We start from the raw sequence: 112505 nt of genomic DNA on the forward strand, positions 1-112505 counted from the left end.
AGCAGCGCACCGACCTGACGGGCAAGCGCGCCCTGCTCACCGGCGGCCGAGCCAAGATCGGGATGTACATCGCCCTCCTGCTCCTGCGCGACGGCGCGCACCTCACGATCACCACGCGGTTCCCGCACGATGCGGCGAGACGCTTTGCGGCACAAGAGGATTCGGCGAACTGGATCCACCGGCTCAAGGTCGTCGGCATCGACCTGCGTGACCCCACCCAAGTCGTCGCGCTCGCCGACGAGGTCGCCGCAGCAGGTCCGCTCGACATCCTCATCAACAACGCCGCCCAGACGGTGCGCCGCTCACCCGGCTCCTACTCCCACCTCGTCGACGGCGAGTCGGTGCCGCTCCCGGCGGGTGTCGCGCTCCCCGAGCTGGTGACCTTCGACCGGATCAGCGAGGCGCACCCGGCCAACCTGCTGGGCACCCTGCGCGAGCAGAAGGTCGCCCACCACGAGGGTGAGAGCGAGCGGGAGGCGGCGCAGGCCCTGGCCCAGCGCTCGGCAGCGTCGATGACCTCGATGGCCCTGTCAGCCGGTCACGCGAGCCTCGAGGCGCACCTCGCCGGGACTGCCGTCGACGCGGGTGGTCTGCTGCCCGACACCCAGGTCAACAACTCGTGGACGCAGAAGGTCGAAGAGGTCGACCCGCTCGAGCTGCTCGAGGTGCAGCTGTGCAACGCGACCGCCCCATTCATCCTCGTCTCGCGGCTGCGGCCGTCGATGCGGGCCGCGGTGGCTGCCGGTGCCCGCCGCGCCTACGTAGTCAACGTGTCCGCGATGGAGGGCCAGTTCTCCCGCCGCTACAAGGGGGCGGGCCACCCGCACACCAACATGGCCAAGGCCGCCCTCAACATGCTGACCCGCACCAGCGCAGGCGAGATGTTCGAGACCGACCGGATCCTGATGACCGCCGTCGACACCGGCTGGATCACCGACGAGCGCCCGCACCACGAGAAGCTGCGCATCGCGGCCGAGGGCTGGCACGCCCCCCTCGACCTCGTCGACGGCGCCGCCCGTGTCTACGACCCGATCGTCCGCGGCGAGGCCGGCGAGGACGTCTACGGCTGCTTCGTCAAGGACTTCGAACCCAGCCCCTGGTGAGCCCGGACCGATCGGAGGTATGCCGCGTGGACGAGCTGGGGGAGTGGGTCCGCCGCACCTACGGGCTGGGTGATGGGCTGGTCGCGCTGGCGCCGGTGGGACGCGGTGCCGAGGGCAGGGTCTGGCGCCTCGACGTGGGGCCGGACAGCTTCGCGGTCAAGCAGCCGTTCGCGGTGGTCGACGAGGAGGACCTCCGACGCGAGGTCGGCTACCTCGACCACTTCGCGCGGGCCGGGCTCGAGGTGCCTGTCCACCTCGGGGACGCAGCCGGGCGGTATGCCGTGCCCGTGCCGGCCGCCCTCGGTGGCGGCCAGCTCCGGGTGAGCCGGTGGGTCGACGGCCGTCCAGTCGCGGCACCGGCCACGGATCTGGCGGGTCCATTGGGGACCCTGCTGGGGAGACTGCACGCGGCCGCACCGACGATCGGCTCCACGCCTAGTCGGTGGTACCTCACGACCCCGTCGCCGTCGGTGTGGCGGGACCTGGTCGAGCGCAGTCGCGACCACCCCTGGGTCGCCGCGCTCGCCGGGAGGTTGGCCGACCTGGAGCACTATGCAGAGCTCGTGGCCGCCGCAGGACCGCCTGCTCCCCACCTCGTGGTCGGGCACCGGGACCTGAACCCCGACAACGTCCTGCTGGGTGCCGACGGGTCCCTGCGGGTCATCGACTGGGAGGAAGCCGGACCGACCGACCGCGGACGGGAGCTGGCGACGGTGCTGGTCCAGTGGCACGTCGAGGGACCCGTCGTCGACGAGGACGCGGTGCACCAGACCGTCGCGGCCTACCGCGCGGCAGGAGGAACGGGGCGACTGGACGGGCTCGACGCCTTCGTGATGGTCCTGTGCACCGAGCCGAACTTCCTCGCCAGGCAGGTGCAGGCGGCGCTCGACCCGGCGACCACTGGCGAACACCGGGAGCACGCGCTCGCCGAGATCCAGGAGCTGCTGGGCCACCTGCCGACGCCCTCTGCGCTCGACCGTGTCCTGGCGGCCGCCGCGCGCGCGTGAGCACGCGGCATACCCTGCGCCTTGGTCGTGCCGTGCGGGAGGCCACCCCATCGTGGTCGGGAGCACCCAACGGGGTCTGGCACAATGGTCGGCTGTACCCGTCCAGGCGCGGGCCCGGTCCCAGACCGGAGCCTCCTGGCTGGAACGCCTACACCGAGCCCCGGTACCCCTCGCGAATCCTGCGGGGTCTCGCCGTGCTCACCAACAGAAACAGGAGACACCACCACCGTGGCCGTCAAGATTCGTCTGAAGCGCATGGGCAAGATCCATGCTCCGTTCTACCGCGTCGTCGTCATGGACTCGCGCGCCAAGCGCGATGGCCGGGCCATCGAGGAGATCGGCAAGTACCACCCCACCGAGGAGCCCTCGGTCATCGACATCGCCTCCGACCGCGCGCAGTACTGGCTGGGCCAGGGCGCGCAGCCGACCGAGGCCGTCGCCGCACTGCTCAAGATCACCGGTGACTGGCAGAAGTACAAGGGCGAGCCCGGCACCGAGGGCACGCTGCGCGTCAAGGAAGCCAAGCCGTCCAAGAAGGAGCTGTACGACGCGGCCATCGCCGCGGCGGGCAAGTCCGAGGCCGGCGCCGACGGGGCCACCACCCCGAAGAAGAAGGCCGCCAAGAAGGCTGACGAGGCTCCGGCCGAGACCGCCAAAGTCGAGGCCAAGGTCGAGGAGCCCAAGGCCGACGAGGCGAAGGCTGACGAGGCCAAGGTCGAGGAGCCCAAGGCCGACGAGGCCCCCGTGGCTGCCGACACCGACTCCGGTGGCGCAGCAGCAGAGGGCGTCGATGCGGATGCCGACCGCTCGGCCGAGGCCTGAGCATGCTGGAAGAGGCGCTCGAGCACCTCGTCAAGGGCATCGTCGACCACAAGGACGAGGTGGCCGTGCGACGCAAGGAGCTCCGCCGTGGTGAAGTGCTCGAGGTCCGGGTCCACCCCGAAGACCTCGGTCGCGTGATCGGTCGCTCCGGTCGCACCGCGAGCGCCCTGCGCACCGTCATGGGTGCGCTGGCCGGCGGTCAGAACGTCCGCGTCGACATCGTCGACACCGACCGCGTGCGCTGACGGTTCCCGACCGAGCAGACCGCGTCACGAAGGGCCACCGGGTCTCCCGGTGGCCCTTCGTCGCGTCCGGTCCGCGTCCGGCTGCGTCTGGGCTACGCCCGTCCGGGTCGGTCCGCGTCCGGGCTAGGCCGGTCCGCGCGGTCGGGTCCTTCGGCTGCGCGCGTGGGTGCGCGGGGAGTACGTTCCGCGCATGGATCGGACTCCCTTCACCGTGCCGACGCCCTCGGGACACCTCGGTGGCTGGCGCGCGGGAGCCGGCGCTCCCGTCCTGCTGCTGCACGGCGGCCCCGGGCTGTCCTACGGCCACCTCGACCCCCTCGCCGAGGAGCTCGCAGCGGGCTATGAGGTGGCGTTCTTCCAGCAGCGGGGTCTGGAGCCCTCGACCACTGAGGGACCCTTCACCGTCGCCCAGGCGGTGGCCGACATCGCCTCGGTCCTCGACGGTCTCGGCTGGGAGCGGGCCTGGCTGGTGGGCCACAGCTGGGGCGGCCACCTGGCGTTCCACGCGGCTTCGTCGCTACCCGAGAGACTGCTCGGTGTCCTGAGCATCGATCCGCTCGGCGCGGTCGGCGACGGCGGGGCCGAGGCGTTCGGCGCGGAGATGATCCGGCGGGTACCGGAACACCTGCAGGCCCGCGCGCAGGAGCTGGACGACAAGGACACCGACGGCACCGCCAGCGACGCCGACGAGCAGGAGATGCTCGACATCGTCTGGCCGTCCTACTTCGCCACACCCGCGGCTGCGACGCCCCGACCGCCGCTCGCCGTCTCGTCGGCGGCACACCTCGGTCTCTGGGAGGACCTCGTCGTGCAGCTGCCTCGGTTGGAGAAGGCGCTTGCATCGATCACCGTCCCTGTCGGGGTACTGGCCGGTGCGGAGAGCCCGATGCCGCCCACCGAGGCAGCGCAGACCACGGCCGACCGGATTCCCGACGCCTGGGCGCACCTGGAACCGGGTGTTGGGCACTTCGTCTGGCTGGAGCGGCCGGGGTGTGCGCTCGCCGCCCTCGACCGCCTGGCGCAAGGGACTCCCGAGACCTGAGAGGATTCATGCCATGCCTGCCGACTCCAGACTGCTCGTCGCCCGCATCGGCAAGCCGCACGGGCTGAACGGTGAGGTGACCGTGCAGACCCACACCGACGACCCCGAGGCGCGGTACGTCCCGGGCGTGACCTACGAGACCCAGGCCGTTGCCGGGTCAGGGGTACCGAAGTCGCTGACGCTGCGCTCGGCTCGGCTGCACCAGCAGACCTGGCTGCTCGGCTTCGAGGAGATCCCGGACCGCACCGGCGCCGAGTCGCTGCGTGGCACCCGGCTGTTCATCGACGCCGAGGAGGCCGCGGCGGAGGACGAGGACGACGCCTGGTACGAGGACGAGCTCGTCGGACTGGCGGCAGTCGACCCCCAGGGTGCGGCTCTCGGCGAGGTCACCGGCCTGCACACCGGAGCAGTCCAGGACCAGCTCGTGCTGCGCCTGACGAACGGTTCGGAGGCGCTGGTGCCGTTCGTCGAGGCGATCGTCCCCGAGGTGGACATCGCTGCGGGACGGGTCGTCGTCGACGCCCCTCCCGGGCTCCTCGAGCTCAACGCCGAGTGACGGCTGCGTGACCCGGTGATCCTCGACGTCGTCTCCATCTTCCCCGAATACCTTGCGCCGCTTGACCTTTCGCTGATCGGCAAGGCGCGACGTGACGGGTTGCTCGACCTTCGCGTGCACGACCTGCGCGACTTCGCCCACGACCGGCACCGCAGCGTCGACGACACGCCCTACGGCGGCGGTGCCGGGATGGTGATGAAGCCGCAGCCCTGGGCTGAGGCGCTCGACCACGTGGTCGCCTCAACCGCAGACGGCGGACGCCCGCGCGTGGTCATCCCCGGTCCTGGAGGTATGCCGTTCAGCCAGGCTCTGGCGCGCGAGCTCGCCGCCGAGCCGTGGCTGACGTTTGCCTGCGGCCGCTACGAGGGCATCGACGAGCGCGTCTATGAGTACGCCGCCGACGACCTCGGCCTCGAGGTGTCGGTGATCTCGCTCGGTGACTACGTCCTCAACGGGGGAGAGGTCGCGGTGCTGGCGATGGTCGAGGCCGTCGCGCGCCTGCTGCCCGGCGTGATCGGCAACGCCGAGTCGCTCGTCGAGGAGTCGCACGAGGACGGCCTGCTCGAGTACCCGGTCTACACCAAGCCCGCGTCGTGGGAGTCCGCTCCCGGGGTCGCGCGCGAGGTGCCATCGGTCCTGCTGTCCGGCGACCACGGCGCCATCGCCGCCTGGCGGCACCAGCAGCGGCTCGAGCGGACGGCCGCTCGCCGCCCAGACCTGCTGCACCCCTCCCAAGCGGTCGGCGGCGCAGGGCTCGAGGGCCTCGACGCCTCCGTCGCGACCTCGGCCGACGCCCCCGAGCTCATGGTGCTCACCCGGGCCTGCTGGGTCGCCGAGATCGCGCGCTACGGCATGTTCGGCGCCGGGGAGGAGACGCTCGACGAGGTCGTCGCAGGCGTGGCCGAGTGGCAGACCTGGACGTGGCGCTCCGCCGGACGGCTGGTCGCGTCGGTCCGCGGACGTGCCCACCCCGACGACGCCACGACCTGGCAGATCGGGCGGCTGATGGTCGCGCCCGACCTGCAGGGCCGCGGTCTGGGGCGGGCGCTGCTCGCCTTCGCGGAGGCGCAGGCGCCGTCGGGCACGGCGGCATACTGGCTCAACACCGGGAGCCGCAGCGACCGCAACCTGCGGATCTACCGCAAGGCGGGCTATCGCGTGCAGCCGGGCGAGGGGGCCTTCCCCGGCACCGTGGACCTGGTCAAACGGCGTCGCTGACTGGATCGTCGACCCGTTCGCTGACACCTTCGTCGACGCGCTCGCTGGCGTAGAGCCGGTACAGCGCGTAGGCCGCCACGGCACAGAGCAGGTGCCACGCGGCGTGGCCCTGGATCAGCGAGTGCGGGTGGCAGAACGACGTCCCGTCCTTGGCGAGGTTCCAGATCGCGAACGCCAGCGCCAGCGCTCCGGCCGACGCGAAACCCCACCGAGCCTCGCGCCGCGCTTCACCCCGCCGCCACAGGACCGCCTCACCCGCGAGCGCCACGAGTAGGAACAGCCCGAAGGCGAGGTTGGCGGCGATGTCGACCACCGGCACGTGCCCCGGGATCCGTTCGACCAGCTCGCACACGACGACGATTGCCACGAAGGTGGCCGCGAAGAAGGCGTCTCCCCGCCGTAGGCAGCGGGTCAGGGCGTAGGAGGCGGCGAAGCCGGCCACGAGGTACATGCTGAGCAGGTCGAGGTGTCCACCGAGGGCGCTCTGGGTCGCGTGCATCGCGGCGCTTGCGGGGCCGAGCAGGACGACGACCACGCCGTAGGCCGCGGCCAGACGCGGGTTCGACGCGATCGTGGTGCGCACCGCACCCGCCCGCCACGCGATGGCCAGGCCGGCGATGACGAAGCCGGCGTTGCTGAACGTGTTCGCGGGCTGCAGCACGACCGCGTCCCGGGCGGCCTCGCAGAACCGGTCACCCCGACCGACGTCCGGACCCAGCCAGCCGTTGACCGTGGCCAGCCAGAGCAGGGCTACCGACCCGACCGCGACAGCGCCGGCGAGCGCGATCGGTCGCAGGTCTCGCCGCGGTCCCACAGCCTCAGTCCCTCAACGAGGTGAGCAGGTCCCGGGGCGCCAGTCGACGGGCGGCGACGAGGTGTTCGGCGACGCCGACGGTCACGGTCTGGGCGGCCATGATCCCGAACAGCACCAGCACCTGAGCCGTCGCCGCCTGCACGGGCGTCCCGCCGCCCAGCATCACGCCGATGAAGGCGCCCGGCAGGGTCACCACCCCGGTCGTCTTGACCTGGTCGAGCCCTGGCAGCAGGGCTTCGGGCGCCCGACGGTGCACGATCTCGCGGATCGCCTGGTGGGGGAGCAGCCCCAGGGACAGGCACGCCTCGTACTGCGAGTGCTCCTCGCGCAGCGCCGCGAACGACCGCCGCCCGACGAGCGTGTGCGCCGTCATCGCGTTGCCGACGATGATGCCGGCGATCGGGATGAGCGCGATGCCCTTGGCCGGGATGGTGCCGGTGACCAGGACGACCGCGACGACTGGAAGCACGCCGGCGGCCATGGCCAGCGCCGCCCAACGCCACGCGTTCGGCGCCTCGACGCGGCGACTGGTGGTGAGGACGCCCATCGCGAACATCGCGCAGACCAGCACGATGCTCAGGAGGAGGTGGTCGATGACCGCCGCGATGAGCAGGGCGGCGACACCGAGCTGGGCGATGGCGCGCAGGGCCGCGACGAGCGCGGGTCGCTCGAGGCCGTAGCCGCTGACCCGGTGGGCGCCCAGCGCGATCGCGAGCAGGACCACCAGGGCGACGGCGACGGGCCAACCGGGGTCGATGCTCACGCCCGTCACGCTAGTGCCTGCCCTCGGGCCCGGCGCCAGAGCCTTTGCCCGCGCCTCTTCTGCGCCTCCCGGAAAAGAGGCTTGACCGATCGGCACTCCTTCTGTATCGTTTTACTCGAACGATTTAGTAGATCGATGCAGAAGGGAAGCCAGCCATGGGAAACGTCACCTTGAAGTCCGTCGCCGAAGCCGCTGGCGTCTCCATCTCCACCGTCTCGAACGCGTACAACAAGCCCGACCAGCTGTCCGCCGTTGTGCGCCAGCGTGTGCTCGAGACCGCCAAGGCCCTCGGGTATGCCGGTCCCAACCCGGCCGCGCGCAGCCTGCGGTCCCAGCGGGCCAGGGCCATCGGCCTGGTCTTCACCGAGCGGCTCAGCTACGCCTTCTCCGACCCCTACTCGGTCGGCATGCTGGCCGGGCTGGCCGAGGTGGCCGAACAGTTCCAGACCGGGCTGCTGCTCATCCCGCTGATGCCGTTCGACAGCGACCGCCCGGAGGAGGTCGAGGCAAGCGCCGAGGCCATGCGGGCAGCCGTCATCGACGGGGTGCTGGCCTACTGCCTCGACATCGACCACCCGGCCCGGGAGATCGCCGTCGAGCGAGGGCTGCGGATGGTGGCCACGGACGACAAGGACCCACGGATGGACGGCCTCGTGCTCATCGATGAGCGCGCTGCCGCCCGGGAGGTCGGCGAGTACATCCGACGGCTCGGGCACCGCCGCGTCGGCATCATCGTCGACAGCAAGGTCGACTCTGCGGGGGTCGTCGAGGTGGACGACGTGCAGCACCGCTCGATGTCGTTCTCGTGGGACCGCTACGACGGCTTCCGTGAAGGGCTCGGTCCGGACGTCAGCCTGCACACCGTGGCGCCCCCCGGCCACAACTCGGTGGAGGCCGGCCGCGCTGCCGGTGCCTACCTGCTCGACCGCCAGGACCGCCCGACGGCGATCATCGCCGTCAGCGACGTGCTCGCCCTGGGCGTGCTCGACGCCATGCGGCAGCGCGGACTCACGCCGGGCCGCGACCTGTCCCTCGTCGGGTTCGACGACGTGCCCGCTGCTGCCGACCTGGGTCTCACGACGGTGCGCCAGCCCATCGCCGAGCGCGGGCGGATCGCCGGCCGCATGCTCCTCGACCCCGAGTACACCGAGCGCCGCATCGTGCTCCCCACCGAGCTCGTCGTGCGGTCCAGCACCGGACCAGCCACGACGTCACACACGCGCTGACGAACCCGTCGGCGTCCAGCACCACCCGCACCCTGAAGGGAGAAGGACATGAGCGACTACATCGCCCTCACCATCAACAGCAACGCAGGCGCCTCGCTGGCCCGGTCGGCCCGGCCTGACGCCCCCGTCGTCGACGACGGCCTCGCTACCCGTCCGGCTCGGCGGCCGGTGCGCCGTTCCCTCGCGACGACCTTGCGCGCCGCTGCAGTGTTCGAGCGCCGCCTGGCCGACCGGATCGACCCGGCCGTCTGCCGCCCGGCGACCGCCTGAGCCGTGCTGCGCACGAGCGCCGAGGTATGCCGCGTGGGCAACCACGCGGCATACCTCACCGAGGGCGGCGGTGCCGCCTCGGACGCGGGTCTGCGGCGATTTCTGCCGGGGGCCCTGCTCGTGGCAGAATGGCCAGTCGCGCCCGCATGACCCACGCCCCTGCCACAGGGGGAGTGACCAGGCACCGATCAGGCCACGCGGCAGGTCAGGCACCACGGCGCACTGCACGCCCCATTCATCACGCACGACCAACACCCTGGGCGACCTGTGGCGCCGAGAAGAAAGCGATACCGCCATGCAGCGTTTCGATGCGATCGACCAGGCATCCCTCCGCGACGACATCCCGGCCTTCCGCGCCGGTGACACCGTCAACGTGCACGTCAAGGTCATCGAGGGCACCCGCTCCCGCGTCCAGGTCTTCAAGGGCGTCGTGATCCGGCGCCACGGTGGTGGCCTGGGTGAGACGTTCACCGTCCGCAAGGTCTCCTTCGGCGTCGGTGTCGAGCGCACCTTCCCCCTGCACACCCCGGTCATCGACCACATCGAGCTGGTCACCCGCGGTGACGTCCGTCGCGCCAAGCTCTACTACCTGCGCGACCTGCGCGGCAAGGCTGCCAAGATCAAGGAAAAGCGCGACACCATCCCCGCCAAGTAGGGCGGACTCATCTGCGTCCCTCAGGGTGTCCCGACACTCGTCGGCACAGCCCTGAGGGTTAGGCTCCGGATGCGATGAACCCCGGACCGGAATCACCCCAGCAGGACCCGGCCGCCGCTCCAGTCAAGACTGATGCGGCGGCCGCGTCGGAACGCCCCCGCGGCGGCCCTTCGTGGCTGCTGCTGGCCGGCGTCTCCCTGCTGGTGATGATGCTGGTCCGGGGTTTTCTCGTGCAGTCCTTCTACGTCCCCTCGGGGTCGATGGAGCCGACGATCGAGCCGGGGGACCGGATCCTGGTCAACAAGCTCATCTCCGGCGAGTCGCTCCGGCGCGGGGACGTCGTCGTCTTCGACGGCACGACGAGCTTCGCCGCTGCCGAGCTCGAACCGCATCAGGACGACGGGCTGATCGGCCGCGCCCTCGGCGGAGCGGCTTCGCTGGTCGGCGTCAACCTTGGTGAGCAGGACTTCGTCAAGCGGGTCATCGGCCTGCCCGGCGACAAGGTCGTCTGCTGCGACGCCCAGTCCCGACTGACCGTCAACGGCACCCCGGTGTCCGAGCCCTACCTCCTGCCGGGGGACAAACCGAGCGAGCTCACCTTCGACATCACCGTGCCCGCCGGTCGGGTCTGGGTGATGGGCGACCACCGCAGCGACAGCGCGGACTCCCGCTCCCACCTCGGTGACCCCGGCGGTGGCACGGTGCGGCTGTCCGACGTGATCGGTCGCGCCAGTGCGACCTACTGGCCGCTGTCGAGGGTGGGCGGTTTCGACACCCCCGAGGCGCTGGCCGACATCCCCCGGGTCGGTGAGCCGTGAGCGACACCGCACGTGACGGCGCCCGGGACCGGGCCCGCGATGGCGCACGGGATGGCGCAGGCGACGGCGCTCGAGACGGCGCTCCCGACGGCGACGCCGGGTGGCTGAGCTATGACGGCGAGGCCCCGGAGGCTGCTGGGGCCGACGCCAGCAACCAGGACCAGCGCGTGGGGACCACCGACCCCGCCTGGCTGCGCCACGACCTGCCGCAGGGCCCCAGCGCGACCTCGCACGGCGCGACCGATGTGCCGACCCGCGACTCCGCGTGGCTGGCGCCGGAGCTCGACGTGCCCACCCAGCACCTGACTCCCGACGAGGCGCACGACACCGGCGTCCCCCCGACCCTCGCCGAGTCAGAGTCAGAGTCAGAGTCAGAGTCGGTGTCAGAGTCCGAGCAGGCGTCCGCTTCCGAGCCAGGGAATGAGGCCGAGCCTCCCGTGGAATCTCCGGATCGGCGGTCCGCTCCAGAGCGCACCCGGGTTGTCACGCAGCCGTTGCCTGACGAACCCGATGAGTCGACCGGGCCGCGCAAGGGTCGCCACGCCGACGACGAGTCGGTGGGTGGCGTGGCGGTGCTGCTTGCTGCCGTCAAGGAGTTCGCGATCGTCGTGGGGATGGCCCTGGTGCTGTCCTTCATCGTCAAGACCTGGCTGCTCCAGGCGTTCTACATCCCGTCCGGGTCGATGGAGGACACCCTGGTCCTTAACGACCGCGTCATCGTCAGCAAGCTGACCCCGGGCCCGATCGACCTCAAGCGCGGCGACATCATCGTGTTCGCCGACCCCGGCCAGTGGCTCGACGAGACCGCGCCGGTTCCGCGCGGACCGTTGGCGACGGTTGTCAGCGAGACGCTGACCTTTGTCGGGCTGCTGCCCGACAACGCCGAGAACCACCTGATCAAGCGGGTCATCGGCCTCCCCGGTGACCACGTCGTGTGCTGCGACGAGGGCGGTCGGATCACCATCAACGGCACGGCCATCAAGGAGCCCTACCTCAAGCCCGGCGACGCGGCGAGTGAGCAGGACTTCGACATCACCGTGCCGAACGGACGGGTGTGGGTGATGGGCGACCACCGCTCCAACTCCGCCGACTCCAGGGCCCACGACGGCCCGGAGAACAACGGCAGCCAGGGGTCGGTCGACGAACGACTCATCGTGGGCCGCGCCGTCGCCCTGGTCTGGCCGTTGGACCACCTGACCTGGCTGTCCAACCCGACGGCCACCTTCGCGAACGTGCCCGCACCCAACCCGGCCGGCGCCGATGCGCCGACCCCGAAGGGCGGCCCCACGACGGGCGCGACCGGCGGGGGCGCGGACGGCGAGGGCAGCGGCGAGGTGGGCGGCACGGACCCTCCGGCCGGGACAGGCTGAGCGATGGCTCAGGCGCCACCGGCACGAAGCCGCAAGCCCAACCTGCGGGTCGAACGCCAGCTCCAGCGTGACGGGCACCGCATCCTCGCGGGGATGGACGAGGTGGGCCGTGGGGCACTGGCCGGCCCCGTCACCGTCGGTGTGGTCCTCATCGACGAGACCTGTCGCAGTGCCCCGACCGGCGTCAAGGACTCCAAGCTGCTCACGCCCGCGGCGCGGGTCGCCATGGTGCCGCGGATCAGACGTTGGGCCCTCACGTATGCCGTGGGCCACGCGTCCCCGGAGGAGATCGACGAGGTCGGGATCATCGCCGCCCTGCGGCTGGCCGGGTGCCGTGCGCTCGCCGCCGTCGACGTCGTGCCCGACCTGGTGATCCTGGACGGCAACCACGACTGGCTCACCGCACCCGACGAGGTGGGGCTCTTCGCCTTCGCGTCCGACACGGCACCGGCCGTCCCACCCGTCACCACGATGATCAAGGCCGACCTCAAGTGCTCGTCGGTCGCGGCTGCCTCGGTGCTGGCCAAGGTGGAGCGTGACGGGCTGATGGTGGCCGCCGCCCCCGACCACCCGGCATACGGCTGGGAAGAGAACAAGGGGTATGCCGCGCCGGAGCACCTCGCGGCGCTGGAAGCCTTCGGTGCCACCGACCTGCACCGCAGGTCATGGCGGCTGCCAGGCATCTCAGGAGATGATGGGACTGGTCTCGGCGATCGGGCAGGGCAGGGAGCAGAGACAGCTCCCGATGAGACGCAGGTGGAGATGAGTGCGCGATGAGTTCAGAGGACCTGGAGAAGTACGAGAGCGAGATGGAGCTGCAGCTCTATCGGGAGTACCGCGATGTCGTGGGGCTGTTCTCCCACGTGGTGGAGACCGAGCGTCGCTTCTACCTGTGCAACTCCGTCGACGTGAAGGTGCGTTCCGACGGCGGGGAGGTCTACTTCGACGTCACGATGGCCGACGCCTGGGTGTGGGACATCTACCGGCCGGCGCGGTTCGCCAAGCAGGTCCGGGTGGTGACGTTCAAGGACGTCAATGTCGAGGAGCTCGCCAAGTCCGATCTCGAGCTGCCGAAGGGCCAGGGTTTCTAGGCACTCGCGGGTGGCAGGGTGTCGTGCCGTATCGGCGCAGGTCGCCCACAGGCGGTGGGGCGCCGCGGTGACCGTCCACAGGACGCCGCGGCTCCGCTGTTGACCGGGTGCGGTCCGCGCTTGGCTGGGGCGCATGGCAGACCAGACAGATCCCCGCAGGACGTTGGGGGAGTACGGCGAACGACTGGCGGCGCGCTACCTGACCGACCACGGTCTGGCCGTGATCGACCGCAACTGGCGGTGCGCGCGTGGCGAGATCGACCTCGTGGTGCGCGACGGCGACTGCCTCGTCTTCTGTGAGGTCAAGACCCGGCGGTCCGAGCGTTTCGGCACCCCGGTCGAGGCGGTGGACTGGCGCAAGACGGCTCGGCTGCGGCGGCTGGCGTCCGCGTGGCTGCAGGCCCACGACGAGCACCCCAGCCGGATCAGGATCGATGTGATCGGCATCCTCCGCCCGGTGGAGGGGCCGGCGCGGGTCCGGCACGTCCAGGGGGTCGGAGGATGACCTTCGGGCGCACCCGGTCGGTGACGCTGGAGGGGCTCGCCGGGGCGGTGGTGGAGGTGGAGGCCCATCTGTCGGGAGGCCTTCCGGCGTTCATGCTGGGTGGGTTGCCCGACACGGCCTGCGCGCAGTCACCCAACCGGGTCAAAGCCGCCGCGGCGAGCATCGGGCGGTCGCTGGCCCAGGACCGGCTCACGGTCAACCTGTCACCGGCGTCGATCCCCAAGAACGGCAGCGGGTTCGACCTGCCCATTGCGGTCGCGGTGGTGGCAGCGCTCGGGATGGTGCCGCCCGACCGGGTCCGCGACATCGTCCACCTCGGCGAGCTCGGGCTCGACGGTTCGGTCCGCCAGGTCCGCGGGGTGCTGCCCGCGGTCCTGGCTGCGGCGAGGGCAGGCTGTCAGGACGTCGTGGTGCCGGTGGCCAACGCCGCCGAGGCACGGCTGGTGCCGGACATCCGCGTGCACGCCGTCCGCCACCTCGCCGACCTCATCGCGACCTACTCGGGAGGTTCCGAGACGCTGGGCCAGGGAGTGCCGGACCTGGCGATGGCGCCCGCACTCGCGGTCGCCGACCCGCCGGACCTCGCCGACGTCGTCGGCCAGGAGGAGGCACGGACCGCGCTGGAGCTGGCCGCGGCCGGCGGTCACCACCTCTTCCTGCTGGGGCCGCCAGGCTCGGGCAAGACGATGCTCGCCGAACGCCTCGTCTCGATCCTGCCCCGGCTGACCCGCGCGCAGTCGATCGATGTCCTGGCCGTCCGCTCGCTGCTGGGCGTGACCGCTGCCGAGCTCGACGTCGAAGGCCTACCGCCCTTCGTGGCGCCGCACCACAGCGCCACCCAGGCCGCCATCATCGGTGGCGGCAGCAGCGCGGTCCGGCCCGGGGCGATCTCCCAGGCGCACCACGGAGTGCTGTTCCTGGATGAGGCGCCCGAGTTCAAGACCGACGCGCTGCAGTCGTTGCGACAGCCCCTGGAGTCCGGTGAGGTGGTGGTGGCGCGGGCACGGGCCACCGTGCGGTTCCCGGCCCGCTTCCAGCTGGTGATGGCCGCCAACCCGTGCCCGTGCGGTCTTGGCTTCGGCAAGGGTGTGGGTTGCGCGTGCTCGCCGATGGCCAAACGGGGCTACATCGGCCGGCTGTCAGGACCACTGCTCGACCGGGTTGACCTGCAGGTACAGGTGCCCGCGGTGACCCGGTCGTCACTCGCTGGTCTGACCGGGGAGAGCAGCGCAGTCGTGGCCGCCCGGGTACGCGCTGCGAGGGAGGCCCAGGCAGCCCGCTGGAGCTCGACCTCATGGCGGGTCAACAGCGAGGTGCCCGGTGCCCAGCTGCGACGGGGTCGGTGGCGGCTTCCCAAGTCCGTCACGGTCGACATCGACCGGGCGCTCGACCGGGCCCAGCTGACGCTCAGGGGCTATGACCGGGTGCTGCGCGTCGGGTGGACCCTGGCCGACCTGGGCGGCCGGAACACCCCCGTTCGGGAAGACCTCGGCTCGGCGCTCACGCTGCGCAACCAGGGACCGGTGGCGGCATGACGGCGCTGGCCGCGGTTCGCGGGGAACGGGCAGCGCGGGTGGCCTGGGCGCGGCTCGTCGAACCCGGGGGCCGCGAGGTCGCTGCGCGGATCGCGGCCGTCGGCGCCGAGGAGGCGCTGCAGAGCATCGGCATCGACAGCGTTGCGAGCACGCGGATGGCAGAGCGGCTTCCCGAGCTGGACGTCGAGCGTGACTTCCAGGTCGCCGAGCGGTTGGGTGCCCGCATCGTCATTCCCGGTGACGACGAGTGGCCGCTGGGCTTCGGCGACCTCGCCGCCCCGCCCGTCTGCCTCTGGGTGCGGGGCCCTGCCGATCTGGGGGAGGCAGCCTGCCGCAGCGTCTCCATCGTCGGGGCGCGGGCCGCGACCGGCTATGGCGTCCACACGGCCAAGGACCTTGCTGCCGGTCTGGCCGAACGCGACTTCGCGGTGGTGTCCGGTGCTGCCTACGGCATCGACGGCGCCGCGCACGAGGGCGCCCTTGCCGTCGACGGGGTGACCATCGCCTTCGTCGCCGGAGGGATCGAACGCCCCTACCCCAGCGGCCACGCGGGGCTGCTCGAGCGGATCCGTGAGACAGGGCTCGTCGTCAGCGAGGTCCCGCCGGGATCCGCACCCACCAAGTGGCGCTTCCTCAGCCGCAACCGGCTCATCGCCACCCTGACCCAGGGCACGGTCGTGGTCGAGGCGGGTCTGCGCAGCGGCTCACGCAACACGGCGCGGCTGGCGGGGGAGCACCTGAGGGTCGTGTGCGCCGTGCCCGGGCCGGTCACCTCGGCGGTGTCCGCAGGGTGTCATGAGCTCATTCGAGCCGGGGCCACTCTGGTCACCGACGCAGCCGAGGTCGCCGAGGAGGTTGGCCCGATCGGTGAGCTGGCACCTCGGAAGGAGGGGCCGTCCACGCCGGAGGACGACCTGGGACCAAGCCACCAGGCGGTCCTCGCGGCGCTTCCGACGCGCAAGGCGGTGACGGCCGAGGACCTGGCCCGGCGGTGCGGGCTTGGCGCCCACGAGGTCCGTGGCGCACTGGGCGCGCTCGACGTCGCTGGTCTCGCGCTCCGCGAGGGCGACGGCTGGCGCAAACCGGCAGTGCGTCGCTGACCTGCGGGGTGGCGGCTTGTGCCGCGCCTTCGCGTTTGCGACGGTGGCGGCGTGAGCCAGTCCACGGAGCAGACGCTCGCAGCGTTCGAGCGCCACCTGCGTAGCGAGCGGGGCCGGTCGGAGCACACCACTCGGGCCTACCTCAGCGACCTGCGAGGGCTCGTGGACTTCCTCGAAACCGACTGTGGGATCACCGACCTCGCTGATGTCGGGCTGCGTGAGCTGCGTGGCTGGCTGGCTGCTCAGGCGGAGTCGGGGGCGGCTCGTTCCACGATCGCGCGGCGGTCTGCCGCCGCGCGCACCTTCCTCGGGTGGGCGGCGCGGACTGGTCGGATCGACCATGACCCCTCGCTGCGGCTGGCCGCTCCCAAGCGCGCCGGCCACCTCCCAGAAGTGCTTCGGCAGTCCGACGCCACGGCACTGATGGACATCGCCGCCGTGGCGAGCGACGACCAGGACTCCATGCACCTGCGGGACCGAGCGGCCCTGGAACTGTTGTACGCCAGCGGGATCCGGGTTGGCGAGCTGACAGCCCTCGACATCGACGACCTCGACCTCGGTCGCGGGGTCGTTCGGGTGATGGGCAAAGGCGGCAAGGAGCGAACGGTGCCTTTCGGTGCGCCGGCGCGGGAGGCCGTGGTGGCGTGGCTGACGCTCGGTCGTCCCCAGGTGGCCGGCGAGGGTAGCGGGCCGGCCTTGCTGCTCGGGCGTCGCGGCCGACGTGTCGACCCGCGACAGATCCGGGCTGCGGTGCACACCCTGCTCGAGCACGTTCCGAACGCACCGGACCTCGGGCCGCACGGGCTGCGCCACAGCGCTGCAACCCACCTGCTCGAAGGCGGCGCCGACCTGAGACTCGTCCAAGAGCTGCTCGGCCACGCGTCCCTGGCAACGACCCAGATCTACACGCACGTCTCCGTCGACCGGCTGAAGCAGTCCTACCGTCAGGCTCACCCTCGTGCGTGACCCCGATTTCTCCCTCCGCGACCGGGTCCCCGGGCGTGCCGTGACCCGCGAGGCTCGCGGAAGGGGGAAGATGGACGCCACAGTCGACCGTCGGGCCCGTGGTGGTCCGTCCCCGAGAGGAGCAGGACCAAGCGCGTGAGTGAGGACTCGCGGGTCACCCGCAAGCCGCCTCGACACCGCCGACGCACCAGTCGGCAGGTGCGGCTTCGACGCACCATCGCAGGCGCCGTCATCCTCCTCCTCGTGGCCGTCGTGACCGTGCGGCTCACCAATCGCGACCTGACGCCGGTCAATGCGGGTGCAGCGTCGCGGGTCACTCCGGTGGTCAGCCCGTCCACGACGACGACAACCCGTACGCCGAACAACGAGGACGGCTCGTCGACGACCGAGACAGCCACACCCGGCGCGGTCGCCGTCCCGCAGAACGGCACCGGCAAGATCACCATCATCTCGGTACCCCAGGCTGCCGTGGCGACGTCCGGGCGGACCGTCAAGTACACCGTGGAGATCGAAGGTGGTCTGGACGTCGACCCGACCGAGGTGGGCTCGACCATCCAGTCCGTCCTGCTCGACCCCAAGGGATGGCAGAAGGTCGACGGCGTCCGCTTCGTCAACGTCACGCCCCAGCAGGCCGCCAAGGGCGCCCACGTCGATGTGCGGGTCACGCTCGCCAGTCCCGGGCTGACCGACAAGCTGTGCGCGCCGATGCGGACCCTCTCGCAGGTGTCCTGCTGGAACGGTGAACGTTCGGTGCTCAACTTCCGCCGTTGGGCCCTCGGCGACGACAGCTATGGCACGGATGTGGCCCGCTACCGCATCTACCAGGTCAACCACGAGGTCGGCCACGGCCTGGGCCACCAGCACAGGACGTGCCCCGCAAAGGGCAAACGAGCGCCCGTCATGGTCCAGCAGACCCTTGACCTCGGTGGCTGCAAGTCTTGGCCCTATCCCTCCGGCGCCTGACCGGGAGGCCCTACCCCGTGCGCGCCGGCGCCAGCGGCAGCAGGCGCACCCGCTGGCCCCCGATGAGGAAGATCATGGGGTCGAGGTAGACCTCCCCGCGGACTGCACCAAGGTGCAGGCAGACGGCGGGGGCACAGTGCGAACCGCTTCCTTCCAGCCGACCGAGCGGTGCCCCGCGGGCGACCGGAGAGCCCGACGACACCTGGGGGTCCACGGGCTCATAGGTCGACCGGATGCCCGACGAGTGCAGGACCGTCACGGTGCCGCGGCCGGCGATCCTGCCCACGTGGGTCACCGTGCCTGCCTCGACCGCGAGCACCTCCTGCCCGGACGACCCCGTCAGGTCCACTCCCCGGTGCCCGGCGCCGTACTTCGTCGCTGGCGGGAGGAACGGACGGACGACGGCCGGCTGCGGCCGCAGCGGCCACGCCCACCGGCCACGCAGAGCGGGGGATCCGGTGGCCTCCAGGGGACGCAGGATCGGGACCGCAGCAGGCACCAGCTGTGCCGAAGCACCCGACGGCAAGGTCGCTCCCCGGACCATCGACGACCCCGACCGTTCGCGGTGGTCAGGGGACGCCGATACGGCGGTGCCCGCGAGCAGCACGGCCGCCAAGGGCAGGAGGAGTGCGGCAACGGGGTTCATCCAGCCACCATGGCCGACCGAACCTCACTGGCCCAGGGAACGCAGGCCGACTGTGGACAACGTCAGCCGGCCGTCCGACCCCGTGGACGAGAGGTGCCGATATCCGGTGTGGGCTAGAGCCGACTGAGCCGCTCGACGGCCTCTCGAAGCACCTCGTCCTTCTTGCAGAACGCGAACCGCACCAGCGTCCGAGCGGCGTCGACGTCGTCGTGGAACACCGACACCGGCACGCCGACGACCCCGGCCCGAGCGGGCAGCTCGCGGCAGAAGGCGAGTGCGTCGACGGCCCCGAGTGGCGCAGCGTCCGCGACGACGAAGTAGGTCCCGCCGGGCACCGACACCTCCAGTCCCGCTGACTGCAGCCCCGCCACGAGGAGGTCGCGCTTGGCTTCCAGTGAGCTGGACAGCCCGGCATACACACTGTTGTCGAGGCCGAGCGCGACCGCCACGGCGGGCTGGAACGGTCCCGAGCCAACGAAGGTGAGGAACTGCTTGACCGCGCGCACCGCTGCGACGGCCGCTGCCGGTCCGGACACCCAGCCGACTTTCCAGCCGGTGGCCGAGAACGTCTTGCCGGAGGACGAGATCGTCAGGGTGCGGTCCCACATCTCCGGCAGGGTCGCGACGGGCACGTGGGCGGCGCCGTCGAAGACCAGGTGTTCGTAGACCTCGTCGGTCACCACCCACGCATCGAACTCCCTTGCGAGAGAACAGATCAGGTCGAGCTCGGCGCGGGTGAACACCTTCCCGGTCGGATTGTGCGGGGTGTTCAGCAGCACCATCCGGGTCCGCGACGAGAAGGCCGCCCGTAGCGACTCCTCGTCCACGGCGAAGTCTGGGAACCGCAGCACCGAGGTCCGGCGCACCGCACCTGCCAAGGCGATCGACGCGGCATACGAGTCGTAGTAGGGCTCGAAGGTGACCACCTCGTCGCCCGGCTCGCACAGCGCGAGGCTCGTCGCGGCAATGGCTTCGGTGGCGCCGACGGTGACCAGGACCTCCGAGCGCGGGTCAACGGTCAGGCCGTAGAAGCGCGACTGGTGCACCGCGATGGCGTCGAGCAGCTCGGGGACGCCGGGCCCGGGCGGGTACTGGTTGCGCCCGCCGTCGATGGCCGCCTTGGCCGCGTCGAGCATCGCGCGCGGCCCGTCGGTGTCCGGGAAGCCCTGACCGAGGTTCACGGCGCCGTGCTCGGTCGCCAGTGCAGTCATCTCCGCGAAGATGGTGGTGCCGAACGGTGCCAGGGATGGTTTGCCGGGTGGTCGGGCCATGGCGAGAGGGTATGCCGCCCGGCTGGGTCGGCGGCGTAGCCTGCGTCCCGTGGTCGTCGAGCGTCGTGGGTCCGTCATCGCCGGGCGTGGGCTGTTCGCCACCGAGGGGATCGCACGCGGGGAGCGCGTCGACGTCGACGCGGAACTGCTCAACCACTCCTGCGACCCGACCCTCGCGTGGAGCGCGGACGGCGCGGGCCTCGAGGCCTTCCGCGACCTGTCGGCGGGGGAGGAGCTCACCGTTGACTACGCCACGAGCAGCGCCGACCCGGACATGCTCGTGCGGTGCCACTGCGAGACCTACCGGTGCCGCCAGATGGTGACCGGCGACGACTGGCAGATCCCGCAGGTGCAGCGGCGGTATGCCGGGCACTTCGCCCCATCCGTCCAGTCGCTCGTCGACCGCACCCTGGGCCAGCCACACTCGTCGAGCTAGCCCGGCTCGTCGGGCTCGGCCTCGACGTGGGCGATGTGGCCGAGCTGGCGCCAGACGAGGGCGAGAGTGATCCCGGACCCGACGAAGGCGAACCAGAACGGCGCCGCCAGACCCCACTGCTCGGCGATGACCCCGCCCAGACCCTGACCCACCACCAGTCCGAGGAACAGACCCACGACGTAGACACTGCCGACCCGGCCCTGGAACTCCTGGGGCACGGCACGCTGGCGGACGGCCTGCGACACCGTGCCCCAGACGAAGGCGTAGGCGCCGAACACCACCATGATCGCGATCGCCAGCCACCCGACGGTGGTCACTGCCAGGGCCAAGTGGGTCAGCACCTCGAGAAGCAGACAGCCGCGCATCACGGTGGCGAGTGGGACTCGGCGCTCGAGCCAGCCGTAGCACGCGGTGCTGACCAGTCCGCCAGCGGCGGCTGCAGTGGTGAGGAGGCCGAACCCGACCTCGCCCATGTGCAGCCGGTCGAGGGAGTACAGCACCAGGACCGACCAGGCGGCCCCCCAGGTGATGTTGAACGCGAAGATCACCAACGCGAGGGTGCGCACGGGCGCATGACCCCTGATCCAGCGCAGCCCGTCGGCGATGTCCCGTCGGACGTGGGTGTCGGGCACGCCACGGACGCCACCGCGCGGCGTGGCGATCCGCGCCACCAGGACCACCCCGAACCCGACACAGACGACCTGCACGACGAACGGCCAGACCATCCCCACAGCGAAGAGGAAGGCGCCCAGCGGTGGTCCCACGAGCTGGTTGGCGGTGAGAAAACCCGCCTGGAGGCGCGCGTTGCCGATGCCGAGGTCGGGCTTGGCCACCAGCATCGGCAGAAGGGTGCCGGTCGTGGTGTCGGCGAACACCTCGGCCACCCCGTAGACGAACATCGTCACCAGGACCAGGCCGATCGACACGTGACCGGTCACGATGGTCACGCAGAGCAGCGCCACGACGATCGCGCGCAGCAGGTCGGCCACGATGACCACGCGGCGACGGTCGAGGCGGTCGGCCACCGCCCCGGCCCACAGCCCGAACAGCAGCCACGGCAGCCGTTGCAGCACCGCTGCCAACGCCACGAGCACGGCGTTGCGGGTCTGGGAAGCCACGAGGAGCGGACCGGCGGCGAGCGCGATCCCGTCGCCGATGTTGCTCACCCACGACGAGGCGAGCAGCCAGCGGAAGCTGCGCCCGAGCCGGGGCGGGGCGACGACGTCGACGATCCGGCTCACGCTGCTCACAACGGACCAACCTACCGACGGCGAACGTCGATGGTCGCCTGCATTTCCCGTGCTCCAGACGTGCACCGGGGGAGGGGTCGACCGGATTTCTCGATCCTCGCCCTGAGCACGTACGATGGACGGCGGTCCACGTGTGTTCGCACGCGCAGACCTAATTCGCGCGTCTTCTCACCTGTGACGAGGAAACCTCCGAACAGGGGCGCACCACAGCAGTCCGGCCAGAGTGCCGGTGGGGTGCGTAGCAGGCGCCAGGCAGGTAGCCGCACCTACGCGGCATACCGACGCAACTGACAACGACACAAGGAGACACGGCATGGCCGTCGTTACCATGCGCCAGCTCCTCGAGAGCGGCGTCCACTTCGGGCACCAGACCCGTCGCTGGAACCCCAAGATGAAGCGCTTCATCATGACCGAGCGCAATGGCATCTACATCATCGACCTGCAGCAGTCGTTGACCTACATCAACAACGCCTTCGAGTTCGTCAAGGAGACGGTCGCCCACGGTGGGTCGATCCTCTTCGTCGGCACGAAGAAGCAGGCCCAGGAGCCCATCGCCGAGCAGGCGACCCGGGTCGGGATGCCCTACGTGAACCACCGCTGGCTCGGTGGCATGCTCACCAACTTCAACACGATCTCCAAGCGCCTCACCCGGCTCAAGGAGCTCGAGGAGCTCGACTACGACAACGTGGCGGCCTCCGGCTTCACCAAGAAGGAACTCCTGATCTTCAAGCGGGAGAAGGACAAGCTCGAGAAGACCCTCGGCGGTATCCGCAACATGGCCCGGGTTCCCTCGGCCGTGTGGATCGTGGACACCAAGAAGGAGCACCTCGCAGTCTTCGAGGCCCGCAAGCTCGGCCTGCCGGTCATCGCGATCCTCGACACCAACTGCGACCCCGACGAGGTCGACTACAAGATCCCCGGCAACGACGACGCGATCCGCTCCGTCACCCTGCTGACCCGCGTCATCGCCGACGCCGTGGCCGAGGGCCTCATCGCCCGCAGCTCCGGCAAGTCCGGTGAGCAGGCCGAGGGTGTCGTCGCCGGCGACGAGCCGATGGCTGAGTGGGAGCGCGAGCTGCTGGGTGGCGACGCTGCCCAGGCTGCTGAGGCTGCCGCTCCGGAGGCCGGCGAGACCGCCGCCGCCGACGCGACCGCTGCCGCCGACACGACCGCTGCAACCACCGACGCACCTGTCGAGGCTGCTGCCACCGTCGAGGCCACCGAGGCCACCGAGGCCACCGAGGCCACCGAGGCGCCTGTCGCCGAGGAGACCGCTGCTCCCGAGGCTGCTGCCGCGACCGAGGAGACCGCCGCCCCCGAGGCGCCGGCCACCGAGGAGACCGCTGCTCCCGAGGCTGCTTCCGAGGTCGTTGCTGAGGCCCCGGCCGACGCCAAGGCCTGAGCACCACCTGTCCGCATCCTTGCCAGCTGACATTGCCAGTCCACACTTGCCAGAAATGAGCTGAGAAACACCTATGGCGAACTACACCGCCGCTGACATCAAGGCCCTGCGCGGGTCCACGGGCGCCGGCATGCTCGACGTCAAGAAGGCGCTCGACGAGGCCGACGGCGACCGTGACAAGGCCACCGAGATCCTTCGTGTGAAGGGCCTCAAGGGCGTCACCAAGCGTGAGGGCCGCACCACGTCCAACGGACTGGTCGCTGCCCAGGCCGGTGACGGCGTGGGCACCCTCGTCGAGGTCCTGTGCGAGACCGACTTCGTGGCCAAGAGCGAGAAGTTCATCGCCCTGGCTGCCCAGGTCCTCGCCCAGTCGGTCGCCTCCGGTGCGGCCGACGCGGACGCGTTGCTCAAGAGCTCGCTCGAGGACGGCTCGACCGTCCAGGAGCTGCTCGACAACGCCAACGCGACCATCGGCGAGAAGATCGAGGTCAAGCGCGTGTCCCGCGTCGAGGCCCCGGTCGTCGTGTCCTACCTGCACAAGACCAGCCCCGACCTGCCCGCACAGATCGGTGTGCTCGTCGGCGCCGAGGGTGGCGACGAGCAGATCGCGCGTGACGTGGCCATGCACATCGCGGCGTTCAGCCCGACCGTGCTGACCCGTGACGAGGTCGACGCCGAGACGGTCGAGAACGAGCGTCGCGTCGCCGAGGCCACCGCGAAGGAGGAGGGCAAGCCCGAAGCCGCCCTCCCGAAGATCGTCGAGGGTCGCGTGAACGGCTTCTTCAAGGAGAACGTCCTGCTCGAGCAGGCGTTCGCCAAGGACGCCAAGAAGACCGTCGAGAAGGTCCTCGCCGAGGCCGGGACGAAGGTCACCTCCTTCGTCCGCTACCGCATCGGCAACTGATCGACCGCTCCACCAGTTCCGCCGCAAGGCACCAGGTATGCCGCCCGCTCACCAAGAGCGGGCGGCATACCTGTTTGTGGGCACGAGTCGGGCCGCCATGGTTTGGTGCCGTACCGAGCGCCGCGCGGACGGCGACGAGGCATACTCAGGCCATGGGGAAAGCACGTAGGGGTGCCCGTCAGGTGCCCAGACCAGCCCGAGCGGTGCCCGACTTCACGCACCTGCCGGAGCGCATCGCGCCCGAGGACATGACGACGACCCAGGACGTCGACCCGGGTCCGGACCCTCGCGGCGGACGCGACACGGACACCGAGTTCATGCTCCGCAACGCCGGCTTCTGACCCGCCCGCCACCCGGAGGGGCCGGACGGGTCGTCGCCGATCAGAAGATCTGGACGCGCTGCTCCGGAGCCAGCCACATGCCGTCACCCTCGGCGACCCCGAACGCCTCGTGGAACTCGTCGCAGTTGCGGGCGGCGTTCGCACGCACCTCGGTGGGGGAGTGCGGGTCGATGGCAAGGAGCCGCTTGGCCTCCTCGGTGCGTGCCTTGCCGGACCAGACCTGGGCCCAGCCGAGGAAGAACCGCTGCGGCCCGGTGTAGCCGTCGAGCTCGGGCGCGGCCTGCCCCTCCGTGGCGATCCGGTAGGCGGAGTAGCCGATGGCCAGCCCGCCCAGGTCGCCGATGTTCTCGCCCACGGTGAGTGCTCCGTTGACCTTCTCGTCGGGGGCGGCGATCGGGGACAGCGTGCTGAACTGCGCGATCAGCGCCTGGGTGCGCTCGTCGAAGCGGGACCGGTCCTCCTCGGTCCACCAGTCGCGCAGCGTGCCGGTGGCGTCGTAGCGCGAGCCCTGGTCGTCGAACCCGTGGCCGATCTCGTGGCCGATGACCGCGCCGATCCCGCCGTAGTTGACGGCGTCGTCGGCGTCCATGTCGAAGAACGGCGGCTGCAGGATGCCGGCCGGGAAGACGATCTCGTTCATCAGGGGGTGGTAGTAGGCGTTGACCGTCTGGGGAAGCATCAGCCACTCGTCACGGTCGATCGGGCCGCCCAGCTTGTCGAGCTGCCGCTTCAGCTCGAACTCGTTGGCGCGCCGCACGTTGCCGACGAGGTCGTCGTCGATGGTCAGTGCGGAGTAGTCCCGCCAGCGGTCCGGGTAGCCCACCTTGGGCGTGAACGACGCGAGCTTGGCCAGGGCCTGCTCGCGCGTCTGCGGACCCATCCAGTCCAGCCCCTCGAAGGAGCGCCGGAACGCCTCGACGAGGTTCCCGACCAGCTCGAGCATCCGCTTCTTGGCGTCGGGCGGGAAGTACTCCGCGGCATACAGCTGGCCGACGGCCTCGCCGATCGACCTCTCGACGAGGGAGACGCCACGCTTCCATCGCTCACGGTTCTCCGGGAGCCCCGAGATGACGCGCCCGGTGAAGTCGAACTCGGCGTCGACCAGCTCCTTGGTCAGCAGCGGCGCCGCCGAGGCGACGACGTGGAAGGCGAGCCAGTGCTTGAAGTCGTCGATGATGACCTCGTCCAGCGCGCCCGACAGGCCCTCGAGGTAGGACGGCTGCCCCACGACGACGTGCTCGAAGGCCTCGCGCGCCTCGAGTCCGCGGACGAAGTCGCCCCACCTGACGTTGGGGGCGAGCTCCTCGAGGGAGTCGTAGCCGTAGGGGTTGTAGCTCTTCACCGCGTCGCGGGTGGCGACGTTGTCCCAGTGGTGGCCGGCCAGCCGGGTCTCGAGCGCCACCACGCGGGCGGCCGGCGAGTCCTCGTCGGTGGCCCCGTCGCCGATGCCGGCGAACCCGAGCATCCGCGCCACATGGGGCAGGTATGCCGCGAGGATGGCCGCGTGCCGCTCCTCGCGGTAGTAGGACTCGTCCGGAAGACCGAGGCCACCCTGCCCGAGGTAGAGGACGTACTCCTCGGGGTTCTTGGCGTCGGGGGCGACCCCGAAGTCGAAGAGGCCGGGTCCGCCCTGACGGGCCAGCCGTCCCAGGGTCAGGAACAGGTCGTCGGTGCCCGTGATCGCGTGGACGGCGGCGAGGTCGTCCTCGATCGGGGACAGGCCGAGCTCCTCGACCCGCGCCTCGTCCATGAACGAGCGGTACAGGTCGCCGACCTTGCGGGTGGGCGTTCCCTCAGCGGCGTCGGTGTCGCCCGCAGCTCGCTCGATGATCGTGCGCACGCGCTCGTCGGACTGCTCACGCAGCATGTCGAAGGTGCCGTACCGGCCCCGGTCGCTGGGGATCTCGGTGGTGCGGACCCAGGTGCCGTTGGCGTGGCCGAACAGGTCGTCCTGGGGGCGGATCGTCTCGTCGCGGTGCCCGGGAAGGATGCCTGACCTCATGCGCGTGTCTCCTTTGATGCATGGATGAAGCGGTGTCGTGTGGCTGCGTCCTGCGTTGGTGACACCTTGCCACGCAGGACGGACAGCGTCGCGACCGGCACCATGCCTGTGTGCGGAGTGTGGAAGTATTCGGTGACCGCCCCATACCTTCAGGAGGATCTGTCGTGACTGCTGCCTCGGAGCAGGCCGCCCCAGCCGGATCGTCCACCCACGAATCGCCGACGCCGCGGCGTCGCGTGCTGCTCAAGCTCTCCGGCGAGGTCTTCGGAGGCGGTCGCGTCGGGCTGGCCCCGGACGTCGTCCGCGGGATCGCCCAGCAGATCGCCCAGTCGGTCAACGAGGGCATCCAGGTCGCCGTCGTCATCGGCGGGGGAAACTTCTTCCGCGGTGCCGAGCTCCAGCAGCAGGGCATGGACCGGACCCGCGCCGACTACATGGGCATGCTCGGCACGGTGATGAACTGCCTCGCCCTCCAGGACTTCCTGGAGAAGGAAGGCATCGAGACCCGCGTCCAGACCGCGATCACGATGGGCCAGGTGGCCGAGCCCTACATCCCGCGCCGCGCCATCCGTCACCTCGAGAAGGGTCGGGTCGTCATCTTCGGGGCCGGTGCGGGTATGCCGTTCTTCTCCACCGACACCGTGTCCGCCCAGCGCGCGCTGGAGATCAAGTGCGACGCCGTGCTGATGAGCAAGAACGGCGTGGACGGCGTCTACGACTCCGACCCGCGCACCAACCCCGACGCCCGCAAGCTCGACGAGATCAGCTACGCCGAGGCGCTCCAGCAGGGGCTGCGCGTGGTCGACGCCGCGGCGTTCAGCCTGTGCATGGAGAACAAGCTGCCCATGGTCGTGTTCGGCATGGAAGGCGAGGGCAATGTCGTCCGGGCGTTGCGCGGTGAGAGGATCGGCACGCTGGTCACTCCCGGCTGAGTCGGTACCAGGCCGATCCACCCACCAGACTGACCACACCACGACTGGCGCCACCCGGCAGGGGAGCGCCCGAGAAGGAGCGGGACATGATTGAAGAGACTCTGCTCGAGGCCGAAGAGAAGATGGAAAAGGCCGTCGAGGTCGCCAAGGAGGACTTCGCGGGCATCCGCACCGGTCGGGCGACCCCGGGCATGTTCAACAAGCTCACGGTCGACTACTACGGTGCACCGACCCCGCTGCAGCAGCTCGCGTCGTTCCAGACGCCCGAGGCCCGCACCATCCTCATCACCCCGTTCGACAAGTCGTCGATGGCGGAGATCGAGAAGACCCTGCGCGAGTCCGACCTCGGCGTGAACCCGAGCAACGACGGCAACATGATCCGCTGCGTGCTCCCCCTGCTCACCGAGGAGCGCCGCAAGGACTACATCAAGCTCGCTCGGCACAAGGGCGAGGACGCCAAGGTGTCGATCCGCAACATCCGCCGCAAGGCCAAGGACGAGATCGACAAGCTGGTGAAGGACGGCGAGGTCGGCGAGGACGACGGCAACCGTGGCGAGAAGGAGCTGGACGCGACCACGAAGAAGTACGTCGACACCGTGGACGAGCTGCTGAAGGGCAAGGAGTCCGAGCTGCTCGAGGTCTGAACGGCTCGCCCGCCACCTCACGCAGCGCTGGTCATGAACGTGCCCCAGTCCCGTCGCGACCGTCGTGCGGCCCGCATCGCCCCCGACGGCGCGGGTTCCGACGCGCCCGGCACGTCGCCCTCACCCGATCCCACGCAGGATGCGGGCGCAGCTGACGGGTCCGTCACCACACCGGCCCAGGGCGCGCGGCCGTCGAGGGCGGGGCGCAACCTGCCGGCGGCGATCGGCGTCGGGCTCGGCCTGGGTGCGCTGATCGTCGGCTCGTTGGTGCTCCGCAAGGAGCTGATGCTCGTCATCATCGTCGTGGCCATCGGCGTCGGCGTGTGGGAGCTGCGTCGGGCCCTTGCCCAGGTCTCGATCAACGTGCCGCTGGTCCCCAGCCTCGTGGGCAGCATCAGCATGCTCATCTCGGCCTACGTCGGGGGTGGCGAGGCGCTGGTCGTGACGGTCGGCCTGACCTGTGTCGGCATCCTGCTGTGGCGCATCGCCGACGGGGTGCTCGATGCGGTCCGTGACATCGCGGGCGGGTTCTTCGTCGCCGTCTACCCCTCGTTCCTCGCCGGCTTCGCGGCCCTCATGCTCGCCACGCCGCACGACGGCGCCCGCCGAGTCTTCCTCTTCCTCCTCGTCGCGGTGCTCAGCGACGTCGGCGGCTACGCAGCCGGCGTCCTGTTCGGCAAGCACCCCATGGCGCCGTCGGTCAGCCCCAAGAAGTCCTGGGAGGGTTTCGCCGGCTCGGTGGTCGCGTGTGTGGTGGGTGGCTCGATCGCCGTCGTGCTGACGCTCGACGGGCCCTGGTGGGGTGGTGCCCTGCTCGGAGCCAGTGCGGCCATTGCAGCGACCGTGGGCGACCTCACCGAGTCGACGATCAAGCGCGACCTCGGCATCAAGGACATGGGCACGCTGTTGCCCGGTCATGGCGGGATCATGGACCGGCTCGACTCCGTCCTCCTCGTCGCGCCGCTGGCCTGGGCGCTGCTTGCCTGGGTCGTCCCGCCCGCCTGACCCGACGGCATACCCTGCCGGCGGTGACTCATGCGCATGAGGCCGGCGCCGCGGATGTGAGGTCACGGGCAGGCACCTGCGAGACTGGGGCACCATGACCACGGACCTGCCTGAGCCCACGAGCGAGCGCCCCCAGCCGGGCCAGCTCACCTTCACCGCCCCGCGTCGTGGCAAGCCGCCGCGCCACCTCGCCGACCTGTCACCGGCCGAGCGCAAGGAGGCCGTCGAGGCATTGGGGCACAAGGGCTTCCGCGCCAAGCAGCTGTCGACGCACTACTTCGAGCGCCTTGTCGGTTCGCCCGACGAGATGACCGACCTGCCCAAGGCGATCCGCGACGAGCTCGTGGCCGACCTGCTGCCGACGCTATTGACCCCCCTCGTGCAGCGCACCGCCGACGACGGCATGACGATCAAGAACGCCTGGAAGCTGCACGACGGTGCCATCGTCGAGTCGGTCCTGATGCGCTACCCCCGGCGCGTCACCATCTGCATCTCGAGCCAAGCCGGCTGCGGAATGAACTGCCCCTTCTGCGCGACCGGACAGGCCGGGCTCACGCGCAACATGAGCGCCGCCGAGATCGTCGAGCAGGTCGTGTACGGCGCGCGGTTGCTGCGCAGCGGCGAGCTCGCCAAGGGCGTGGCCGGCTCTGGTTGGGCCTCGGCCCAAGGGGCCGCCGAGCTCGGTGACGAGGACGGTACGGAGGACGGCGAGGGCGGTCTGGCCGAGGCGACCGGACCCACCCGGATCTCCAACGTGGTGTTCATGGGCATGGGCGAGGCGCTGGCCAACTACAAGGCCGCGATCGGCGCGATCCGCCGGCTCACCGACCCCACGCCGGACGGCCTGGGGATGTCGGCACGGGGCATCACCATGTCGACGGTGGGTCTGGTCCCGGCGATCGACAAGCTGGCGGCCGAGGGCATCCCGGTCACCCTTGCGCTCTCGCTGCACGCACCCGACGACGAGCTGCGCGACGAGCTGGTGCCGATCAACACCCGGTGGAGCGTCGACGAGGCCCTCGACGCGGCGTACCGCTACTACGAAGCGACCGGTCGCCGGGTGAGCATCGAGTACGCCCTCATCAAGGACATCAACGACCACGCGTGGCGGGCCGACCTGCTGGGCAAGAAGCTCAACGCCCGGGGCCGCGGCTGGGTGCACGTCAACCCGATCCCGCTCAACCCCACCCCGGGGTCGAAGTGGACCGCCTCCCGGCCGGGTGTCGAGCAGCAGTTCGTCGAGCGCCTGCGGGCGCACGGCATCCCCACCACCATCCGCGACACCCGTGGCCAGGACATCGACGGCGCCTGTGGCCAGCTCGCCGCCTCGACCGCCTGACCGCATTTCGCCGCCGCGCTGCGCTGATCTGCCTATGCTCGTGAGGTGATCCTGCGCGCGCGCCTGCTGGCAGCCGGGGCTGTCGTCCTGCTGCTTGCGGGGTGCGCCTCGACCGGTGCCGACCCCGAGCCCGCGGCCGCCAAGGCCACTCCGGCGCCCACCACCACGACGGCCGGCCACCAGCACCCCACGACGGCCGCGCCCCCGGAGGCTCCGCTGCGCAATGGGGAGCGCTTCGTCACGCTCCGGATGCCCACGGCATACACCCCCAAGGCGCCGGCCGCACCGGGGACGGATGACTACCGCTGCTTCCTCCTCGACCCCGGTCTCACCGCCAAGACCGTCGTGACGGGCATCAACGTGCTGCCCGGCAACCCGGACGTCGTGCACCACGTGATCCTGTTCCGCGTGCCGCCGGACAAGGTGGCTGCCGCGGAGGAGAAGGACCGGCTCCAGGTCGGCGAGGGCTGGACCTGTTTCGGCGGCACCGGTGTGGAGAGCCCGGGCGCGGGCCTCAACGGTGCGCCGTGGCTGGGTGCGTGGGCACCTGGCGGGGGTGAGCGGGTGCTGGCGCCCGACCTCGGTATGCCGGTCGAGGCCGGTTCCCGGGTCATCATGCAGGTCCACTACAACCTGCTGGCAGGGCGCTCGCCTGACCAGAGCGCCGCCAAGCTGCGGGTGGCTGCCGACGACGGCGCGCGCCAGACCCTGCAGACGGTGCTGCTCCCGGCGCCCGTCGAGGTGCCGTGTCGGCCCGGCAGGACCGGCCCGCTGTGCGACCGAGCGGCCGCGATGGCCGACGTCCAGAAGCGGTTCGGCAGCGCGGGCCGGACGGGGGACGCCCTGCACCTGCTCTGCCCGGAAGCCAAGGTGGGCCCGACCCAGACCTGCACCAGACCGGTGACCCAGGGGTCGACGATCCGTGCGGTGGCAGGGCACATGCACCTGCTCGGCACGAAGATCTCGATCATCGTCAACAAGGGCAAGGCCAACGAGCGCACCGTCCTCGACATCCCGATCTGGGACTTCGACGACCAGGGCAGTCGCGCCGTGACCCCGGCTGTCCGGCTGCGGATCGGGGACACCCTCACGGTGTCGTGCACCCATGACCAGAGCCTGCGCGACAAGCTGCCGTCGTTCGCGGGGCAGCCCGAGCGCTACGTCGTCTGGGGTGAGGGCACCACCGACGAGATGTGCCTTGGCATCGTCATGGTCACCCGCCCGTAGGGCGCCCCACGCGCCCTTAGGCTGACCGCGTGAGCGCCATCCCCGCCGTCGCTGCCGAGCCCGGCCGTGAGTTCGTCCTGACGGTCTCGTGTGCCGACCGACGTGGGATCGTGCACGCCGTCTCGGGGGTGATGCTCGAGCTGTCGATGACGATCCTCGACAGCCAGCAGTTCGCCGATGTGAGGGCGGGGGAGTTCCACCTGCGGATGCACCTCGCGCGCGAAGGGTCGGCCCTGCCGGTGGCGGCCCTTGATGCCGCGATGGCAGACGTGGCAACCGAGTTCGCGATGACGTATGCCGCGCACGACCTGTCCCAGCGCCGGCGTGTGCTGGTCATGGTGAGCCAACATGGGCACTGCCTGAACGACCTGCTGTTCCGGGTCGAGAGCGGTTCGCTGCCCATCGAGGTGCCTGCGATCGTCTCCAACCACGAAGACTTCCGAAGTCTCGCCGAATGGCACGGCATCCCGTTCCACCACGTCCCGGTGACCCGCGACACCAAGCCCGCGGCGGAGGACGAGCTGCGGCGCCTGGTCGAGCACTACTCCGCAGACACAGTGGCACTGGCGCGCTACATGCAGATCCTGTCGAGCGGGCTGTGTGCCGACTTCCCCGGCCGGATCATCAACATCCACCACTCGCTGCTGCCGAGCTTCAAGGGGGCCAAGCCGTACAGCCAGGCGCACGACCGTGGGGTCAAGGTGATCGGGGCGACGGCGCACTACGTCACGGCGGACCTCGACGAGGGACCGATCATCGAGCAGGACTTCCGGCGGGTGGACCACCGGATGAGCCCGGCCGAGCTGGCCTCGGTCGGTCAGGAGCTGGAGGCGATGGCGTTCTCCCGCGCACTGCGCTGGCACGCGGAGCACCGCGTCGTCCTCCGCGGCCGCCGCACGATCGTCTTCGACTGACTCAGCGTGGCTGGATGAGGTCCCAGGCGTTGCCGTAGAGGTCCTCGAACACGGCGACGTCGCCGTACGGCTCGTGCCGCGGCTCCTCGCGGAACCGCACTCCTGCCGCGAGCATCCGCCTGTGGTCGCCGGCGAAGTCGTCGGTCGCCAGGAAGTGCATCACGCGGCCGCCGCCGGGGTCGCCGACCCGGTCGACCTGGGCAGGCGTGCTCGCCCGGGCGAGCAGCACCTGGGTGCCGTCCGAACCGGCTGGTCGGACGACGACCCAGCGGGTGCCGTCGCCGCGGTCGGTGTCCTCGACCAGCTCAAACCCCGCTCGGTCGCGGTACCACTCCAGCGCCACGTCGTAGTCGCGGACGAGCAGGGTGACGAGGCTCAGGCGCTGGCTCATTCAGCCATCCTCGCGCACGGCCCGCTGCAGGGCTCGCAGGTATCCCAGGGCCGCGACGCGCTGCAACCGCCAGGTCACCGGGCCGCCGAGGCGGGTCAGCCAACCACCGGGCCTCGTGTAGGCGCGCACCACCGCATACACCTCGTCACCGCGGCGCTCGATGAGGAAACCCTCCTCGCCGCTCTCGATGTGACCCTCCAGGGTGCCGTAGCCGAATCCGGTGCGCTCCGCGGTCTCCACGGCCCACACGATGCGGCAGGGCACCCCGAGGACGACGAGCCTGCTCAGCACCTCCACGCCCACGGCCGCCCGTGCTGCGGTCGCCTGCGGCCGCAGTCCCAGCCCGCGTTGCGGTCCATAGGTCATCAGTGACTCACAAGCGCGTCGGTATGCCGCGTCGCCGGCTCCCAGCCGCCGCTCCACCTCGAGGGGCTGGTAGCCCGCAGGCAGCGGCCCGTCCTGGGTACAGCCACGCGGCTCGTAGGTGAGCTGTCGTGAGGCCAGGTCAGCGAGCTTCATGGAGCCGACCCGCCGTCGGTGCGGTCGAGCACGATCTGGGTGGCTTCCTCGGCCGTCTCGACGAGGTGGGTCACCGAACCCATGCCGCGTTCCTGGCCGAGGGCGCGGACGGCGGCCCAGACCGGCACCGTCTCGGACCAGTACTCCTGGCCGACGAGGACGAGCGGCGCCAGTCGTGCCTGAGGTGACGCGTAGAAGAGCGGGGTGACGGCCTGGAAGATCTCCTGCACCGTGCCGGCGGCCCCCTCCAGGACCACCAGTCCCGCCGTCGCACGAGCCAGCAGGCCGTCCTCGCGGATCGCGTTGGAGAAGTACTTGCCGATGCCGTCGCAGAAGACGTTCGGCGGCTCGTGGCCGTAGAACCAGGTGGGGATGCCCAGACTGCCCGGGGCGTCGCTGCGCGGCAGGTCCGCCCGCACCGCCAGGGCGGTGCTGACCCAGGCGGCCACCGACGGCCGGAACGACGGCACCACGGCGAGCCCCTCCAGCGCCGTCTCGAGGGCGGACTCGTCCCGGGCCAGCGCCCCCAGGTTGGCGGCCTCCATCGCGCCCGGGCCGCCACCGGTAGCCACGACGAGTCCCGCGGCGGCGAGGGAGCGTCCGAGACCCGCCGCCGCGGCATACCCCGTGGTGCCGCGCGCCAGGGCGTGACCGCCCATGACGCCGACCACCTTGCGGGACCCGACGAACTCGTCCAGGGCATCCGTGATCGAGTCGTCGTGGATCGCCCTCAGCAGCGTGACGAAAGCGTCGTGGTGCAGCGCGCCGTCCTTCATCCATTGGTACGCAAGGAAATCCGGCGTCGACTCGTAGCCGCCATCGGTGAGTCCGGCGTACAGCTCCTCCGCCGTGTAGAGCGAGGCGCGGTAGGGGTCGACCGGTGCGTGCGGGTCGGTCGGGAACACGAGGGCGTGGTGCGCACCGAGGTGGGCCCCGAGGGCGGGAGAGACCCGCCCGCCGAGGACCACGAGCCCTTCGACGTCGGAGCGCGCGAGGAGGCGGTCCTCGTATGCTGTGAGGTCGAGGTCCTGGAACCGGAGGCCAGTCAGTGGACGGCCCGATGAGAGCACGGCGTCGAGGTCGGCGAGGTTCTCGATCTCGGGGTCCGGGGTGCTCCTGCGGGCGCCGTCCATGATCCGACTGTAGAGGGGCCGTCGCCGTGTCTAGAGTCGGGTCATGGATGGCCTCTTCTCGCACTGGGTGGCGACCGACGCCTGGCGGGACGAGGCGACCGCGTGGATCCGCGACGAGCTCGCTGCGGTGGGTCGGCAGGTGACCGGCGAGGTCGACCAGCGGCGGATCCGGCCGTGGTCGACCCAGCTGGTCGTGCCCACCGACCGGGGGACCGTGTGGTTCAAGGCCAACTGTCCGGCACTCGCCTTCGAGCCGGCCGTGCACCGGGCCCTCTCCTCCCTCGAGCCGGACGAGGTCGACGAACCGCTGGCCGTCGATGACGCACGCGGCTGGATGATGACGGCCGACCGCGGGGCGACCCTGGGAGACAGCCGCGACGCCACGCTCGAGGACTGGCAGGCGGTCGTGCGGCTGGCGGCGACCCTGCAGCGACGGGTCGCGGAGGAGGGGCCGACGCTCTGGAGGGCAGGGCTGCCGGACTGCTCGCCGCAGACCGTTCCTGCGCGCTACCGGTGGCTCATCGAGCAGCTGGCCGCGCTGCCTGGCGACCACCCGTCGCACCTCGCCGACGACGGGCGCACCGAGCTCGAGGAGGGGATTTCGGTTGTCGAGGAGGCCGTCGAAACCCTTTGCGCTGCAAGCCTTCCCGTCACCCTGCAGCACGGTGACCTCCATCCGCGGAACGTCTTCGCGGTGGGCAACAGCCTGCGCACGTTCGACTTCGGCGACGCCCAGTGGGCGCATGCGCTGGAGATGCTGGCTGTGCCCTACGGCTACGTCACGAGGCTGACGACCCATCCGTGGCCCGACGTGCTGTCCGCCTACGCGCAGGTGTGGTCGGACGTCATCGACTCGGCCGACCTCGAGGCGCTGATGACGCCGGCCATGGTCACCCATGGCGTCAACCGCTCGTTCACGTGGCTCGGGTCAATCGTCGGTGCCCAGCCGCACGAGCTGGCCGAGTGGGGCGACTCGCCCCTGTACTACCTCAAGCTCGCGCTGCAGCCGTTCCCGCCCGCGGACCCGGAGTCGGGGCCCTAGACGTTGCCGAGTACCCGGTCGACGGCGATCTCGACCACGACGCGCTCCGGGTTCACGCGCGGCACCCGGTAGCGGGCGGCATACCGGTCGACGGCGTCGGCCACCGCCTCGGTGTCGCTGAGCACGCGTGCCGTGCCCTCGAAGGAGAGCCAGTGACGCCCGTCTACCTGGCACACCACCGCCCGGCCCCCACCGGCTGCGTTCCGGGCCTTGCGGCTGGCGCCGCTGGTGATGACCCGGACGACGAGCGACTCCGTGTCCCAGGTGAACCCGACCGGCACCACGTGTGGCGAGCCGTCCGGGCGAAGCGTGGTCAACGTCGCGAGGTGCCGGTCCGTGACGAACTGGAGGGCGGCGGGGGACAGGTCTGCTGGTGCGGTGGCCACGTCGTAGTGTCGCAGGCCTGTGGTGCCGCGGATGGAGGCACCGCACCGGCCGTCCCTCATCGGTGCCAACCCGGTCCCTCATCCGTGCCAACCCGGTCCCTCATCCGTGCCAACCCGGTCCCTCATCCGTGCGACGTAGCTGACGTACGCCGATGGGGGACACATCCCGACTTCCCTGACCCGGGGCGTCCAGCCGGTGCTACTTTGCGGACCATGAGGCATCGGGGACGTTGGTCCGCGCCGGTCGCGGCGGCCTTGCTGATCGGCGCCCTGCCCGCCTTCGCTGCCTCCACGGCGACGGCCGTGACACCCGGCCTGTCGACGCCGACCACCACGTCGCTCGTGCCGACTCCGGCGCCCCGGTTCGGCTTCCAGCCGCTGACGCCCGCGCGGCTGGTCGACACGCGGTCGACCAGTCCCGTAGGCCCGGGCGGCGTCTTGGCAGTGCCCGTGCTCGGTCACGGCGGCGTCCCCGCTTCCGGGGTGGGCTCGGTGGCGCTGAACATCACCGCCGTCACCCCCACGAGCTCCGGCTTCCTCACCGCCTGGCCGACGGGATCCGCGAGGCCGGCGACCTCCACGGTCAACTTCACCGCGGGTCAGGTGGTGCCGAACAACACCGTGCTGGGTGTCGGCACCGGCGGCACCATCAGCGTCTACAACCTTCGAGGCTCCACGCACGTCATCGTGGACGTCACGGGATGGTTCCCCACCGGCAGCGGTGTGACCGCGGTCCCGCCAGCGCGAGTCCTCGACACCCGGTCGGGCTCGCCGCTGGGGCCCGGGGGCACCCGCACCCTCAAGGTGGCCGGCACGAGCTCACCGAGCGTTCCGGCCGACGCCGTGGCCGTCACGCTCAACATCACCGCCACCGGGCCCACGGCGACGAGCTACCTCACCGTCTACCCGGCAGGGGCGTCCCGTCCCACTTCCTCGACGCTCAACATGGTCAGGGGCAGCACGGTGGCCAACGCGACGATCGCCACCGTCGGTGCGGCGGGGTCGGTCACCATCGCGAATGCCAGTGGCTCCGTGCACGTGATCGCCGACCTGACCGGGTACCTCCTGCCGGGTATGGGCTACGTCCCCCTGGTCCCGGTGCGCGTCGCCGACACCCGCAGCGGGGACTACTTCCAGGGCGGCTTCGGGTTCGACGCGCCCTACCCGGTGGGCACCGTCAACCCTGCCAGCATGTTCGACATCACCGTGCCGCGCCGCGGAAGCGCCCCGAAGGTGCCCTTCGGAGCAGGGTCGGTCGTCCTCAACGTGACGGCGATCGCCCCGGACCGAGCCGGATACCTCAAGGTCGTGCCCGGCGACGGCTTCGGGCCCCTGCCGTCCGTCTCGACCCTCAACTTCACGGCCGGACAGGTGGTGGCGAACGGCGCCATCGTGGGTAGCCCGCTCGACGAGGTCTCGCTCAAGTCCAGCGGCGCCGTCGTCGATGCGGTGGTCGACGTGCTGGGCTACTTCCCGGCAGACGGCGTGGGCCTGATGCGGTTGGGGCCCAACTACCGCACCTACAGCCTCGGGACCGACCGGATCGGGGTCATCGCCTGCAACCCGACCGGGTACACGGTCCCGAGGGCGCAGGCCGTCGCCAACCTCACCGCGCAGGTCACGCCGTTCTTCACCTGGTTGAGCGGCGGGCGCTACGTCACGACCTTCGTCGACGCGGGCGCGGTGTCGGTGGCCGACGCGGACAGCTGCCTCAACCGGATCGGCGCGGTCTCCACGGCTGGTAAGAACCTCACGATGGCCCTGGGTGTGGACGGCCGGGGACGCAGCGAGCTCTCCGCCTCGGGCCTGGCCGGCCCGGGTAGCTGGACCGGTCCGGCGACGTACCCCCAGAACGGCAGGGACGGGCAGGTGACCGCGTCGTCGGTCCTGGCCTACGACCCCAACGGCACGATCACGCCCTTCTACAACGTGACCGCGCACGAGCTGGGGCACACTCTCGACTTCCCGCACTCGTACGTGATCAGCGGCAGCGGGGAGTACACCAACGTGATGGACCTGATGAGCTCCACCTCGGCACTGGCTCCTTGGGGAGACAACCAACCGCAGGCAACCATCGCGGCGAACAGGCTGAGGGCCGGCTGGATCGACCCGGACCAGGTGGCGCGTCACCAGACGTCCGGTTCGAGCTACGTCCTCAACCCGATCGGGGTCGCGGGCACCCAGATGGTGGCCATCCCCGGAGGGCGGGACGGCAAGTTCGTCTTCCTGGATGCCCGCACCCGCAGCGGCTACGACCTCTATGCCCAGAAGGAAGGGGTCGAGGTCTACCTCGCTGAGGACCAACCCGGCGGCTCGGGGATCCAGGGTCGCCTCGCGCCCGCCGTGGGAGCCCCCGACTCGACCGACCACGTCCTCGGTGCCGGTGAGGCGCTGACGCTCGGCGGTGGAGCTCTCACGGTCAGCGTCGGTGCCCGGAACGCCCAGGGTGGCTACACCGTGACGGTGACCGGCACGTCGTGGAACTTCCCGACCCTCTTCGGGGCCGGGCTGGTTCGGGCCACCTCCGACGTCGTGGTCCCCGAGATCCGACAAGGTCCGCCACGCACCGTCGTCCCTCGCTGACCGTCGCCGGTGTGGGCCGCCCGTGTGGTGCCCTAGTGACCGGTGAGGGCACCCAGCAACGTCGCAATCCGCGCCGGGCGACCGGTGCGCGCCTCCTCGCCATCGGCGGCGTGGGCCAGCCGCAGGCCGGCGTTGATCCCGGCCCACCGAAGCGGTTCGGGCTCCCAGCGTCGGCTGCGGTGCCCGACCCAGGGCAGCTCCGTGAGTGGGGTATGCCGACCCGTCACCAGGTCCGCGAGGGTGCGCCCCGCGAGGTTGGTGGCCGCGACCCCGTCGCCGACGTAGCCGCCCGCCCACCCGAGTCCGGTGGAGGGGTCGTGACCGACCGAGGGGTGCCAGTCGCGGGCGATGCCCAGGGGCCCACCCCACGCATGGGTGAAGCGAACGCCCTCGACCTGGGGGAGCAGGTCGGTCAACGTTGCGCGCAGGTCTGCGAAAACCGTTGCCTCGTGGTCGAACTCGGGCTCGATCCGTGACCTGTAGTGGTAGGGCGCGCCTCGTCCGCCGAAGGCGAGCCGGTCGTCGGCGGTGCGCTGCCCGTAGATGATGACGTGGCGGTGGTCGCTGAACACCTCACGCTCGGCGAGCCCGATGGCCGCCCACTGGGCTGCCGGGAGCGGCTCGGTGGCGACCATGAGTGAGTAGACGGGCGCGACGGTGCGGCGCTCCCCGGGCAATGTGGGCGTCCACGCCTCCGTGGCCCGGATGACGTGACGCGCAACGACCTGACCCCCGTCGGCAAGCTTGGCCCGACCCGGCTCGATGGTGCCGACGCGGACTCCCTCGACCACCTCCGCGCCCTGGGCACGGACCGTGACTGCCAGGCCGTCGACGAGCTGCCGGGGGTGGACCCGTGCGCAGTGTGGTGTGAAGGTTGCGCCCTGGACCTGGCTGGCGGCCATCCGCTCGCTCGCCTCGGGAGCGTCGAGCCACCGGGTGCCAGTGCCCCACTGGTCGGCGTGGGCCACCTCGGCCCGCGCCCGCGTGACCTGGGCGGCAGACCGTGCGAGGGCAAGGGATCCACCCTTGCGGAATCCGCAGCCGATGCCCGCGGATTCCGTTGCCCTGCCTACCTCGTCGACCGTGTTTCGCAGCTCCGCGAGCATCGCCATGGCCGCAGTCCGTCCGCGACGGCGGGCCAGCGCCTCCGGACCCACCGGCCACAGGGCCGACACCCAGCCACCGTTGCGTCCGCTCGCGCCGAAGCCAACGTGCTCCGCCTCGAGGACGAGGACGTCGAGGGACGGATCGGCCAGCAGCAGGTAGTGCGCGGTCCACAGTCCGGTGAACCCGCCGCCCACGATCACCACGTCGGCCCGGTGCGGGACGGGCGGCGAGGAGGGCCCGGACGCCGGCGACGCGGCATCCGGGCCCTCCTGCGCCCCCTGGTCCCACCAGAGCGGCTGGGTCACGAGGTGAGGTCGGCGGTCAGAGGTGCTTCTCGGCGCCGGTGAGCACCGAGCGGAGCCGGGACTCGATGTCGTCGAACTCGGTCTGGCCGATGATCAGCGGCGGCGCGAGCTGGATGACCGGGTCGCCCCGGTCGTCGGCCCGGCAGTAGAGACCGGCGTCGAAGAGTGCCTTGGACAGGTAGCCGCGCAGCAGCCGCTCGGACTCCGCGTCGTTGAACGTCTCGCGGGTCTCCTTGTCCTTGACCAGCTCGATGCCGTAGAAGTACCCGGCACCACGGACGTCGCCGACGATGGGCAGGTCGAGCAGCTTCTCGAGGGTGGCCCGGAACTTCGGGGCGTTTTCCTTCACGTGCGCGTTGAGGCCCTCGCGCTCGAAGATGTCGAGGTTGGCCATCGCCACCGCGGAGGACACCGGGTGGCCGCCGAAGGTGTAGCCGTGCATGAACGACGTGGTGCCCTTCTTGAACGGCTCGAACAGGCGGTCGCTGGCGATCATCGCGCCGATGGGGGAGTAGCCGGACGTCATGCCCTTGGCGCAGGTGATGATGTCAGGGACGTAGTTGAAGTCGTCGCAGGCGAACATCGAGCCGATCCGCCCGAACGAGCAGATCACCTCGTCGGACACCAGCAGGACGTCGTACTCGTCGCAGATCTCGCGCACCCGCTCGAAGTACCCGGGCGGCGGCGGGAAGCAGCCACCGGAGTTCTGGACCGGCTCGAGGAAGACGGCGGCCACCGTGTCGGGGCCCTCGAACTCGATGGCCTCGGCGATCCGGTCGGCGGCCCAGAGGCCGAACGCCTTGTCGTCATCGCGCAGGTGCTCCGGGGCGCGGTAGGCGTTCGTGTTCGGGACCTTGAAGGCGCCCGGGACCAGCGGCTCGAACATCTCCTTGGCTGCGGGGATACCGGTGATGGACAGCGCGCCCTGCGGGGTGCCGTGGTAGGCCACCGCGCGGCTGATCACCTTGTGCTTGGTCGGCTTGCCGGTCAGCTTGAAGTACTGCTTCGCGAGCTTCCAGGCGGTCTCGACGGCTTCGCCGCCACCGGTGGTGAAGAAGACCCGGTTGAGGTCGCCGGGGGCGCCGGCGGCGAGCCGCTCGGCGAGCTCGATCGCGCGGGGGTGCGCGTAGGACCACAGCGGGAAGAAAGCCAGCTCCTTGGCCTGCTTCGCCGCGGCCTCGGCGAGCTCCTGGCGGCCGTGCCCGACCTGCACGACGAACAGCCCGGCGAGGCCGTCGATGTACTCGTTGCCCTTGTCGTCCCAGATCTTGTGGCCCTCACCGCGGACGATGACGGGTACCTTGCCACCCTCCTCGTAGGTGGAGTGGCGGGTGAAGTGCATCCACAGGTGATCCCGGGCGGCATCGGTGTATGCCGTGCCGGCGGGAGTCGTGGTGCGCGTGGTCTCGGTGCTCATCGGGTACCCCAGTTGTAGTGCTGCTTGTTGAGTTTCAGGTAGACGAACGTCTCGGTGCTCTGCACCCCCGGGAGGGTGCGGATGCGGCGGGTCAGCAGGTCGAGCAGCTCCGCGTCGTCCTCGCAGACGACCTCGGCCAGCAGGTCGAAGGATCCGGCCGTCGTGACGACGTAGGACACCTCCGACATGGCGGTCAGCGCATCACCGACGGGCAGCAGGTCACCATCGACGCGGATGCCGATCATGGCCTGCCGGCGGAAGCCCACCTGCAGGGGATCGGTCACCGCGACGATCTGCATGACCTCCTGGTCGAGGAGGCGTTGCACACGCTGGCGCACCGCCGCCTCGGACAGCCCCACGCGCTTGGCGATCGTGGCGTAGGACTGTCGACCGTCCACCTGCAGCTGCTCGATGATCGCCTTCGACACGTCGTCGAGGCGCACATCGGTGCTGTTGCTGGCGGGCCGGGTCACGCTGGCCATGGTGTCCCTCGAAGGGGCTTCGCGCAAGTCCCAACACGACGGAATCGGTGGCACCTGCAGCGAAATGGCGACGGTTTCCGCATTCCGCTGGCAGGAACCTATTGAAATCCGCCGTGAGGCGGCTACAGTGCCAGACACCGGAATCAGTACCCGATCCGTATTGGAGCATCAGTGACTGCCACGTCCGCGGGCCCCCGTGTCCTGCGCAACTTCATCAACGGCGAGTTCGTGGAGGCGCAGACCGATGCGACCTCCGACATCGTCAGCCCGGTGACCGCCCAGGTCGTCGCGAAGGCCCCCATCTCCACCGCCGCCGACGTCGACGCCGCCTACTCCTCGGCTGCCAAGGCCTTCGAGGAGTGGGGGCAGACCACCCCCAGCGAGCGCCAGCAGGCCCTGCTCAAGTTCGCCGACGCCATCGAGAAGCGGGCCGACGAGTTCGTCAAGCTCGAGTCCGAGAACACCGGCAAGCCGCACGCCCTGACGGCGAGCGAAGAGATCCCGCCCATGGTCGACCAGCTGCGGTTCTTCGCCGGCGCCGCCCGCGTGCTCGAGGGTCGCGCCGCGGGCGAGTACATGAAGGGCCACACCAGCTGGGTCCGCCGCGAGCCGATCGGCGTCGTCGGCCAGGTGACCCCCTGGAACTACCCGATGATGATGGCTGTCTGGAAGATCGGTCCGGCCCTCGCGGCCGGCAACACCATCGTCCTCAAGCCGTCCGACACCACTCCCGAGACGACCCTGCTGATGGCCGAGATCGCCTCCGAGTTCCTGCCGCCGGGCACCTTCAACGTCGTCACCGGTGACCGCGACACCGGCCGCGCCGTCGTCGAGCACAAGACGCCCGCCCTCGTGGCGATCACCGGCTCCGTGCGGGCCGGCATGCAAGTGGCCGAGAGTGCCAGCCGCAACCTCAAGCGGGTCCACCTCGAGCTGGGTGGCAAGGCGCCGGTCATCGTCTTCGACGATGCCGACATCGAAGCCGCCGTCGAGGGCATCGCCATCGCCGGGTACTTCAACGCCGGGCAGGACTGCACCGCGGCGACCCGGGTGCTCGCCGCTCCGCACATCCACGACGACTTCGTCGCGGCGCTGGGGGAGTACGCCAAGAACTCGGCGACGGTCGGTCTTCCGGACAACGACGACGCGCTGCTCGGCCCGGTGAACAACCGTGGCCAGCTCGAGCGGATCGAGGGGTTCATCTCGCGGCTGCCCGACCACGCGTCGATCGCAGCCGGCGGGCACCGGATGTCCAGCCTGGGTGACGGATTCTTCCTCGAGCCGACTGTGCTGTCGGGGCTCCAGCAGGACGACGAGGCGATCCAGGACGAGATCTTCGGCCCGGTCATCACCGTCCAGCGCTTCACCGACGAGGCCGAGGCCCTGCGTTGGGCCAATGGCGTGGACTACGGCCTGGCCTCCAGCGTCTGGACCAAGGACTTCGGCCGGGCGATGCGAGTGTCCAAGGCGCTCGACTTCGGCTGCGTCTGGATCAACACGCACATCCCGATCGTCGCCGAGATGCCCCACGGCGGGTTCAAGAAGTCGGGCTACGGCAAGGACCTCTCCATGTACGGCTTCGAGGACTACACCCGCATCAAGCACGTCATGGCCAACATCGACAGCTGACCCCGGTCACCCACCGCGGACATACCGCAGGCAGCCCCGACCCCAGACCCGGGAACCCCTGACCCGGACCTCTCCGAGAACAACTTTCACCGCAGGAGCCCCCATGAACGAGCACAGTCCGATCACGCCGATGCAGGCCGCGTTCATCCGCGGAGCCATCAGCCGTCGTACCTTGATGGCCGGCGCTGCCGGTCTCGGGGTGACGGCGCTAGCCGCCTGCGGCTCGAAGGGCAAGAGTCCTTCCGCGAGCTCGAGCGGCTCGGTCACGCCCACGGCCAAGGCGGCCCAGGACATGTCAGACACCGAGAAGATCGTGAACTGGTCCAACTGGCAGCAGTACATCGATGTCTCCGACGACGAGAAGAGCCGCCCGACCATCGACGCCTTCACGAAGGCGACCGGGATAAAGGTCAACTACACCGAGGACTACAACGACAACGACGAGTTCTACGCGAAGGTCCGTCCATTGCTCGCCGGTGGAGAGGACACCGGCCGCGACGTCTGGTGCAGCACCGACTGGATGGTGGCGCGGCTCATCCGTCAGGGCTACGTGCAGCCCCTGGACAAGGCCAACATCCCCAACGCAAAGAACCTCGAGGCGGCGTTCCAGGACGTGTCGTTCGACCCGGGTCGCAAGTACTCGCTGCCCTGGCAGGCCGGGTTTGCCTGCATCGGCTACAACACCAAGGCGACAGGCGGCAAGAAGGTCACGACGATCACCCAGCTGCTGACCGACCCCGCCCTGAAGGGCAAGGTCACGTTGCTGTCCGAGATGCGTGACACGGTCGGCCTGGTGCTGCTCGACCAGGGCAAGGACCCGTCGAACTTCACCGAGGCTGACTTCAAGGCCGCCATCGCGATGATCCAGAAGGCCAAGGACGCCGGCCAGATCCAGAAGTTCACTGGTAACGACTACACCGACGGCCTGAGCGCCGGCGACATCGCCGCGTGCGTCGCCTGGTCTGGCGACGTGGCATCGCTCAGCCTCGACGCCCCGGAGCTGGAGCTCACCCTGCCCGAGGCCGGGTACACGCTGTGGTCCGACAACTTCGTCATCCCCGCCATGGCCAAGCACAAGAAGAACGCCGAGCAGCTCATCAACTACTACTACGACCCCAAGGTGATGGCGGAGGTCGAAGCCTGGGTCAACTACATCGCCCCCGTCGCGGGTACCAAGGACGCCGTGGCGGCCATCGACAAGGACCTCGCCGCCAACCAGCTCATCTTCCCCTCCACCGAGACCCTCTCGAAGGCGAAGAAGTTCCGGGACCTCACCTCCAAGGAGGAGTCCGAGTTCACCCGCCTGTTCACCAACCTGGCGACGGGCTGATGGCGGCCACGCGGACCTCGGGAGACCTACGGCTGGCGGGTCTGACGAAGGAGTTCGACACCTTCACCGCGGTCCATCCGATGGACCTCGTCATCCCGGAGGGCTCGTTCTTCGCCCTGCTCGGGCCGTCCGGCTGCGGCAAGACGACGACCCTGCGGATGGTTGCCGGTCTCGAGCAGCCCACCGCAGGTCGGATCCACATCGGGGACACCGAGATCACGGACACCAAGGCCCACCAGCGCAATGTCAACACCGTGTTCCAGTCCTACGCCCTCTTCCCGCACATGAACGTGCTCGAGAACGTCGAGTTCGGGCTGCGCCGTCGGGGCGACAAGAACGCCACGGTCAAGGCCAAGGAGGCGCTGGAGCTGGTCCAGCTGGGTGAGGTGGCGAAGAAGAAGCCGGCGCAGCTGTCCGGGGGAATGCAGCAGCGGGTAGCCCTGGCCCGGGCCGTCGTGAACCGACCGGACGTGCTCCTGCTCGACGAGCCCCTCGGCGCCCTCGACCTCAAGCTGCGTCGCCAGATGCAGATCGAGCTCAAACGCATCCAGCAGGAGGTCGGGCTGACCTTCATCCACGTCACGCACGACCAGGAGGAGGCCATGACCATGGCCGACACCATCGCGGTGATGAACGCGGGCCGGATCGAGCAGCTTGGCGACCCGGCCACCCTGTACGAACACCCCGCTTCCACCTTCGTCGCCAACTTCCTCGGACAGTCAAACCTGCTCAAGGTGACGGTGACCGGTCCGGCGCGGAACGGCGAGGTGCCGGTCACGGCATACGACACTGCCCTCACGGTCGCAGCCGACCACGTGCCTGGCGACGCCAAGGAGGTATGGCTGGGCGTGCGCCCAGAGAAGCTGCGCATGGGTGAGCACGGTGGGCCGAACCGGTTGCACGGCACAGTGAGCGACGTGTCCTTCACGGGAGTGGCCACGCAGTACCTGGTCCGTATGCCGTGGGGCAAGGAACTCACCGTGGTCCAGCAGAACGACGGCTCCGGTCGGGCACGCCCCGGCGAGGACGTGACGATCTCGTGGGCCGCCGAGCACGGGTTCGCGCTCGACGCCGCCCAAGCGGCGGACGCCGGCGTCGAGGAGGAGGGCTAGTGGCAGAGGGCGCCGCCGTCGTCGGCACGGGCGCCCCGGTCCGCAAGCCGGTCCGCCGCGGGCGCTGGGTCCCGTACGCCCTGCTCGCTCCAGGGCTGCTGTGGCTCGTCGTGTTCTTCGTCGTGCCGATGATCACCCTGGGCTCGCAGTCGTTGCAGGAAGGCAACATCGACGACGGCTACGTCTTCACGGGGAACGTGTCCATCTACGCCGACGCCGTCCAGCGGTACTGGCCCCACCTGGTGCGCTCGATCGGTTACGCCGCGACCGCCACGGTGCTGGCGCTGGTCCTGGGCTACCCGCTGGCCTACTTCATGGCGCAGAAGGCCGGACGCTGGAAGAACATCCTGCTCATCCTCGTCATCGCCCCCTTCTTCACCAGCTTCCTCATCCGCACGCTCGCCTGGCGCAACATCCTCTCCGACGACGGTCCCGTCGTGGCCTTCGCCCAGTCGACCGGGTTCACGAGCCTGCTCCAAGCGGTCGGCCTGACATCCAACGACACCCTGCTCGCCTCGAAGTTCGCCGTGATCTGCGGTCTGACCTACAACTTCCTGCCGTTCATGATCCTGCCGCTCTACGCGTCCCTCGAGCGCCTCGACCCGCGCCTGGTCGAGGCGGCCGGTGACCTCTACGCCTCGCCGCGGGAGGCGTTCCGGCGGGTCACCTGGCCGCTGTCCCTGCCGGGAGTCGTCGCCGGCACCTTGCTGACCTTCATCCCGGCCGCGGGTGACTTCATCAACTCGCGGCTCCTCGGGAACACCGAGACGGTGATGATCGGGCAGGTGATCGACAGCCAGTTCCTGCGGGTGCTCGACTACCCGCTCGCAGCGGCACTGTCGTTCATCCTGCTGACCATGATCGTCGTCCTCGTCGCGTTCTACGTGCGCAAGGCCGGCACCGAGGAGCTGGTCTGAGTGGGCGTGTTGTCCTGGATCCGCCGCCACCTGCTCGCCTTCGCGGCCCTGGCCGTCCTGGCGTTGCTGCTCGTGCCTAACGTCGTCGTGGCCGTGTTCTCGTTCAACGACCCGGTCGGCAAGTTCAACTACAACTGGGCCAAGTTCTCGACTGATGCCTGGGCGCACCCTTGTGGCTCGCCCGGCATCTGCGAGTCGCTCGGGCTGAGCCTGCGGATCGGTGTGACCGCCTCACTGGTCGCCACCGTGCTCGGCACGATGGTGGCCCTGGCGCTGGGCCGCTACCAGTTCCGCGGGCGCGCGGCGACCAATCTGTTGATCTTCGTGCCGATGGCCACCCCCGAGGTGGTGATGGGGTCCAGCCTGCTGACGCTCTTCCTCATGCTGGGCATCCCGTCGGGAGCGCTCGCAATCCTCATCGCCCACATCATGTTCTGCGTCTCGTTCGTCGTGGTGGCGGTCAAGGCTCGGGTGGCGACGCTGGACCCGCGCCTCGAAGAGGCGGCGGCCGACCTGGGTGCGACGCCGGCCCAGACGTTCCTGCGGGTGACGCTGCCGCTGGCGGCTCCCGGCATCGCGGCCGGTGCGCTGTTGGCCTTCTCGTTGAGCTTCGACGACTACATCATCACCAACTTCAACGCCTCACCTAGCTCGATCACCTTCCCCATGTTCGTGTGGGGCGCGGCGCAACGCGGGGTCCCGGTGCAGGTCAACGTCATCGGCACGGTCGTGTTCCTCGCGGCGCTGCTCTTCGTGATCGCCGGCCAGGTCCTCAGCAACCGACGACAGAGAGCAGTCTGATCCTCCATGCGCATCCTGATGATCGGCGCCGGCGGCGTCGGTGACGCTGCCGCACGCATCGCCGTCGAGCGAGACTTCTTCGAGCTGTTCGTCGTGGCCGACTACGACCTGGCTCGCGCCAAGGCGACGGTGGCTGCAGCCAGCGCCCGGCGGGAGGGGGAGTCGCGGTTCGTCGCCGACCAGGTGGATGCCTCGGACGGCGCAGCCGTGGCGGCTCTCGCGCTGCGGCACGGGGCCACCCACGTGTTCAACGCCGTCGACCCGCGCTTCGTCATGCCGATCTTTCGAGGCGCGCTGGCCGCCGGTGCGGGTTACCTCGACATGGCCATGAGCCTGTCACAGCGACACCCGGACGAGCCCTACGCGAAGGTGCATGTCAAGCTCGGCGACGAGCAGTTCGCCATGGCAGGGGAGTGGCAGGGCACGGGCCAGCTGGCCCTGCTGGGGATCGGTGTCGAGCCGGGGCTGTCCGACGTCTTCGCCCGCTACGCGTCGGACCACCTGTTCTCCTCGATCGAGGAGCTCGGGACCCGGGACGGGGCAAACCTCGCGGTGCACGACGAGGACGGCAACGAGATCTTCGCGCCGAGCTTCTCGATGTGGACGATCATCGAGGAGTGCCTCAACCCGCCCGTGGTGTGGGAGCGCTCGCGTGCGGAGGCGGGCGGCGGAGACGTCGCGGCCGGGTTCTTCACGCTGCCGGCCTTCAGCGAGCCCGAGGTCTTCGAGTTCCCCGACGGCATCGGGCCGGTGGAGTGCGTCCACGTCGAGCACGAGGAGGTGCTGCTCATGCCGCGCTGGCTGGATGCGCAGCGCGTCACCTTCAAGTACGGCCTCGGTGACGAGCTCATCACCATCCTGCGGACCCTGCACAGCCTCGGCCTCGACGGCACCGACCCGGTCACGGTCAAGGGCGTCCAGGTGTCGCCTCGAGACGTCGTCGCAGCAGTCCTGCCCGATCCCGCCACGATCGGACCGAGGATGAAGGGCAAGACCTGCGCAGGGGTCTGGGTCACGGGCACCGGCAAGGACGGGCGGCCGCGCAGCACCTACCTCTACCACGTGGTCGACAACGAGGAGACGATGCGCGAGTACGGCGCCCAGTGCGTCGTCTGGCAGACCGCGGTCAACCCCGTGGTGGCGCTCGAGCTGATCGCCAACGGCAGCTGGAGCGGGTCCGGCGTGCTGGGACCCGAGGCCTTCGACGCCGTGCCGTTCCTCGAGCTCCTCGCTGCGCCCAAGCCGGGGGGTTACGGCTCGCCGTGGGGCATGGAAGACCGATAGCTGACGGCCGGGTTCGCGGCGGGTCCACCTGCGGTACGGTCGCGCCGACAGTGCCGATCGTGCGTGGGGTGGGGGCCTGATGGGCAGGGAATCCGTAGGACGGGTGATGCGAGATCCGGTGGTGCTGCTGCTCGCGGCACTGGCGGTGACGGCGCTCGCCGTCGCGCTCTGCCTACCCCTGCTGGACCCAGCTGCACCCGAGGCTGCCCCGGTCTCGGGCGAGGCCTGGTTCGGGAGGGACGTCCAGGGCTATGACAGCTACGCCGGGTGGCCGCCGACCATCCACCACGTGCAGCTCGTGGCCCTCGGGGCGGCTCTCGGACTGCTCGTGGCGGCCGCCCTGGCGGCGCTGTACCGCTGGCGCCGACCGGGCGCCCACGTGACCTGAGGGAGCAGTAGGTTTGGGGGCGTGACGCGCTACGGACAGCAGTACGGCCCCGACTTCACCTTCCTCGGCGTGGACCGCTGCGACCTCGACGATGAGAGCACGTATGCCGATGCGGACGTCGTGATCCTCGGCGCACCGTTCGACGGGGGCACCTCGCACCGACCCGGCACGCGGTTCGGGCCGCAGGCCATCCGGATGACCGACTACCTGCCGCACGACGGCTCGCGCCCCTCCCTGGCGTTGCGCACCGATGGCCTCGTCGACCTGCGGGTCGTCGACGCCGGCGACGTCGAGATGTACTCCGGCGACATCGAGCGGTCCCTGCCCAAGCTTGAGGCCGCGGTCGAGCGCGTGACGCGAGCGGGCGCCATACCCGTCGTCCTCGGCGGCGACCACTCCATCGCGTTCCCCGACGCCAAGGGTGTCGCGAACGTCCTGGGCCACGGCCGCATCTCGATGATCCACTTCGACGCCCACGCCGACACCGGTGACATCGAGTTCGGGTCGCTGTGGGGACACGGCCAGCCGATGCGGCGGCTCATCGAGTCCGGCGCCCTGCGCGGCGACCGGTTCCTGCAGATCGGGCTGCGCGGGTACTGGCCGCCGCCGGAGACGCTCGACTGGATGGCCGGCCAGCAGATGCGGTCGTTCGAGATGACCGAGATCGTGCACCGGGGCCTCGACGAGGTGCTCACCGAGGCGTTCAGTATCGCCACCGACGAGTGCGAGGGCGTCTTCCTGTCGGTCGACATCGACGTCTGCGACCCGGGCCACGCACCCGGCACCGGCACCCCCGAGCCAGGCGGCCTCTCGGCCCGCCAGCTGCTCGACGCCGTCCGGCGGATCTGCCTGGAGCTGCCCGTCGTCGGGGTCGACATCGTCGAGGTGAGCCCGCCCTACGACCACGCCGACATCACCGCGGCGCTTGCGAACCGCGTTGTCCTCGAAGCTCTTTCGGCCATCGCCCGCAAGCGGCAGGACGAGCGGGACGGCACCAGCTGGGACCCCGCGCAGCCGCTGCTCTCGGGGCGCAACGGTGCCATCCCCGAGGGCCACATCCAGCAGCACCAGCACACCCACCAGACGCACGACCAGTCGCACGAGCACGCACCGGAGGAGCAGGGCTGATGGCCACCACACAGAAGTCCCTCATCGACTCGGTCCCCAAGGGGCTGTTCATCGGCGGCGCATGGCGCGACGCCACCGGCGGGGGCACCCTCGCCGTCGAGGACCCGTCGAGCGGGGGCACCCTGGCCCAGGTGGCCGATGCCACCGTCGCCGACGGCAAGGCCGCCCTCGACGCCGCCGTTGCGGCCCAGGGGGACTGGGCCAAGACGCCTCCGCGCGACCGGGGCGAGATCCTGCGGGCTGCGTTCGAACGGATCACCGAGCGGGCCGAGGACTTCGCCACGCTGATGACGCTGGAGATGGGCAAGACCCTGGCCGAGTCTCGCGGTGAGGTCACCTACGGCGCGGAGTTCTTCCGCTGGTTCTCCGAGGAGGCCGTGCGGATCCACGGGCGCTGGTCGACTGCACCGAACGGCGCCACCCGGTTGCTCACGATGAAGAAGCCCGTAGGGCCGACCCTGATGATCACGCCGTGGAACTTCCCGTTGGCCATGGGCACCCGCAAGATCGGTCCGGCCATCGCGGCGGGCTGCACCATGGTGGTCAAGCCGGCGAGCCAGACGCCCCTCACGATGCTTGCCCTGGCCGAGCTGCTCCGCGAGTGTGGTCTGCCCGCTGGGGTGCTGAACGTCATCACGACCTCGCACACCGGTGACGTGATGGAGCCGATCATCCGCGACCCCCGGCTTCGCAAGCTCACCTTCACCGGGTCGACCGGGATCGGTCGCAGGCTCGTCGAGCAGTCGGCAGAGCAGCTGCTGCGGGTCTCGATGGAGCTGGGCGGCAACGCCCCGTTCATCGTGTTCGAGGACGCCGACCTCGACCGCGCGGTCGACGGTGCGATGCTCGCCAAGATGCGCAACATCGGCGAGGCGTGCACGGCAGCCAACCGCTTCTTCGCCCACGAGAGTGTCGCCGACGAGTTCGCTTCGAAGTTCGCCGCGCGGATGGCCGGACTGACCCTCGGCAAGGGCACCAAGAAGGGCGTCGACGTCGGTCCGCTGATCGATGCGAAGGCGCGCGACGGGGTGAGCGAGCTGGTCGAGGACGCCAGGGCCAAGGGCGGGAAGGTCCTCACCGGCGGGGGACAGGTCAAGGGCCGCGGGTACTTCTTCCAGCCGACCGTCATCAGCGGGGTGCCCATGACGGCCAGGGTCATGAGCGAGGAGATCTTCGGCCCGGTGGCGCCGATCGCCACCTTCCGCACCGAGGCCGAGGCCATCGCCAAGGCCAACAGCACCGAGTACGGTCTCGCGTCCTATGTCTTCACGAACGACCTGAGCCGTGTGATCCGGGTCAGTGAGGCTCTGGAGTACGGGATGATCGGCATCAACCAGGGGATCATCTCCAACCCGGCGGCTCCGTTCGGCGGCGTGAAGGCCTCCGGCTTCGGTCGAGAGGGTGGCTTCGAGGGCATCGAGGAGTACCTCGAGACCACCTATGTCGGAATTGCGCCGTAAGGGCCGAAACGGAGGTCAGCCGTTCGGTGCCAAAACTGACCGAACCGCTTCCAGCGGAGGCACATCGACGGTTCAATCTGTCGCATGACCAGCGCTGAACCTGTAGGAGCGAGTGTCGTGTCCATCACCGGTGAGCCGGAGTTCGAGTCGCGCAACAGGGGAAGGCTGCGCTCGCTCGGGGATGTCCTCGCGGAGACCGACGAAAAGCTGCGCCAGGGCCAGACCGCGGGTGCGCGGGTGTGGCCGACCGGCTTCGACTCCCTCGACATGGCACTGACCGGCGGTTTCCGCTCCGGTGAGCTTGTCCTGCTGGGTGGCCCCCAGGGCCTGGGCAAGACAGCGATGGCGCTGCAGATGCTGCGCAACTCCGTGGCCGCCAACCGCAGCGCAGTGCTGTTCTCCTACGAGCACGACGCCCACAGCATGCTCGAGCGGCTCATCGCCATCGAGGCGGGCGCCATCGCCGGCACCGAGGGGGTCGGACTGACCAAGATCAGGGCCGGGTTCGAGGCCCGGCACAGCCGCGCGAAGTCCATGCGCGAGCGGTTCGGTGACACCGTCGGCGGCCGGGAGGCCGTCGAGGCCCTCGAGAGCTATGGCCAGCGCCTGCACGTGCACAACTCCAGCGGCATGCACACCACCCTCGAGGAGATCCGCACCGCCGTCATGGAGGTCATCGCGAGTGACGGGCGACCGCCGCTCGTCCTGGTCGACTACCTGCAGAAGGTGCCGGTGGCTGGTGCGATCGGCGAGGAGGAGCGCGTCTCCATCGTCGTCGAACGACTCAAGGACATGGCCCTCGAGCTGGGTGTGCCGGTCCTGGCGATCGTGGCCGCCGACAAGTCGAGCCTGGTTGCGGGCCGGCGGATGCGGGTCAACGACCTGCGTGGCTCCTCGGCCCTGGCCTACGAGGCGGACGTCGTCCTGATCCTCAACGACAAGTACGACATCGTCGCCAAGCACCACCTCGTCTACCACCTCGGCAACGCCGAGCGGTTCCGCCACTGGGTGGTCATGTCGATCGAGAAGAACCGCAACGGTGCTGACCACCTCGAGCTGGAGTTCCAGAAGCGTTTCGAGCAGGGCCGGTTCGAGCCCGAGGGCCGGATCGTCGAGGAACAGCTCATCGAGGAGCGCGTCTTCCAGGAGTGACCCGTGCCGACGCCTGCCCTAGGGTCGGATCCATGTCGGCTGACCTGCGCAGGATCGTTCGGCTGTCACTGGCCGTGCTTGCTGTGGTGCTCGTCCTGGGGCTGTGGTGGTGGGCCAGCGGGCCCACTACCGACCAGTCGTCGGCTTCACCGCGAAGCACCGTCGCCGCCTCCGGGCGCGACAGCAGCGGCCTGCCGTCGGTCCAGGCGACCGACCTCCCGCAGGAAGCACGACGCACGCTCGAGCTGATCGCGACCGGAGGTCCGTACCCGTACGCCCGTGACGGGGTGGTCTTCCAAAACCGTGAGCGACTGCTGCCCCGCAAGGCCGGTGGCTACTACCACGAGGTCACCGTCACCACCCCGCGTGAGAACGACCGCGGAGCGCGCCGGATCATCACCGGCACGTCGGGCGAGCGGTACTGGACCGACGACCACTACGCGTCGTTCCGCGTCATCGAGGACGGTGCCCGATGATCCGGATCCTCGGGCCCGAGGTGTCCATCGCCGAGGTGGTGCGCGACGCCCGGAACAACGGGGACGAGGTGGCAGTCGTCCCAGCCGGTACCACCAAGGCTGACAGCCTCGAGCGGTTCGCGGAGGTGCTGGACTTCCCGGACTGGTTCGGCCGCAACCTCGACGCCCTGGCCGACTGCCTCCACGACTTCGCCGAGCAGCCTTTGGACGGCGCGCGGACACGGCACCTCGTGTGGGACGGCGTCGGGCCACTGCGCCGCGAACACCACGCGGCCTTCGAGGACATCGCGGGCGTCCTCGACGAGGTGAGCCAGGACCACGCCGGTTTCATCGTGACCATCCTTGACCGGTGACTCAGCCCGCTAGCGTGTCGCCATGAAGCCCACCACCGCCAGGGCCCTGCACGGCACGGTCGCGGCCGTCGCCCTGGTCGCCCTCGTCTGGCAGCTGGTCCTCATCGTCGACGGTCGCGCCGTCCTCAACGAGACGGCGATCAAGCCGCTCGGCACCCGCCTGGTCGAGTTCATCTCCTACTTCACGGTGCTGTCCAACATCCTGGTCACCTACGTCTCGGCGGTGCTGACACGCGACCCGGAGCACGACGGAACTGCCTGGCGCGTCGTGGGGATGGCCACCCTGGTCGGGATCGCCGTCACCGCGGTCGTGCACTGGTTCTTCCTCCGGCCGATCCTGCACCTGACCGGGAGCAGCTACGTCGTCGACAAGCTGCTCCACGTCGTCGTGCCGCTGCTGTTCATCGTCGGGTGGGTCGTGGCCGGTCCCCGTGGCCAGACCACCCGCCGCCAGATCCTGCCGATGCTGCTGTGGCCGGCGCTCTGGGGGGCCTACACGATTGTTCGTGGCTTCGCCGCAGACTTCTGGCCCTACCCCTTCATGAACATCGACAAGCTCGGCTGGGGCCACGTCCTGGCAAACCTGGCGGGTGTTGCCGTGCTGTTCGCCCTCCTCGGCTTCCTCTTCGTCGCTCTCGACGGACGGCTGGTCAGGCGCGTCAGACCGACCGCCTGACCGGGCTGGGACCGCAGGCGGCCGGTCATGGGCGACAATGAAGCAGTGACATCCCAGCGCAGCGTCGCCGTCCTCGGCTCCACCGGCTCCATCGGCACCCAGGCCCTGGACGTCATCGCGCGCAACCCCGACCGCTTCCGCGTCGTCGCCCTGTCGGCCGGCTCCAACCTCGACCTCGTCGCCGAGCAGGCCGTCGCCTTCGAGGTGGACCTCGTCGCCGTCGCCCGTGGCACGCACGAGCAGGTCGCCGAGGCGATCGGTGCGTATGCCGCGCGGGCCGGCCGCGCGGCATACCGGCCCCAGATCGTGGTCGGGGATGATGCGGCGGTGCTGGCCGCTGGATGTGGCGCCGACGTCGTCCTGAACGGGATCACCGGCGCCATCGGGCTGCGCCCGACGCTGGCCGCGCTCGCTGAGGGATCCATCCTGGCCCTCGCCAACAAGGAGTCGCTCATCGTGGGTGGCCCGCTGGTGCGGGCCGCCGCGAAGCCGGACCAGATCGTCCCCGTCGACTCCGAGCACTCCGCCATCGCCCAGTGCCTGCGCGGCGGGCGCGCCACGGAGGTGCGCCGGCTGGTCGTCACTGCGAGCGGGGGACCCTTCCGGGGCCGCAGCCGCGAGTCCCTGCACGACGTCACCCCCGCGCAGGCGCTCGCCCACCCGAACTTCTCGATGGGGCGGGTGATCACGACGAACTCGGCGACCCTGGTCAACAAGGGCCTCGAGGTGATCGAGGCCCACCTGCTCTTCGACATCCCGTTCGACCGGATCGACGTGGTCGTTCACCCGCAGCAGATGATCCACTCGATGGTGGAGTTCGTCGACGGGTCCACCATCGCGCAGGCGGGGCCGCCGCGGATGCTGGTGCCGATCGCCCTGGGCCTGTCGTGGCCGGAGCGGCTTGCGGGTGTCGACGTGCCGGTCGACTGGACCCAGGCGCAGACGTGGGACTTCGAGCCGCTCGACGACGCGGCCTTCCCCGCGGTGCGGCTGGCCCGCCAGGTCGGTGAGGCCGGGGGCACCAGTCCGGCTGTCTACAACGCGGCCAACGAGGTCGCTGTCGATGCGTTCCACGACGGTCACATCGGCTTCGTCGAGATCGTCGACACGGTGGCCCGGGTCGTGGAGGTTCACGGGTCCGGCAGCGCGGCGGGGATCGAATCAGGGACACTGTCCGTTGAGGACGTGATGCGCGCCGATGGCTGGGCGCGCGAGGAGGCACGGAAGGTGCTGGGTGTGCAGACCGGATCGATGAACGCGGCGTCGCTGTCACAGGCGTCGTCGACGACCCAGGGGGCGCTGCGCTGATGACCGTTCTTCTGTATGTCCTCGGTGTGCTGTTCGTGGTCCTGGGGGTCGGTCTGTCGATCGGTCTGCACGAGATCGGCCACCTCGTGCCCGCCAAGAAGTTCGGCGTCAAGGTGACCCAGTACATGGTGGGTTTCGGCCCAACGGTGTGGTCGACGAAGCGCGGTGAGACCGAGTACGGCATCAAGACCATCCCGCTCGGTGGCTACATCCGGATGATCGGCATGTTCCCCCCACGGCCCGGCGACAAGCCCGGGACACTGCGGGTGTCGAGCACCGGCCGGTTCACCCAGCTCGCCGACGAGGCACGCCAGCTGAGCCTCGAGGAGATCAAGCCCGGCGACGAGGACCGCGTCTTCTACAAGCTCTCGGTGCCCAAGAAGGTCGTCGTCATGATGGGCGGGCCGGTGATGAACCTGCTCATCGCGGTCGTGCTGCTCACCGGTCTCGTGACCCTGTACGGCCAGCAGGTGCAGAAGGACGGCGCCATCGTCGCGTCGGTCAGCGAGTGCGTGGTCCCGGCCAGCCAGGCGACCAGCAAGACCACCTGTGCGGCCTCCGACCCCAAGACGCCGGCCTTCGCAGCCGGGATCCGGCCGGGGGACCGCATCGTCTCCATTGCTGGCCAGCCGATCGTGCGCACGACCGACGTCGGCAAGCTGATCCGTCCGCGCGTCGGTCAGGAGACCGCGATCGTCGTGCTGCGGGACGGTGCGCAGAAGACGCTCCAGGTCAGCCCGATCCGCAACACCGTCCAGCAGGTCGGTCCCGACGGCACCCCGCTCGTGAACGCGGACGGCGAGCCAGTGGTGATCGACGCAGGCTTCCTCGGTGTCTCGTCCGGGCCGGTGATGGCGCTCGAACGCCAGTCGGTGGCCGTCGTGCCAGGCATCCTCGGCGACCAGGTCTCGCACATTGCCGGTGTGCTGCTGCACATCCCGCAACGGATGACCGACGTCGCCCAGGCGGCCTTCGGGTCCGAGGCGCGCGACCCCAACGGGCCGGTGTCCGTCGTCGGCGTCGGCCGGATGGCCGGTGAGATCTCGTCGGGATCGGTCCAGGGACTCGACGACAGCCTCGGCGGCAAGATCGCCATCCTCGTCAGCCTGATGGCCGGCCTCAACATCGCCCTGTTCGTCTTCAACCTGATCCCGTTGCTGCCGCTGGACGGCGGCCACGTCGCAGGCGCCCTGTGGGAAGGGTTGAAGCGCAACGCGGCCCGCATCCTGAATCGCCCTGACCCGGGCCACGTCGACGTCGCCAAGGCGCTGCCTGTCGCGTATGCCGTGTCGTCAGTGCTCATCGTGATGTCCGCCCTGCTGATCTACGCCGACTTCGTCAAGCCCGTCAAGCTCGGCTGACGCCTCCACACCCTCGCCTCACCCATCCATGCGCAGTGCCTCGACAGGGGCGACTGCGACGGCACGCTGGGCGGGCCGCTGCGAGGCGACCAGGACAAGAGCCAGACCGGCGACGGCGATGAACGCGAAGGCCTGGAACGGAAGCCCCCAGACGATGCCCTGCGTCTGCGAGCCCACGAGCGACTGGGCCCCGACGGTGCCGTAGAGCAGGCCGAGCAGGATGCCGAAGGTGACAGCCGATGCCGAGAGGGCGACCGACTCCTTGGTGATCATGGTCCGCACCTGGCGGCGGGTGAAGCCCAGGGACCGCAACAGGCCGATCTCGCGGTGGCGCTGGATGACGGTGAGCGACATGGTGCTGACAAACCCGACCGCGGCGATGATCGACGAGATGACGATGATGCAGATGAGCACCGTGGAGGTGACCCCCAGCATCTGGGTGGCCTCGGCGCGCCGGGTCGGGTCGAGCTCCCAGGCCGCGACCGAGGCCCGAAGGGCAGAGGTCCCGGAGGCGAAGGTCGTCACGAGGGTGACTCCGATGACCAGTCCCATCGTGGCCCGAGTGGTCCGCAGCGGGTCCATGACGGCGTTCCGGCGCGCCACCACACTGGATGGGTCACTGCCCAGCAGTCGGCTGCACAGCGCGACGACCCCGGGGATCACGAACCTCGCACCGATGAGGAAGCCGGTGGCCGAGCCGGCCGCTCCGAAGAAGGCCACGACGAAGCCGGCCCCTGGGTTGGTCTCTCCCAACAGCCCACCCAGTCCGAGGACGAGCAGACCGCCGACGATGACGATCGTGGCGAGCGTTGCCCTGACCAAGGACGCCTTCCGCCTTTCGGGCCGGTGTGCAGCATTTCCTGCCAGCGCGGAGGCAGGGGAGACCTTGAGGACGACACGCGAACCCAGCCACCCGGCAGCCGTGGCCGCCAGGACGATCGCACCGAACGCCCCGAGCAGCTGGGGGCTGAACCATGGGTAGGCCGCCTCTGGCAGGGTTCCGCGTCGGACGAGGATGACACGGACGAGGTGCGTCATCCCCGTCCCCACGAGGATGCCCGAGGACGCTCCTACACTGCCCACCGTGGCCGTGCCGCGCATGACCGACGTGCGCAGGTCCCGGCCGCTGGCGCCGAGCAGCCGGAGCAGGGCGATGTGCCGCAGCCGTCCGGAGATGACCGTGTCGACGGCGTTGACGATCACCACCGCGCCGACGTACAGCGCGATGAGGATGAACACGCCCGAGACGATGGACAGGAACACGGCGGCGGTGCTGCCCCCGTCGTCGGTGGAGCCCACGGCCGTGAAGATCGTTGCGGTCGTGATGAGGGTCGCGGCATATGTCCCGCACAGCGCCGCCACCAGCCCCACGGTGCCGAGCTCGCGCAGCGACCCGAGGGTGAGGTTGCGCCGCGTCATGCCGCACCGACCTCGAAGCCGATGAGCAGGTCGGAGATCTGCTGTGGGGACAGCGCCCCGTGGTCGGCGACCAGACGTCCGTCGGCGATGACGAGGATCCGGTCCGCGTAGGACGCAGCCACCGGGTCGTGGCTGACCATGGCGATCGTCTGGCCGTACTCGCGGGCGGCGGTGCGCAGCAGGGTGAGCACCTCGCGCGAGCTGCGCGAGTCGAGGTTGCCGGTCGGCTCGTCGGCGAAGATGACCGCTGGGCGCGAGGCCAGCGCGCGGGCGATGGCGACGCGCTGCTGCTGGCCGCCCGACAGCTCGCTCGGCCGGTGACCCACCCGGTCCGCGAGGCCGAGGGTGCGCACGAGGTGGTCGATCCACTGGCGCTCCGCGGCGTCGACGCGCCGGCCGGCGAGCTCGAAGGGAAGCCTGATGTTCTCGGCCACGGACAGGGTCGGGACGAGGTTGAAGGCCTGGAACACGAAGCCGACCTGGCTGCGGCGCAACGTGGTTCGTGCGTTGTCATCAAGCTGCGACAGGGTGGCCCCGCCGAGCACCACGTCGCCGCTCGTGGCGTCGTCGAGACCGGCGGCCACGTTCATCAGGGTGGACTTGCCAGACCCGGACGGGCCCATGATCGCCGTGAACTCGCCCCGACGGATGTCGACCGTGACGTCGTCCAGGGCGACCACCGTCCCGTGGCCGTCGCCGTAGGCCCGTGTCACCCGCCGTAGCGACACGACGGGCTGGGATGCGTTGTCCTGCAGGGGAGTTGATGTCATGCCAGTCACCGTACGAACAGTGGGGAAGGCGTCACATCCGGCGACCGGGCGACGCGGCATACCTCCGCAGAGGTATGCCGCGTGGCTCAGAGGAGGCCGTGCTCGTAGGCGTAGACGACCAGCTGGACGCGGTCGCGCAGGTCGAGCTTGGTCAGGATGCGGGACATGTGGGTCTTCACGGTCGCCTCCGACAGGAACTCCGCCGCGGCGATCTCCGCGTTGGACAGCCCGCGGGCGGCTCGGAGGAGGATCTCGCGCTCGCGCGGTGTGAGGCGCTCGTACTCCTCCCCGGGCGCCGCCGCCAGCCGGCTGCGGTATCGCTCGAAGACGGCCTGTGTGGCACCCGCTGCGACCACCTGGGTGCCGTCAGCCACGGCCCGGATCGCGGCAAGGAGCAGCTCGGGGCGCGACTCCTTGAGCATGAACCCGCTCGCCCCGGCGTCGATCGCGTCGGCGACCAGCTCGTCGAGGTCGAAGGTGGTGAGCACCAGGACCCGCGGGGCTCGGTCGCCGAGCTGGGTCACGATCTGTCGAGTGGCCTGGACACCGTCCAGTCGAGGCATCCGCACGTCCATGAGGACGACGTCGGGTCGGCACTGCTCGACCAGGTCGAGCGCGTCGGAGCCGTCGCCCACTTCACCCACGACCTCCAGGTCTTCCTGGCTGCCGACGACCATGGCGATCCCGGCCCGGAACAACGCCTGGTCGTCGACCAGTGCCACCCGGATCGTCACGCGCCCGCGCCGTTCGGGTCGCGGGTGGCTGCCTCGGACGTGGTGATGGTGGTGGGGAGGTGCGCCTGGAGGACCCAGGACCCAGCCTCGTGGCCTGCCCAGAAGGTGCCACCGGCCACCGTGGTGCGCTCGGACATGCCGACCAGGCCGTGCCCGGTGCCGCGCTGCGCGCCGTTGTCGGGCTCCGGGAGCATCTGGCCGTCCGCGGCCACCGAGGGCTGGTCGTGCTGACGCAGGCGGTTGGTCACGGTGAGACGGTAGCCGTCGGTCCAGTCCTGCTCGACCTGCACGGGTGCGGCCAGGTCGCCGTGCTTCAGGGCATTGGTCAGGGACTCGCCCAGGAGGCGGTGGGCGGTCAGCGCGATGAGGGGGGACTGGTCCGGCGTGCCCACCTCGCGGAAGTCCAGATCCATCCCCGACCTTCGCATGCGCTCCAGCACATCGGTCTGCTGGGCGATGCTCGGAGTACTCGGTGCCAGCTCGGGGTCCCGCAGCTGCGCGACGATCGTGCGCAGGTCGCTGATCGCCGTTCGCGCCGTCTCGCCGATCACCTCGAGGGCGCGCTCGGCACCCACCGGGTCGTTCCGCAGTCCGTACCGGGCTCCGTCGCTCTGGGCAGCCACGACGGCCCAGGAGTGGGCGACGACGTCGTGCATGTCGGCGGCGATTCGACGTCGCTCCTGCTCGAGGTCGTACAGCCCGCTCAGGCGTCGCCGCTCGGCCGCCTCCAGCTGTGCGTCGACGCGGGCCTGCACGCCTTGGCGGTTCTGCCACCGCACGTAGCCGGCCACCCAGCCGCCACCCGTCACGACCGCGGTCAGCGCGGCGAAGCCGGCGGAGAGCGCGACCGTCGACCCAATGGATGCCGTGGGGTGGGGTTGGGCCGCCATGAACACCCCTGCCACCGCAGTGGCCAGTGCCGCGCAACCCAGGCCCCATCGCCGGACCCGTGACGTTCGGCTCGCACCGAGCGCGAAGAACAGCACGGCATACGCGGGGTCGGCCCCATAGGCCACCTGACTCGAGACGACCTGCAGGATGGCGCTGGCAACGGCGACCGTCGACATCGCCTGCCACGACAGCCGGCGGACGGCCAGGGCCAGTCCGAGCAGGCCGGCCGAGATCGCGGCCGAGGTCCCCAGGCTGCCGTGCAGGGGTCCCATGACGGCTGAGAAGAGGAGACCGGTACCGACGTCGAAGGCGATCTGCCGGCGCGTTGGCCGGTCGTCTCCCCACACATCGGTCACCGGTCAAGGCTAGGCCCACGAATGGGCTGACGAATCGGCCTCGAGAACGACGGGGCGTACACCTTGGGACGGACCCTACGAGGGCGACCACGGGGACGCGGTGGGGTGCGCGGGGAGACGCAGGGCCGGCATACCGGATAATGGGCCGCATGACTGTTGGACTTGGTATGCCGGCCCTTCCCCCGCCCGTGCTCGCGCCGCGGCGCAAGACGCGCAAGATCAAGGTCGGCAAGGTCGAGGTCGGCGGTGACGCCCCCATCTCGGTCCAGTCGATGTGCACCACCCAGACGACCGACATCAACTCGACGCTGCAGCAGATCGCCGAGCTGACCGCGTCCGGGTGCGACATCGTCCGGGTGGCCTGCCCGACCCAGGAAGACGCCGACGCGCTGCCCACCATCGCGCGCAAGTCCCAGATCCCCGTCATCGCGGACATCCACTTCCAGCCCAAGTACGTCTTCGCGGCCATCGACGCGGGCTGCGCAGCAGTGCGCGTCAACCCGGGCAACATCCGCAAGTTCGACGACCAGGTCAAGCAGATCGCCGCGGCAGCCAAGGACGCCGGCGTCTCGATCCGGATCGGCGTCAACGCCGGCTCGCTCGACCCGCGACTCCTGGAGAAGTACGGCAAGGCCACGGCCGAGGCGCTCGTCGAGTCAGCAGTCTGGGAGGCGTCCCTGTTCGAGGAGCACGACTTCCACGACTTCAAGATCTCGGTGAAGCACAACGACCCGGTGGTCATGGTCAAGGCCTACGAGATGCTGTCCGAGCGGGGCGACTGGCCGCTGCACCTCGGGGTCACCGAGGCGGGGCCAGCGTTCCAGGGCACCATCAAGTCCGCGACCGCGTTCGGCGCCCTGCTGTCCAAGGGCATCGGCGACACCATCCGCGTCTCGCTGTCGGCACCTCCCGTCGAGGAGGTGAAGGTCGGCAACCAGATCCTGCAGTCGCTCAACCTCAAGCCGCGCAAGCTCGAGATCGTGTCGTGCCCCTCGTGCGGGCGCGCCCAGGTCGACGTCTACAAGCTGGCCGACGCGGTGAGCGCCGGGCTCGAGGGCATGACCGTTCCGCTGCGCGTGGCCGTCATGGGGTGCGTCGTCAACGGCCCCGGCGAGGCGCGCGAGGCCGACCTCGGCGTGGCGTCGGGCAACGGCAAGGGCCAGATCTTCGTCAAGGGCGAGGTCATCAAGACCGTGCCCGAGAGCCAGATCGTGGAGACCCTCATCGAAGAGGCCATGCGGATCGCCGACGAGATGGGCGAGCCGATGACCGAGGAGAGCGCGGGCGCCCCCTCGGTCACCGTCGGCTGACCGTCAGCCCGCGGGGAACAACCGCGGGTCGACACCCAGCGGCTGGTCCAGGGCGACCTCGATGTACTCGTTCGGGTCGGGAAGAACCGCTGACCGGCCACCGGTGTTCGGGAAGTTGTTGTCGTTCATGACGGCGATGGTGTGGTCGTCGACGACCGCGAGGTCCTCGATGGTCTCGAAGGCGAACGGGAAGAACGCGCCGAGCTTGCCGACGTTGGCCGGATCGGGGACGGCCAGGAGGTTCACCAGGAGCTGCTTGTCGGCATACCCGTCGTGGTCCCGGTCCTTGAGGTCCACGGTGAAGACCGCCTTGAAGTGTGCGTTCGGGCCTGCTCCGGCATCGCGCTCAACGACCAGGAGCTCGTGGTCGTCGATGGCGATCGCGTCACCGATCGAGTCCCCGGGGCTCTCGAGGCGGTAGCGCCAGTAGGTACCGGTGAACTGGGCCCCGAGGTCCTGGTTCACCTTGACCTCGAAGATGCGCAGGTCGGAGCCGAGCCCGGCAGCCTTGTCCTCGGCGAGGGACCCCTCGAGCATCGGATAGAGCCGCTGGCCGTTGGGCGAGATCGCCATCCCCTCGAACCCGCGGGACGACGCGAGGTTGGGCTCCTCGCCGGCTGCGAGGCTCGGGCTCTGCGGCGCCTTCACCCCTGGCGTCGGGATGGGGGACTCCAGCAGCCGACCATGCGCGTCCGCGTGGAGCAGGAACGGCCCGAACTCGTCGCCGAACCAGAAGGTCCCGTCCGGCGCGACCTGCATCGACTCCGGGTCGAAGTCCCAGCCGGTCAGCACCCGGTCCCTCGCGGGGCACGTGTAGCCGGCGGGCAGGCCGGTGGCAGCCGCGCAGCCCGCGTCCCGCCAGATGGTCCAGTCGACGTGGTGGTCGGGATCGCTGAGGACGAACTGCAGGCCGAGGTAGGCCGTCGTTCCCGTCGCCGTGTCAGGTCGGATGCGGTTCACGACGAGCTCGAAGTCCTGGCTGTTGCCCTTCTGCCCGTAACCGTTGTCGGTCATGACGAGGTAGCTGCCATCGGCGTTGCGGTGCATCGCCGAGAACCCCTGCACCGGTTGAGCGGGGTAGGGCCGGGGAACCGCAGTCGTCCCGGTCTGGAAGTAGCCAGAGCGGGCGGAACCCGGTCGATAGGTCTCCGCCGGGAGGGACGAACGCCCCACGAGCCGGGACTGTGCGGCCGTCGTCGCCGGATCCGGGTCGGCGTTGAGGGCCCCGGCGCCGGGAGTGGCCGTGCTGGGCGATGAGGCGAGGGCGGTGGCGACGAGCGCCGCGGCAGCTGCGCGTCCCGTCGTGCGAGTCCACCCGGCTCGCGTCCACCCGGCTTGCGCCAACGCGGCACGGGTCCGCGGATCGCGGCGGCAGATGGGAGGAGGGGCTGCCAGGGCCCGGTCGGTCGTGGTCATGATGGTCTCCTGTGTGGTCCTCGTCGCTCTCGCACGAGCGCAGGCGGCTCGTGGGTCCGCAGGGAGTTGCGGCTTCTCGACGATCTCGGTCCAGGTGCTGTGAGGTCGTCACCCCGCAGGCCCGACTCTGTGGCTGTCCCGGCCACAGCCTGTGGACCGCAGGACGACCTCTGGGGATAGGCGGCGGAAGGGCCACCTCACCGCCTAGGCTGACGGGGTGCTGCGCACTCGTAACCCGGTCCACGCGCTGTCGCCCTCGGACCGCGACGCCGCGTTGGAGGTGTGTGCGCGGAACCTGCCGGCGAACGTGTTCGTCGCCGCCCGCCTCCTCGAGGGAGTGCTGAGCACCCAGCCCGGCACCGTTCTCGGCCACAAGGTCGGCGGCAGTCTCGAGGCGCTCTGCTGGTCGAGTGCCAACCTGGTCCCGGTCGAGGCCGACGACGAGACCATCAACTTCTTCGCCGACCGGGTCCGCCGCTGGCGTCGGCACTGTGCCTCGATCCTCGGCCCGGCCGACCAGGTCTCAGAGCTGTGGCGGCACCTCGCGCCGGCGTGGGGGCCGGCCCGCGCGGTGCGGGCGAGCCAGCCCCTGATGAGCAGCATGGACCGCCCTTCCGCGCTCGGTGTGGAGCTGGACCCGCGCGTCCGTCCCGCCCGCGAGCACGAGGTGGACCTCGTGATGCCCGCCGCCGCGCACATGTTCGAGGGCGAGATCGGCTACCCGCCCTACACCGGTTCCGGCGCGGCATACCGGTCGGCTTTGCTGGCCCTCATCGACCGGGGGCACACCTTCATCGCCATCGAGGACGGGGCGGTGATCTTCAAGGCCGATGTCGGCTCCGTCGCGCTCGGCTGCGCCCAGCTCCAGGGGGTCTGGCTCGCGCCGCACCTGCGCGGACAGGGGCTCTCCGTGCCGCTCATGGCCTCGGTGGTGGAGCAGGTCATGGAGACCCGCGCGCGCTGGGTCACGTTGTACGTCAACGACTTCAACGAGAGTGCCCGGGCGACGTATGCCCGGGTCGGCTTCGAGGACGTCGGCACCTTCTCGACAGTCCTGCTCTGATGGACCCCGCCCTCCAGTCCGAACCGCGCCCGGACACCCCGGCCGCCGGCAACGCCTTGCTGTGGATGACGGGATCGCTGGCCGCCTTCGGCGCCTTCGTCATCCTCGTGCCGGGGCAGGCCGGTGACCGGACCTGGTGGTGGGTGGGGCTCGTGCTCATCGTCGTGGGTGCCGTGACGTTCGGGCTCTGCCTTCGGGCGCGGCTGGCCTACCTGCGCGAGCACCGCGGCGACTGACGCGGCGGGTCGTCCGACCACTCGGCCCTGACAGGATGGGCGGCATGCCTCGCACCGTCGCACCCCTGACCAAGGACATCGCCGCCCTCGCCGGCCTGTTCATCACCTCGGGGACGACCCACCTCGTGAAGCCCGAGGTGTTCGAACCGCTGGTGCCGAGCTCGCTGCCCCGCCGGCGCGAGCTGATCTACGTCTCCGGCATCGCCGAGCTCGCCTGCGCCGCTGGCCTGCTCCACCCGCGCACCCGCAGGTATGCCGGCCTGGCCAGCGCCGCCCTGCTGCTCGCGATCCTGCCGGGGAACGTCCAGATGAGCGCCAACTACGGCAAGCGCGCCCAGCGCAAGGGGACCCCAGCGGCGCAGGCCGCCTTCGCAGGCACGCTCGCGCGGCTGCCGATGCAGCTCCCGCTGATCCGCACGGCGCTCAAGGCCGCCGGTCGCTGACCCCGCCGCGGCTGGCCTCAGTACGACCGAGACTCAGTACAACCCGGTCGAGTACTGCTCGCCGTAGTACTTCTCGAGCTCCTCGATGGTGTCCTCGGGTCGCTCCAGGGCCTTGGCGATCTCCGGCCTGGACCCCACGGCCAGCGGGTCCCACGTGGACGGGTGCCACAGCTGGCTGCGCATGAACGCCTTGGCACAGTGCCCGAACACCTCGTCGATCTCGACCACGAGGGCCAGCACCGGGCGGTGACCCTTGACCACCATGTCGTCGAACCACGGAGCATCCGAGACCAGGTGGGCGCGACCGTTGATGCGCAACGTGTCGCCGCGCCCGGGGATGAGGAACAGCAGGCCGACGTGCGGGTTGGCGAGGATGTTCTTGTAGCCGTCGGCGCGCTTGTTTCCGCGGCGCTCGGGGATGGCGATGGTCGTGTCATCGAGCACCCTCACGAAGCCCGCGGGGTCACCCTTGGGCGAGACGTCGCAGCGGCCCTGCTCGTCCGAGGTGGCGACGAGGCAGAACGGAGAGGCCGCCAGCCAGTCGCGGTCGAGGTCGTGCAGGGCCGGGCGGGCCTTGTCCCGAACGCGGGGAAGCGGTTCCCCGAGCAGGTCCACGAGTTGGTCGACGGTCTCGATGCGGGTCGGCTGCGCCATGGCTCCACTCTGCCACTCGCCGACTCCGAGTCTTTGAAGGATCCGCCACGTCCGGACGTGGCGGATCCTTCAAAGACTCGACCCGAGGCGCCCCGCCAGGGTGCCTGACGGAAACCATGGTGAGCCCGCGGCATACCCACCGATATCCTCTGGGGGTTGTCCGCCAACCGAGGAGTGCCACGTGGCTCTGCGCATGTCGACCCTGTTCCTGCGAACCCTTCGCGAGGATCCGGCCGATGCCGAGGTGCCGAGCCACCGGCTGCTCGTGCGGGCCGGCTACATCCGGCGGGTCAGCCCCGGCATCTACACCTGGTTGCCGCTCGGCCTGCGGGTGTTGCGCAGGGTCGAGACCATCGTCCGCCAGGAGATGGACGAGATCGGCGCGCAGGAGCTGCTCTTCCCGGCACTGCTGCCCCGCGAGCCCTACGAGGCCACCGGTCGCTGGAACGAGTACGGCCCCAACATCTTCCGGCTGCAGGACCGCAAGGGCGACGACTACCTGCTCGGGCCGACCCACGAGGAGATGTTCACCCTCGCGGTCAAGGACCTGTACTCGTCCTACAAGGACCTGCCGCTGGCGCTCTACCAGATCCAGACCAAGTACCGCGACGAGGCGCGTCCCCGAGCCGGAGTGCTGCGCGGGCGCGAGTTCGTGATGAAGGACTCGTACTCGTTCGACATCGACGCGGCCGGGCTCGACAGGGCCTACCAGCTGCACCGCGACGCGTACATCCGGATCTTCGACCGGCTCGGCTTCGACTACGTCATCGTCCAGGCGATGGCCGGCGCGATGGGTGGCAGCAAGAGCGAGGAGTTCCTCGCCACCGCCGAGAACGGTGAGGACACCTACGTGCGGTGCCCCCACTGCGGCTATGCCGCGAACGTCGAGGCCGTGCGCGTGCCGGTCCCCGACGCCGTGTCGTATGCCGACGTGCCGGCTGCCCACGCGGAAGCCACTCCCGACACCCCCACCATCGAGACGCTGGTCGCCCACCTCAACGCGCACTTCCCCCGGGAGGACCGGCCGTGGGCCGCTGGAGACACCCTCAAGAACGTCATCGTCACCCTCGTTCACCCCGACGGCACCCGCGAGCCGCTGGCCATCGGCGTGCCCGGAGACCGCGAGATCGACGAGAAGCGGCTCGGCGCCCAGGTGGAGCCGGCCGAAGTGGAAGCCTTTGACGAGAAGGGTTTTGCGGCCAACGCAGCACTCGTCAAGGGCTACATCGGGCCGGGTGCGCTCGGCTCCGAGTCGGCCTCGAAGGTCCGCTACCTGCTCGACCCCCGTGTCTCCGAGGGCACCCGCTGGGTCACCGGCGCCAACGAGCCCGGCAAGCACGTCATCGACCTCGTGGCGGGTCGCGACTTCACCGCTGATGGCACCATCGAGGCCGCGGACGTCCGCCCGGGCGACGCCTGCCCCAACTGCGGCCACGGTCTGGAGTCCGCCCGGGGGATCGAGATGGGCCACATCTTCCAGCTCGGCACCATGTACGCCGAGGCGCTCGGCCTGAAGGTGCTGGACCAGAACGGCAAGCTGCAGACCGTCACCATGGGCTCCTACGGCGTCGGCGTCTCACGCGCCGTCGCCTGTGTCGCCGAGGGCAACCACGACGAGCTCGGCCTGCGCTGGCCGCGTGAGATCAGCCCCGCCGACGTGCACGTCGTCGCCACCGGCAAGGACACCACCCGCGACCCGGAGGTCTTCGCCAAGGCCGAGGAGATCACCCGCGTCCTCGAGGCGCAGGGCATCGAGGTGCTCTACGACGACCGCCAGAAGGTCAGCCCCGGCGTGAAGTTCAAGGACTCCGAGCTGATCGGCATCCCCACGATCGTGGTGATCGGCAAGTCGCTCGAGAACGGCATCGTCGAGATCAAGGACCGCGCCACCGGCGAACGTCGGGAGGTCCCGGTCGACGACGTCGTCGCCGAGGTCGTCCGCGAGGTCCGCGGCTCCGCGTCCTGATGGCCGGCCCTGAGCCTGGAGCAACCCGGGCGCCGCTCGAGGCGGTGATCTTCGACTGGGGCGGCACGTTGACGCCCTGGCACGACGTCGACCTGCCGCGGCAGTGGCGGGTCTTCGCCCGCGAGGTGCACGGCCTCCCGGTCGAGGACCCGCACATGCCGGCGGAGGAGCTCGCCGAGGCGGACTCCCTGGCCGTGCGGATCCACGCGGCCGAGGAGCGGGCGTGGGCCCGAGGGCGCGACACCCACGAGAGTGCCTCGATCGAGGCGATCCTCGCGGACGCGGGTATCGACCCAGCCCACGACCGGCACCACCTGGCGCTCGCGGCCTACCGGGGGTTCTGGGAGCCGCACACCCACACCGACCCGCAGGTGCGGACGCTCTGGGAGGGGCTGCACGACCGCGGGCTCAAGGTGGGCGTGCTGTCCAACACGATCTGGAGCCGCGCCTACCACCGCGGGGTCTTCCAGCGCGACGGCGTCCTCGACCTCGTGGACGGGGACGTCTACTCCTCGGAGATCCACGTCGTGAAGCCCCACCCGGATGCCTTCCGCACGGCGTGCGCGGCGGTCGGCGTGCAGCCCGAAGCCGCGGTCTACGTCGGCGACCGGCTCTACGAGGACGTGCACGGGCCGCAACAGGTCGGCATGCGGGCGATCTGGATCCCGCACAGCGACATCCCGGTCGGCCAGCAGGTCGCCGTCGACGTGACCCCGGACGCCCGGGCCCACGAGCTGCTCGACATCCTCGGCATCGTCGACGGCTGGCTGGGGCGGTAGGTGGCCGACCTCGACCTGACGACGATCCTGCTGATGGCCCTCGCGGGCTTCGGTGCGGGCTGGATCGACGCGGTCGTCGGTGGTGGGGGACTGGTGCAGCTGCCCGCCCTGCTGCTCGGTTTCCCGGGGGCGAGCCCTGCGCAGCTGCTCGCAACCAACAAGATCGCCTCGATCTTCGGCACCACGACGAGCTCGATCACCTACTGGCGCAGGGTCCGTCCCGACCTGCGCACCGCGCTCCCGATGGCCGCCGTAGCCTATGTCGGCGCGGTGGGTGGCGCACTGATCGGCCTGCACATCCCCAAGACGGCGTTCAACCCCATCATCCTCGTCATGCTGGTCGTCGTCGGTGCCTACACCGTGGCGAAGCCGTCGCTCGGCCACGAGACGGCGCTGCGGTTCGACGGACACCGGCACACCGTCATCGCGATGATCACCGGCTTCGTGATCGGGGTGTACGACGGCGCACTCGGACCCGGCACCGGCTCGTTCCTCGTCTTCGCGCTCGTCGGGCTGATGGGCTACGCCTTCCTCGAGGCGAGCGCCAAGGCCAAGATCGCCAACTTCGCCACCAACCTCGGAGCGCTCACGGTCTTCATCCCCGGCGGCCACGTCATGTGGAAGATCGGCGCGGTCATGGCGGTGGCCAACATCGCCGGCGGGTACGTCGGGGCGCGGACGGCGGTCGCCCGGGGGAGCCGGTTCGTGCGCGTAGTGTTCGTGGTCGTGCTCGTCGCCTTCATCATCAGGATCGGCGGCTCCGTGCTGGGGTTCTGGTCGTGAGGCCGTACGCCGACCCGCGCCTGCTCGACCGCTGTGCCGCGCTCGTCGGAGCCGCTGCGACCTCTGAGGGCACCCAGCGCCGCCGCCGCATCCTGGGCGTCAGTGGTGCACCGGGAGCAGGTAAGACCACTGTCGTCCTGGCGGTGCTCGCCGCCGCCGCGGTGGACCCGCGCCTCGCGGGACGCGTCGCCCACGTCCCCATGGACGGCTACCACCTACCCAACGCCGAGCTCGACCGCCTCGGTCGTCGCGACCGCAAGGGAGCCCCGGACACTTTCGACGTCGAGGCGTATGCCGCGACCCTCGCCACCGCGCGATCTCTCCCGCGGGCCGCGCTGCGGGCGCCGAGCTTCGACCACGCTGTGGGTGAACCGGCTCCTGACACGATCGAGGTGCCCAAGGACGCCGACCTCGTCCTGACGGAGGGCAACTACCTGCTGCTTCCGGACGGAGGCTGGCCCACGGTCCGTGCCCAGCTCGACGAGGTGTGGTTCTGCGACCTCGGTGACGAACAGCGACGCAGCCGCCTCATCGAGCGGCACGTCCTGTCCGGGCGCCAGGCTGACGACGCTGCCGCCTGGGTCCACCGCTCCGACGAGGCGAACGCGCGCCTCGTCGTCACCGGCCGCCACGAGGCTGACGTGGTCCTCGTCGACGGCCGGGTCTTTGAAGGATCCGCCACTCCCTGACGTGGCGGATCCTGCAAAGACCGCTGGGCAAGGGGGAGGGGGCCGGGCTGACGGCCCTGCTCGGACGGCCCGGGCTCAGACCTTGCGACCGGCGAAGGCCGCGAGTCGCTGGTAGGGATCCGCGTCCTGCGGTGCCGCCCGGGCCGGCTCGAAGGCCTTGCCGCGGTTCTCCGGCGTGAGCGCGGCCGACATGACGGCCCAGCCCCGCTCGGCCACCGTGGGGTCGAGCTCAGCGCTGTCCTTCCCCAGCGCCGTGGCGAGGTCCCAGGCGTGCACGGCGAGCTCGCCCGTCTGGAAGTCCGGGCCCGGCTCCTTGTCGGGGTTCTCGCCCCACGCGTCCCGCAGGTCGTCGGCGTGCGAGGCGAAGGTGGCGGCCCAGTCGTCGGGCAGCTCCGCACCGGCCGACCAGTCCGGCTTTCCCCCGCGGACGGAGGTGGCGAAGTTCGCCGGTCCCTGGAGGACGTGGCCGAGGAGCTCCCGCACCGTCCAGTCGTCGCAGGGCGTGGGGCGCTCGAAGTCGGAGGCTTGCACCGACTCCACGAGGGTCCCGAGCTGGGTGAGTCCGCGATCGAGGGCTGAGAGGTCTGCTCGGGTGGTGTCCATGTCGCCCACGCAACCACGGATCGGCCCTCCCGGACAAGCACCCGCGACCCAGCCACGACCCAGCCACGACCCAGCCACAAACAGTCACGCGCGGGTCATGGCTGTTCCACAGCAAACACCCAGACTCCGGATCCACAGTTCTCGATGTGACCACCATCGACCTACCGCACACCACGCTGCCATCACCTCCGGACCCGGCCCACCCGGCATACGCTCACGATGTGCTGCCGACCCACGCCGTCCCGGCCGCTCGCGCCGTGCCGCGCTGGTGGCGCGACGCCTCGGTCAGCGCGTTCTGGCTGGTGCAGCTGTGGGTGACCGCGCTCTGGGTCCAGCACGGCGGCATCCAGGACCTCGGGTCGCTCGGCGACGCACTCACCAGCCTCGGTCGACTGACCGGCCTCATCGCCTCGGCCCTGCTGCTCGTCCAGGTCTTCCTGATGGCGCGGGTGCCGTGGTTCGAGCAGGCGTGGGGGCAGGACGAGCTCGCCCGCACCCACCGGCTGGTCGGCTTCACGTCGTTCAACCTGCTGTGGGCGCACATCGTGCTCATCACCCTCGGGTATGCCGCCGCCTCACCGCTGGGCCTGTGGGGCACCATCGTCGACTTCACCCTCAACTACCCCGGGATGCTGCTGGCCATCGCCGGCACGGTCGCGCTGTGCATGGTCGTGGTCACCTCGGTGAAGCGGGCCCGGCGCCGGCTGCGTTACGAGTCGTGGCACCTGATCCACCTGTACGGCTACCTCGGTGCCGGTCTCGCCCTGCCGCACCAGCTGTGGACCGGCCAGGAGTTCCTCGCCTCGACCGCGTCGACCGTCTTCTGGTGGAGTCTGTATGCCGGGTGCGCCGCGACGGTGCTCGTCTTCCGGGTAGGGCTGCCCCTGGTGCGTTCGCTGCGAGCCCCCCTGCGGGTCGTCGCCGTCCACGACGAGGCGCCCGGAGTGACGACCGTCGTCGTCGGTGGCCCCGGCGTGGCCAGGATGCGGCCCGCTGCGGGCCAGTTCTTCCAGTGGCGGTTCGTCGACGGCCCCGGCTGGACGCGGGCCAACCCCTACTCCCTGTCGGCGGCGCCGGACGGAAGGCACCTGCGGGTCACGGCGGCGCACGTCGGTGACGGGACGCAGCGACTCGCCAACCTACGGCCGGGCACGCGGGTCCTCGTCGAAGGGCCCTACGGCCGCCTCCATCCCGGGGTCCGCACCCGGCGCAAGGTCCTGCTCATGGGGGCCGGGATCGGGATCACCCCCATCCGAGCCCTGCTCGAAGGACTGCAGCAGGACCCCGGTGAGGTGGTCGTGATCCACCGGGCGAGCACGCGCGAACAGTTCGTGCTCGGCGAGGAGATGTTCCGCATCGCCACCGACCGCGGTGCCCGGTACGTCACCGTCGAAGGCCATCGCGTGCCCGGGAGGGACACCTGGCTACCGGCCACGGCGGCCCACCTGACCGATGCGGCCGCGCTGGCGCAGCTCGTGCCGGACGTCGCGGAACGGGACGTGTTCCTCTGCGGGGCCCCCGCCTGGATGGAGGCCGCCCGACGGGCCGCCCTCGCCTGCGGTGTCCCGGCCGAGAACGTCCACCTCGAACGCTTTGAGTACTAGGAGCCACCCCATGCGACGCATCACCCTTTGGGCCCTGTCCACGCTGACCACTCTGGTCCTGCTGTTCAGCTACCACACGTCCACCGCCGGCTCGGGAACGACGCTGGCCGCCGGGACCTCGGTCCAGGCGCCGGCGGCAGCGGGCTCCTCCACCGACGGGTCGTCGAGCGCCGACTCCGGTACGACGAGCTCGGGCACGACCGACTCTGGCACGACGGACTCTGGCACCTCGTCGTCCGGCACCTCGTCGTCCGGGAGCTCCTCCTCTGGGAGCTCGTCGACGGCCAAGACGTACACCGGGGACTCGGTGCAGACCCGGTGGGGGCCGGTGCAGGTCCAGATCACCGTGAAGAACGCCAAGATCACCGCTTCCGAGGCTGTGGTGTACCCGAGTGGAAACGGCCGGGACGAGGAGATCAACTCCGTGGCCCTGCCCATCCTCGGCCAGGAGGTCGTGCAGCAACAGAGTGCCAACATCGACATGGTGTCCGGTGCGACAGTGACGTCCGACGGCTACCTCTCGTCGCTGCAGTCCGCGATCGACCAGGCTCACCTGTGAGCACCGTGGGCGTCCCGGCAGCTCCAGACACCCCGGCGGACACCGCCCGTCGAGCGTTCGTCGAGCAGGTCATGGGACTGCCTGTCTCCATCCATGTGCGTGCTGCCCGGCCCGACGTGCTCGACGGCCACGAGGTCAGGACCGCCGTCGGCCAGGCTTTCGCCGTGCTGCGCCGGGCCGACGGCGTGTTCAGCACCTGGCGTGCGGACAGCGACCTGATGCGGGTCCGGCGGGGCGACCTCGACCCGGCTCGGGCACATCCGTGGCTCGCGGAGGTGGAGGATCTGTGTGCCGAGGCGGAGCAGCGGACCGCAGGACTGTTCAGTGCCTCCTACGGTGCGGCCGGCTATGACCCGACAGGGCTGGTCAAGGGCTGGGCCGTCGAGCAGGCGGCAATGCACCTGCGCCACGTCCGGGGGATCTCCTGGTGCGTCAACGCCGGGGGAGACCTGCTCGCCGGGACCGGGCGCGGGACCTCACCGAGCACCTGGCAGGTCGGCATCGAGGACCCGCGGGCTCCGGGCGTCGTGGCGGCGACGATCCCGCTGCGTGTCGGCGGTCTTGCCACCTCGGGCGCAGCGGCCCGCGGGGCACATGTGGTGGACCCACGGACCGGTGCGTCCATCTCCCGGGACGGCTCGGCGACCGTCTGGGGACCCGCCCTGCTGTGGGCAGACGTCTGGGCGACGGCCCTCTTCGTGGACCCGCAGGCAGGGGAGGCGGCGCTGGCAGCTGCCGACCCGGCATACCGGTCCCTCTTGCTCTGAGGGAAACTGGGGGTGTGCACGTCTGGTACGCGAGCTACGGCAGCAACCTGTCCAGCGACCGGTTCCAGTGCTACCTGAGCGGTGGACGCCCCGAGGGCGCCAGCCGCACCTACCCGGGCGCGCGCAGCCAGAACCCTCCGGAGGACGACCGGGCGCTGACCCTGCCGGGTGAGATGTTCTTCGCGTGGGAGTCGCCGACGTGGGGCGGCGGGATCGCCTTCTACGACGCCGCGGTGGCCGGCGCGACGCTGGCCCGCGCCTACCTCGTCACCGAGCAGCAGTTTGCCGACGTCGCGGCCCAGGAGATGCACCGCCCGCCGGGCGCCGACCTCGACCTGTCGCAGGTGCTCGAGCACTCCCGCGACGAGGTCGGGCCGGGTCGGTACGAGACCCTGCACCTCGTCGGCGAGCTCGAGGGTGCGCCGGTCCTCACCTTCACCACCCCGGATCCGGCCGGGCTGCAACACAACTCGCCAGCGCCAGCCTATCTTCGCATGATCGCCGAGGGGCTGCGCGAGGCACACGAGCTGTCGGACGAGGACATCGCGGCCTACCTGCTTGCGCGGCCGGGTACTCAACCCGGCTGGGACGCAACCGCGCTCGCGGACCTCGTCAGCGAGCCAGCGCGGCAGTGAGCGCCGCGACGTCGGTCACGGGGGCGTCGCACACGAAGCCACGGCACACGTATGCCGCCGCCGCGCCCTCCACGAGCGGGCGCTGGGCGAGCAGGGGGTGACCGGGCGCATCCGGCTCGCCGTGCACCACGACCAGCCCGGGTGACGCCGACCGGCGCGTCACAGCGGCGAGCTCGTCAGCGGCTGGGCCGTCGCCCACGATGGCCACCTGCAAGGGGCCGGTGATCGAGGCCTCGGCCACTGCCAGCGCCCAGCCACCGAAGCGAGGGTCCCGGGCGGCGAGCTGTCCCGAGGCGGCGAGGGCTGCGTCTGCTCGCGCGCGCATCGCCGGGTCTCCCGTGAGGGCCGAGCAGGTGAGCAGGGCACCCGCCAGGGCGGACTGGCCTGAGGGCTCGGCGTTGTCAGCGGCACTGCGCGGGCGGGTGAACAGCGCCTCCGCGTCGTCGCTGGTGTCGTGGAACCCGTCGTCCTCGGCGCCGAACCTGTCGACGGCGGTCGTGAGCAGATCCTGTGCAACCGCAAGCCATTTCGCGTCGCCGGTGGCTTGGTGGAGGGCTAGAAGTCCCTCGGCAAGGTTGCCGTAGTCGTCCGCCACACCTGCTGCGGTGCCGACGACGCCGGCACGCGAGGTCCGGCGGAGGCGCCCCTCGACGAGGTGGGTCGAGACGACGAACTCGGCGCACACCCGGGCCGCCTCGACGAGATCGGGCTGCCCGAGGAGGGTCCCGATGTCGGCGAGCCCGGCGATGGCCAGGCCGTTCCACGAGGTGACGACCTTGTCGTCCCGCCCTGGCTGCGGTCGCGTCTGTCGTGAGTCGAACAGCCGTTGACGCACCTCAGCCCACCACACGGCGTCGTCGGGATCGGCCAGCAGCTGAAGCGTGGACGACCCGTGCTCGAAGGTGCCCGTCGTCGTGACGCTGAGCAGGGTGGCCGCCCGAGCACCGTCCTCCTCGCCGAGCAGCTCGACGAGCTGGGTGGGCGTCCACGCATAGGTCAGGCCCTCGACGCCGTCCGTGTCCGCGTCCAACGCCGAGGCGAGGCCACCCTCGTCGGTGCGCAGGTCGTGCAACAGGAAGTCGGCCGTCTCCAGCGCCACCCGGCGAGCGAGCGGGTCGCCGGTGGCGCGGTGGAGGTGGGTGTAGACGCGCAGCAGCTGGGCGTTGTCGTAGAGCATCTTCTCGAAGTGCGGCACCACCCAGCGCGCGTCGACCGAGTAGCGCGCGAACCCGCCACCGAGCTGGTCGTAAAGGCCGCCGCGCGCCATCGCCTCGCAGGTGCTGGAGGCCATCGCGAGGGCGTCAGCCGACCCCGTCCGGGCGTGGTGGCGCAGCAGGAACTCGAGCACCATCGACGGAGGGAACTTCGGTGCACCGCCGAAACCCGCTGCGGCGTGGTCGAACTGGCCTCGCAGCTGCACCGCAGCCTGCTCGAGTGCGGCTTCGTCCAGGGGCTGGCCAGTGACGGGGGCGGCCAGCTCGCGCAGCCGCGAAGCGATGTGGGCACCACTCTCGAGGACCCGGTCGCGTTGGCTGGTCCACGCGTCGGTGACCCCGGCGAGGAGCTGCAGGAACTGCCCCTTGGGGAAGTACGTGCCGCCGAAGAACGGGTCGCCGTCGGGCGTGAGCACGCACGTCATCGGCCAGCCGCCGTGCCCCGTCAGGGCGGTGGTGGCTGCCATGTAGACCGCGTCGATGTCGGGGCGTTCCTCGCGGTCCACCTTGACCGCGACGAAGCCCGCGTTGAGCACCCGGGCGACGTCGTCGTCCTCGAACGACTCGTGCGCCATGACGTGGCACCAGTGGCACGCGGCATACCCCACCGAGAGGAGCACGGGCACGTCCCTCTGCCTCGCCTCGGCAAACGCCTCGGGGCCCCACTCCTGCCAGTCGACGGGGTTGTCCTGGTGCTGAAGCAGGTAGGGGGAGGTGGACTGCGCGAGGCGGTTGGCCATGCGCCCACCGTATGCCGCGTGCTCGCGGCCGTGTCGAGTGGCTCAGGAGGCCTTTTGGGACACCGCCCAGTCGTCACGACCCAGCCGGTAGAGGCGGTGCCGCCTGACCGGGCTGCCATCCGCGATCAGGGGGTGGTCGAAGTCGGCGTCCTCGTCGCGGGTCATCCCGAGCTTGCGCATGACTCCCTGAGAGCGGGTGTTGTCCGGCACGACCATGGCGACGATCTCGTCGAGTCCCAGCGGGCCGAAACCGTGCGCTACAGATGCGCGGGCGGCCTCGGTGGCGTAGCCGTGCCCCCACGAGGACCTGGCCAACCGCCACCCGACCTCGACGCACGGCGTGAAGTGCTCCTCGAACCGCGGCACGGACAACCCGGTGAAGCCGATGAACTCGCCAGTCTGCGCCACCTCGACCGCCCACAGCCCCCAGCCGTGCTCGTCGAGGAAGGTGGCGATCCGCTCGACCATCGCGTCGCTCTGGTCCGGGCTCAGGTGGTTCGGGAAGTGCTCCATCACTGCAGGGTCGTCGTTGAGCGCTGCGAACGGCGCGCGGTCTTCAGGGCGCCAGTCCCGCAGGATCAGCCGGTCGGTGTGGAGCTCGGTCATGGGGAGGGTCCTTGCCGGAGGTGGGGCCGACGCCTAGGGTCGGTCGTGCGTGATGACCCAATTTCTTCACCTCGCGAGGCGCCTCTGCAAGCTCCGGACGTGAGGCTGCGCGGATGGTGAGCAACTTGTGACAGCACAGACGGCATCGCGGCCGGCGGGCCTCCAGCTGGTCGCGCCCTGGGGCGGTACGGGATGGGTCACCGACCTCGGCGGCCCGGTGCACTGGGTCGACTACGGCGGGCCGGACCAGTCCGACGACCCCAGCGCGGGAGTTCCGGTGGTCATGGTCCACGGCCTCGGTGGTTCGCACCTCAACTGGGTCGGCATCGCGCCCGGGATCGCCAAGCGCCACCACGTCTACGCCATCGACCAGGCCGGGTTCGGGCTCACACCCGGGACCAACCGCTCCACCTCGGTACACGCCAACGCCGACCTGGTCGCACGGTTCGTCAGGGAGGTCGTCGGACGCCCGGCGGTCCTGGTCGGCAACTCGATGGGTGGCATGGTGTCGCTGCTCATGACGAGCGCCCACCCGGAGCTCGTCGAGGGACTCGTGCTGATCGACCCGTCCATCCCGGTCCCGCGCCAGCGTCCCGACCTGGCCGTCAGCGGGACCTTCCTGCTCTACGCCACGCCGTTCCTCGGTGAGCGCTACATGGAGCTGATGACGCGACGGACCAGTGACCGCAAACGGGTCCAGGGCGTCGTCAACCTCTGCTTCGCCGACCCGGAGCGCGCCGACCCGGCCGTCGTGGACGCGGGGGTGGTCCTGGCCGGGGAGCGGCGGACCGTGCCCGGCCAGGAGGCGGCCTTCCTGGGCGCCGCACGCTCCCTGATGAAGGTGCTCGCCGCACCACGGCGCTACCAGTCGCTGATCCGCAGCATCGACAAGCCGGTCCTGCTGGTGCACGGGGAGAAGGACCGGCTGGTGTCCATCGCCGCCGGTCGAGCCGTCGCTGCGGACAACCCTTCCTGGGAGACGATGTTCCTGCCCGGCGTCGGGCACACCCCGCAGCTCGAGGTGCCCGAGCTGGTCCGGGAACGGGTGATCGCCTGGCTGGGTGAGCACGACTTCGCCCCAGCTCCCGAGTCCACACCCCGGCTTGCCACCAGGACGAAAACCAGCCGCGCACCCAAGCCTGCATCGACCCGGCGCCCATGACCACGGCATACCTCACCTGTCCGCTGTGCGAAGCGACCTGTGGGCTGGCAGTGACTCTCGAGGGCAAGGCCATCAGGTCCGTGCGCGGCGACGACGAGGACGCGTTCTCACACGGGTTCATCTGTCCCAAGGGCGCCTCGCTCAAGGCACTGCACGAGGACCCGGACCGGCTGCGGCACCCGATGGTCAAGCGCGACGGCCGATGGCACGAGGTGAGCTGGGACGAGGCGTTCGAGGAGGTCGACCGGCGGCTGGCGCCGCTCATCGCGGAGCACGGGTCGGACGCGGTCGCGTTCTACCTGGGCAACCCGTCGTCGCACAACCTCGGGGTGATGCTCTACGGCCGAGCGTTCTACCGGGCTGTCGGCAGCCACAACATCTACACCGCCGGCAGCGTCGACCAGCTGCCCAAGCACTACTCGTCCGGCTACCTCTTCGGCGACCCGATGAGCATCCCCGTGCCGGACCTCGACCGCACCCACCACCTGCTCCTGCTCGGCGCGAACCCGTTGGTGTCCAACGGATCATTGATGACCGTCCCGGACGCCCGCGGTCGGCTCAAGGCGATCCGCGACCGGGGCGGGAAGGTAGTCGTCGTCGACCCGCGACGGACGCGTACCGCGGAGGCCGCTGACGAGCACCATGCGATCCGGCCGGGAACCGACGCCCTGCTCCTGTTCGGGCTGGTCAACGTCATCCTGCGCGAGGGACTTGCCGACCTGGGTCACCTCGCCGACCACGTGACCGGGCTCGACGCGCTCGCGGGGCTGGCCGCCCCGTTCACCCCGGATGCCGTCGCGGCGCACACCGGCATTGCGGCCAGCGACATCGAGCGGATGGCGCGGGAGCTGGCCGCTGCCGAGAGCGCTGCCGTCTACGGGCGGATCGGCACCACCACCCAGATCTTCGGCACCCTGGCGAGCTGGCTCGTCGACGTCCTCAACGTCATCACCGGCAACCTCGACCGTCCCGGCGGCGCGATGTTCCCGCTCGCTGCGGCAGGACAGACGAACAGCGTCCCAGCACAAGGTGGTCCGCCGAGCAGGGTGTGGCGACACGGACGCTGGCGCAGCCGGGTGCGAGATCTGCCGGAGGTCATGGGGGAGCTGCCGGTGGCGACGCTGGCGGAGGAGATCCTCACCCCGGGGCAGGGCCAGGTGCGAGCGCTGGTCGTCGTCGGCGGCAACCCGTGCCTCAGCACCCCCAACGCGGACCGGCTGCGCGAGGCGGTACAGACCCTCGACCTCATGGTGTCCCTGGACGTCTACCTCAACGAGACGAGCGAGCACGCCGACGTCATCCTGCCCGGGCCGCCGCCGCTGGAGCGCGACCACTACGACGTGACCTTCACCCAGCTGTCGGTGCGCAACATGGCCAACTGGAGCCCGGCCGCCGTCGAGATGGACCAGCCCCAGGAGTGGCAGACCCTGTTGCGACTGGCCGGGATCGCCGCCGGGCAGGGGGCGAACGTCGACATCGAGGCACTGGACGACCTGATGGCCGCGCAGACCGCCGCGAGGTACGGGCTGGACCCGGCCGTGAGCTCTCCGCGACGCGGGCCGGCTCGCCTGCTCGACCTCATGCTGCGCGGTGGACCCTACGAGCTCACCCTCGCGGACCTGGAGGCCGCACCACACGGCGTCGACCTCGGGCCCCTGGCCCCACGGGTCCCCGAGGTGTTGCGCACCGCCAGCGGCACGATCGAGCTGACCGCGCCCGCCATCACGGGCGACGTCCCACGGCTCGCGTCCCTGCTCGACACCGCACCCGTCGAGGGGCTGGTCCTGATCGGCCGGCGCCAGCTCAGCTCCAACAACTCGTGGATGCACAACCTGACGCCACTGGTGCGGGGGGCCAACACCTGCACGGCGCACGTGCACCCCGACGACGCGGCGAGGTTCGGCCTGCACGACGGCGGCGACGCGGTCGTCCGCTCCAGGGCCGGGTCCGTCACGGTCCCCGTCCAGGTCACCGACACCGTGCGGCCGGGCGTCGTGAGCATCCCGCACGGCTGGGGCCACAGCACGCCCGGTGCCCGCACCGCCGTCGCCGCCGCCCACGCCGGGGTCAACAGCAATGTCCTCGCAGACGACCTGCTCGTGGATGTCCTCACCGGGACCGCCGCCCTCAACGGCATCCCCATCACCGTCAGCCCAGCCTGAGGAGTCGTCATGGACCGGATGAGCGCGATGGACGCGATGTTCTACTACATGGAGGGGGAGAACACCCCCATGCACGTCGGGGGAGTGGCCGTCCTCGAAGGACCGGCACCGGCCTATGGCGACCTCGTCCGGCTGCTCGCGGGCAAGATGGACCAGGTCCCGCGCTACCGGCAGGTCATCAAGACCGTGCCGTTCCAGGTGGGCCGTCCGATCTGGGTCGACGACCCGCACTTCCAGATCCTCTACCACGTGCGGCACACCTCACTGCCCAAGCCGGGCGGGCCCGAGCAGCTGCGCAACCTCGCCGGACGGGTCTTCGCCCAACGCCTCGACATGACCAAGCCGGTGTGGGAGGCCTGGCTCGTGGAGGGGCTGGAGGACGACCGCTGGGCGCTGATCTCCAAGGCGCACCACTGCATGATCGACGGCGAGGGCAGCACCGACCTGATGCAGGTGATCTTCGACCTCGAGCCTGACCCGGTCCGTCACGAACCCTCCGCCTGGGTGCCATCCACAGCACCGTCCACGCTGGCCCTCACCGCGGGATCGTTGCGCGACTTCGTCCAGGAGCCGTTCCAGGCCATCGGGGTGCCCAGCCTGTCGGACCTCAGCAAGGTGCCCATGGCGCTGGCTGGAGTCGGGGTGGCAGCGAAAGAGCTTGTCCCGCAACAGATCGCCCAGATGATCCCCGGACGCGGCCAGCCGACACCCAAGAGCATGAACGGCCCGCTCGGACCCAACCGGCGCTGGGTCTGGACCGAGGCCACGATGGCCGAGGTCAAGACGATCCGCACTGCCCTCGGCGGTACCGTCAACGACGTCATCCTCGCGGCGGTCACCCGCGGCTACCGAGACCTCGTGGCGGGGCGAGGTGAGCTGGTCCCGGACATGGTCGTGCGGTCGCTGGTGCCGGTGTCGACGCGGCAGGCGTCCGGCCGGGGACAGCTCAACAACCAGGTGACCAGCGTCGTGGTCGACCTTCCGGTCGCCGAGGACGACCCGACCCATCGGCTGACCCTGATCCGTGAGCAGATGGACCGCAACAAGCGGGGGATGGGCGCCGTGGATGCCGCTGCCATCGTGGGGCTCGCGGACTACGCCTCGCCGACGCTGCTCGCGCTCGGCGCCCGGTCCATGTCGCACGTGCCCAACAGGCTCACCCAGACCGGGACGACCAACGTCCCCGGACCGCGGGTCCCGCTCTACCTCCTGGGCCACCAGCTCATCAAGTCGCACCCCTACGTCCCGGTCTTCGCAGGGGTGCGCGTGGCGACCGGGATCTTCTCCTACCTCGACACCTTCAGCTTCGGGATCACCGCGGACTTCGACAGCTTCCCCGACGTGGACGTCATCGCCGACGGGATCAGGGCCGGGTTCAACGAGCTCGTCGCCATTGCCGTCTCCTCGACCGCCCCGTCCGTGAGCCCGGCCATGCCAGCACCCGCGAAGGGCACCGGCGCTGGGAAAACGACGGCCACGACCAATCGGACCACGACCAAGCGCACCGCCGCGACGAAGAACACGGCAGCGACCAAGCGGACCGGCACGACCAAGCGGACTGGCACGACCAAGCGGACGCCGCGTTCGTGAGCCCCACCGGAGCCCGAAACGGCGGCCTCCCCAGCGGCGGCCGTCCCTCCTCGCTGCTGCTGCTCACCGAGCCGTGGCGCAGTGTGCTGGAGCTGGGGGCCCTGACCGTGTCGGCACCACAGCTGGCCCGCGCGCCTCGGGGCGACGGCCACCCGGTCCTCGTGGTCCCCGGCCTGCTGGCCTCCGACGCCTCGACCCTGGTGCTTCGCCGGTTCCTCACCCGGCTCGGCTACCGCACGGCGGGGTGGGGGATGGGCCTGAACGTCGGCCCGACGAGCGACGTCGTCCGACGGCTGCCCGACAGGCTGCGTGAGCTCTCCGACCGGTACGACCAGCCCGTGTCGGTCATCGGCTGGAGTCTCGGTGGCATCTACGCCCGGGCGCTCGCGAGCCGGCTACCCGAGCAGGTCCGGCAGGTGGTCACGCTCGGAAGCCCTTATGCCACAGAGGTGCCCGGACAGACCCACGCCGACGCGGCATACCGGATGCTGTCTCGCCGGCACTACGTCCCGGCCACCGGCCGAGGTCCTGGTGTCACAGCTGCGCCGGACGTCCCCACGACCTCGATCTACTCGCGGCTGGACGGGATCGTGTCGTGGCGGGTCTGTCGCGAGGACGTGACCGACCGGCGCGAGAGCATCGCGATCCCTGCGTCGCACTTGGGCTTCGGGCACAACCCGACGGCCCTGTGGGTGATCGCCGACCGGCTGGCCCAGGACCCGCTGCACTGGCGCCCGTTCACCGCACCGCGGCGCCTGCGGGCGCTCTTCGTGACCGACCGACCTGCCTGAACCGCACGCGGCCTCTCCGGACCCGAAGGTCCGGAGAGGCCGCGTCGGTCGCTGACCGAGGAGCTCGGCCCGGGGGCTGGTGCGCCCAGCCGAAGGGTGCCCAGCCGCTAGTGGCCCTGGCTGCCCTGGGTGACCTGGGTGACCTGGCCCGGGGCCGGGGCTCCGACCGGCTCCGGCTCCCTCTCGGGTTCGTGGTCGATCATGCTCGCCTCGTCGAACGGCAGGTCACCGGCGAGGACGGAGTCGAGCCGTGGCCGGTCCAGCTCGCCCACCCAGTGCCCGATGAGGACCGTCGCGATCGAGTTGCCGGCGAAGTTGGTCAGCGCCCGAGCCTCGCTCATCATCCGGTCGATCCCCACGATGAAGCCGACACCGTCGACCAGGTCGGGGCGGTGCGACTGCAGGCCGCCAGCCAGGGTGGCCAGACCCGCTCCTGTCACGCCGGCCGCACCCTTCGACGCGATGATCATGAACACCAGCAACGAGATCTGCTGGCTGAGCGAAAACGGCTTGTCCATGGCGTCGGCGATGAACAACGACGCCATCGTCAGGTAGATCGCCGTCCCGTCGAGGTTGAACGAGTATCCCGTCGGCACCGTGATGCCGACCACCGGCCGGGACACTCCCGCATGCTCCATCTTGGCGATGAGGCGGGGGAGGGCCGACTCCGACGACGAGGTCGACAGGATGAGCAGGAACTCGCGGGCGAGGTACTTGAACAACGCGAAGACGTTGACCCCGGTGACCAGCTTGAGGATCGTGCCGAGGACCAGGAAGACGAACAGGAAGCAGGTGATGTAGAACGCCACCATCACGACTGCCAGGCTCTGCAGGGCCTTCCAGCCCGTGGCGCCCACCACGGCAGCCATCGCTCCGAACGCACCGATCGGCGCGGCATACATGATCATCGCCATCAGGCGGAAGACGAGCCGCTCGAAGTGCTTGATGCCGACCAGGATCGGCTCGCCCGCCCGCCCCATCTTCTGCAGGGCGAAGCCGACGAGCAGGGCCACGAGCAGGGCCTGGAGCACGGACCCGGCGGTGAGCGCCGAGACGAGCGTGTCGGGAATGAGTCCGAGGATGAAGTCGGTCGTCGTCTCCGCCTCGCCGCTGACCTGGCTCTGGCCGCTCTTGGCCAGCGCCTCGGTGAGGTGCAGACCCGCGCCGGGCTTGACGATGTTCCCGACCACGAGGCCGATGGCCAGGGCCACGGTCGACATCGTCAGGAAGTAGCCGAGCGCGAGCCCGCCCACCTTGCCCACCTGGGTGGCCTTGCGGACCGAGCCGATGCCCAGCACGATCGTGCAGAAGATGATGGGGGTGATCATCATCTTGATGAGGTTGACGAAGCCGGTGCCGAGCCACTTGAGCTTGACCCCCAACTCGGGGAAGGCGAACCCGACGATGATGCCAAGGACCATCGCCGCGATGACGGCGAGGTAGAGGTAGTGCGTGCGGTCCCGCTTCGGTGCGGGCCGGTCGACGACGCTGTCGGCGCTGGTGCTCACGGTGGTCTCCAGGGGATCAGGTCCCGGGCCGGGCCCGGGAGCGGTGAACAAGGACGAGAGTGGGCCCATGAGTGACTAGGGTCACGATTGTGTTCATTGAGTTCTGCGCGCGACGAGCCCTTGCGTGGCGGTTCGGCGAGCAGTTTCCTCCGGTATGCCGGTGAGCGCACCTCGGTGGCTCACCGCACCGGGGCGGTGGAGCGTGGCAGCGCAGACCTTCGCGTTGCAGGTTCTCGTCGCACTGCTCGTGGTGGGGGTCGGGACGGTGGCCGCGTACGCGCAGGCGCAGCGGGCTGGGACCCGGGAGGCAACCGCTCGCGCGACGGCGGTGGCTGAGACCGTCGCGAGCACGCCAACGGTGGTGGCTGCCGTACCGGACGGTGACCGCGCGCGGGTGCTGCCGGACTTCGCTGACGTGGTGCAGCGCGAGACGGACACCGACTTCGTGGTGATCATGAGCCCGACCGGGATCCGCTACAGCCACCCTGACCGCTCCCAGATCGGTGGGCAGTTCCTGGGGCACATCGCCGCGGCCCAGGCCGGTGGGACCGTCGTCGAGGACTACACAGGGACGCTCGGCCCGTCGCGCCGCGTGGTGGTGCCGGTGGTGGGCAGCGACCGCCACACCGTCATCGGACTGGTGGCCGTCGGGATCAGGAAGACGGCGGTCAGCGAGCGACTTCGCTCGCAGCTGCCGGCCCTGCTGCTGGCCGGTCTCGCGGCCGCGCTGCTCTGCGGCCTGGGGACGGCCCTGGTGGCTCGCCGGATCCGCCGCCAGACCCACGGCCTCGGCGAGCGACAGCTGCAGGAGATGGTCGAGTACTACGACGCGGTGCTGCACGCCGTGACCGAGGGGCTGCTGCTCACGGACCTCGACGGGCGGCTCCGGCTCGCCAACGACGAAGCGGTCCGGCTGCTGGGCCTGCCCGACGACGCCCGCGGCCGGCCGGTGTCCGAGCTGGGCCTGTCCGCGCCGCTGCTGGCCGCGCTCACTGACACCGAGCCGCGCGCGGACGAGCTGCACGTCACCTCGGCCCGGGTCCTGGTCCTCAACAAGGCCCGGGCCCAGTGGGACGGCCGGGCGCTCGGCTTCGTCGCCACCGTCCGTGACCGCACCGACCTCGAGCACCTGACCGGTGAGCTCGACTCGGCGCGCGGTCTCACCGAGGCACTGCGCTCGCAGGCGCACGAGTCGGCCAACCGACTGCACGCCATCGTGTCGCTCATCGAGCTCGGGCACCCCGACCGCGCCCTCGCCTTCGCCACCGACGAGCTACAGCTGTCCCAGCGGCTCACCGACCGGTTCGTGGGGGCCGTGGCGGAGCCCACGCTGACCGCCCTGCTGCTCGGCAAGGCCGCCCAGGCCAGCGAGCGCGGCATCGACTTCCGGATCGCGGACGACGCCGTCTGGCCGCAGGACGTCGCCCCGGTGCGGGACGTCGTGACCATCGTCGGCAACCTCATCGACAACGCCTTCGACGCGGTCACCGCGGAGTCGGGGGAGCGTCGCGTCGAGGTGTCCTCGCGGATCGAGGACGGCCACGTCGTGCTGAGCGTCGCGGACTCCGGTCCGGGGTTGCCACCCGACGCCGTCGACGAGGCGTTCCGGCGCGGGTTCTCCACGAAGGCGCAGGGAAGCGCTGGGCGCCGTGGCATCGGGCTGGCCCTCGTGGCGCAGTCGGTGGCGCGGCTCGACGGCCTCCTCGAGGTGTCGGGCCCGCCCGGTGCCCGGTTCACCGTGCGGCTGCCGCTGGAGGCGAAAACCCATGCCTGACAACGACATCCCGGACCGTGACCCCCCTGACAAGTCAACCCAGCCCGAGGTTCTCAAGGTGCTCGTCGTCGAGGACGAGCCCGTGGCGTTGGAGGCCCACACGGCATACGTCGAACGGGTGCCCGGCTTCGTCGTCGCGGCCACGGCCGCCACCAGCCACGAGGCGCTGCGCGCCCTGCAGTCCACCCCCGTCGACGTGGTCCTGCTCGACATGAACCTGCCCGACCGCCATGGCCTCGACGTGATCCGGGCGATGCGCGCAGGCGGGCACCAGGCCGACGTCATCGCCGTGACGTCCGCGCGAGACCTCGACGTGGTCCGCGCGGCCGTCTCCCTGGGCGTCGTGCAGTACCTCCTCAAGCCCTTCGTCTTCGCCACCCTGCGCGACCGCCTCGAGGCCTACCGCGCCTACCGCACCCAGCTCGGCGACACCCAGCACCTGTCCACCCAGGCCGAGGTCGACGAGGTCTTCGCCGGGGTGCGGACCAGCACACCCACGGCGCTGCCCAAGGGGATGAGCGAGGACCTGCTGGCGCGGGTCACCCGGGCGCTGCGGGACTCGGCCACCGGGCTGTCCGCGAGCGAGCTCGGGGAGGCCGTCGGCGTGAGCCGGGTGACCGCACGCCGCTACGCCGAGCACCTCTCGGACAGCCGCCTCGCCGTCCGCACCCAGAGGTATGCCGGTGCCGGACGTCCCGAGGTGGAGTACCGCTGGGTGGGCTGACCGCTCGAGCCCACCCCTGACATCCGAGTCGTTGAAGGATCTGCCACGCCAGGACGTGGCAGATCCTTCAAAGACTCCCAGCGCCTGGCCGGATCAGTCGCGCTGTCAGCCGTCGAGCGCCTTGAGCAGGGCGATGTTGAAGGAGAGGTCGTCGCGGTCCCCGGCGGCCCAGCCGGCCTGCATGGCGGTGTGGACGTAGGTCCAGGCCAACGCCTCGTCCTCGTCGATCCCGGCCGCCTCGCAGCAGATCTCCAGCCGGCGCCGGACGAGGTAGCGAAAGGCCGAGCTGGTCCCCAGCTCTTCGGTGCGGTTGCGCAGCAGGGGCTGGATCTCGAAGCCCGGATGTCCTGCCATCGCGTGCGGGTCGATGGCCAGCCAGTCGGGCCGTCCCGACCCCGGCAGGCTCGCGAGGACGTTGCGGTAGTGCAGGTCGGTGTGCACGAGGGTGGCGTCGCAGGACGGGTCGGCCGTGAGGTCGCGCACCAGCCCGGAGACCCGCTCGAGCATGCGCCGGGGGAGTACGCCCTCGGCGGCCTCGAGCTTGGCCACCTGGTCGCGGGCGAACTCGGACAGTGGGCGAAGTCCATGTGGCGCAGGGACGTTCAGCTCACGCAGCAGCTCACCGGTGACCTGGCAGGCGGAGTCGATGTCGAGTGAGTCCAGGTCGCGGGTCGGGTCGAGGGCCTCGAGGAGCAAGGCTCCTCGGCCCGGGTCTGCCGCCACCAGCCGGACCGCACCACGGCCGTCCCAGTGCCTCAGTACGAGCGGCTCGTCGCGGGCCTCGATGTGTGGCCAGACCAGCTTGAGGGCGAACCGTTCGCCGTCCCGGCTGACGGGCAGCACGACGGCGGTCCAGCCGGTGGCTCCCGGGCCCAGTGGCTCGAGTCCCCAGTCGTCGAGCACCGCGGCCAGCAGGCGCGGCAGGCGTGCGGACCAGTCGGCACCGGACGGCCCGTCGACAGCGCCGTCCTGGACGGAGAAGCGGTGGACGAAGTCACGGAACTGCTCGGGGACCAGCGGTGCGACGTCCTCGGGACGGGTCACGTGAGTCCGGGGAAGGCCGAGAGCTTGACACCCCACTGCGAGGCGAGGACCTCGGTGTCGCCCAAGCACTGGACCAGGGCGCCGAGCGGGCCGAGGTCGCCCCCGGTGGAGCCCAGGTCCCGGGCGATCGAGGCGCGCAGCTCGGTGAGCACCTGGGCAGCCAGCGTGCGCGCCGACGCGGCGGTGGTCACCGGGAAGGGCAGTGGGTACCCCAGGTCGGGTGGTCCGGCCGACCTCCCGGCCAGCGACTCCTGGTCGTGGGCCCGCGACTCCAGGGCCGCGAGTGTCGTCAGCGCCAGCGTGTGCTGGGCCCCGGAGGGTGACTGTGCTGCGACGACCTCGAAGGCGTAGACGGCCGCCCGCGTGCTGTCGAGGTAGGACGCCGCCAGGGACGGGGCCGACCAGTTCGGTTCCGTCCAGGTCACCGGGACGCCCAGCAGGGTCGCCGCGGCGGCCCGCTGGGCCAAGACGCTTCCGATGAGCGGGACCGCCGTCGGTGACACGGTCGCCAGCGACGCGATCGCCGTCGGTCCCAGGTCGCTCGCCTCGGCGGCGGCCAGGCCCTTGGGGCCCTGGACCGACGGTGCGGTGCTGGCCGAACCGGTGGAGCCTCCCGACGGCGTTGCCGAACCACCCGTCGCCGAACCCGTCGCCGCACCCGTCGCCGAGCCGGTCGCCGTGCCCGTCGTCGAGGCGGATGGGGCGGCTGCGGCGGTGTCCAGCACCTTGCGGGGGACCCCGAGCCGCAGGAGCTCCGACTCCAGCACCGCCACCTGTCGGCGGTGCAGGGCGGCCACTCGCGCAGGCACCCCGTTGGCGGGTCCGCCCACCGAGGTCGCCCGGTCGGCCAGGTCGTCACTGTGCCGCCACAGGGCCAGCAGGAACGACTCACCCGGGATGGGCTGCCGGGTGGGGATGAGGGGGATCCGCGGTGCATCGTCCTCGAGCCGGATCCCGCAGGCAGCCAACGACATTGCCGCCACGGCGCCGAACCCCAGGGTGAGCACGCCACGCCGGCTGGGGCACGGCGGCATAGCGGGGTCGTCCTGGGGCATGCGCCGATCATGGCATGCCAGTTGGTGCGGGCATGCGGCCCACTCACGGCGCCGATAGAGTGGAGTCGCACGGCCCCCAAACTTCAGAGAGGACGAGTCCATGAGCGTCAAGGAACAGATTCGTCCCGCCGTCGAGGGCCCCCTGCGCGACCTGGGTCTGCTGGTCGAGGACGTCGCCGTGACGCCCGCCGGCAAGCGCCGCCTCGTCCGCATCTGGATCGACCGGATCCTCGACGGCACCGGTGACACGACCGCCGTCACGCCCCCGCTCACCCTCGACGAGGTGGCCGACGCCACCCGAGCCGTGAGCGACGCCCTCGACGAGACCGGCGCGATGGGCGAGCAGCCCTACACCCTCGAAGTCGGCTCGCCAGGCATCGACCGGCCACTCACCGAACCGCGCCACTTCCGGCGCAACGTCTCGCGGCTGGTCACCATCACCCCGTTGGAGGGGCCCGCCGTGACCGGCCGGATCACCTCCGCCGGCGAGTCGGGCATCACCCTCGACGTGCCGGGCGCCAAGCAGGAGCCGGCGCAGTCCGTGGACGTGGCGTATGCCGACGTGTCCAGGGCCGCCGTGCAGGTCGAGTTCTCGAGACCGGCCAGCGACGACGACAACTCTGAGGAGAACTGACATGGACATCGACCTGGCTGCACTGAGGGCGCTGGAGCGCGAGCGCGACATCTCCCTCGACATCCTCATCCCCGCCATCGAGCAGGCACTCCTCGTCGCCTACCACCGCACCGACGGTGCCTACCGGGCCGCGCGGGTCGAGCTCGACCGCAAGACCGGGCACGTCATCGTCTGGGCCAAGGAGGAGATCGAGCAGCCCGAGCCCGAGCGCGCGGAGTCCGACGAGGAGACCGACGAGCCGCCGGCACCGACCGAGCGCGTCCCCCGTGAGTACGGACCGGAGTTCGACGACACCCCGACCGGTTTCGGCCGGATCGCGGCCTCCACCGCCCGGCAGGTCATCGTCCAGCGGCTGCGCGACCTCGAGGACGACGCGATCATGGGTGACTTCAAGGGGCGCGAGGGCGATGTCGTCGCCGGCGTCATCCAGCAGAGCCCCGACCCGCGCGTCGTGACCGTCGACTTCGGCACCGTCGAGGGAATCCTCCCGCTGGCTGAGCAGGTGCCGGGGGAGAAGTACATCCACGGCGAGCGGCTGCGCTGCTTCGTGGTGTCGGTGCGACGTGGACCCAAGGGCCCGCAGATCGGCCTGTCGCGCACCCACCCCAACCTGGTCCGCAAGCTGTTCGCCCTCGAGGTGCCCGAGATCGCCGACGGTTCCGTCGAGATCGCTGCGCTCGCCCGGGAAGCCGGCCACCGCACCAAGATCGCCGTGCACTCCAAGGTCGCCGGGCTCAACGCCAAGGGCGCCTGCATCGGTCCGATGGGCGCCCGCGTGCGCGCCGTGATGACCGAGCTGCACGGGGAGAAGATCGACATCGTCGACTTCTCCGAGGACGCCCGCACCTTCGTGGCCGCGGCCCTGTCGCCCTCACGGGTGCAGTCGGTGCAGATCGTCGACCCCACGCTGCGTTCGGCACGCGTGATCGTGCCCGACTACCAGCTGTCGCTGGCCATCGGCAAGGAGGGGCAGAACGCCCGGCTGGCCGCCAAGCTGACCGGCTGGCGGATCGACATCCGCCCCGACACCGCCCCCGTCGAGGTGTCCTCCGCAGGTGCGGATGACGCTGCCGATCGGCAGTAGGGGCTAGACTGGTGGGGACCGACCGGACTGGACTCCGGCCAGTGGCATCGAGCACCACCCTCCACACCCCGCACGGGCAACCGACCCGGACGTGTGTGGGATGCCGCGGGACGGATAGCCGGTCGGCACTCCTGCGAGTGGTCGCGGAGACGGATGAGACCGGAGCGATTCGGCTGACTCCTGACCTGCGGCGTTGCCTGCCGGGGCGCGGCGCTTGGCTGCATCCCACGGGTGACTGTCTTGAGCAGGCCCTGCGCCGTCGGGCGTTCGGTCGCGCGCTGCGTGTCAGCGCCGCCCCGGATCCGGCAGCGGTGACGGCATACGTCCAGGACCTGGGCACGACCACGAGCCAGGCAGTGCACGAAAAACAACCACCCTCAGCCTGAGGGAACCGTCCGTGTCCATGGGACCAGCTCGACCCATGGAAACCGGCTGCAGTCATTAACCGAGAGTGGGTTTGACGCTGATGAGCACCCGATGAGAACTCAGCAATGAGCTTCCCCCAGCCTTAACGACGGTCCGCGCCTGTCACCTGACATCACGGACCAGGAACAGGAGAAACGTGGCTAAGGTCCGTGTAAGCGCGCTCGCCAAAGAGCTCGGCACCGACAGCAAGACCCTGATCGCTCACCTGAACAGCATTGGTGAGTACGTCAAGACCGCCAGCTCGACGATTGAAGCCCCCGTCGTCCGCAAGGCGACCGAGACATTCCCCGAGGACCTCAAGAAGGCTCCCGCCAAGAAGGCTGCAGCGAAGCCGGCCGGTCCGGCCGCTCCCGCGGCGCCTGCTGCACCGTCCGCCCCTGTGGTGGTCCCGGCTGCTGCGGCCTCGGCTCCGGCAGCACCCGCTCCGGTGGCCGCTCCTGCGGCTCCCGAGCCGGCCGCCCCGGCCGCAGCTGCACCCGCTAGCCCGGCTCCGGCCGCGCCCGCCGCCGTGGAGGCTCCCGCCGCCCGGGCCGACGTGCAGTCCGCCCGTGACGGTGGCCAGCAGGGTCCCGGCGTGCCGGCGTCCCCGCGTCCCGGCAGCACCCCGCGTCCCGGTGCCTCCGCGCCGGGCGCTCCCCGCCCCGGCGCACCGCGCCCCGGCAACAACCCGTTCGCGCCCAGCCAGGGCATGCGCACCGGCCGTGAGGGTGGCCCCCGCGAGGGTGCTCCTCGCGAAGGTGCCCCTCGCGAGGGTGCGCCCCGTGAGGGTGGCGGTCGCGACAACGCCCGTCCGGGCAACAACCCGTTCGCGCCCAGCCAGGGTATGCCGCGTCCGCAGAGCCGTCCCGGTGCTGCCGGTCCGCGCCCCGGCGGCACGGCCGGCCCCGGTGGGCCCCGTCCCGCCGGTGCCCGTCCCAGCCCCGGCATGATGCCCGACCGCAGTGCGGTCGGGCGTCCCGGTGACCGTCCCGCCCGTGGTGGCGCTCGTGGCCCTGGCGGCCCCGGCGGTGCCGGCGGCGGTCGTGGACCCGGTGGTCCCGGAGGCCCCGGTGGCCCCGGTGGTGGCGGCGGTTTCGCCGGTCGCCCCGGTGGCGGTGGCTTCCGTGGTGGTGCCGGTCGCGGCTCGACCGCGGGTGCCTTCGGTCGCGGTGGTGGCCGCCCCGTGCGTGGACGCAAGTCCAAGCGTGCGAAGCGCCAGGAGTTCGAGCAGATGCAGGCCCCGTCGCTGGGAGGCGTCACCGTCCCCCGCGGCAACGGCACGACCCTCATCCGGGTCCGCCGCGGCTCGTCGCTGAGCGACTTCGCCGACAAGATCAACGCCAACCCCGGTGCACTCGTGACGGTGCTCTTCCACCTCGGCGAGATGGCCACGGCCACCCAGTCGCTGGACGAGGACACCTTCAAGCTGCTCGGTGCCGAGCTCGGCTACAACATCGAGGTCGTCTCCCCCGAAGAGGAGGAGAAGGAGCTCTTCGACGCCTTCAACATCGACCTGGAGACGGGTATCGAGGGTGAGGACGACGAGGACCTGCAGGCCCGTCCGCCGGTCGTGACCGTCATGGGTCACGTCGACCACGGAAAGACCCGCCTGCTCGACGCGATCCGCAACGAGGACGTCGCCGGTGGCGAGTCCGGTGGCATCACCCAGCACATCGGTGCCTACCAGGTGCACAAGATGCACGAGGGCGTCGACCGTCCGATCACCTTCATCGACACCCCGGGCCACGAGGCGTTCACCGCCATGCGTGCCCGTGGTGCCAAGGTGACCGACATCGCGATCCTCGTGGTCGCCGCCGACGACGGCGTCATGCCGCAGACCATCGAGGCGCTCAACCACGCCCAGGCTGCGGACGTGCCGATCGTGGTCGCGGTCAACAAGATCGACGTCGAGGGTGCCAACCCGGCCAAGGTGCGTCAGCAGCTGACCGAGTACAACCTGGTCGCCGAGGAGTACGGCGGCGAGACCATGTTCGTCGACGTCTCGGCCAAGGCCGGGCAGAACATCGACGCCCTCCTCGAGGCCGTCCTGCTCACCGCCGACGCCGCGCTCGACCTGCGTGCCAACGCCGACCGCGACGCCCGTGGTGTCGCGATCGAGGCCAACCTCGACCGTGGCCGTGGCGCCACTGCCACCGTGCTGGTCCAGGCCGGAACGCTGCACGTCGGTGACGCCATCGTCACGGGCTCGGCCTACGGCCGGGTCCGTGCGATGCTCGACGAGCACGGCAACAACCTCACCGAGGCGGGTCCGTCCCGTCCGGTGCAGGTGCTCGGTCTCTCCTCGGTCCCGCGCGCCGGTGACACCTTCGTGGTGGCCCCGGACGACCGCACGGCCCGTCAGATCGCCGAACGTCGTGAGTCCGCGGACCGGCAGGCCTCGCTGGCCAAGGCCCGCAAGCGCATCTCGCTCGAGGACCTCACCGAGGCCCTCGCAGCAGGCAAGGTCGAGACCCTCAACCTCATCCTCAAGGGTGACGTGTCCGGTTCCGTCGAAGCCCTCGAGGACGCGCTGCTCCAGATCGACGTGGGCGACGAGGTCGACCTGCGGATCATCGACCGCGGCGTCGGTGCGATCACGATGAACAACATCAACCTCGCCATGGCGTCCAGCGCCGTGATCATCGGCTTCAACGTCCGGGCCGAAGGCCAGAACGCTGACTACGCCGAGCGCGAGGGCGTCGAGATCCGCTACTACTCGGTGATCTACCAGGCCATCGAGGAGATCGAGGCGGCCCTCAAGGGCATGCTCAAGCCGGAGTTCGAGGAGGTGGAGCTCGGCACCGCCGAGATCCGCGAGATCTTCCGCTCCAGCAAGTTCGGCAACATCGCCGGTTCCATCGTGCGCAGCGGTGAGATCAAGCGTGGCACCCGGGCCCGGATCACCCGTAACGGTGTGGTCGTGTCCGAGAACATCGAGATCGCTGGTCTGCGCCGGTTCAAGGATGACGTCACCGAGGTCCGCGAGGGCTTCGAGTGCGGCATCAACCTGGGGTCGTACAACGACCTCCAGATCGAGGACCTGATCAGCACCTACGAGATGCGCGAGAAGCCGCGCGCCTGACGGGTATGCCGTGTGGGCCGGGGGCGGCCGATGGTCGCCCCCGGCCCACCGGCTTCGCCTGAGAGATTGATCCTCACCTACAGCAGCAAGGAGTCCTGCCATGGCTGACGCCGGACGCGCACGCAAGATCGCCGATCGCATCAAGACGCTCATCGCCGCCAACGTCGTGTCGATCGTCAAGGACCCCGACCTGGGTTTCATCACCATCACCGACGTCCGCGTGACCGGTGACCTCCAGCACGCCTCGGTCTTCTACACCGTGTTCGGTGACGAGGTGCAGCGCGCCAAGACGGCTGCGCTGCTGGAGAAGAACAAGGGACGGCTGCGGTCCTTTGTCGGCCAGCAGATCCAGATCCGGCTGACCCCGAGCCTGGACTTCTTCGCCGACGCGATCCCGGAGACCGCGGCGCACATGGAGGACCTCCTGCGCGAGGCCAAGGAACGTGACGAGGCCGTGGCAGCGGCTGCCGCCGGGGCCAAGTACGCCGGCGACGCCGACCCCTACCGCAAGCCCGAGCCCGAGGACGACGACACCGATGCCGATGGCGTCCCTGGGGACGGCACCGAGGACACCGGCGCGGATGCCCGCGCCTGACGGCCTGCTCGTCGTCGACAAGCCGGCCGGCTGGACCAGCCACGACGTCGTCGGGCGGACCCGGCGGTTGTGCGCCACCCGCAAGGTCGGCCACGCCGGCACGCTCGACCCGATGGCCACCGGTGTCCTGGTGCTGGGGATCGGGCGGGCCACCCGGCTGCTGACCTTTCTGGTCGGCTGCGACAAGGACTACACCGCCACGATCCGGCTCGGGCAGCGCACCATCACCGACGACGCCGAGGGCGAGGTCACCGCGTCCACGGCCGCAGACGGCGTCACCACCGAACAGCTGCAGGCGGCCGTCGGCCGGCTCACCGGCGACATCCAGCAGGTCCCGAGCTCCGTCTCGGCCATCAAGGTCAAGGGTGAGCGTTCCTACGCCCGGGTCCGGGCGGGCGAGGACGTCGAGCTGCCCCCTCGCCCCGTGACGGTCAGCCGGTTCGACGTCCTGGCCACCCGCGCAGGCGACGTGGACGGCATACCCGTGCTCGACGTGGACGTCGAGGTGACGGTGAGCTCCGGCACCTACGTCCGCGCGCTGGCTCGCGACCTCGGCGACACGCTCGGTGTCGGGGGTCACCTCACCGCGCTGCGCCGCACGCGCGTCGGCGCGTTCACGCTCGACCAGGCGCACGACCTCGAGTCGCTCGGCGCCCTCGGTGACCCCGAGCAGATCCCCGTCACCCTCCTCGCCGACGCCGCCCGCGCCCAGTTCACGGTGCGCGAGCTGACCGACGCCGAGACCACGGCGGTGGGCTACGGCCAACGGGTCGACTCGGCGCAGGAGGGGCGCATCGACCCGGTCGCGGCCTTCGCGCCGGACGGCCGCCTCGTCGCCATGCTCGACGAGTCGGGCCACAAAGCCAAGGGGCACGTCGTGTTTGCCCCGGCGGGTTCGTAGAGTGTCCTCCGTGCACCGCTGGACCGACCCCTCACAGACGCCCGAGAGCCTGCGCTCCTCGGTCGCCACCTTCGGCAACTTCGACGGCGTCCACCTCGGCCACCGAGCCGTCCTCGCGCGGCTGCTCGCCGAGGCGAGCGAGCGTGGGCTGCCCAGCGTCGCGGTCACCTTCGACCCGCACCCGGCGACGATCTTCCACCCGGAGACCCTCGAGCTGATCGCGCCCGGTCGGCTGCGCGACGAGCTGCTCGAGACGACCGGGATCGACGGCCTGCTCGTCCTCGACTTCACGCAGGAGTTCGCGCAGCAGACCGCCGAGGAGTTCATCGTCCACACCTTCGTCGAGACGCTCGGGGTCAAGGCCATCGTCGTCGGCGAGGACGCCCGGGGGTTCGGCCGCGGCTACACCGGTGACGTCTCGACGCTCACCGCCCTGGGAGAGGAGCACGGTTTCGACGTCGTAGTCCTCGACGACCTCGGCAACGGCGAGCGCTGGTCCTCCTCCGCCGTGCGTCGCCACCTCGCTGCCGGCGAGATGGCGGGGGCGTCCGCGATCCTGGGGCGTCCGCACCGCATGACCGGCACCGTCGTCCACGGCGCCCACCGGGGGCGCGAGCTGGGCTACCCGACCGCCAACCTCGCGACCGACTCGCTGGGCCTCATCCCCGCAGACGGGGTGTATGCCGGGTGGCTCACCCGGGTGGCCAAGCCCACCGACGACCCGGAGCGGACCCTGCCGGCGGCGATCTCGGTAGGCACCAACCCGACCTTCGACGGCACCCTGCGGACCGTTGAGGCGTACGTCCTCGACCGGACCGACCTCGACCTCTACGACGAAGAGGTCACCGTCGAGTTCGTCGAGCACATCCGTCCCACCCTGCGCTTCGACTCCGTCGAGGAGCTGCTCGAAGCCATGGCCGGGGACATCGAGAAGTGCCGACAGGTCCTCGCCTCGATCGTCCCGTCCTGACGGGCAGGTCCCGCAACGGCGGGATCTGGTCCAGGGCGAGCGGCGGTGCGGCGCTGTGGACCCGCAGCGACTGGGGACTGGTCGTCGCGGCCCTCGGGCTGTCGCTGATCGGCGCCCTTCTCGTGTGGTCCGCCACCCGGCACCAGTCGGGGTCCGCCTACCTGGTGCGGCACCTGTTCAACACGGTGCTGGGGGTGGCCCTCGCGGCAGTAGTGACCCGGACCGGCTACCAGCTGCTGCGAGCCATGGCACCACTGCTCTACCTCGTGTCGGTCGCGGGGCTCGTGCTGGTGCTGACGCCGGTCGGGTCCACGGTCAACGGCTCGCACTCGTGGATCCTGCTGCCGGGCGGCTTCTCGGTGCAGCCGTCGGAGTTCGCCAAGGTGGCCCTGTGCCTCGGTCTGGCGATCATCCTGGGGGAGCGGATCGACCGTCAGGCCCAACCTGGGAGGCGTGACCTGCTGGCGGCCGTCCTCGTGGCGGCCGTGCCGATCGGGCTCGTGATGCTCCAGCCAGACCTCGGCTCGGCGCTGGTGCTCGGCGCGCTCGCCTTCGGTGTCCTCGCGGTCGGGGGCACACCCAAACGCTACCTCGCGGCCGCAGCGGCGCTCGTGGCGGCTGGTGTCGTCGTCGCGCTCAGCACCCCCGTCCTCAGCGCCTACCAGCGCGACCGGCTGACTGCCTTCGCGAACCCGCAGGCCGACCCCCAGGGGATCGGCTACCAGACCCGCCAGGTGCGCATCGCGATTGGCTCCGGGGGATGGCAGGGCCAGGGGCTGTTCGAGGGTCACCAGACCCAGGGCGGGTTCATCCCCTACCAGCAGACCGACTTCGTCTTCTCGGTCGCGGGGGAGGAGCTGGGCTTCCTGGGGGCTGCCGGCCTGCTGCTGCTCCTGGGTTTCGTCGTGCTGCGGGCCGTGCTGGTCGCAGCCCGTGCGCAGGACGCGTTCGGGCGGCTGATGGCGTCCGGCGTCGCCGTCTGGTTCCTGTTCCAGGTCTTCGAGAACGTCGGGATGAACCTCGGCATCACGCCGGTCACGGGTCTCCCGCTGCCCTTCCTGTCCTACGGCGGGTCCTCGATGTTCGCCTGCTGGTTGGCGGTCGGGCTGGTCAACAACGCCCACCTGGCCGCGCGGCGGCGCTGAGCCGCGCGGCATACCCTCGCCGCACCCGATCGCCGTCCAACCGTTTGGCCACAATCACCCTCGTTCACCCCCGTTGGCCCCCTGTGCATGGCACTATCCCCGGCAACCCCTGTACCGAGCCGAGGAAGGTCGATGTCGACTCAAACCCCCCAAGCCACCCGCACGAACCTGCGTTCCACGAACGAGCGCGTGAACACCACCGTGCTGGACGAGCGTCCGGCCACCGTGGCCCACCTGTTCCGTGACCGGGTGGCCAAGTCGCCCCAGGCCGAGGCGTTCCGTTTCGCCGAAGACGACTCCTGGTCGTCGGTCACCTGGACGCAGGTGCGCGAGCGCGCCTACCGCCTTGCGGCCGGGTTGATCGCCCTGGGCGTCAAGCCGGAGGACCGGGTCGCCATCGCGTCGTCGACGCGCTACGAGTGGGCCCTGACCGACCTCGCGGTGATGTGCGCCGGTGGCGCCACGACGACGATCTACCCGACGACGATCGCCCCGGACGTCGCCTACATCCTGGCCAACTCGGGCAGCGTGGTCGTGTTCGCCGAGGACGACGAGCAGGTCGCCAAGCTGTGGGAGCGCCGCATCGACCTGCCGGAGATCACCCGCGTGGTGACCATCGACGGCACCTCCGACGGCGAGTGGGTGATCAGCCTCGACGAGCTCGAGCAGATGGGCGTCGAGCTGCTGACGACCAACTCCTCGGCCGTCGACGACCGCATCGACGCGCTCACCAAGGACCAGCTCGCCACGATCATCTACACCTCGGGCACGACCGGCCGTCCCAAGGGCGTCCGCCTCACCCACGACGCCTGGACGTACGAGGCGGCCGCGGTCGACTCGATCGGCATCCTCAATCCCAGCGACCTGCAGTACCTCTGGCTGCCGCTGGCGCACGTCTTCGGCAAGGTGCTCCTCACGCTGCCCCTGCAGGTGGGCTTCCCGACGGCCATCGACGGTCGCGTCGACAAGATCGTCGACAACCTCGCCGTCGTCCAGCCGACCTTCATGGGGGCTGCGCCGCGCATCTTCGAGAAGGCCTACGGCCGGATCACGACGATGGTCGCGACCGAGGGTGGCGTGAAGGCCAAGCTCTTCGCCTGGGCCACCGGCGTCGGCGCCAAGGTCGCCGAGATGCGCGCGCGGGGCGAGGAGCCGACCGGCATGCTCGCCCGTCAGCACGCTGTGGCCGACAAGCTGGTCCTGCACAAGGTCCGGGCTCGGTTCGGTGGCCGGATCCGGTTCTTCATCTCCGGGTCTGCCGCGCTCAACAAGGACATCGCCACCTGGTTCGACTCGGTCGGGCTGGTCATCCTGGAGGGCTACGGCCTCACCGAGACCAGCGCGGCGTCGTTCGTCAACCGCCCCGCCAGCAACTCGATCGGGACCGTCGGCTGGGCACTGCCCGGCACCGAGGTCCAGATCGCCGAGGACGGCGAGGTGCTGCTCCGCGGCCCAGGCGTCATGGAGGGCTACCACAACAAGCCCGAGGACACCGCTGAGGCCAAGGACGCCGACGGCTGGCTGCACACCGGTGACATCGGGGTCCTCGACGACAACGGCTACCTCAAGATCACCGACCGGAAGAAGGACTTCTTCAAGACGTCCGGTGGCAAGTACGTCGGGCCGTCGCTGATCGAGTCGACGTTCAAGGGCCTGTGCCCCTACGTCAGCCAGTTCATGGTCTACGGCTCGGACCACAACTTCGTCACGGCCCTGGTCACCCTCGACCCGGACGCGATCAAGGAGTGGGCGGACCTGCACGGCGTCACGGGCAACTACCGCGCGATCGTCACGTCTCCCGAGGCCCGCGACATGGTGCAGGTCTATGTCGACAACCTCAACGTCAACCTCAACCGGTGGGAGCAGATCAAGAAGTTCACGATCCTCGACCACGACCTCACGATCGAGGACGGCGACCTCACCCCCAGCATGAAGCTGCGCCGCAAGGCCGTCAGCGAGAAGTACAAGGAGACGCTGGACGCGCTCTACACCGGCTGATCCCGACCGGCCAGAACCGGCCGGCACCGGTCGCCCGGCGCCGGCCGGTGGACCGGGTCGGGCCGCCGCGACATCAGGGCGGGTCGGCGACGAGGGGCACGAAGCGGTACCACCCGTGCTCCTCGACCGCCGGCCCGCTCTCGCGTGCCACCACCCGCAGCATCCGCCCGGCCACCGGGATGACCAGCACACCGTGCGGCGCCAGCTGCGCGACCAGCTCGTCCGGCAGCGCGGGTGCCTGCGCCGACACCAGGATCCGGTCGAACGGCCCGTATGCCGCGTGGCCCAGCTGGCCGGGCACGGCCCGTTCGACGTGCGCCCACGGCATACGCGCCGCGGTGAGGTTGGCGGCGCCGAAGGTGACAAGGTCGGGGATCCGCTCCACCCCGGTGACCCGACCCGTCGGGCCGGTCAGGTGGGCAAGCAGAGCCGTGGACCAGCCCGACCCTGACCCGACATCGAGGACGCGGTCCCCGGGCCGGACGTCGAGCAGCTCCAACATCTGACGGACCGTCGTCGGTTGGCTGTTCGTCTGGCCGTGGCCGATCGACAGCGGCGCGTCGCGACCGCTGTGGGGTCGTTGGTCGGGCTGCAGGAAACCCTTGCGCGGCAACGCCTCCATCGCCGCAGCCACTCGTTCGGCCGTGCTCGGCACCTGTCCATTATCGCGTGGCTGAGGCGCTCAGTGCTGCGCGGGCCGGGTGCTGACGGCGGTCGAGGCGTGGTGGCTCGTCGGTGCCGGGTCGGGACCCGCGCCGATCCAGTGGGCCGATGCGGCCAGGGCCAGCAACAGCCCGAAGGTGGCGATGATCCGGACCGAGGAGGCGCGCATGCCCGGCAGGCTAGGGCCAGAGTCTGGGTGCGCCCTGAACGGGTTCGTTCTCAGTGAACTCCCAGCAGCAGATCCGCATCCTTGCAGCAACCCGTCGCAGGCTGTGCCCATGGCTCGGTGGCGGGGCCAGTTCGGAGGTGTCCCATGCCGCTGTTGGGGTGGCCCCTGCTGTTGACGCTCGGCCTCGCGACCGTCCTCGCGACTGTCCTGGTGCTCGTGCTCTGGTCCCGCGTTCGGGGTCCCGCCCCTGCCCGGGTGGGGCAGCGGCTCGCACTGGTGCTGACTGGTCAGCTGACCGCAGTGCTGCTGGTCGCGGCGGTCCTGAACAACTACGGGTTCTTCTACGGATCGTGGTCAGACCTGTTGGGCACCTCAGCCCCCCGTGCTGCTGTCGCCCAGACTGGTGCAGCCCGGCCCGTCGGGCGCCACCGCGTGCTGGCCCTCGAGGCCACCCGGGGGACCTCACTCGCGGGCGTCGACTCATGGTCCACGCCGGCGCAGTGGGCCACGCGGGGGCGGGTGGAGTCCTTCACGCTCTCGGGAGGGCACAGCGGAATGTCCGAACCGGCCGCGGTCTACCTGCCCCCGCAGTACTTCCAGCCGGCTTACGCGCGGACCGTGTTCCCGGCCGTCGAGGTGTTCACCGGATACCCCGGCACGACGCGGGCGCTGGTCTCGCGGATGAAGTACCCGAATGTCCTGCTGTCACAGATCGAGGCGCACCGTTCGCGGCCGATGGTGCTGGTGATGCTGCGACCGACGGTGGCGCCACCGCGGGACACCGAGTGCACGGATGTCCCGGCGGGGCCGCAGACGTTGACCTACTTCGGTGAGGATGTTCCGAGGACCGTGTCCCAGGACCTACGCGTCATGCCCGTGGGTTGGGGGGCGATGGGTGACTCCACTGGCGGCTACTGCGCCGCCAAGCTGCTGCTGACCCACTCCACGGTCTTCACGGCCGCGGCATCTCTCTCCGGGTACTACCACACGCTCAAGGACGGGACGACCGGCGACCTGTGGGGAGGGTCGCCAATACTGCGCGACCTCAACGACCCGGAATGGCTCGCGGCTCACCAGCCGCAGCCCCCGGTCTCGTTGTTCGCGACGATCGGAACTGCCGAGACCGGCAGCAACGGGATCCGCGACACCCGCAAGTTCGCGGCACTGGTGCATGCACCCATGTCCATGGTGACGCTGGTCGTCCATGGAGGGCACAACTTCGCGACCTGGTCGGCCGTCATGCCGCAGGCGTTGGACTTCCTCTCCGCCCACCTGGCACGCCGACCCGGTGTCGACTGACCGGACGCGTCACCGAGATGTCGGCGGCGCATCGCTGCCGTGTTGCTGCCTGATGGGCGCCGCATGCCGGCGGCGTGGCATCCCCGTCGCGACTGCGTCACCGTGACGTCGCAGCCGCGTCGCGGCTGCGTCACCGTGACGTCACTCAGCGGGCCGCGAGGTCGGCTAGGGTCAGCAGCTGCTTGCGCATCATCACCAGGTCGCCCCAGGGGAGCAGGGCGTTGGACACGGCACCGAGCACCCCACGACGCTCGGGGAACGCGAGCGCCCCGACCAGGCGCGACCCGCGACCATCGGGCTCCACGGCATACGTGATCCACCCGGCCCCGAACAGACGCGTGGGCCCGCCAGGCTTCACCGACAGGGTGAGCCGCGACCGGGTCACGAACTCCTCGAGCTGGAAGATCGTCATGAAGTCCTGGCCCACGGTCAGGTCGGTCAGCCCCGGGGTCAGGTGGCGCGGGCTGCGGCGCCCCCTGTTGTCGAGCAGGTCGTAGGAGTAGGGCGCGACCTGGAGCTGGCACAGCCACGGCCACACCGCATCCGGTGGGGCGGCGCAGGGGACCGCCCTGACCATCCGCAGCCAGCCCGGTCGTAGCCCGTCGTCGCTCGGGTAGTTCCGGTCCCACTCGGCCTGCGTGGCGCCCCAGGCCATCGGGCTGCCGGGCATCGGGCTGCCGGGCCGCGTGTGCCCGGCCGTTCCGTTGGGCGTCCCCATGGCCCCAGTCTTGCTCGTTTTCGGTGGGTGGCGGTGCCGCCGTTACCCTTGTCTCACCATGACCCACACCCTCGGTACCTCCGTCTTCCCGCTGCTCGAGCCGCTGCTCGAACAGGTCAGCAAGCCCATCCAGTACGTCGGGGGCGAGCTCAACTCCACGGTGAAGGACTGGAACTGCGGCGGGCACGGCCCGGACGGCCAGGAGCTGACCACCCGTTGGGCGCTGATGTACCCCGACGCCTACGAGGTAGGGGTGCCCAACCAGGGCGTCATGATCCTCTACGAAGTCCTCAACGAGCGCCCCGATGCGCTGGCCGAGCGCACCTATGCCGTGTGGCCCGACCTCGAGGCGCTGATGCGTGAGCACCAGGTGCCGCAGTTCACCGTGGACGCCCACCGGTCGGTGCGCGACTTCGACGTGCTCGGGCTGTCCTTCTCGACCGAGCTCGGTTACACCAACATGCTCACCGCGCTCGACCTCGCGGGGATCCCGCTGCACGCGGTCGACCGCACCGACGACGACCCGATCGTCGTCGCTGGTGGCCACGCGGCGTTCAACCCCGAGCCGGTCGCCGACTTCGTCGACGCCGCCATCGTGGGCGACGGCGAGGAAGCCGTGCTCGCGGTCACCCACCACATCGGAGCGTGGAAGGCCGAGGGTATGCCGGGTGGCCGGCGCGAGCTGCTGCTGCGCCTGGCCCGCACCGGCGGGGTCTACGTCCCGTCGCTCTACGACGTCTCCTACCTCGCTGACGGGCGGATCCAGCGGGTCGCGCCCAAGGCCGATGCGCCCGGTGTCCCGTGGCGGGTGTCGAAGCACACCGTCATGGATCTCGACGCGTGGCCTTACCCGAAGCAGCCCCTCGTGCCGCTGGCCGAGTCGGTGCACGAGCGGATGTCGGTCGAGATCTTCCGCGGCTGCACGCGCGGCTGCCGGTTCTGCCAGGCGGGGATGATCACCCGTCCGGTGCGCGAGCGCTCGATCACGGGCATCGGTGAGATGGTCGAAAGAGGTCTGGCCGCAACGGGTTTCGAGGAAGTCGGACTGCTGTCGTTGTCGTCGGCGGACCACTCCGAGATCGCCGAGATCGCCAAGGGGCTGGCCGACCGCTACGAGGGCACCCAGACGGGGCTGTCGCTGCCGTCCACCCGCGTCGACGCCTTCAACATCGACCTCGCCAACGAGCTGACCCGCAACGGTCGTCGCTCCGGGCTGACCTTCGCGCCCGAGGGTGGCAGCGAGCGGATCCGCAAGGTGATCAACAAGATGGTGTCCGAGGAGGACCTCATCAAGACCGTCGCCGCTGCGTATGGTGCGGGCTGGCGCCAGGTGAAGCTCTACTTCATGTGCGGGCTGCCCACCGAGACCGACGAGGACGTCCTGCAGATCGCGGACCTTGCCAAGAAGGTCATCGAGACCGGCCGCCAGGTCTCCGGTCGTCGCGACATCCGCTGCACCGTGTCGATCGGTGGCTTCGTTCCCAAGCCGCACACCCCCTTCCAGTGGTGCGCCCAGCTCGGCAACGAGGAGACCGACGCCCGGTTGGCCAAGCTGCGCGAGGCGATCCGCTCCGACCGCCAGTACGGCTCGTCGATCGGATTCCGTTACCACGACGGCAAGCCCGGCATCGTCGAAGGCCTGCTGTCGCGTGGGGACCGCCGCATCGGTCGGGTCATCGAGCAGGTCTGGCGCGACGGTGGCCGGTTCGACGGGTGGAGCGAGCACTTCTCCTTCGACCGGTGGATGAATGCCGCTGACGTGGCGCTGTCCGAGCTGCCCGTTGACGTCGCCTGGTACACCACGCGCGAGCGCGGCGAGACCGAGGTGCTGCCCTGGGACCACATCGACTCCGGGCTCGACAAGGACTGGCTGTGGGCCGACTGGCAGGACGCCCTCGACGAGACCGAGGTCGACGACTGCCGCTGGACCCCGTGCTTCGACTGCGGCGTCTGTCCCCAGATGGGCACCGACATCGAGGTCGGCCCGACCGGCAAGACGCTGCTGCCCCTCACGGTGCTCGGCGCCGGACGCGAAGCCATGCTCGCGGCGAGCGGCACCGCCGACCACCAGCACTGACCCCGGCGGGCCCCGTCGCGGCTCAACCATCGGGTCTTTGAAGGATCCGCCACGTCCTGACGTGGCAGATCCTTCAAAGACTCGGAGCGCCGACTCTCAGGGAACTCACATGAAACCGGTGACATTTGTCATCGGGCAGGGACGCGGACGCGGTGTCGAATGAGACCGCTTCACCTGTGGGCGGCCGAGACCCGGTTGCCTCGGGCAACCCCGTCCCGGAGGTCACATGTCCCGCCTGTCGAGAACCGCCTGCGCCGCACTTGGCGCAGCCGCCCTGGTCACTGCTGCTTCTGCCGGCTCCGCGTTCGCCGCCCCATCCGGGCCGCACGCACTCGCGGGCAGCGTCCCGTCCTGGGCGGTGGCCAAGAACCGCGCCGCCAGCACCGACTCCACCCAGCAGGTGACGTTCCGCGTCTACCTCAACTACCGCGGTGGTGACGCGGCCGCGGCATACGCCAGCTCCGTCTCGACTCCCGGCAGCGCCAACTACAAGAAGTTCCTGACCCCGGCGCAGTTCCGCGCCCAGTTCTCGCCCGAGCAGGCCGACGTCAACAGCGTCTCCGCGTGGCTCAAGAGCCAGGGCTTCTCGGTCGGCACCACCCCTGACAACCGCAAGTACGTCGAGGCGACCGGCACCCTGGCGCAGGCGGCCAAGGCGTTCGACACCTCCTTCGCCGAGTACCGGACAGAGGGCAAGACGGTGCGCGGCAACGCCTCCGCACTCAAGGTCCCGGCCAGCCTCACCGCGGTCGAGGGCGTCGTCGGGCTCGACGAGTCGCAGACCCTGGCCCACCAGGACAAGGTCACGCCCGGCCCGGCGTTGTTCCGCAACGCCCAGCCGATGAGCGACTACTGGGGCCAGAAGACCGTGCAGAACACTCCCACTCCCGATGGCACGCCGCTGCCGGCCTCGCCGAGCGCCTTCGCGCCCAAGGGGTACTCGGGCGCGCAGCTCCAGGGTCTCTACGGCATGACCGGGGCGATCGGCTCCGGCAACGACGGCCACGGCGTGACCGTCGGCATCATCGACGCCTACGCCTCGCCGACGATCCTCCAGGACGCCAACACCTACTCGACCGCGCACGGGCTGCCCTCGCTCAACGGGCACTTCACCCAGGTCGTGGCTCCGGGCACCTACAACCGCCCGGAGAACCCGAAGCAGGACCCGCAGGGCTGGGCCGGTGAGGAGACCCTCGACGTGGAGGCCGTCCACACGATGGCTCCGGGAGCCGACATCACCTACATCGGCGCCCCGAACAACTACCGCGACATGGACGCGATCATGAACAGGGTCGTGGACAAGCACCTCGCGGACATCGTCACCAACTCCTACGGCTACGGCGGTGAGGCCCTTCCGGCCGGCACCATCAAGCCGTCGCTGGACACCCAGATCCAGGCCGCCGCCGAGGGCATCTCGCTCTTCTTCTCTTCCGGTGACAACGCCGACGAGACGGGCGGCGTCGCCGGCACTGCTCCGACGCCGGACTGGCCGGCCTCGAGCCCCTACGTCACGGCGGTCGGTGGCACCAGCGCTGGTGTGTCCCAGTCGAACAGCCGGGTCTTCGAGCTCGGCTGGGAGACGGCCAAGGGCACGCTGAACAAGGCCACGACCTCGTGGAACACCCCCGCCTTCCTCTATGGCAGCGGCGGTGGCACCTCGCGGCTGTTCGCCCAGCCGTCCTACCAGGCCGGCGTGGTTCCCTCGGGCATCTCGCAGACCTACGGCGGCGGCGCGATGCGCTCGGTGCCCGACGTCGCAGCCCTCGGTGACCCGAACACCGGCATGCTCGTCGGAGAGACCCAGACGTTCCCGGACGGGTCGCAGCAGTACTCCGAGTACCGCATCGGCGGCACCTCGCTCGCCTCGCCCCTCTACGCGGGCATGTTCGCCCTGGCCCAGCAGAAGGCGGGCCACGCGTTCGGTCTCGCCAACCCGGTGCTCTACGCGGCAGGTCGCGCCAACAGCATCGACATCACCAAGACCGACATCGCCACCTACCCCGGTGACGTCCGGTCCGACTACGTGAACGGCGTGGACGCCTCTGCGGGCTACGTCTACAGCGAGCGGACCTTCGACAGCGATGCCGCCCTGACCATCCACGTCCGCCCCGGGTACGACGACGTCACCGGCGTCGGCGTCCCCAACGGACAGGCGTGGTTGAACGCGGTCGCCTCCTCCTGACCGCGCGCCGGTGGGTGGGTCCCCTTCACTCGCCCGCCGGCGCTTTCCCCCTGGCTCCTCGTGCGGAGAGGGCCGGGGTATGCCGCCCGCTCGCCCAGGCTTCACGCCATGGGTGGGCGGGCGGCACACATCTGCGCCGAGGTGGGGACCGGCGACCTCGCCGAGCTGAGGGTCAGCCCCGACTCAGCGGTCCGTGTCCCATCGGGCGCTCGCCCATGGAGGTGCCGCGACCCGGCATCATGCCGCTGCCCGAACCTGACCCGCCCGAACCGGATCCGGCGCCGGACATCCGGCTCGCGAACCAAGGGGAGTGCAGGTCGAGGTAGCGCATGTCCCGTACCTGGGCCATCTCCTGCTCGAACTCGGTGCGCTGCGGGTCGGGCATCTCCATCTGCTCACCCTTCCTCGCCTCGGCCTCGCTGCGGAAGGAGATCGTCTCGGTGAACCAGCCGTCCTCGTCGATGGCGATGGTGCCGCCGATGATCTCCGGTCGTGCCTCGTGGAGCATGTCCATCGGTTGCTCCATGAAGTGCCGGAACCGGTCGGGGTCCTCGAGCCGACCCTGGATGACCTGCACGAACCCGGCGTCGTCGGATCCGCCGTCGAGGAACATCAGCGAGTTGTCGCAGTCGTGGAAGCTGGCCTCCCCGTCGAAGCACTGCTCCATCCGGCTCCACCACTCGCCCTGCTCGGGCCTGGTCGAGTTCCTGGCCGCGGCCTCGCGGCTCTCGAACCGCACGACCGCCACGAACTCGTTGTCGTCCGTGATGCCGTAGGTCCCGCCGAGCCAGCCCTCGGCCTGCGTTCCGATCGTCTCGCGCCACTCGTCGCTGAGCCGGTGCATCTCGTCGGCGTCGCGACACCTTCCCTGGATGATCTGGATGAACACCTCAACCCTCCGCTCTGTTGAGGGCCGCTTCACACTGAAGTGGTCCGACTCTCGAAGTTACGCCGGGGGTCGGGCGCCGTCACCAGACATACCGGGCGGTGCGCCCAGCGGTCGGGTGGCGGGCCCCCGGGCAGTCGTTCCGGTGTCGCCAAACCCTTCCGGGGTCAGGCGAACAGCGCGCCGACGACCTCGCGGAAGGTCTGCGTGTGCAGGTCGACGTCGGCCCGGCTCGTCTCGGGGCACATCAGGGCCATGTTGTGGAACGGCGTCATCAGGATGCCCCGGTTGCACATCGCGAGGTGGAGGTAGGCATCCAGGTCATCGTCCGCAGCGGCGGCGGACTCCTCACCCGTCCGGGGTGCCGGCCGCGTGAAGCGGTACTCGGCGCGCGCCCCGAGCTGGCTGATCGACCACGGGACGTCGAGCTCGTCGAGCGTCGCCTGGACGCCGGCGGTAAAGGCCGTCGCCAGCTCGGTCATGTGGGCGAACGCCTCCTCGGTCAGCACCTCGCCGAGGGTGGCCCGCATCGCCGCGGTCGACAGCGCGTTGCCCGCGAGCGTGCCCCCGACGCCACCCACGTCGACGATGTCGGCGTCGCCGGCGTCGGTGTGGCGCGTCACCGCTGCGGCGAAGTCCCGGCTGATTCCGTAGGCGCCGCAAGGGATTCCGCCGCCTATCGACTTGCCGATGACGAAGATGTCCGGCTCCAGGCCCCACTCACGGGTGGCACCACCCCAGCCGGCCGAGAGGGTGTGTGTCTCGTCGATCATGAGGAGGGCGCCGTGGGTGGTCGCGAGCTCGCGCAGCCCGGCCAGGAAGCCGTCATCCGGCAGCACGATGCCGATGTTGGTCAGTGCGGGTTCAGTGAGGATCGCGGCCACGTCACCGTGCGCGAGGGCCGCCTCGACCGACGCGAGGTCGTTCCACGTCGCTACCCGCGTGGTGAGGTCGAGGTCGACCGGAGGAGCGACGTTCCCGGGACGGCTTTGGGCCTTGCCCTCGGGACCCGGAAGGGCGAACGCCTCATCGACCGAGCCGTGGTAGCAGTAGGCGAACACCAGCACCTTCGGCTTCCCGGTGGCGAGCCGGGCCAGCCGGATCGCCCAGCGGTTCGCGTCGGTGGCGGACAGCGTGAAGCTCCACAACGGCATACCGAACCGACGCTCCAGCTCGGCACCCACCCACTGGGCGTCCGCAGTCGGGAGCATCGTCGTGATGCCGCCCAGCTCGCCCGCACGACGCTGCACCGCAGCCACCATCGGGGCAGGGGAGTGGCCGGCCATGGCCCCGGTGTCGCCGAGGGCGAAGTCGACGTACGTGTGGCCGTCGACATCGGTGACCCTGTTGCCGGTGGCGCGGTCGAGGTAGAGGGGGAAGCCGCCGGACCACATGTTCATCCAGGTCATCGGCACCCGGCCGAAGAGGTTGGTCGCCTCCTCGAAGAGGGCGCGGCTCCCGGGGTGTTGCTCGGTGTATGCCGCCTGCTCACGCTGGAGGAGCTCCGAGAGGCGGGCGCGGTCGAGGTTGGCCATGGGCCCACGCTAGGACCGCGACTCGGCCGGTCGCAGGCGAGTGCGGATTCCGTTGCCGGGAGGGTCAGGCGTGGCGAGCGAGATTGCTCAGCCCTTGACGTAGGAAAGCTTCTCGCAGATGAGGCCATCCCGGAACCGGACGACGTCCACGCCGCGGACGTGACCCGGCGTGCCGTCCTCCCCGGTCCAGCCGTAGGACCAGCGGAACAGCGCGCGGTCGCCGGCGACGAACTGCTCCTCGGTCGTGAAGGCGGGGTCCGTGGTCTCGGCGAACATCTGCGCCCACACGGCGCGGACGGCATCGGCTCCCTCGTGACGGACACCGTCCGGTGCCGGGCCGGTGGCCTCGAAGACGCAGTCCGGTGTCATCTCGCGCAGGCAGGCGTCCACGTCGCCAGCACCGAAGGCGCGCAAGAAGCGGGCGGCGCAGGCATGGTTGGGACCCCACTCCGAGTCGCGCCCGAAGGTGGCCAGCAGGTCGCCCTGGGCCCCACTGTGGGAGATGGCCCGCGGTGCCACCGCTCCGGCGCTGCGGTACATCTCCTCGCGGTCGGCCCACCAGCCTGCGACACCGCTCACCAGGGCCGGGTCGAGCCGGCGCTCGGTCCCCGTCGCCGCCGACAGGTCCCAGGAGTGGACGAGGTGGTCGGCAGCCAGCTGCCACACGTACTCGGCCACGTCGGTGTCGCCGAAGGAGAGCGGCACCGTGCCGCCCTGGGGCAGGCGGGTGGCGACGGACGTGGTGGCTGCCTTCGCCGCGTCGATGGAGCTGGCGACCGGCGCGTCACCGAGCAGGTCGCCGTCCAGGCGGGTGCCGACCTCCTCGATGGTGCCGCCGTCCATGAGGGCAGCAGTCCACAGGTCCTCGCCCGTCACGTGGTTCACCAGGTCCCGGACGCTCCACTCGCTGCAGGGCGTGGGGGAGTCCCACTGGTCCTCACCGACGGCGACGACGACGTCGGCCCAGTGCTCGACGGTGCGGTGGTACAGCGCGTTGAGGTCCATCAGATCGCTCCGCTCTCCAGTGCCGTTCGGGTTGCCCGGACCCACCAGTCGAGGTCCGCCTTCTCCCGGGCCCGGGTCGCCGGGTCCGGGTGCTCGACCGCGTCGAGCGCCTTGTTCCACCCCAGCCAGACCATGGCCGACAGCAGGCCGAGGTGCATGGTCCGGTCGTCGCACGCAGGACCTGCCGCTGCGCGGTACCAGCCGATGAGGTCCTCCCGGGTCGCGTCGACGACCGAGGAGCACCCGGCGACGAACCTGGCGATGTCGACGGCGCCGGGGCCGGCCGTCGCCATCGCCCAGTCGATCAGGACGAGGTCGTCGTCGAGCGCCATGTTGACGGTGGCCAGGTCACCGTGGACGAGCGTGGTCGGTGCTCTCTCCATGGCGATGACAAGCGGCGTGGGGTCGTCGAGCAGAGCGAGCAGGGGATCGGCGATGTCGGCCGGGACCGCGTCCGCGAACAGCTCCCACCCACGTAAGGCCAGCCGCAGGAGCTCGACCTCCTCGACCGCCGCCTCGCGGATCCGCCGGGGCGTGAAGAGCGTCAGGACGAGGTCGAGCGGAGCCAGACCGGACGGTGCCTGGCCGAGGAAGGTGCGGTGGAGCGAGGCGACGGCCGTCATGACGCGTGCGGCCTGGTCGGCCGTGAGCCGGTCGTCCCACGTCAGGACGCGGTCGCCGAGGTCGCGCAGCACCAGGACCGTGTCGGCACCCTCGACCCAGCCGTCCACCACCGCGTGGCCCACACCAGGAGGCAGCCGGTCGAGAACGCCGTCGCGCCACAGGACGTACTCCTTGGACGGTCCGCCCCCGGTCAGGGCCAGGGTCACGTCGTGCTGGGGATCCACGCGTTTGACCACGAGCGCACGCCCGTCCCGGAGCCGGACCCGCTCGAGTCCGGCGCCGGACTTGCCCACGTGGTCCGAGACCACCGTGCGTTCCACGACGTCGCGCAGGACGTCGCCCGCTGCCACGACTCCACCGTGGCACGGCCAGCCGGGCCCCACCATGGCCCGATGGAGCCACTCGCCGGTTGGTGCCTAGGCTTGCCCCCATGGCCAGGCAGCGCGTTCCCGAAGGACCCCCACCCGCGCTGGCGGTGCAGAAGCTGCGGATCCGGTACGCGAAGCGGGGTCGGCTGCGGTTCTCCTCGACCCGGGACTTCCAGCGTGCCCTCGAGCGGGCCCTGCGACGGGCGGGTGTGCCGATGGCCTTCTCCGCCGGATTCCACCCGCACCCGAAGATCAGCTATGCCAACGCGGCACCGACGGGGACGGCAAGCGAGGCGGAGTACTTCGAGATCTCGGTGACCGAGCGGGTCGATCTGGACTCCGTCAGGCGGGCCCTGGACGAGGCCCTGCCGGAGGGGCTCGACGTGCTCGAGGTGGTCGAGGCGGCGCCCGGTGCGCTCGCCGACCGGCTGCAGGGCAGCGACTGGGTGATGGACTTCCCGGGGGTCACCAGAGAGCAGCTCCAGCAGGCCACGGACCAGCTCCTCGCGCTCGAACGGGTGGAGGTGACCCGCACCTTCAAGACCGGCCCGAAGACGTTCGACGTGAGAACGGCCGTCGTGTCGATGACCACCGAGCCGTCCGATCGCCCCGACTGTGCGATACTTCGGGTGGTTGTACGGCACACCACACCGGCCGTACGCCCCGACGACGTCCTGACCGCGCTGCGAGCAGCCACGGAGCTCACGCCACCGACACCACCCCTGGTGACCCGACTGGCGCAAGGCCCGCTGCGACCCGCAACCGCTGGGGTGGCTGATCCACTGGCTGCCGACAAGAACGACGACGGCGCCTGACTAGGTGCCGCGCGACCTGCGCGAGCCTCGACAGGCGTAGCCCAACCGACTTCCGTGTCGACGGCACCCGCCACCGATACGACGCAACACCGCGCACCACGTGGCCGATGGGAGAATCTCCGGATTCTCGGTGTGGCCTTCGCCCGTGGGTGACGGAAGGACGCCACGTGGCCTCCAACGA

111 protein-coding genes (2 of these 111 running past the window's edge) are annotated in these 112505 nt (G+C 70.4%); 79 read left to right on the plus strand and 32 right to left on the minus strand.

The window, feature by feature from the left end; all coding sequences use genetic code 11:
* The 7 genes from EAH86_RS13390 to trmD form a co-directional block, all read left to right on the plus strand.
* On the plus strand, positions 1-1103 hold the 3' portion of the coding sequence (locus tag EAH86_RS13390) for an SDR family NAD(P)-dependent oxidoreductase (protein WP_140741544.1). The gene continues 454 nt to the left of window position 1, outside the view; the window shows 1103 of its 1557 coding nt (coding positions 455-1557); the start codon falls outside the window, past its left edge; it ends in the stop codon at positions 1101-1103.
* Positions 1100-2110, plus strand: coding sequence for a phosphotransferase (locus tag EAH86_RS13395; RefSeq protein WP_161988651.1), 1011 nt, complete (start codon positions 1100-1102; stop codon positions 2108-2110). Before EAH86_RS13390 ends, EAH86_RS13395 begins: the two co-directional genes overlap by 4 nt.
* A gap of 255 nt (positions 2111-2365) precedes the next feature.
* Positions 2366-2932, plus strand: coding sequence for a 30S ribosomal protein S16 (rpsP, locus tag EAH86_RS13400; protein WP_425325228.1), 567 nt, complete (start codon positions 2366-2368; stop codon positions 2930-2932).
* 2 nt (positions 2933-2934) lie between these two features.
* The gene (locus tag EAH86_RS13405) at positions 2935-3177 is read left to right on the plus strand and encodes an RNA-binding protein (protein ID WP_140741550.1); all 243 of its coding nucleotides are present in this window, start codon (positions 2935-2937) and stop codon (positions 3175-3177) included.
* 190 nt (positions 3178-3367) lie between these two features.
* Positions 3368-4219: an alpha/beta fold hydrolase gene (locus EAH86_RS13410; protein ID WP_140741552.1), complete on the plus strand. Its 852-nt coding sequence runs from the start codon at positions 3368-3370 to the stop codon at positions 4217-4219.
* Positions 4220-4232: 13 nt separating this feature from the next.
* The gene (gene rimM / locus EAH86_RS13415; RefSeq protein ID WP_140741554.1) at positions 4233-4775 is read left to right on the plus strand and encodes a ribosome maturation factor RimM; all 543 of its coding nucleotides are present in this window, start codon (positions 4233-4235) and stop codon (positions 4773-4775) included.
* A gap of 15 nt (positions 4776-4790) precedes the next feature.
* Positions 4791-5993 carry a tRNA (guanosine(37)-N1)-methyltransferase TrmD gene (trmD, locus tag EAH86_RS13420; RefSeq protein WP_140741556.1) on the plus strand — a complete coding sequence of 401 codons (1203 nt, stop codon included), beginning with the start codon at positions 4791-4793 and terminating at the stop codon, positions 5991-5993.
* On the opposite strand, the gene EAH86_RS13425 is transcribed toward trmD, so the two are convergent.
* Both EAH86_RS13425 and EAH86_RS13430 read right to left on the minus strand, forming a co-directional pair.
* Positions 5977-6807 (minus strand): ceramidase domain-containing protein, encoded by an 831-nt coding sequence (locus tag EAH86_RS13425; RefSeq protein ID WP_140741558.1) that lies wholly within the window; start codon positions 6805-6807, stop codon positions 5977-5979. The two genes, trmD and EAH86_RS13425, sit on opposite strands and share 17 nt — an antisense overlap.
* Positions 6808-6811: 4 nt before the next feature.
* Positions 6812-7570 carry an ABC transporter permease gene (locus EAH86_RS13430; RefSeq protein ID WP_140741560.1) on the minus strand — a complete coding sequence of 253 codons (759 nt, stop codon included), beginning with the start codon at positions 7568-7570 and terminating at the stop codon, positions 6812-6814.
* Positions 7571-7725: 155 nt separating this feature from the next.
* On the opposite strand from EAH86_RS13430, the gene EAH86_RS13435 reads away from it, so the two are divergent.
* The 13 genes from EAH86_RS13435 (at position 7726) to EAH86_RS13490 (ending at position 18069) form a co-directional block, all read left to right on the plus strand.
* Positions 7726-8796: a LacI family DNA-binding transcriptional regulator gene (locus EAH86_RS13435; protein ID WP_140741562.1), complete on the plus strand. Its 1071-nt coding sequence runs from the start codon at positions 7726-7728 to the stop codon at positions 8794-8796.
* Positions 8797-8844: 48 nt separating this feature from the next.
* Positions 8845-9066, plus strand: coding sequence for a hypothetical protein (locus EAH86_RS13440; protein WP_140741564.1), 222 nt, complete (start codon positions 8845-8847; stop codon positions 9064-9066).
* Positions 9067-9069: 3 nt separating this feature from the next.
* The gene (locus EAH86_RS20255; protein WP_161988652.1) at positions 9070-9216 is read left to right on the plus strand and encodes a hypothetical protein; all 147 of its coding nucleotides are present in this window, start codon (positions 9070-9072) and stop codon (positions 9214-9216) included.
* Positions 9217-9361: 145 nt separating this feature from the next.
* Entirely contained in the window at positions 9362-9721 is a 360-nt protein-coding gene (gene rplS / locus EAH86_RS13445; protein WP_140741566.1) for a 50S ribosomal protein L19, read from the plus strand.
* 74 nt (positions 9722-9795) lie between these two features.
* Complete coding sequence (gene lepB, locus EAH86_RS13450; RefSeq protein ID WP_140741568.1) at positions 9796-10539, plus strand: signal peptidase I; 744 nt, start codon at positions 9796-9798, stop codon at positions 10537-10539.
* A complete protein-coding gene (lepB, locus tag EAH86_RS20970) occupies positions 10536-11909 on the plus strand; it encodes a signal peptidase I (RefSeq protein WP_338325249.1) in 1374 nt (457 codons plus the stop codon). Before lepB (EAH86_RS13450) ends, lepB (EAH86_RS20970) begins: the two co-directional genes overlap by 4 nt.
* Positions 11910-11912: 3 nt before the next feature.
* Complete coding sequence (locus EAH86_RS13460; protein ID WP_140741570.1) at positions 11913-12686, plus strand: ribonuclease HII; 774 nt, start codon at positions 11913-11915, stop codon at positions 12684-12686.
* The gene (locus tag EAH86_RS13465) at positions 12683-13000 is read left to right on the plus strand and encodes a DUF2469 domain-containing protein (protein WP_140741572.1); all 318 of its coding nucleotides are present in this window, start codon (positions 12683-12685) and stop codon (positions 12998-13000) included. The genes EAH86_RS13460 and EAH86_RS13465 overlap by 4 nt, the downstream gene beginning before the upstream one ends.
* Before the next feature lie 133 nt (positions 13001-13133).
* Positions 13134-13505: a YraN family protein gene (locus EAH86_RS13470; RefSeq protein WP_140741574.1), complete on the plus strand. Its 372-nt coding sequence runs from the start codon at positions 13134-13136 to the stop codon at positions 13503-13505.
* Positions 13502-15040 (plus strand): YifB family Mg chelatase-like AAA ATPase, encoded by a 1539-nt coding sequence (locus EAH86_RS13475; RefSeq protein WP_140741576.1) that lies wholly within the window; start codon positions 13502-13504, stop codon positions 15038-15040. The genes EAH86_RS13470 and EAH86_RS13475 overlap by 4 nt, the downstream gene beginning before the upstream one ends.
* Positions 15037-16140, plus strand: a complete 1104-nt coding sequence (dprA, locus tag EAH86_RS13480; RefSeq protein WP_140741578.1) for a DNA-processing protein DprA — start codon at positions 15037-15039, stop codon at positions 16138-16140. The genes EAH86_RS13475 and dprA overlap by 4 nt, the downstream gene beginning before the upstream one ends.
* 51 nt (positions 16141-16191) lie before the next feature.
* The gene (locus EAH86_RS13485) at positions 16192-17106 is read left to right on the plus strand and encodes a tyrosine recombinase XerC (protein WP_140741580.1); all 915 of its coding nucleotides are present in this window, start codon (positions 16192-16194) and stop codon (positions 17104-17106) included.
* A 135-nt stretch (positions 17107-17241) separates the two neighbouring features.
* Positions 17242-18069 carry a DUF3152 domain-containing protein gene (locus EAH86_RS13490; protein WP_241668355.1) on the plus strand — a complete coding sequence of 276 codons (828 nt, stop codon included), beginning with the start codon at positions 17242-17244 and terminating at the stop codon, positions 18067-18069.
* A 10-nt stretch (positions 18070-18079) separates the two neighbouring features.
* Here the strand turns inward: EAH86_RS13490 and EAH86_RS13495 are convergent, their stop codons facing one another.
* On the minus strand, positions 18080-18715 hold the full coding sequence (locus tag EAH86_RS13495; protein WP_241668356.1) for a murein hydrolase activator EnvC family protein: 636 nt from the start codon (positions 18713-18715) through the stop codon (positions 18080-18082).
* Between the two features lie 113 nt (positions 18716-18828).
* Complete coding sequence (locus EAH86_RS13500; RefSeq protein WP_140741582.1) at positions 18829-19986, minus strand: pyridoxal phosphate-dependent aminotransferase; 1158 nt, start codon at positions 19984-19986, stop codon at positions 18829-18831.
* Positions 19987-20035: 49 nt separating this feature from the next.
* Here EAH86_RS13500 and EAH86_RS13505 point away from each other — a divergent pair, with 49 nt between their 5' ends.
* The gene (locus EAH86_RS13505; RefSeq protein WP_161988653.1) at positions 20036-20422 is read left to right on the plus strand and encodes an SET domain-containing protein-lysine N-methyltransferase; all 387 of its coding nucleotides are present in this window, start codon (positions 20036-20038) and stop codon (positions 20420-20422) included.
* On the opposite strand, the gene EAH86_RS13510 is transcribed toward EAH86_RS13505, so the two are convergent.
* A complete protein-coding gene (locus tag EAH86_RS13510; RefSeq protein ID WP_140741842.1) occupies positions 20419-21663 on the minus strand; it encodes an MFS transporter in 1245 nt (414 codons plus the stop codon). The two genes, EAH86_RS13505 and EAH86_RS13510, sit on opposite strands and share 4 nt — an antisense overlap.
* A gap of 322 nt (positions 21664-21985) precedes the next feature.
* Between EAH86_RS13510 and rpsB the strand changes: the two genes are divergently transcribed.
* The 3 genes from rpsB to EAH86_RS13525 all read left to right on the plus strand — a co-directional run bounded on the left by rpsB (position 21986) and on the right by EAH86_RS13525 (position 24319).
* Positions 21986-23074, plus strand: coding sequence for a 30S ribosomal protein S2 (rpsB, locus tag EAH86_RS13515; protein ID WP_140741586.1), 1089 nt, complete (start codon positions 21986-21988; stop codon positions 23072-23074).
* Between the two features lie 73 nt (positions 23075-23147).
* A complete protein-coding gene (tsf, locus tag EAH86_RS13520; protein WP_140741588.1) occupies positions 23148-23978 on the plus strand; it encodes a translation elongation factor Ts in 831 nt (276 codons plus the stop codon).
* A 152-nt stretch (positions 23979-24130) separates the two neighbouring features.
* Entirely contained in the window at positions 24131-24319 is a 189-nt protein-coding gene (locus EAH86_RS13525) for a heme biosynthesis protein HemY (protein WP_140741590.1), read from the plus strand.
* A 40-nt stretch (positions 24320-24359) separates the two neighbouring features.
* On the opposite strand, the gene EAH86_RS13530 is transcribed toward EAH86_RS13525, so the two are convergent.
* The gene (locus tag EAH86_RS13530) at positions 24360-26321 is read right to left on the minus strand and encodes a M13 family metallopeptidase (protein ID WP_140741592.1); all 1962 of its coding nucleotides are present in this window, start codon (positions 26319-26321) and stop codon (positions 24360-24362) included.
* Positions 26322-26557: 236 nt separating this feature from the next.
* On the opposite strand from EAH86_RS13530, the gene pyrH reads away from it, so the two are divergent.
* The 6 genes from pyrH to purU all read left to right on the plus strand — a co-directional run bounded on the left by pyrH (position 26558) and on the right by purU (position 32382).
* Entirely contained in the window at positions 26558-27253 is a 696-nt protein-coding gene (gene pyrH, locus EAH86_RS13535) for a UMP kinase (protein WP_241668378.1), read from the plus strand.
* Between the two features lie 86 nt (positions 27254-27339).
* Positions 27340-27897, plus strand: coding sequence for a ribosome recycling factor (gene frr, locus EAH86_RS13540; protein ID WP_140741596.1), 558 nt, complete (start codon positions 27340-27342; stop codon positions 27895-27897).
* Positions 27898-27930: 33 nt separating this feature from the next.
* Complete coding sequence (locus EAH86_RS13545; RefSeq protein ID WP_140741598.1) at positions 27931-28902, plus strand: phosphatidate cytidylyltransferase; 972 nt, start codon at positions 27931-27933, stop codon at positions 28900-28902.
* A 94-nt stretch (positions 28903-28996) separates the two neighbouring features.
* Positions 28997-30241, plus strand: a complete 1245-nt coding sequence (gene rlmN / locus EAH86_RS13550) for a 23S rRNA (adenine(2503)-C(2))-methyltransferase RlmN (RefSeq protein WP_140741600.1) — start codon at positions 28997-28999, stop codon at positions 30239-30241.
* Positions 30242-30286: 45 nt separating this feature from the next.
* Positions 30287-31468: a hypothetical protein gene (locus tag EAH86_RS13555; protein ID WP_241668357.1), complete on the plus strand. Its 1182-nt coding sequence runs from the start codon at positions 30287-30289 to the stop codon at positions 31466-31468.
* A gap of 29 nt (positions 31469-31497) precedes the next feature.
* Positions 31498-32382, plus strand: coding sequence for a formyltetrahydrofolate deformylase (purU, locus tag EAH86_RS13560; RefSeq protein WP_206665829.1), 885 nt, complete (start codon positions 31498-31500; stop codon positions 32380-32382).
* Position 32383: 1 nt separating this feature from the next.
* On the opposite strand, the gene EAH86_RS13565 is transcribed toward purU, so the two are convergent.
* Genes EAH86_RS13565 through EAH86_RS13575 form a run of 3 tightly spaced genes read right to left on the minus strand, consistent with a single transcriptional unit; the run spans position 32384 to position 34425 of the window.
* Positions 32384-32773, minus strand: coding sequence for a VOC family protein (locus EAH86_RS13565; RefSeq protein ID WP_140741602.1), 390 nt, complete (start codon positions 32771-32773; stop codon positions 32384-32386).
* Positions 32774-33292: a DUF1990 family protein gene (locus tag EAH86_RS13570; protein ID WP_140741604.1), complete on the minus strand. Its 519-nt coding sequence runs from the start codon at positions 33290-33292 to the stop codon at positions 32774-32776.
* Positions 33289-34425 carry an LOG family protein gene (locus tag EAH86_RS13575; RefSeq protein WP_140741606.1) on the minus strand — a complete coding sequence of 379 codons (1137 nt, stop codon included), beginning with the start codon at positions 34423-34425 and terminating at the stop codon, positions 33289-33291. Before EAH86_RS13575 ends, EAH86_RS13570 begins: the two co-directional genes overlap by 4 nt.
* Positions 34426-34468: 43 nt before the next feature.
* Here EAH86_RS13575 and EAH86_RS13580 point away from each other — a divergent pair, with 43 nt between their 5' ends.
* Entirely contained in the window at positions 34469-35467 is a 999-nt protein-coding gene (locus EAH86_RS13580; RefSeq protein ID WP_140741608.1) for a phosphotransferase, read from the plus strand.
* Here EAH86_RS13580 and EAH86_RS13585 read toward each other — a convergent pair.
* The gene (locus EAH86_RS13585) at positions 35464-35853 is read right to left on the minus strand and encodes a PPOX class F420-dependent oxidoreductase (protein WP_241668358.1); all 390 of its coding nucleotides are present in this window, start codon (positions 35851-35853) and stop codon (positions 35464-35466) included. The genes EAH86_RS13580 and EAH86_RS13585 overlap by 4 nt on opposite strands.
* 213 nt (positions 35854-36066) lie before the next feature.
* Between EAH86_RS13585 and EAH86_RS13590 the strand changes: the two genes are divergently transcribed.
* Positions 36067-38436, plus strand: coding sequence for a hypothetical protein (locus EAH86_RS13590; protein WP_140741612.1), 2370 nt, complete (start codon positions 36067-36069; stop codon positions 38434-38436).
* A gap of 32 nt (positions 38437-38468) precedes the next feature.
* On the opposite strand, the gene EAH86_RS13595 is transcribed toward EAH86_RS13590, so the two are convergent.
* The 3 genes from EAH86_RS13595 to EAH86_RS13605 are packed head-to-tail and all read right to left on the minus strand — an operon-like array spanning position 38469 to position 41747.
* The gene (locus EAH86_RS13595; RefSeq protein ID WP_140741614.1) at positions 38469-39848 is read right to left on the minus strand and encodes an NAD(P)/FAD-dependent oxidoreductase; all 1380 of its coding nucleotides are present in this window, start codon (positions 39846-39848) and stop codon (positions 38469-38471) included.
* A 16-nt stretch (positions 39849-39864) separates the two neighbouring features.
* A complete protein-coding gene (locus tag EAH86_RS13600; RefSeq protein WP_140741616.1) occupies positions 39865-41265 on the minus strand; it encodes an aspartate aminotransferase family protein in 1401 nt (466 codons plus the stop codon).
* Complete coding sequence (locus EAH86_RS13605) at positions 41262-41747, minus strand: Lrp/AsnC family transcriptional regulator (RefSeq protein WP_140741618.1); 486 nt, start codon at positions 41745-41747, stop codon at positions 41262-41264. Before EAH86_RS13605 ends, EAH86_RS13600 begins: the two co-directional genes overlap by 4 nt.
* Positions 41748-41918: 171 nt before the next feature.
* On the opposite strand from EAH86_RS13605, the gene EAH86_RS13610 reads away from it, so the two are divergent.
* From EAH86_RS13610 to EAH86_RS13680, 15 genes are all read left to right on the plus strand, one after another.
* On the plus strand, positions 41919-43376 hold the full coding sequence (locus EAH86_RS13610; protein WP_140741620.1) for a gamma-aminobutyraldehyde dehydrogenase: 1458 nt from the start codon (positions 41919-41921) through the stop codon (positions 43374-43376).
* A 103-nt stretch (positions 43377-43479) separates the two neighbouring features.
* A complete protein-coding gene (locus tag EAH86_RS13615) occupies positions 43480-44706 on the plus strand; it encodes an ABC transporter substrate-binding protein (protein WP_140741622.1) in 1227 nt (408 codons plus the stop codon).
* Positions 44706-45818, plus strand: a complete 1113-nt coding sequence (locus tag EAH86_RS13620; RefSeq protein WP_140741624.1) for an ABC transporter ATP-binding protein — start codon at positions 44706-44708, stop codon at positions 45816-45818. The genes EAH86_RS13615 and EAH86_RS13620 overlap by 1 nt, the downstream gene beginning before the upstream one ends.
* Complete coding sequence (locus EAH86_RS13625) at positions 45818-46735, plus strand: ABC transporter permease (RefSeq protein WP_194150781.1); 918 nt, start codon at positions 45818-45820, stop codon at positions 46733-46735. Before EAH86_RS13620 ends, EAH86_RS13625 begins: the two co-directional genes overlap by 1 nt.
* A gap of 9 nt (positions 46736-46744) precedes the next feature.
* Positions 46745-47536, plus strand: coding sequence for an ABC transporter permease (locus tag EAH86_RS13630; RefSeq protein ID WP_140741848.1), 792 nt, complete (start codon positions 46745-46747; stop codon positions 47534-47536).
* Between the two features lie 6 nt (positions 47537-47542).
* Positions 47543-48820: a saccharopine dehydrogenase family protein gene (locus EAH86_RS13635; protein ID WP_140741626.1), complete on the plus strand. Its 1278-nt coding sequence runs from the start codon at positions 47543-47545 to the stop codon at positions 48818-48820.
* Positions 48821-48926: 106 nt separating this feature from the next.
* Positions 48927-49208 (plus strand): hypothetical protein, encoded by a 282-nt coding sequence (locus tag EAH86_RS13640; protein WP_140741628.1) that lies wholly within the window; start codon positions 48927-48929, stop codon positions 49206-49208.
* 21 nt (positions 49209-49229) lie between these two features.
* Positions 49230-50336, plus strand: coding sequence for an agmatinase (speB, locus tag EAH86_RS13645; protein ID WP_140741630.1), 1107 nt, complete (start codon positions 49230-49232; stop codon positions 50334-50336).
* Positions 50336-51796, plus strand: a complete 1461-nt coding sequence (locus EAH86_RS13650) for an NAD-dependent succinate-semialdehyde dehydrogenase (RefSeq protein ID WP_140741632.1) — start codon at positions 50336-50338, stop codon at positions 51794-51796. Before speB ends, EAH86_RS13650 begins: the two co-directional genes overlap by 1 nt.
* Positions 51797-51880: 84 nt before the next feature.
* Complete coding sequence (locus EAH86_RS13655) at positions 51881-52948, plus strand: DnaB-like helicase C-terminal domain-containing protein (protein ID WP_140741634.1); 1068 nt, start codon at positions 51881-51883, stop codon at positions 52946-52948.
* A gap of 32 nt (positions 52949-52980) precedes the next feature.
* On the plus strand, positions 52981-53424 hold the full coding sequence (locus tag EAH86_RS13660) for a ribonuclease domain-containing protein (RefSeq protein ID WP_140741636.1): 444 nt from the start codon (positions 52981-52983) through the stop codon (positions 53422-53424).
* Entirely contained in the window at positions 53421-53777 is a 357-nt protein-coding gene (locus EAH86_RS13665; RefSeq protein ID WP_140741638.1) for a barstar family protein, read from the plus strand. The genes EAH86_RS13660 and EAH86_RS13665 overlap by 4 nt, the downstream gene beginning before the upstream one ends.
* A gap of 22 nt (positions 53778-53799) precedes the next feature.
* Positions 53800-54453 (plus strand): Pr6Pr family membrane protein, encoded by a 654-nt coding sequence (locus EAH86_RS13670; RefSeq protein WP_140741640.1) that lies wholly within the window; start codon positions 53800-53802, stop codon positions 54451-54453.
* A gap of 27 nt (positions 54454-54480) precedes the next feature.
* Positions 54481-55761: a 1-deoxy-D-xylulose-5-phosphate reductoisomerase gene (gene dxr / locus EAH86_RS13675; protein ID WP_140741642.1), complete on the plus strand. Its 1281-nt coding sequence runs from the start codon at positions 54481-54483 to the stop codon at positions 55759-55761.
* On the plus strand, positions 55761-57122 hold the full coding sequence (locus EAH86_RS13680; RefSeq protein ID WP_140741644.1) for a M50 family metallopeptidase: 1362 nt from the start codon (positions 55761-55763) through the stop codon (positions 57120-57122). Before dxr ends, EAH86_RS13680 begins: the two co-directional genes overlap by 1 nt.
* 18 nt (positions 57123-57140) lie before the next feature.
* Here the strand turns inward: EAH86_RS13680 and EAH86_RS13685 are convergent, their stop codons facing one another.
* The 4 genes from EAH86_RS13685 to EAH86_RS13700 all read right to left on the minus strand — a co-directional run bounded on the left by EAH86_RS13685 (position 57141) and on the right by EAH86_RS13700 (position 61292).
* The gene (locus EAH86_RS13685; RefSeq protein ID WP_140741646.1) at positions 57141-58541 is read right to left on the minus strand and encodes an ABC transporter permease; all 1401 of its coding nucleotides are present in this window, start codon (positions 58539-58541) and stop codon (positions 57141-57143) included.
* Complete coding sequence (locus tag EAH86_RS13690) at positions 58538-59311, minus strand: ABC transporter ATP-binding protein (RefSeq protein WP_140741648.1); 774 nt, start codon at positions 59309-59311, stop codon at positions 58538-58540. The genes EAH86_RS13685 and EAH86_RS13690 overlap by 4 nt, the downstream gene beginning before the upstream one ends.
* An 86-nt stretch (positions 59312-59397) precedes the next feature.
* A complete protein-coding gene (locus tag EAH86_RS13695) occupies positions 59398-60045 on the minus strand; it encodes a response regulator (protein ID WP_140741650.1) in 648 nt (215 codons plus the stop codon).
* A complete protein-coding gene (locus tag EAH86_RS13700) occupies positions 60042-61292 on the minus strand; it encodes a sensor histidine kinase (RefSeq protein WP_140741652.1) in 1251 nt (416 codons plus the stop codon). The genes EAH86_RS13695 and EAH86_RS13700 overlap by 4 nt, the downstream gene beginning before the upstream one ends.
* A 149-nt stretch (positions 61293-61441) precedes the next feature.
* Between EAH86_RS13700 and ispG the strand changes: the two genes are divergently transcribed.
* Entirely contained in the window at positions 61442-62602 is a 1161-nt protein-coding gene (gene ispG, locus EAH86_RS13705) for a flavodoxin-dependent (E)-4-hydroxy-3-methylbut-2-enyl-diphosphate synthase (RefSeq protein ID WP_140741654.1), read from the plus strand.
* Between the two features lie 3 nt (positions 62603-62605).
* Here the strand turns inward: ispG and EAH86_RS13710 are convergent, their stop codons facing one another.
* Complete coding sequence (locus EAH86_RS13710) at positions 62606-64018, minus strand: esterase-like activity of phytase family protein (protein ID WP_140741656.1); 1413 nt, start codon at positions 64016-64018, stop codon at positions 62606-62608.
* Positions 64019-64235: 217 nt separating this feature from the next.
* Between EAH86_RS13710 and EAH86_RS13715 the strand changes: the two genes are divergently transcribed.
* From EAH86_RS13715 to EAH86_RS13725, 3 genes are read left to right on the plus strand one after another with little or no spacing between them, the layout of a single operon-like run.
* The gene (locus EAH86_RS13715) at positions 64236-65081 is read left to right on the plus strand and encodes a DUF4081 domain-containing GNAT family N-acetyltransferase (RefSeq protein WP_140741658.1); all 846 of its coding nucleotides are present in this window, start codon (positions 64236-64238) and stop codon (positions 65079-65081) included.
* Positions 65081-65317, plus strand: coding sequence for a DUF1109 family protein (locus tag EAH86_RS13720; RefSeq protein WP_140741660.1), 237 nt, complete (start codon positions 65081-65083; stop codon positions 65315-65317). The genes EAH86_RS13715 and EAH86_RS13720 overlap by 1 nt, the downstream gene beginning before the upstream one ends.
* Positions 65318-65361: 44 nt before the next feature.
* A complete protein-coding gene (locus EAH86_RS13725; protein ID WP_140741662.1) occupies positions 65362-65760 on the plus strand; it encodes a DoxX family protein in 399 nt (132 codons plus the stop codon).
* 33 nt (positions 65761-65793) lie between these two features.
* Here the strand turns inward: EAH86_RS13725 and EAH86_RS13730 are convergent, their stop codons facing one another.
* On the minus strand, positions 65794-66414 hold the full coding sequence (locus tag EAH86_RS13730; RefSeq protein WP_140741664.1) for a pyridoxamine 5'-phosphate oxidase family protein: 621 nt from the start codon (positions 66412-66414) through the stop codon (positions 65794-65796).
* 181 nt (positions 66415-66595) lie between these two features.
* Here EAH86_RS13730 and EAH86_RS13735 point away from each other — a divergent pair, with 181 nt between their 5' ends.
* The 4 genes from EAH86_RS13735 to EAH86_RS13750 are packed head-to-tail and all read left to right on the plus strand — an operon-like array spanning position 66596 to position 70631.
* On the plus strand, positions 66596-68380 hold the full coding sequence (locus EAH86_RS13735; protein ID WP_140741666.1) for a proline--tRNA ligase: 1785 nt from the start codon (positions 66596-66598) through the stop codon (positions 68378-68380).
* The gene (locus tag EAH86_RS13740) at positions 68380-69159 is read left to right on the plus strand and encodes an HAD family hydrolase (protein ID WP_140741668.1); all 780 of its coding nucleotides are present in this window, start codon (positions 68380-68382) and stop codon (positions 69157-69159) included. The genes EAH86_RS13735 and EAH86_RS13740 overlap by 1 nt, the downstream gene beginning before the upstream one ends.
* A complete protein-coding gene (locus EAH86_RS13745) occupies positions 69160-69942 on the plus strand; it encodes a TSUP family transporter (RefSeq protein ID WP_140741670.1) in 783 nt (260 codons plus the stop codon).
* Positions 69939-70631: a nucleoside/nucleotide kinase family protein gene (locus EAH86_RS13750; RefSeq protein WP_241668359.1), complete on the plus strand. Its 693-nt coding sequence runs from the start codon at positions 69939-69941 to the stop codon at positions 70629-70631. Before EAH86_RS13745 ends, EAH86_RS13750 begins: the two co-directional genes overlap by 4 nt.
* A gap of 75 nt (positions 70632-70706) precedes the next feature.
* On the opposite strand, the gene EAH86_RS13755 is transcribed toward EAH86_RS13750, so the two are convergent.
* Positions 70707-71234, minus strand: a complete 528-nt coding sequence (locus tag EAH86_RS13755; RefSeq protein WP_140741672.1) for a maleylpyruvate isomerase family mycothiol-dependent enzyme — start codon at positions 71232-71234, stop codon at positions 70707-70709.
* A gap of 146 nt (positions 71235-71380) precedes the next feature.
* On the opposite strand from EAH86_RS13755, the gene EAH86_RS13760 reads away from it, so the two are divergent.
* Genes EAH86_RS13760 through EAH86_RS13775 form a run of 4 tightly spaced genes read left to right on the plus strand, consistent with a single transcriptional unit; the run spans position 71381 to position 74799 of the window.
* On the plus strand, positions 71381-72838 hold the full coding sequence (locus EAH86_RS13760; protein WP_241668360.1) for a ferredoxin reductase family protein: 1458 nt from the start codon (positions 71381-71383) through the stop codon (positions 72836-72838).
* Between the two features lie 10 nt (positions 72839-72848).
* Complete coding sequence (locus tag EAH86_RS13765; RefSeq protein ID WP_140741674.1) at positions 72849-73397, plus strand: FMN-binding protein; 549 nt, start codon at positions 72849-72851, stop codon at positions 73395-73397.
* On the plus strand, positions 73394-74164 hold the full coding sequence (locus EAH86_RS13770) for an FAD:protein FMN transferase (protein WP_241668361.1): 771 nt from the start codon (positions 73394-73396) through the stop codon (positions 74162-74164). Before EAH86_RS13765 ends, EAH86_RS13770 begins: the two co-directional genes overlap by 4 nt.
* A gap of 14 nt (positions 74165-74178) precedes the next feature.
* Positions 74179-74799, plus strand: a complete 621-nt coding sequence (locus EAH86_RS13775) for a histone deacetylase (protein WP_241668362.1) — start codon at positions 74179-74181, stop codon at positions 74797-74799.
* Here EAH86_RS13775 and EAH86_RS13780 read toward each other — a convergent pair.
* Together EAH86_RS13780 and EAH86_RS13785 are read right to left on the minus strand one after the other, a co-directional pair.
* A complete protein-coding gene (locus tag EAH86_RS13780; protein WP_140741676.1) occupies positions 74777-76753 on the minus strand; it encodes a thioredoxin domain-containing protein in 1977 nt (658 codons plus the stop codon). The two genes, EAH86_RS13775 and EAH86_RS13780, sit on opposite strands and share 23 nt — an antisense overlap.
* 42 nt (positions 76754-76795) lie before the next feature.
* Complete coding sequence (locus EAH86_RS13785; RefSeq protein WP_140741678.1) at positions 76796-77359, minus strand: GNAT family N-acetyltransferase; 564 nt, start codon at positions 77357-77359, stop codon at positions 76796-76798.
* A gap of 127 nt (positions 77360-77486) precedes the next feature.
* Here EAH86_RS13785 and EAH86_RS13790 point away from each other — a divergent pair, with 127 nt between their 5' ends.
* Genes EAH86_RS13790 through EAH86_RS13805 form a run of 4 tightly spaced genes read left to right on the plus strand, consistent with a single transcriptional unit; the run spans position 77487 to position 83064 of the window.
* Positions 77487-78521, plus strand: a complete 1035-nt coding sequence (locus EAH86_RS13790) for an alpha/beta fold hydrolase (protein ID WP_140741680.1) — start codon at positions 77487-77489, stop codon at positions 78519-78521.
* Positions 78518-80683, plus strand: a complete 2166-nt coding sequence (locus EAH86_RS13795; protein ID WP_140741682.1) for a molybdopterin-dependent oxidoreductase — start codon at positions 78518-78520, stop codon at positions 80681-80683. The genes EAH86_RS13790 and EAH86_RS13795 overlap by 4 nt, the downstream gene beginning before the upstream one ends.
* Before the next feature lie 9 nt (positions 80684-80692).
* On the plus strand, positions 80693-82273 hold the full coding sequence (locus EAH86_RS13800; RefSeq protein ID WP_140741684.1) for a WS/DGAT/MGAT family O-acyltransferase: 1581 nt from the start codon (positions 80693-80695) through the stop codon (positions 82271-82273).
* Entirely contained in the window at positions 82270-83064 is a 795-nt protein-coding gene (locus EAH86_RS13805) for an esterase/lipase family protein (protein WP_206665831.1), read from the plus strand. Before EAH86_RS13800 ends, EAH86_RS13805 begins: the two co-directional genes overlap by 4 nt.
* 107 nt (positions 83065-83171) lie before the next feature.
* Here EAH86_RS13805 and EAH86_RS13810 read toward each other — a convergent pair whose 3' ends face one another.
* Entirely contained in the window at positions 83172-84572 is a 1401-nt protein-coding gene (locus EAH86_RS13810) for a cation:dicarboxylate symporter family transporter (protein ID WP_241668363.1), read from the minus strand.
* Positions 84573-84774: 202 nt separating this feature from the next.
* Between EAH86_RS13810 and EAH86_RS13815 the strand changes: the two genes are divergently transcribed.
* The gene (locus EAH86_RS13815; RefSeq protein ID WP_241668364.1) at positions 84775-86346 is read left to right on the plus strand and encodes a sensor histidine kinase; all 1572 of its coding nucleotides are present in this window, start codon (positions 84775-84777) and stop codon (positions 86344-86346) included.
* Positions 86339-87070, plus strand: a complete 732-nt coding sequence (locus tag EAH86_RS13820) for a response regulator (protein ID WP_140741688.1) — start codon at positions 86339-86341, stop codon at positions 87068-87070. The genes EAH86_RS13815 and EAH86_RS13820 overlap by 8 nt, the downstream gene beginning before the upstream one ends.
* 105 nt (positions 87071-87175) lie before the next feature.
* Here EAH86_RS13820 and EAH86_RS13825 read toward each other — a convergent pair whose 3' ends face one another.
* A complete protein-coding gene (locus EAH86_RS13825) occupies positions 87176-88114 on the minus strand; it encodes an aminoglycoside phosphotransferase family protein (RefSeq protein ID WP_241668365.1) in 939 nt (312 codons plus the stop codon).
* Positions 88111-89169: a DUF4439 domain-containing protein gene (locus EAH86_RS13830; protein WP_140741690.1), complete on the minus strand. Its 1059-nt coding sequence runs from the start codon at positions 89167-89169 to the stop codon at positions 88111-88113. Before EAH86_RS13830 ends, EAH86_RS13825 begins: the two co-directional genes overlap by 4 nt.
* Positions 89170-89269: 100 nt before the next feature.
* On the opposite strand from EAH86_RS13830, the gene rimP reads away from it, so the two are divergent.
* The 9 genes from rimP to EAH86_RS13875 all read left to right on the plus strand — a co-directional run bounded on the left by rimP (position 89270) and on the right by EAH86_RS13875 (position 99983).
* Positions 89270-89803 (plus strand): ribosome maturation factor RimP, encoded by a 534-nt coding sequence (rimP, locus tag EAH86_RS13835; protein ID WP_140741692.1) that lies wholly within the window; start codon positions 89270-89272, stop codon positions 89801-89803.
* A gap of 1 nt (position 89804) precedes the next feature.
* Positions 89805-90887 carry a transcription termination factor NusA gene (nusA, locus tag EAH86_RS13840; RefSeq protein ID WP_140741694.1) on the plus strand — a complete coding sequence of 361 codons (1083 nt, stop codon included), beginning with the start codon at positions 89805-89807 and terminating at the stop codon, positions 90885-90887.
* A gap of 95 nt (positions 90888-90982) precedes the next feature.
* Positions 90983-91273 (plus strand): YlxR family protein, encoded by a 291-nt coding sequence (locus EAH86_RS13845; RefSeq protein WP_277752343.1) that lies wholly within the window; start codon positions 90983-90985, stop codon positions 91271-91273.
* 176 nt (positions 91274-91449) lie between these two features.
* Entirely contained in the window at positions 91450-94374 is a 2925-nt protein-coding gene (infB, locus tag EAH86_RS13850; RefSeq protein WP_140741696.1) for a translation initiation factor IF-2, read from the plus strand.
* A 100-nt stretch (positions 94375-94474) separates the two neighbouring features.
* Positions 94475-94969, plus strand: coding sequence for a 30S ribosome-binding factor RbfA (gene rbfA, locus EAH86_RS13855; protein WP_140741698.1), 495 nt, complete (start codon positions 94475-94477; stop codon positions 94967-94969).
* Positions 94956-95870: a tRNA pseudouridine(55) synthase TruB gene (truB, locus tag EAH86_RS13860; RefSeq protein ID WP_140741700.1), complete on the plus strand. Its 915-nt coding sequence runs from the start codon at positions 94956-94958 to the stop codon at positions 95868-95870. The genes rbfA and truB overlap by 14 nt, the downstream gene beginning before the upstream one ends.
* 10 nt (positions 95871-95880) lie before the next feature.
* Entirely contained in the window at positions 95881-96840 is a 960-nt protein-coding gene (locus tag EAH86_RS13865; protein WP_140741702.1) for a bifunctional riboflavin kinase/FAD synthetase, read from the plus strand.
* Complete coding sequence (gene rodA / locus EAH86_RS13870) at positions 96804-97985, plus strand: rod shape-determining protein RodA (RefSeq protein WP_140741704.1); 1182 nt, start codon at positions 96804-96806, stop codon at positions 97983-97985. The genes EAH86_RS13865 and rodA overlap by 37 nt, the downstream gene beginning before the upstream one ends.
* A 189-nt stretch (positions 97986-98174) precedes the next feature.
* Complete coding sequence (locus tag EAH86_RS13875) at positions 98175-99983, plus strand: long-chain fatty acid--CoA ligase (RefSeq protein ID WP_338325250.1); 1809 nt, start codon at positions 98175-98177, stop codon at positions 99981-99983.
* Positions 99984-100056: 73 nt separating this feature from the next.
* Here the strand turns inward: EAH86_RS13875 and EAH86_RS13880 are convergent, their stop codons facing one another.
* Together EAH86_RS13880 and EAH86_RS20260 are read right to left on the minus strand one after the other, a co-directional pair.
* The gene (locus EAH86_RS13880; RefSeq protein ID WP_241668367.1) at positions 100057-100638 is read right to left on the minus strand and encodes a protein-L-isoaspartate O-methyltransferase family protein; all 582 of its coding nucleotides are present in this window, start codon (positions 100636-100638) and stop codon (positions 100057-100059) included.
* A gap of 27 nt (positions 100639-100665) precedes the next feature.
* Entirely contained in the window at positions 100666-100815 is a 150-nt protein-coding gene (locus EAH86_RS20260; protein ID WP_161988654.1) for a hypothetical protein, read from the minus strand.
* 144 nt (positions 100816-100959) lie between these two features.
* Between EAH86_RS20260 and EAH86_RS13885 the strand changes: the two genes are divergently transcribed.
* Positions 100960-102114, plus strand: coding sequence for an alpha/beta hydrolase (locus EAH86_RS13885; protein ID WP_140741708.1), 1155 nt, complete (start codon positions 100960-100962; stop codon positions 102112-102114).
* Positions 102115-102259: 145 nt separating this feature from the next.
* Here EAH86_RS13885 and EAH86_RS13890 read toward each other — a convergent pair whose 3' ends face one another.
* On the minus strand, positions 102260-102832 hold the full coding sequence (locus tag EAH86_RS13890) for a hypothetical protein (RefSeq protein WP_140741710.1): 573 nt from the start codon (positions 102830-102832) through the stop codon (positions 102260-102262).
* A 58-nt stretch (positions 102833-102890) separates the two neighbouring features.
* On the opposite strand from EAH86_RS13890, the gene EAH86_RS13895 reads away from it, so the two are divergent.
* Positions 102891-104909 (plus strand): TIGR03960 family B12-binding radical SAM protein, encoded by a 2019-nt coding sequence (locus tag EAH86_RS13895; RefSeq protein ID WP_140741712.1) that lies wholly within the window; start codon positions 102891-102893, stop codon positions 104907-104909.
* A 226-nt stretch (positions 104910-105135) separates the two neighbouring features.
* Entirely contained in the window at positions 105136-107091 is a 1956-nt protein-coding gene (locus EAH86_RS20265; protein WP_161988655.1) for a S53 family peptidase, read from the plus strand.
* Positions 107092-107263: 172 nt separating this feature from the next.
* Here the strand turns inward: EAH86_RS20265 and EAH86_RS13915 are convergent, their stop codons facing one another.
* The 4 genes from EAH86_RS13915 to EAH86_RS13930 form a co-directional block, all read right to left on the minus strand.
* Positions 107264-107980 carry a hypothetical protein gene (locus EAH86_RS13915; RefSeq protein ID WP_194150782.1) on the minus strand — a complete coding sequence of 239 codons (717 nt, stop codon included), beginning with the start codon at positions 107978-107980 and terminating at the stop codon, positions 107264-107266.
* A gap of 164 nt (positions 107981-108144) precedes the next feature.
* Positions 108145-109512, minus strand: a complete 1368-nt coding sequence (locus EAH86_RS13920) for a transaminase (protein WP_140741714.1) — start codon at positions 109510-109512, stop codon at positions 108145-108147.
* Between the two features lie 87 nt (positions 109513-109599).
* Positions 109600-110517: a TIGR03086 family metal-binding protein gene (locus tag EAH86_RS13925; RefSeq protein WP_140741716.1), complete on the minus strand. Its 918-nt coding sequence runs from the start codon at positions 110515-110517 to the stop codon at positions 109600-109602.
* Positions 110517-111491 (minus strand): phosphotransferase, encoded by a 975-nt coding sequence (locus EAH86_RS13930; protein WP_161988656.1) that lies wholly within the window; start codon positions 111489-111491, stop codon positions 110517-110519. The genes EAH86_RS13925 and EAH86_RS13930 overlap by 1 nt, the downstream gene beginning before the upstream one ends.
* A gap of 80 nt (positions 111492-111571) precedes the next feature.
* Here EAH86_RS13930 and EAH86_RS13935 point away from each other — a divergent pair, with 80 nt between their 5' ends.
* Complete coding sequence (locus EAH86_RS13935) at positions 111572-112324, plus strand: TIGR03936 family radical SAM-associated protein (protein ID WP_140741720.1); 753 nt, start codon at positions 111572-111574, stop codon at positions 112322-112324.
* 167 nt (positions 112325-112491) lie between these two features.
* Positions 112492-112505 carry the beginning of an Rne/Rng family ribonuclease gene (locus EAH86_RS13940; RefSeq protein WP_241668368.1) on the plus strand. It continues 3148 nt past the right edge of the window, so the window shows 14 of its 3162 coding nt (coding positions 1-14); its start codon is at positions 112492-112494; the stop codon falls past the right edge of the window.

The sequence above is a fragment of the Pedococcus bigeumensis genome, from assembly GCF_006438965.1.
Classification (GTDB): domain Bacteria; phylum Actinomycetota; class Actinomycetes; order Actinomycetales; family Dermatophilaceae; genus Pedococcus; species Pedococcus bigeumensis_A.

What these genes read in the sequence shown, in the direction of transcription:
- rpsP (WP_425325228.1), top strand. Translation starts at nt 2,366, where the DNA reads ATGGGCAAGATCCATGCTCCGTTCTACCGCGTCGTCGTCATGGACTCG.
- EAH86_RS13405 (WP_140741550.1), top strand. Translation starts at nt 2,935, where the DNA reads ATGCTGGAAGAGGCGCTCGAGCACCTCGTCAAGGGCATCGTCGACCAC.
- EAH86_RS13410 (WP_140741552.1), top strand. Translation starts at nt 3,368, where the DNA reads ATGGATCGGACTCCCTTCACCGTGCCGACGCCCTCGGGACACCTCGGT.
- rimM (WP_140741554.1), top strand. Translation starts at nt 4,233, where the DNA reads ATGCCTGCCGACTCCAGACTGCTCGTCGCCCGCATCGGCAAGCCGCAC.
- EAH86_RS13435 (WP_140741562.1), top strand. Translation starts at nt 7,726, where the DNA reads ATGGGAAACGTCACCTTGAAGTCCGTCGCCGAAGCCGCTGGCGTCTCC.
- EAH86_RS13440 (WP_140741564.1), top strand. Translation starts at nt 8,845, where the DNA reads ATGAGCGACTACATCGCCCTCACCATCAACAGCAACGCAGGCGCCTCG.
- rplS (WP_140741566.1), top strand. Translation starts at nt 9,362, where the DNA reads ATGCAGCGTTTCGATGCGATCGACCAGGCATCCCTCCGCGACGACATC.
- lepB (WP_140741568.1), top strand. Translation starts at nt 9,796, where the DNA reads ATGAACCCCGGACCGGAATCACCCCAGCAGGACCCGGCCGCCGCTCCA.
- EAH86_RS13460 (WP_140741570.1), top strand. Translation starts at nt 11,913, where the DNA reads ATGGCTCAGGCGCCACCGGCACGAAGCCGCAAGCCCAACCTGCGGGTC.
- EAH86_RS13465 (WP_140741572.1), top strand. Translation starts at nt 12,683, where the DNA reads ATGAGTTCAGAGGACCTGGAGAAGTACGAGAGCGAGATGGAGCTGCAG.
- EAH86_RS13470 (WP_140741574.1), top strand. Translation starts at nt 13,134, where the DNA reads ATGGCAGACCAGACAGATCCCCGCAGGACGTTGGGGGAGTACGGCGAA.
- EAH86_RS13475 (WP_140741576.1), top strand. Translation starts at nt 13,502, where the DNA reads ATGACCTTCGGGCGCACCCGGTCGGTGACGCTGGAGGGGCTCGCCGGG.
- dprA (WP_140741578.1), top strand. Translation starts at nt 15,037, where the DNA reads ATGACGGCGCTGGCCGCGGTTCGCGGGGAACGGGCAGCGCGGGTGGCC.
- EAH86_RS13495 (WP_241668356.1), bottom strand. Translation starts at nt 18,715, where the DNA reads ATGAACCCCGTTGCCGCACTCCTCCTGCCCTTGGCGGCCGTGCTGCTC.
- EAH86_RS13500 (WP_140741582.1), bottom strand. Translation starts at nt 19,986, where the DNA reads ATGGCCCGACCACCCGGCAAACCATCCCTGGCACCGTTCGGCACCACC.
- rpsB (WP_140741586.1), top strand. Translation starts at nt 21,986, where the DNA reads ATGGCCGTCGTTACCATGCGCCAGCTCCTCGAGAGCGGCGTCCACTTC.
- tsf (WP_140741588.1), top strand. Translation starts at nt 23,148, where the DNA reads ATGGCGAACTACACCGCCGCTGACATCAAGGCCCTGCGCGGGTCCACG.
- EAH86_RS13525 (WP_140741590.1), top strand. Translation starts at nt 24,131, where the DNA reads ATGGGGAAAGCACGTAGGGGTGCCCGTCAGGTGCCCAGACCAGCCCGA.
- EAH86_RS13530 (WP_140741592.1), bottom strand. Translation starts at nt 26,321, where the DNA reads ATGAGGTCAGGCATCCTTCCCGGGCACCGCGACGAGACGATCCGCCCC.
- frr (WP_140741596.1), top strand. Translation starts at nt 27,340, where the DNA reads ATGATTGAAGAGACTCTGCTCGAGGCCGAAGAGAAGATGGAAAAGGCC.
- EAH86_RS13545 (WP_140741598.1), top strand. Translation starts at nt 27,931, where the DNA reads ATGAACGTGCCCCAGTCCCGTCGCGACCGTCGTGCGGCCCGCATCGCC.
- rlmN (WP_140741600.1), top strand. Translation starts at nt 28,997, where the DNA reads ATGACCACGGACCTGCCTGAGCCCACGAGCGAGCGCCCCCAGCCGGGC.
- EAH86_RS13565 (WP_140741602.1), bottom strand. Translation starts at nt 32,773, where the DNA reads ATGAGCCAGCGCCTGAGCCTCGTCACCCTGCTCGTCCGCGACTACGAC.
- EAH86_RS13570 (WP_140741604.1), bottom strand. Translation starts at nt 33,292, where the DNA reads ATGAAGCTCGCTGACCTGGCCTCACGACAGCTCACCTACGAGCCGCGT.
- EAH86_RS13575 (WP_140741606.1), bottom strand. Translation starts at nt 34,425, where the DNA reads ATGGACGGCGCCCGCAGGAGCACCCCGGACCCCGAGATCGAGAACCTC.
- EAH86_RS13580 (WP_140741608.1), top strand. Translation starts at nt 34,469, where the DNA reads ATGGATGGCCTCTTCTCGCACTGGGTGGCGACCGACGCCTGGCGGGAC.
- EAH86_RS13590 (WP_140741612.1), top strand. Translation starts at nt 36,067, where the DNA reads ATGAGGCATCGGGGACGTTGGTCCGCGCCGGTCGCGGCGGCCTTGCTG.
- EAH86_RS13600 (WP_140741616.1), bottom strand. Translation starts at nt 41,265, where the DNA reads ATGAGCACCGAGACCACGCGCACCACGACTCCCGCCGGCACGGCATAC.
- EAH86_RS13605 (WP_140741618.1), bottom strand. Translation starts at nt 41,747, where the DNA reads ATGGCCAGCGTGACCCGGCCCGCCAGCAACAGCACCGATGTGCGCCTC.
- EAH86_RS13615 (WP_140741622.1), top strand. Translation starts at nt 43,480, where the DNA reads ATGAACGAGCACAGTCCGATCACGCCGATGCAGGCCGCGTTCATCCGC.
- EAH86_RS13620 (WP_140741624.1), top strand. Translation starts at nt 44,706, where the DNA reads ATGGCGGCCACGCGGACCTCGGGAGACCTACGGCTGGCGGGTCTGACG.
- EAH86_RS13635 (WP_140741626.1), top strand. Translation starts at nt 47,543, where the DNA reads ATGCGCATCCTGATGATCGGCGCCGGCGGCGTCGGTGACGCTGCCGCA.
- EAH86_RS13640 (WP_140741628.1), top strand. Translation starts at nt 48,927, where the DNA reads ATGCGAGATCCGGTGGTGCTGCTGCTCGCGGCACTGGCGGTGACGGCG.
- EAH86_RS13650 (WP_140741632.1), top strand. Translation starts at nt 50,336, where the DNA reads ATGGCCACCACACAGAAGTCCCTCATCGACTCGGTCCCCAAGGGGCTG.
- EAH86_RS13655 (WP_140741634.1), top strand. Translation starts at nt 51,881, where the DNA reads ATGACCAGCGCTGAACCTGTAGGAGCGAGTGTCGTGTCCATCACCGGT.
- EAH86_RS13660 (WP_140741636.1), top strand. Translation starts at nt 52,981, where the DNA reads ATGTCGGCTGACCTGCGCAGGATCGTTCGGCTGTCACTGGCCGTGCTT.
- EAH86_RS13665 (WP_140741638.1), top strand. Translation starts at nt 53,421, where the DNA reads ATGATCCGGATCCTCGGGCCCGAGGTGTCCATCGCCGAGGTGGTGCGC.
- EAH86_RS13670 (WP_140741640.1), top strand. Translation starts at nt 53,800, where the DNA reads ATGAAGCCCACCACCGCCAGGGCCCTGCACGGCACGGTCGCGGCCGTC.
- dxr (WP_140741642.1), top strand. Translation starts at nt 54,481, where the DNA reads ATGGGCGACAATGAAGCAGTGACATCCCAGCGCAGCGTCGCCGTCCTC.
- EAH86_RS13680 (WP_140741644.1), top strand. Translation starts at nt 55,761, where the DNA reads ATGACCGTTCTTCTGTATGTCCTCGGTGTGCTGTTCGTGGTCCTGGGG.
- EAH86_RS13685 (WP_140741646.1), bottom strand. Translation starts at nt 58,541, where the DNA reads ATGACGCGGCGCAACCTCACCCTCGGGTCGCTGCGCGAGCTCGGCACC.
- EAH86_RS13690 (WP_140741648.1), bottom strand. Translation starts at nt 59,311, where the DNA reads ATGACATCAACTCCCCTGCAGGACAACGCATCCCAGCCCGTCGTGTCG.
- ispG (WP_140741654.1), top strand. Translation starts at nt 61,442, where the DNA reads ATGACTGTTGGACTTGGTATGCCGGCCCTTCCCCCGCCCGTGCTCGCG.
- EAH86_RS13710 (WP_140741656.1), bottom strand. Translation starts at nt 64,018, where the DNA reads ATGACCACGACCGACCGGGCCCTGGCAGCCCCTCCTCCCATCTGCCGC.
- EAH86_RS13720 (WP_140741660.1), top strand. Translation starts at nt 65,081, where the DNA reads ATGGACCCCGCCCTCCAGTCCGAACCGCGCCCGGACACCCCGGCCGCC.
- EAH86_RS13725 (WP_140741662.1), top strand. Translation starts at nt 65,362, where the DNA reads ATGCCTCGCACCGTCGCACCCCTGACCAAGGACATCGCCGCCCTCGCC.
- EAH86_RS13730 (WP_140741664.1), bottom strand. Translation starts at nt 66,414, where the DNA reads ATGGCGCAGCCGACCCGCATCGAGACCGTCGACCAACTCGTGGACCTG.
- EAH86_RS13740 (WP_140741668.1), top strand. Translation starts at nt 68,380, where the DNA reads ATGGCCGGCCCTGAGCCTGGAGCAACCCGGGCGCCGCTCGAGGCGGTG.
- EAH86_RS13755 (WP_140741672.1), bottom strand. Translation starts at nt 71,234, where the DNA reads ATGGACACCACCCGAGCAGACCTCTCAGCCCTCGATCGCGGACTCACC.
- EAH86_RS13765 (WP_140741674.1), top strand. Translation starts at nt 72,849, where the DNA reads ATGCGACGCATCACCCTTTGGGCCCTGTCCACGCTGACCACTCTGGTC.
- EAH86_RS13780 (WP_140741676.1), bottom strand. Translation starts at nt 76,753, where the DNA reads ATGGCCAACCGCCTCGCGCAGTCCACCTCCCCCTACCTGCTTCAGCAC.
- EAH86_RS13785 (WP_140741678.1), bottom strand. Translation starts at nt 77,359, where the DNA reads ATGACCGAGCTCCACACCGACCGGCTGATCCTGCGGGACTGGCGCCCT.
- EAH86_RS13795 (WP_140741682.1), top strand. Translation starts at nt 78,518, where the DNA reads ATGACCACGGCATACCTCACCTGTCCGCTGTGCGAAGCGACCTGTGGG.
- EAH86_RS13800 (WP_140741684.1), top strand. Translation starts at nt 80,693, where the DNA reads ATGGACCGGATGAGCGCGATGGACGCGATGTTCTACTACATGGAGGGG.
- EAH86_RS13820 (WP_140741688.1), top strand. Translation starts at nt 86,339, where the DNA reads ATGCCTGACAACGACATCCCGGACCGTGACCCCCCTGACAAGTCAACC.
- EAH86_RS13830 (WP_140741690.1), bottom strand. Translation starts at nt 89,169, where the DNA reads ATGCCCCAGGACGACCCCGCTATGCCGCCGTGCCCCAGCCGGCGTGGC.
- rimP (WP_140741692.1), top strand. Translation starts at nt 89,270, where the DNA reads ATGAGCGTCAAGGAACAGATTCGTCCCGCCGTCGAGGGCCCCCTGCGC.
- nusA (WP_140741694.1), top strand. Translation starts at nt 89,805, where the DNA reads ATGGACATCGACCTGGCTGCACTGAGGGCGCTGGAGCGCGAGCGCGAC.
- rbfA (WP_140741698.1), top strand. Translation starts at nt 94,475, where the DNA reads ATGGCTGACGCCGGACGCGCACGCAAGATCGCCGATCGCATCAAGACG.
- truB (WP_140741700.1), top strand. Translation starts at nt 94,956, where the DNA reads ATGCCCGCGCCTGACGGCCTGCTCGTCGTCGACAAGCCGGCCGGCTGG.
- EAH86_RS20260 (WP_161988654.1), bottom strand. Translation starts at nt 100,815, where the DNA reads ATGCGCGCCTCCTCGGTCCGGATCATCGCCACCTTCGGGCTGTTGCTG.
- EAH86_RS13885 (WP_140741708.1), top strand. Translation starts at nt 100,960, where the DNA reads ATGCCGCTGTTGGGGTGGCCCCTGCTGTTGACGCTCGGCCTCGCGACC.
- EAH86_RS13890 (WP_140741710.1), bottom strand. Translation starts at nt 102,832, where the DNA reads ATGGGGACGCCCAACGGAACGGCCGGGCACACGCGGCCCGGCAGCCCG.
- EAH86_RS13895 (WP_140741712.1), top strand. Translation starts at nt 102,891, where the DNA reads ATGACCCACACCCTCGGTACCTCCGTCTTCCCGCTGCTCGAGCCGCTG.
- EAH86_RS20265 (WP_161988655.1), top strand. Translation starts at nt 105,136, where the DNA reads ATGTCCCGCCTGTCGAGAACCGCCTGCGCCGCACTTGGCGCAGCCGCC.
- EAH86_RS13920 (WP_140741714.1), bottom strand. Translation starts at nt 109,512, where the DNA reads ATGGCCAACCTCGACCGCGCCCGCCTCTCGGAGCTCCTCCAGCGTGAG.
- EAH86_RS13925 (WP_140741716.1), bottom strand. Translation starts at nt 110,517, where the DNA reads ATGGACCTCAACGCGCTGTACCACCGCACCGTCGAGCACTGGGCCGAC.
- EAH86_RS13935 (WP_140741720.1), top strand. Translation starts at nt 111,572, where the DNA reads ATGGCCAGGCAGCGCGTTCCCGAAGGACCCCCACCCGCGCTGGCGGTG.